Origin of the sequence: Cardinium endosymbiont of Dermatophagoides farinae, assembly GCF_007559345.1 — a bacterium.
In the GTDB taxonomy this organism is placed as follows: domain Bacteria; phylum Bacteroidota; class Bacteroidia; order Cytophagales; family Amoebophilaceae; genus Cardinium.
The window spans coordinates 1-86,736 of the sequence record NZ_VMBH01000002.1 but is presented as its reverse complement, the minus strand read 5'-3'; the positions used below and the strand labels follow the sequence as shown (position 1 = coordinate 86,736).

Annotated in this window: 91 protein-coding genes and 5 pseudogenes; 42 read left to right on the top strand and 54 right to left on the bottom strand. The window is 33.0% G+C overall.

Features of this window, described 5'->3' with window-relative positions; translation table 11 throughout:
* Positions 1-234 precede the first annotated feature (234 nt).
* Together FPG78_RS07840 and FPG78_RS07835 are read left to right on the top strand one after the other, a co-directional pair.
* Positions 235-674: pseudogene (locus FPG78_RS07840) on the top strand (Rpn family recombination-promoting nuclease/putative transposase).
* The gene (locus tag FPG78_RS07835) at positions 607-963 is read left to right on the top strand and encodes an RpnC/YadD family protein (RefSeq protein WP_223262081.1); all 357 of its coding nucleotides are present in this window, start codon (positions 607-609) and stop codon (positions 961-963) included. The pseudogene FPG78_RS07840 and the gene FPG78_RS07835 overlap by 68 nt, the downstream one beginning before the upstream one ends.
* Before the next feature lie 721 nt (positions 964-1,684).
* Here the strand turns inward: FPG78_RS07835 and FPG78_RS07285 are convergent.
* From FPG78_RS07285 to FPG78_RS06225, 22 genes are all read right to left on the bottom strand, one after another.
* Positions 1,685-1,846 (bottom strand): hypothetical protein, encoded by a 162-nt coding sequence (locus tag FPG78_RS07285; RefSeq protein WP_186292514.1) that lies wholly within the window; start codon positions 1,844-1,846, stop codon positions 1,685-1,687.
* A gap of 175 nt (positions 1,847-2,021) precedes the next feature.
* A complete protein-coding gene (locus tag FPG78_RS06310; protein WP_144087146.1) occupies positions 2,022-2,597 on the bottom strand; it encodes a hypothetical protein in 576 nt (191 codons plus the stop codon).
* Positions 2,594-3,454, bottom strand: a complete 861-nt coding sequence (traM, locus tag FPG78_RS06305) for a conjugative transposon protein TraM (protein ID WP_144087088.1) — start codon at positions 3,452-3,454, stop codon at positions 2,594-2,596. Before traM (FPG78_RS06305) ends, FPG78_RS06310 begins: the two co-directional genes overlap by 4 nt.
* A 5-nt stretch (positions 3,455-3,459) precedes the next feature.
* The gene (locus FPG78_RS06300) at positions 3,460-4,260 is read right to left on the bottom strand and encodes a hypothetical protein (RefSeq protein WP_144087087.1); all 801 of its coding nucleotides are present in this window, start codon (positions 4,258-4,260) and stop codon (positions 3,460-3,462) included.
* Entirely contained in the window at positions 4,247-4,909 is a 663-nt protein-coding gene (locus tag FPG78_RS06295) for a hypothetical protein (protein WP_144087086.1), read from the bottom strand. Before FPG78_RS06295 ends, FPG78_RS06300 begins: the two co-directional genes overlap by 14 nt.
* 83 nt (positions 4,910-4,992) lie before the next feature.
* Positions 4,993-5,232 carry a hypothetical protein gene (locus FPG78_RS06290; RefSeq protein ID WP_144087145.1) on the bottom strand — a complete coding sequence of 80 codons (240 nt, stop codon included), beginning with the start codon at positions 5,230-5,232 and terminating at the stop codon, positions 4,993-4,995.
* A complete protein-coding gene (locus FPG78_RS07280) occupies positions 5,223-5,378 on the bottom strand; it encodes a hypothetical protein (protein WP_186292513.1) in 156 nt (51 codons plus the stop codon). The genes FPG78_RS06290 and FPG78_RS07280 overlap by 10 nt, the downstream gene beginning before the upstream one ends.
* A 60-nt stretch (positions 5,379-5,438) precedes the next feature.
* Entirely contained in the window at positions 5,439-5,807 is a 369-nt protein-coding gene (locus FPG78_RS06285; RefSeq protein ID WP_144087084.1) for a hypothetical protein, read from the bottom strand.
* Positions 5,800-7,008 (bottom strand): VirB4 family type IV secretion system protein, encoded by a 1,209-nt coding sequence (locus tag FPG78_RS06280; protein WP_223262080.1) that lies wholly within the window; start codon positions 7,006-7,008, stop codon positions 5,800-5,802. Before FPG78_RS06280 ends, FPG78_RS06285 begins: the two co-directional genes overlap by 8 nt.
* 114 nt (positions 7,009-7,122) lie before the next feature.
* Positions 7,123-8,253 (bottom strand): hypothetical protein, encoded by a 1,131-nt coding sequence (locus tag FPG78_RS06275; RefSeq protein ID WP_144087143.1) that lies wholly within the window; start codon positions 8,251-8,253, stop codon positions 7,123-7,125.
* 169 nt (positions 8,254-8,422) lie between these two features.
* The gene (locus tag FPG78_RS08200; protein ID WP_255431785.1) at positions 8,423-8,554 is read right to left on the bottom strand and encodes a hypothetical protein; all 132 of its coding nucleotides are present in this window, start codon (positions 8,552-8,554) and stop codon (positions 8,423-8,425) included.
* A gap of 23 nt (positions 8,555-8,577) precedes the next feature.
* Positions 8,578-8,817 carry a hypothetical protein gene (locus FPG78_RS06270; protein WP_144087142.1) on the bottom strand — a complete coding sequence of 80 codons (240 nt, stop codon included), beginning with the start codon at positions 8,815-8,817 and terminating at the stop codon, positions 8,578-8,580.
* A gap of 130 nt (positions 8,818-8,947) precedes the next feature.
* Entirely contained in the window at positions 8,948-9,511 is a 564-nt protein-coding gene (locus FPG78_RS06265) for a hypothetical protein (RefSeq protein ID WP_144087141.1), read from the bottom strand.
* Between the two features lie 105 nt (positions 9,512-9,616).
* Positions 9,617-10,318, bottom strand: coding sequence for a hypothetical protein (locus FPG78_RS06260; RefSeq protein WP_144087140.1), 702 nt, complete (start codon positions 10,316-10,318; stop codon positions 9,617-9,619).
* Positions 10,315-11,112 (bottom strand): hypothetical protein, encoded by a 798-nt coding sequence (locus tag FPG78_RS06255; RefSeq protein ID WP_144087139.1) that lies wholly within the window; start codon positions 11,110-11,112, stop codon positions 10,315-10,317. Before FPG78_RS06255 ends, FPG78_RS06260 begins: the two co-directional genes overlap by 4 nt.
* A 15-nt stretch (positions 11,113-11,127) precedes the next feature.
* The gene (locus FPG78_RS06250; RefSeq protein WP_144087138.1) at positions 11,128-11,379 is read right to left on the bottom strand and encodes a hypothetical protein; all 252 of its coding nucleotides are present in this window, start codon (positions 11,377-11,379) and stop codon (positions 11,128-11,130) included.
* Between the two features lie 108 nt (positions 11,380-11,487).
* Positions 11,488-12,009, bottom strand: a complete 522-nt coding sequence (locus tag FPG78_RS06245; RefSeq protein ID WP_144087137.1) for a hypothetical protein — start codon at positions 12,007-12,009, stop codon at positions 11,488-11,490.
* Positions 12,010-12,034: 25 nt separating this feature from the next.
* A complete protein-coding gene (locus tag FPG78_RS06240; RefSeq protein WP_144087136.1) occupies positions 12,035-13,504 on the bottom strand; it encodes an ankyrin repeat domain-containing protein in 1,470 nt (489 codons plus the stop codon).
* Positions 13,456-13,881: an ankyrin repeat domain-containing protein gene (locus FPG78_RS06235; protein ID WP_144087135.1), complete on the bottom strand. Its 426-nt coding sequence runs from the start codon at positions 13,879-13,881 to the stop codon at positions 13,456-13,458. The genes FPG78_RS06240 and FPG78_RS06235 overlap by 49 nt, the downstream gene beginning before the upstream one ends.
* An 86-nt stretch (positions 13,882-13,967) precedes the next feature.
* Positions 13,968-15,818, bottom strand: coding sequence for a type IV secretory system conjugative DNA transfer family protein (locus FPG78_RS06230; RefSeq protein WP_223262077.1), 1,851 nt, complete (start codon positions 15,816-15,818; stop codon positions 13,968-13,970).
* 67 nt (positions 15,819-15,885) lie between these two features.
* Positions 15,886-16,059, bottom strand: coding sequence for a hypothetical protein (locus FPG78_RS07275; protein WP_186292512.1), 174 nt, complete (start codon positions 16,057-16,059; stop codon positions 15,886-15,888).
* A 49-nt stretch (positions 16,060-16,108) separates the two neighbouring features.
* Entirely contained in the window at positions 16,109-16,396 is a 288-nt protein-coding gene (locus FPG78_RS06225) for a hypothetical protein (protein WP_144087134.1), read from the bottom strand.
* Between the two features lie 292 nt (positions 16,397-16,688).
* Between FPG78_RS06225 and mobV (FPG78_RS06220) the strand changes: the two genes are divergently transcribed.
* The 4 genes from mobV (FPG78_RS06220) to FPG78_RS06205 all read left to right on the top strand — a co-directional run bounded on the left by mobV (FPG78_RS06220) (position 16,689) and on the right by FPG78_RS06205 (position 23,055).
* Positions 16,689-18,605 carry a MobV family relaxase gene (mobV, locus tag FPG78_RS06220; protein ID WP_144087133.1) on the top strand — a complete coding sequence of 639 codons (1,917 nt, stop codon included), beginning with the start codon at positions 16,689-16,691 and terminating at the stop codon, positions 18,603-18,605.
* 1,140 nt (positions 18,606-19,745) lie between these two features.
* Positions 19,746-22,013 (top strand): VapE domain-containing protein, encoded by a 2,268-nt coding sequence (locus FPG78_RS06215; RefSeq protein WP_144087132.1) that lies wholly within the window; start codon positions 19,746-19,748, stop codon positions 22,011-22,013.
* A 126-nt stretch (positions 22,014-22,139) separates the two neighbouring features.
* The gene (locus tag FPG78_RS06210; protein WP_144087131.1) at positions 22,140-22,799 is read left to right on the top strand and encodes a division plane positioning ATPase MipZ; all 660 of its coding nucleotides are present in this window, start codon (positions 22,140-22,142) and stop codon (positions 22,797-22,799) included.
* Entirely contained in the window at positions 22,792-23,055 is a 264-nt protein-coding gene (locus tag FPG78_RS06205; protein ID WP_144087130.1) for a hypothetical protein, read from the top strand. The genes FPG78_RS06210 and FPG78_RS06205 overlap by 8 nt, the downstream gene beginning before the upstream one ends.
* A gap of 415 nt (positions 23,056-23,470) precedes the next feature.
* Here the strand turns inward: FPG78_RS06205 and FPG78_RS06200 are convergent, their stop codons facing one another.
* Positions 23,471-23,905, bottom strand: a complete 435-nt coding sequence (locus FPG78_RS06200) for an NUDIX domain-containing protein (protein ID WP_144087129.1) — start codon at positions 23,903-23,905, stop codon at positions 23,471-23,473.
* A 134-nt stretch (positions 23,906-24,039) separates the two neighbouring features.
* Positions 24,040-24,789, bottom strand: coding sequence for an NUDIX hydrolase (locus FPG78_RS06195; protein ID WP_144087128.1), 750 nt, complete (start codon positions 24,787-24,789; stop codon positions 24,040-24,042).
* Positions 24,790-24,987: 198 nt separating this feature from the next.
* Between FPG78_RS06195 and FPG78_RS06190 the strand changes: the two genes are divergently transcribed.
* Both FPG78_RS06190 and FPG78_RS06185 read left to right on the top strand, forming a co-directional pair.
* Positions 24,988-26,118, top strand: a complete 1,131-nt coding sequence (locus FPG78_RS06190) for a sodium:solute symporter family protein (RefSeq protein ID WP_320411065.1) — start codon at positions 24,988-24,990, stop codon at positions 26,116-26,118.
* A complete protein-coding gene (locus FPG78_RS06185; RefSeq protein WP_144087126.1) occupies positions 26,105-28,411 on the top strand; it encodes an HD domain-containing protein in 2,307 nt (768 codons plus the stop codon). The genes FPG78_RS06190 and FPG78_RS06185 overlap by 14 nt, the downstream gene beginning before the upstream one ends.
* Before the next feature lie 847 nt (positions 28,412-29,258).
* Here the strand turns inward: FPG78_RS06185 and FPG78_RS06180 are convergent.
* Together FPG78_RS06180 and FPG78_RS06175 are read right to left on the bottom strand one after the other, a co-directional pair.
* Complete coding sequence (locus tag FPG78_RS06180) at positions 29,259-30,065, bottom strand: hypothetical protein (RefSeq protein ID WP_144087125.1); 807 nt, start codon at positions 30,063-30,065, stop codon at positions 29,259-29,261.
* Positions 30,066-30,153: 88 nt separating this feature from the next.
* Complete coding sequence (locus FPG78_RS06175) at positions 30,154-30,609, bottom strand: hypothetical protein (protein WP_144087124.1); 456 nt, start codon at positions 30,607-30,609, stop codon at positions 30,154-30,156.
* Positions 30,610-31,134: 525 nt separating this feature from the next.
* Here FPG78_RS06175 and FPG78_RS06170 point away from each other — a divergent pair.
* The 9 genes and pseudogenes from FPG78_RS06170 to tnpC all read left to right on the top strand — a co-directional run bounded on the left by FPG78_RS06170 (position 31,135) and on the right by tnpC (position 39,178).
* Positions 31,135-31,893: an ankyrin repeat domain-containing RING finger protein gene (locus FPG78_RS06170; protein ID WP_144087123.1), complete on the top strand. Its 759-nt coding sequence runs from the start codon at positions 31,135-31,137 to the stop codon at positions 31,891-31,893.
* A 271-nt stretch (positions 31,894-32,164) separates the two neighbouring features.
* Positions 32,165-33,109, top strand: a complete 945-nt coding sequence (locus FPG78_RS06165; protein WP_144087122.1) for an ankyrin repeat domain-containing protein — start codon at positions 32,165-32,167, stop codon at positions 33,107-33,109.
* Complete coding sequence (locus tag FPG78_RS06160; RefSeq protein WP_144087121.1) at positions 33,087-33,914, top strand: C2H2-type zinc finger protein; 828 nt, start codon at positions 33,087-33,089, stop codon at positions 33,912-33,914. The genes FPG78_RS06165 and FPG78_RS06160 overlap by 23 nt, the downstream gene beginning before the upstream one ends.
* Positions 33,890-34,111 (top strand): C2H2-type zinc finger protein, encoded by a 222-nt coding sequence (locus FPG78_RS08500; protein ID WP_144087148.1) that lies wholly within the window; start codon positions 33,890-33,892, stop codon positions 34,109-34,111. The genes FPG78_RS06160 and FPG78_RS08500 overlap by 25 nt, the downstream gene beginning before the upstream one ends.
* 15 nt (positions 34,112-34,126) lie before the next feature.
* A pseudogene (locus FPG78_RS08495) lies at positions 34,127-34,207 on the top strand (hypothetical protein); the annotation flags it as partial.
* 480 nt (positions 34,208-34,687) lie between these two features.
* Positions 34,688-35,077, top strand: coding sequence for a hypothetical protein (locus FPG78_RS06145; RefSeq protein WP_144087120.1), 390 nt, complete (start codon positions 34,688-34,690; stop codon positions 35,075-35,077).
* Between the two features lie 216 nt (positions 35,078-35,293).
* Entirely contained in the window at positions 35,294-36,076 is a 783-nt protein-coding gene (locus FPG78_RS06140; RefSeq protein ID WP_144087119.1) for a hypothetical protein, read from the top strand.
* Between the two features lie 798 nt (positions 36,077-36,874).
* Positions 36,875-37,468 (top strand): Cof-type HAD-IIB family hydrolase, encoded by a 594-nt coding sequence (locus FPG78_RS06135; protein ID WP_144087118.1) that lies wholly within the window; start codon positions 36,875-36,877, stop codon positions 37,466-37,468.
* 347 nt (positions 37,469-37,815) lie between these two features.
* Positions 37,816-39,178: pseudogene (gene tnpC, locus FPG78_RS06130) on the top strand (IS66 family transposase).
* Positions 39,179-39,349: 171 nt separating this feature from the next.
* Here the strand turns inward: tnpC and FPG78_RS06125 are convergent.
* The 3 genes and pseudogenes from FPG78_RS06125 to FPG78_RS06120 all read right to left on the bottom strand — a co-directional run.
* A pseudogene (locus FPG78_RS06125) lies at positions 39,350-40,440 on the bottom strand (IS481 family transposase).
* Between the two features lie 247 nt (positions 40,441-40,687).
* Positions 40,688-40,852, bottom strand: a complete 165-nt coding sequence (locus tag FPG78_RS07260) for a hypothetical protein (protein ID WP_186292511.1) — start codon at positions 40,850-40,852, stop codon at positions 40,688-40,690.
* An 844-nt stretch (positions 40,853-41,696) separates the two neighbouring features.
* A pseudogene (locus FPG78_RS06120) lies at positions 41,697-42,128 on the bottom strand (DUF4277 domain-containing protein); the annotation flags it as partial.
* Between the two features lie 82 nt (positions 42,129-42,210).
* Between FPG78_RS06120 and FPG78_RS06115 the strand changes: the two are divergent.
* Positions 42,211-42,657, top strand: coding sequence for an NUDIX domain-containing protein (locus tag FPG78_RS06115; protein WP_144087116.1), 447 nt, complete (start codon positions 42,211-42,213; stop codon positions 42,655-42,657).
* 237 nt (positions 42,658-42,894) lie between these two features.
* On the opposite strand, the gene FPG78_RS06110 is transcribed toward FPG78_RS06115, so the two are convergent.
* The 6 genes from FPG78_RS06110 to mobV (FPG78_RS06085) form a co-directional block, all read right to left on the bottom strand.
* On the bottom strand, positions 42,895-43,695 hold the full coding sequence (locus FPG78_RS06110) for a ParB/RepB/Spo0J family partition protein (RefSeq protein WP_144087115.1): 801 nt from the start codon (positions 43,693-43,695) through the stop codon (positions 42,895-42,897).
* 40 nt (positions 43,696-43,735) lie between these two features.
* Positions 43,736-44,707, bottom strand: coding sequence for a ParA family protein (locus FPG78_RS06105; RefSeq protein WP_144087114.1), 972 nt, complete (start codon positions 44,705-44,707; stop codon positions 43,736-43,738).
* Positions 44,708-44,900: 193 nt separating this feature from the next.
* Positions 44,901-46,835 carry a VapE domain-containing protein gene (locus FPG78_RS06100; RefSeq protein WP_223262076.1) on the bottom strand — a complete coding sequence of 645 codons (1,935 nt, stop codon included), beginning with the start codon at positions 46,833-46,835 and terminating at the stop codon, positions 44,901-44,903.
* Between the two features lie 102 nt (positions 46,836-46,937).
* Positions 46,938-47,156, bottom strand: coding sequence for a hypothetical protein (locus FPG78_RS07825; protein WP_223262075.1), 219 nt, complete (start codon positions 47,154-47,156; stop codon positions 46,938-46,940).
* 94 nt (positions 47,157-47,250) lie between these two features.
* On the bottom strand, positions 47,251-47,487 hold the full coding sequence (locus FPG78_RS07820; protein ID WP_223262074.1) for a hypothetical protein: 237 nt from the start codon (positions 47,485-47,487) through the stop codon (positions 47,251-47,253).
* 1,016 nt (positions 47,488-48,503) lie between these two features.
* Positions 48,504-50,420 (bottom strand): MobV family relaxase, encoded by a 1,917-nt coding sequence (mobV, locus tag FPG78_RS06085; RefSeq protein ID WP_144087112.1) that lies wholly within the window; start codon positions 50,418-50,420, stop codon positions 48,504-48,506.
* A gap of 285 nt (positions 50,421-50,705) precedes the next feature.
* Here mobV (FPG78_RS06085) and FPG78_RS06080 point away from each other — a divergent pair, with 285 nt between their 5' ends.
* The 19 genes from FPG78_RS06080 to FPG78_RS07245 all read left to right on the top strand — a co-directional run bounded on the left by FPG78_RS06080 (position 50,706) and on the right by FPG78_RS07245 (position 66,439).
* Complete coding sequence (locus tag FPG78_RS06080) at positions 50,706-50,993, top strand: hypothetical protein (protein ID WP_144087111.1); 288 nt, start codon at positions 50,706-50,708, stop codon at positions 50,991-50,993.
* A gap of 49 nt (positions 50,994-51,042) precedes the next feature.
* Positions 51,043-51,216: a hypothetical protein gene (locus FPG78_RS07255; protein ID WP_186292510.1), complete on the top strand. Its 174-nt coding sequence runs from the start codon at positions 51,043-51,045 to the stop codon at positions 51,214-51,216.
* A 67-nt stretch (positions 51,217-51,283) separates the two neighbouring features.
* The gene (locus FPG78_RS06075) at positions 51,284-53,134 is read left to right on the top strand and encodes a type IV secretory system conjugative DNA transfer family protein (protein ID WP_223262073.1); all 1,851 of its coding nucleotides are present in this window, start codon (positions 51,284-51,286) and stop codon (positions 53,132-53,134) included.
* 86 nt (positions 53,135-53,220) lie between these two features.
* Complete coding sequence (locus FPG78_RS06070; RefSeq protein ID WP_144087109.1) at positions 53,221-55,086, top strand: ankyrin repeat domain-containing protein; 1,866 nt, start codon at positions 53,221-53,223, stop codon at positions 55,084-55,086.
* A gap of 2 nt (positions 55,087-55,088) precedes the next feature.
* A complete protein-coding gene (locus FPG78_RS06065; RefSeq protein ID WP_144087108.1) occupies positions 55,089-55,610 on the top strand; it encodes a hypothetical protein in 522 nt (173 codons plus the stop codon).
* Between the two features lie 108 nt (positions 55,611-55,718).
* Positions 55,719-56,387, top strand: coding sequence for a hypothetical protein (locus FPG78_RS06060; protein ID WP_144087107.1), 669 nt, complete (start codon positions 55,719-55,721; stop codon positions 56,385-56,387).
* Between the two features lie 3 nt (positions 56,388-56,390).
* Positions 56,391-58,325, top strand: a complete 1,935-nt coding sequence (locus FPG78_RS06055) for a hypothetical protein (protein WP_144087106.1) — start codon at positions 56,391-56,393, stop codon at positions 58,323-58,325.
* 190 nt (positions 58,326-58,515) lie between these two features.
* On the top strand, positions 58,516-58,758 hold the full coding sequence (locus tag FPG78_RS06050) for a hypothetical protein (protein WP_144087105.1): 243 nt from the start codon (positions 58,516-58,518) through the stop codon (positions 58,756-58,758).
* Positions 58,759-58,772: 14 nt separating this feature from the next.
* Positions 58,773-59,096: a hypothetical protein gene (locus tag FPG78_RS06045; protein WP_144087104.1), complete on the top strand. Its 324-nt coding sequence runs from the start codon at positions 58,773-58,775 to the stop codon at positions 59,094-59,096.
* Entirely contained in the window at positions 59,074-61,527 is a 2,454-nt protein-coding gene (locus FPG78_RS06040) for a VirB4 family type IV secretion system protein (RefSeq protein WP_144087103.1), read from the top strand. Before FPG78_RS06045 ends, FPG78_RS06040 begins: the two co-directional genes overlap by 23 nt.
* Positions 61,520-62,104: a hypothetical protein gene (locus FPG78_RS06035; protein ID WP_144087102.1), complete on the top strand. Its 585-nt coding sequence runs from the start codon at positions 61,520-61,522 to the stop codon at positions 62,102-62,104. The genes FPG78_RS06040 and FPG78_RS06035 overlap by 8 nt, the downstream gene beginning before the upstream one ends.
* Positions 62,095-62,334, top strand: a complete 240-nt coding sequence (locus FPG78_RS06030; RefSeq protein ID WP_144087101.1) for a hypothetical protein — start codon at positions 62,095-62,097, stop codon at positions 62,332-62,334. The genes FPG78_RS06035 and FPG78_RS06030 overlap by 10 nt, the downstream gene beginning before the upstream one ends.
* 83 nt (positions 62,335-62,417) lie before the next feature.
* Positions 62,418-63,077 (top strand): VirB8/TrbF family protein, encoded by a 660-nt coding sequence (locus FPG78_RS06025; protein WP_144087100.1) that lies wholly within the window; start codon positions 62,418-62,420, stop codon positions 63,075-63,077.
* Between the two features lie 39 nt (positions 63,078-63,116).
* A complete protein-coding gene (locus FPG78_RS06020; RefSeq protein ID WP_144087099.1) occupies positions 63,117-63,542 on the top strand; it encodes a hypothetical protein in 426 nt (141 codons plus the stop codon).
* The gene (locus FPG78_RS06015; RefSeq protein WP_144087098.1) at positions 63,535-63,864 is read left to right on the top strand and encodes a hypothetical protein; all 330 of its coding nucleotides are present in this window, start codon (positions 63,535-63,537) and stop codon (positions 63,862-63,864) included. Before FPG78_RS06020 ends, FPG78_RS06015 begins: the two co-directional genes overlap by 8 nt.
* Before the next feature lie 5 nt (positions 63,865-63,869).
* Complete coding sequence (gene traM, locus FPG78_RS06010) at positions 63,870-64,736, top strand: conjugative transposon protein TraM (RefSeq protein WP_144087097.1); 867 nt, start codon at positions 63,870-63,872, stop codon at positions 64,734-64,736.
* Positions 64,733-65,647 carry a hypothetical protein gene (locus FPG78_RS06005; RefSeq protein ID WP_144087096.1) on the top strand — a complete coding sequence of 305 codons (915 nt, stop codon included), beginning with the start codon at positions 64,733-64,735 and terminating at the stop codon, positions 65,645-65,647. The genes traM (FPG78_RS06010) and FPG78_RS06005 overlap by 4 nt, the downstream gene beginning before the upstream one ends.
* A gap of 6 nt (positions 65,648-65,653) precedes the next feature.
* On the top strand, positions 65,654-65,815 hold the full coding sequence (locus tag FPG78_RS07250) for a hypothetical protein (protein ID WP_186292509.1): 162 nt from the start codon (positions 65,654-65,656) through the stop codon (positions 65,813-65,815).
* Positions 65,816-66,280: 465 nt separating this feature from the next.
* Complete coding sequence (locus FPG78_RS07245; protein WP_186292508.1) at positions 66,281-66,439, top strand: hypothetical protein; 159 nt, start codon at positions 66,281-66,283, stop codon at positions 66,437-66,439.
* A gap of 17 nt (positions 66,440-66,456) precedes the next feature.
* On the opposite strand, the gene FPG78_RS06000 is transcribed toward FPG78_RS07245, so the two are convergent.
* Together FPG78_RS06000 and FPG78_RS05995 are read right to left on the bottom strand one after the other, a co-directional pair.
* On the bottom strand, positions 66,457-67,440 hold the full coding sequence (locus FPG78_RS06000; protein ID WP_144087095.1) for an Rpn family recombination-promoting nuclease/putative transposase: 984 nt from the start codon (positions 67,438-67,440) through the stop codon (positions 66,457-66,459).
* Positions 67,441-67,796: 356 nt separating this feature from the next.
* Positions 67,797-68,363: a recombinase family protein gene (locus FPG78_RS05995; RefSeq protein WP_144087094.1), complete on the bottom strand. Its 567-nt coding sequence runs from the start codon at positions 68,361-68,363 to the stop codon at positions 67,797-67,799.
* A 232-nt stretch (positions 68,364-68,595) separates the two neighbouring features.
* On the opposite strand from FPG78_RS05995, the gene FPG78_RS05990 reads away from it, so the two are divergent.
* Together FPG78_RS05990 and FPG78_RS05985 are read left to right on the top strand one after the other, a co-directional pair.
* Positions 68,596-69,174 (top strand): recombinase family protein, encoded by a 579-nt coding sequence (locus FPG78_RS05990; protein WP_144087093.1) that lies wholly within the window; start codon positions 68,596-68,598, stop codon positions 69,172-69,174.
* 302 nt (positions 69,175-69,476) lie between these two features.
* A complete protein-coding gene (locus tag FPG78_RS05985) occupies positions 69,477-70,553 on the top strand; it encodes an N-acetylmuramoyl-L-alanine amidase (protein WP_144087092.1) in 1,077 nt (358 codons plus the stop codon).
* 19 nt (positions 70,554-70,572) lie between these two features.
* On the opposite strand, the gene FPG78_RS05980 is transcribed toward FPG78_RS05985, so the two are convergent.
* Positions 70,573-71,940: an SH3 domain-containing protein gene (locus FPG78_RS05980; RefSeq protein WP_144087091.1), complete on the bottom strand. Its 1,368-nt coding sequence runs from the start codon at positions 71,938-71,940 to the stop codon at positions 70,573-70,575.
* Between the two features lie 238 nt (positions 71,941-72,178).
* Between FPG78_RS05980 and FPG78_RS05975 the strand changes: the two genes are divergently transcribed.
* The 3 genes from FPG78_RS05975 to FPG78_RS05970 all read left to right on the top strand — a co-directional run bounded on the left by FPG78_RS05975 (position 72,179) and on the right by FPG78_RS05970 (position 76,859).
* Positions 72,179-75,280: a sodium:solute symporter family protein gene (locus FPG78_RS05975; protein WP_223262072.1), complete on the top strand. Its 3,102-nt coding sequence runs from the start codon at positions 72,179-72,181 to the stop codon at positions 75,278-75,280.
* Positions 75,222-75,719 (top strand): HD domain-containing protein, encoded by a 498-nt coding sequence (locus FPG78_RS07815; RefSeq protein WP_223262071.1) that lies wholly within the window; start codon positions 75,222-75,224, stop codon positions 75,717-75,719. Before FPG78_RS05975 ends, FPG78_RS07815 begins: the two co-directional genes overlap by 59 nt.
* 144 nt (positions 75,720-75,863) lie before the next feature.
* On the top strand, positions 75,864-76,859 hold the full coding sequence (locus FPG78_RS05970; RefSeq protein WP_144087090.1) for an Rpn family recombination-promoting nuclease/putative transposase: 996 nt from the start codon (positions 75,864-75,866) through the stop codon (positions 76,857-76,859).
* A gap of 568 nt (positions 76,860-77,427) precedes the next feature.
* Here the strand turns inward: FPG78_RS05970 and FPG78_RS05965 are convergent.
* From FPG78_RS05965 to FPG78_RS07230, 16 genes are all read right to left on the bottom strand, one after another.
* Positions 77,428-78,342 carry a hypothetical protein gene (locus tag FPG78_RS05965; RefSeq protein ID WP_144087089.1) on the bottom strand — a complete coding sequence of 305 codons (915 nt, stop codon included), beginning with the start codon at positions 78,340-78,342 and terminating at the stop codon, positions 77,428-77,430.
* Positions 78,339-79,199, bottom strand: a complete 861-nt coding sequence (gene traM, locus FPG78_RS05960) for a conjugative transposon protein TraM (protein WP_144087088.1) — start codon at positions 79,197-79,199, stop codon at positions 78,339-78,341. The genes FPG78_RS05965 and traM (FPG78_RS05960) overlap by 4 nt, the downstream gene beginning before the upstream one ends.
* Positions 79,200-79,204: 5 nt before the next feature.
* A complete protein-coding gene (locus tag FPG78_RS05955) occupies positions 79,205-80,005 on the bottom strand; it encodes a hypothetical protein (protein WP_144087087.1) in 801 nt (266 codons plus the stop codon).
* Entirely contained in the window at positions 79,992-80,654 is a 663-nt protein-coding gene (locus FPG78_RS05950) for a hypothetical protein (protein ID WP_144087086.1), read from the bottom strand. The genes FPG78_RS05955 and FPG78_RS05950 overlap by 14 nt, the downstream gene beginning before the upstream one ends.
* A gap of 83 nt (positions 80,655-80,737) precedes the next feature.
* Positions 80,738-81,124, bottom strand: coding sequence for a hypothetical protein (locus tag FPG78_RS05945; protein ID WP_144087085.1), 387 nt, complete (start codon positions 81,122-81,124; stop codon positions 80,738-80,740).
* Positions 81,125-81,184: 60 nt separating this feature from the next.
* A complete protein-coding gene (locus tag FPG78_RS05940; protein WP_144087084.1) occupies positions 81,185-81,553 on the bottom strand; it encodes a hypothetical protein in 369 nt (122 codons plus the stop codon).
* A gap of 45 nt (positions 81,554-81,598) precedes the next feature.
* The gene (locus FPG78_RS05935; protein ID WP_255431792.1) at positions 81,599-82,705 is read right to left on the bottom strand and encodes a VirB4 family type IV secretion system protein; all 1,107 of its coding nucleotides are present in this window, start codon (positions 82,703-82,705) and stop codon (positions 81,599-81,601) included.
* A gap of 162 nt (positions 82,706-82,867) precedes the next feature.
* Positions 82,868-83,020, bottom strand: coding sequence for a hypothetical protein (locus FPG78_RS07240; RefSeq protein WP_186292507.1), 153 nt, complete (start codon positions 83,018-83,020; stop codon positions 82,868-82,870).
* Positions 83,020-83,997 carry a hypothetical protein gene (locus FPG78_RS05930; RefSeq protein ID WP_144087082.1) on the bottom strand — a complete coding sequence of 326 codons (978 nt, stop codon included), beginning with the start codon at positions 83,995-83,997 and terminating at the stop codon, positions 83,020-83,022. Before FPG78_RS05930 ends, FPG78_RS07240 begins: the two co-directional genes overlap by 1 nt.
* Before the next feature lie 169 nt (positions 83,998-84,166).
* The gene (locus FPG78_RS08195; RefSeq protein WP_255431785.1) at positions 84,167-84,298 is read right to left on the bottom strand and encodes a hypothetical protein; all 132 of its coding nucleotides are present in this window, start codon (positions 84,296-84,298) and stop codon (positions 84,167-84,169) included.
* Between the two features lie 46 nt (positions 84,299-84,344).
* On the bottom strand, positions 84,345-84,533 hold the full coding sequence (locus FPG78_RS05925) for a hypothetical protein (protein ID WP_144087081.1): 189 nt from the start codon (positions 84,531-84,533) through the stop codon (positions 84,345-84,347).
* A gap of 318 nt (positions 84,534-84,851) precedes the next feature.
* A complete protein-coding gene (locus FPG78_RS05920) occupies positions 84,852-85,256 on the bottom strand; it encodes a hypothetical protein (RefSeq protein WP_144087080.1) in 405 nt (134 codons plus the stop codon).
* Positions 85,257-85,483: 227 nt separating this feature from the next.
* A complete protein-coding gene (locus FPG78_RS05915) occupies positions 85,484-85,795 on the bottom strand; it encodes a hypothetical protein (protein ID WP_144087079.1) in 312 nt (103 codons plus the stop codon).
* Entirely contained in the window at positions 85,765-85,941 is a 177-nt protein-coding gene (locus tag FPG78_RS07235) for a hypothetical protein (protein ID WP_186292506.1), read from the bottom strand. Before FPG78_RS07235 ends, FPG78_RS05915 begins: the two co-directional genes overlap by 31 nt.
* 114 nt (positions 85,942-86,055) lie before the next feature.
* On the bottom strand, positions 86,056-86,463 hold the full coding sequence (locus FPG78_RS05910) for a hypothetical protein (protein ID WP_144087078.1): 408 nt from the start codon (positions 86,461-86,463) through the stop codon (positions 86,056-86,058).
* Position 86,464: 1 nt separating this feature from the next.
* On the bottom strand, positions 86,465-86,736 hold a 272-nt coding region (locus FPG78_RS07230; RefSeq protein ID WP_186292505.1), incomplete at its 5' end, for a hypothetical protein.

Sequence of the window (86,736 nt, the reverse complement as noted above, 5' to 3'; positions counted from 1 at the left end):
GGAAATTAAAAATAAATACTTTTTTGTAACTTGAAATAATCAATATATTATATTTGTATTTGTAAATACACTTAAGTAATTATTACAGATTGTTTTTCCAACTATTTAATGCTTTTAGTAAGTTATCTTTATGACAGAAAGACTAAAACATGACAGCTTAGCAAAAAAAATTCTATCCGATCCAGTAGCTGCCCATGAGTTTCTTAGCCATATTTACCAGAATCGTGTAAATCATTGTTAGATCTAAACACGCTTAAAATAGAAAAGAAATATGTAGAGGATAATTTAAAGCAAAAATTCAGTGATTTAGTATTCTCTATAAAGATGAAGAATAATGATAAAGCATTCATTTACACATTGATAGAAGCGGAGGTTAGTCCTAAGTATTGGACAGCATTTAAGTTATGGAAATATATGTTTCTCTTACTTGAAAGGCATAAGACGAAAAAGAAATCAAAACTTCCACTAATAATTCCGCTGGTCGTATACCATGGTAATACACCTTTTACTGTCCAAGAAATTTATGGGAATTGTTTAGTGAACCTAGCCTTGCTAAAGAGTTTATGGGAGGTGATTATCGATTGATAGACTTATATTCTATGCCAGATGATCAAATTAAGAATAAGGCGCATAGGTATGCTGGAATACTTCATGAAATATGTTCACACCCGTGATATGCTTAAGCTATGGGAGGAATTTTTAGAAAACTTTCAATCATCTATTGTCCTAGACAAGGAAAAAGGTTATATTTACATAAGGACTTTTTTATGGTATACTGATAGTAAATTACCAGAAGACAAGTACTCAAATTTAGAAAATATCATTAGGGAACATCTTCCTAAAGAAGATAAAGAAGATCTTATGAGAACTATAGCACAAAAATATAGGGAAGAGGGTATCCGAATAGGGCAGGAGAGTGGTATCAAAATAGGACAGGAAAAAGGTAAGTTAGAGGTAAACTAGAGGTAAATTAGAGGGTAAGTTAGAGGGCAAGCTAGAGGAGAAACTGAAAAAGCGCTTTCTATCGCTAGAGCTATGCTTGCAAAGCGTTACCCTTTAGAAGATATTATTGCTCTTACTGGTTTATCCAGATCTAGTATCCAGGACCTTGTCTGAACATTTTTATATAGTTATCCTATAATATAAATAGATATTCTATATCGTTACATTCCATATATTTTGGTTTAAAGATTCCGGCACTAAAGAAATCATTATTCACCAATATAGATCTGGATATTTGGTTTTGGCTAATACTTTTTAGCGCATAATTCTGCGTGTGCGTTCAGCACTGTGGCAGAAAACGAGTTTTTTCTAGTCTTTTACTAAAATTTATGGAAAAAATAAGGCGTTTATGCTAAAAATTTGTCCTAAAAATCATATCTGAAACATGCCGAAAGACAAATTTCTGCCACAGTGCTGAACGCACACAATTCTGCTATCCCATCGAAAGGTAATCCATATTTATATATATCATAAAACCTATTAAACTCATTTAGCTTAAATAAGCATTTTTTCTTCTGAAAATGAATGTTTACACATTAAATATTTTATGATATTTTTAGCTTTATTTGAGAGTTCATCTATGAAAAACTCATCGAATTGTACCTCTGACCTGTAGTTTAAAAAAAGGATTTTTGAGCAAACTCCTTCACGTCTTCTAGTTTGTATTTTTCACTCATTTCATTTAAAATTTACTATTTCTTTTTATTTTACTTTTAACGATATGCTGTATTAGATCCTTATTTAACTTTTCACTATATAGCTCTGCAATAGCTTCTTTATCCTTTTTAGACACTTCTTCTGATGCCACTTGAAGTCTATTGATCCGCTCTACAAGTTCTCCCATATCTAAGATATTTTTATTTTTAATGCTTTCTAATTGAAAATATTTTACCGGGTCATTTTTATAAAAATTAGGATTAGATAGTGTTTTATCTATCTTTTTATTTTGAATCTCTAGATTTTTGATCTGTTCTTTATAAACTGGAATCAGTCTGTTATTGCCTCTTTAGAAGCTATTTTTATCTGATCTGATCGACGCAACTCTCTTTGAATATCTGAGCAAAGGAATTTAAGCTTTTTGGAGGTTTTGTACTTAGAAAATTACTACTTCTACCCGTAAAAGAATCTACCCTACTTAACAGCGATTTTTCTCTATAACAAGAAAAAGAACAATCTCTTTTAAGCCCTCTAGTACAATCTAAACTAGGAATATAGTCACTTGGGTTCAAACTAATACCACTAATTTTTTCTGATATACCAAGCACTACTTTACCATATTTCGCATCAGATAGATCTTTGAATAATGATTTACCTTGGTTTTTAATAGAATTGGCATCTTCCACACTCTTTTTTAGTTTTCTCATACTGTCAGCCGCATCTTTCATTTGCGCTAGAACGTTGTTAGAGGTACCTACTTGTTCTTCCATTAACTGGGCGGTTTTTTCTTCTGGAGATAGACCAGGTATCCACTTTTTTAATCCGTTAGGTAGGATTTTGTTTAAACCTGATTTGATAGAAGATCCTATACTTGCTGAAGAGGTTACAGGAATGAGCAGGCATAAACAGACCACACCATATTTTTTAAACTTATTCATTTTTCTATTGGTTTAAGGAACACCTTTCTTCTATTGTCTATAGTTATTTTTTGTTCATTTTTAACGGATTTAATACCATCTACTACTATTCCACTGATCTCTCTTATCCAAGAATTACTGCCACTACTAGCTGCTTTACTAAGCAATTTGTTTTGCGCTTGATCAATGAAAGGATGTAAATTTTCTACTAATAGGCCAATCATATAATCTGAATCATACAAACCAATAGCCACTGGAACTACATTTTTACCAAATTCAGCTATTTCTAATTTAGATAGAATTCTTTCTTTTCCAAAAGCAACGATTCCATATAAAAATGCGCCTTTGTGGATTTCTTGACCTTTGTAAGTAAAAGCTTCTTTGACACATATTTTAATACTTCTGCCATGTTTGAGTTCTTGTGTCCCATAGACATAACCTACAGAAAAGCTGTTTTTTACCTTAATATTCTTTTTTCTGCCTTTTCTTTCAAAAGATACTGGAAAGTAGTTTTTTTCCTGCTTTTGAGGATGAACTATTTTCTTAAGTTTTTGCACTACTTTTTTAAGTTTAACACTAACTTTTTCAGGTTCTTTAACTGGTTCTGGTTCACCTTTTGATACTTCTTGATTGATATTTTTGGCCATATCTTCAAATAAAGAGCAACCTACCTGTTCCGATTGATAACGACCTTTCATTCTTTGATTAGTTTCTTTAGTAACCGATAATGGTTCTGCTTTTTCGAGTAGCTTACAAGGTTTGGGAGGAGGGGCTACAAAAAACTCATGCCAACTCTTTGTTTTTCTTACATCCCGTAATATAATCCAAGAAATAACCAATAACCCAGCTAATCCAAAACCTAATTTCTTTTTATCCATGGAAATTAAACTTCTTTAGATTCTTTAACCAAACAGGGTATACTCAGCAACAATCTGTTAGGTAGGTTCAAACTTAAATCTCTACGACCTTTTTTCTCTTCAAAACGAACGATTATACCTGATTTTTCTACCTTGTGTTTGATAACGAAAATCATAGGTAGGACCTCTCCAGGCGCTACTATCATACGCTTAGGCTCGAGTTTAATAGGAATAGCGGTTTTGTCTTTGTTGTTACCTAAAAAATATACGCTTCCTACCTTATAGTTATAAGGAGAGCTATTTCTCAATACAAACTTTAAAACAATCTCTTCTCCTGTGCTAACGGCATTACTCAAAAAACAACTTACTTTCTGCTTAGTTTGATGAAAACGTTTAATATTTGGTTGTTCCTGGGATACATATTCTATAGCTTCTGTTAAGGATTCAGTTAAAGGTTCATCGGTATCCCATTTCTCTGCTTCTTCTGTCTGTTTAATTTTATGCTGTGTAAGATCATACATCGGTTGTATACCAGCATCATAACTAACTGTGCCATAGAATACATCAATCTTTTCATTTTTTTTGCCTTCGTTGGATAGATAAAATACTGTAATAGTGGTCTTGCTGGTCCCGGGATGTTTAGCCTTTACTTCTAAAAACCTACCTTCTTCTTTAGATACATATTCTTTATCTCCATTTCCAAAAGAAATCTTTTCAATCGTACCACTGAGTTCCAGCAAAGTAGGATATTGATCTGAAACTTTTATATCCAATGCAAAAACAGGAAAATAAGAGATCAAAAATGCTAAAAGGCTACTTTTCTTCATGGTTTAGAAAGGTTAGATCGGTAATCATTAACCCATAGGGATTTTTACTGCATCTAGCTGTTGGTTGCATTTCTAATGCAATGCATTGATGGTAGCTATGGGTTTTAACTTTTCCTTGACCGGTTAAAAATTTTAAATCTGTTTGAAAGTAGATCTGTGACCTATAGGGATAGTTTTGTATATCAGCATGTATGCTCTTAACATAAACTGTAGTTACCCCATTAGATTCCTTATATATTTGAAACAAACTATCATCAGAAAAGATCTTTTTTAAGGTGACTCTAGAGGCATTATTCATAACGGTTAAAGCTCTTTCAATGTTTTCTTGGTAGTTATTTTCACTATGGGCAAAACCATCTTGTATAAAACGCATGGAAAAGTTTTCTACTTCAAACGATTCTCTACTGTTATTAGTTGGATTATCTTTTCTTATACCCACATGGGTCCCTTCAAGGGTAGCAAAATAGACCAAATCACTTCTGTTCTGTTTAAATACCAAATAGCCTAAAAAAGCAGATAAACCACCTAAGGATACCAAAAGAAAAACGACTAAAAATCGTAATAGGTTAATGATATTTCCATAATGATAGCTGTTTAGCTTATGAATCGATTGAACGGTTGATGACTGATAATCTTTATTATCTAACATATTGTATTAAGTTATTTATAATAGGGTTATGACCCTTTTCTCCCATTTGCTTGCCAAACCAAGTCCTTACGCAGTAAGGATTATTATTTATCTTTTTTTCCAAATTTTGGCAGATGACTAGCCCCATAAGCCATAAACTGACTCGTCTTTGCTTCTCCTATCGAAAAAAGGCTGTTTCCTACCGTGTTACCTATATATAGAGAAGTGAGCGGACCTACCATAGCATACATCAGACAAGTAGCGATGGCAGCACCAATACCATCTACATTATTGAATTCCAAAGAAATCAGTGAATAGTCTAGCAAATCAATGGTTACCCCCACATTAAAAAGGAAATCAGCATATTAAGCCAGTAATTAACTATCCCACTAAAATTTCCTGGTAAGAGGCTAGCAGCAATGGCCAAAGGACCTACTTGTAAGGTAAATAGGATAGCTTGATGACGAAATATAGTAGTGGTTAAACCCATTATGCGAGATATCGATTTTAAAGCTTTAGTAGTTAAATTCGAAAAACCATTTTTAATTAGTTACCAGATACTTATTTCAGGATCTTTTATACTTTCGAAACTATCAGGTTTAACTAGATCATGCCAATCAAATCCATTCATAATCAAAGCGGTTAATTTGTCTAGCATATGAAAAATATCCAAGTAGAACTGTAAAAGCAAAAAGGTAACAATTAGTGTTAACAGACTTGTATAACAGGATTTTAATAACTCGGAAGTGCTTAAATGATACTGAAAATAATAGACCATTAAACGTACCAACAAGAATGGCAATAGTAATAACTTTGCTACGCCAATCATCTTTCCAATAGTGATATTCACCATTAGGTTTTGTGCTTCTAAGTTTAGATGAACTGAAGAAGATAAAATACCTTGAAAATGACTAGACATAATATTTTTGTTTAGTATGGTATACCCATTCTGCAATGCCATCTTCTATATTTCCATGTTTTTTAGCCAAATCAGCGATTTGGTTTCTTTCTGATGGATGAGAGGTAAACATAGCATGCTCCCAAAGAGAGGGTTCTAGTAGCCATACATGACTCTGTCCCATCTCTTTAATAAAGATTTCCCTAAAACCACCTGGACCGTTTTTACGACGCAGACTGGCATACTTTTGCATGTCTAACGCATTCATACCTAAGAAAGCACCTATTTCTTCCCTACTAGATGCTTTTTCATTGTACAAAAGGATAAAGGTAGCCGCATTGTTTTTAATGGCACTGGCAATCTTAGATGATTTGATTTCTTGAATGTCTTGCGTTATTATGCGAATAGAGGTTTTGGTTTTTCTGCCTTTTCGATAGAAAGATTCTATATGCTCTCTAGAGGCATCATCTAAATTCGTCCAACCCTCTTCAATGTCTATAAACTTAGTAGCGTCTGGATGCTTAGAAACCATTTCAAAAGCAAAGTCAAATAGAATTTGTACCACCAATGGATAGAGTTTGCTATTGCATTTAATGGCTTCTAGCTCAAAACATACTAACCTATGGTCGACTAGATAGTCTTGCGCTAATGCATTAAAATGATCTTTGTAAATACCATGGGCAAATGGCTGTAAAACAATAAAAAATTCTTGAAAAGGGAACAACTGATCTTTTTTTAGATCAAGAATGGCTTCTCCATTAGCTGCTACCAATGCTTGTAAATAGTCATAAAATCCCGTTAAAGTAGGGATGATCGATTCTGGTAAATCCCTATAATAATCACTAATCCACTGAGAGAGTAAAGATTTTTCTACTTCACTCATTGGATTTTCATTCAAATCTCCCTTCCACATTTTGCCAATGAGCCCGACCAAAAAGATGATTTTGCTGCTATCTGGCAGGTATCTACCTGATGGTTCAGCTGGGAATAAAAAAGGATTTAAGTTTAAAGATTTTTCTGCACTGAGTTCAATATATTTCCCTCCTAAAGCTTCAAATAAATGGCGATAGGTCCCGCCACTGTCAATGACAATCACTATATGGCCTGCTTCAAATCGATCCTTAATCATTTTGCCATTAAAAAAGGATTTTCCAGAGCCAGAAGGACCGAAAATAAATGCATTTTGATTGTCTAAATCGGTGTTAAATGGGTTGAAATAGATGGGTTCTCTGTATCTATTGGCTAGTAATACACCTTCTTTATAGCCTGTGAATGGTGTGGTACTATTTATATGGGCGACAGCTGTTAATAGGAGGATAGGTATACGCCTATATACTTAATTGCCATTACATGGTAAAGCGGTGCAAAACAAATTAGCGGTATCTATGGTTTCTAAATAACCCCTCATGCCTATCCCGGAAAAAGCAGCTAGTACTTGAGAACTATATTGATTAAGGGTATCCAAATCAGTTATACCAAATGGTATCACTAAAAAAGATAAATAGACAATTGATTCGTTTCTCCCGCAAAGGGTTTGTTCAAACTCAGCCATCTCGCCACGTATATGTCTAATGTTTTGCAGCTTCCGTTCATCGAGCTTAGTAGCTTCACTCCAGGCAAATGAATTAAAATGTTTTTTTAAGAATGCTTCAGAGTCGATCATACGAATAACTCTAGAAATGATATGCGGAAAATTTAGGCTACGCCCAAGGCCATCTGTTAAAGGAGCACAAACTCCTCCATTATGGCCGAATTTATCCAGAACTGTATAGCTAGGTTCAATAGAACTCTCTATTAAAGAAATCACTTGGGCTTTTCTGTTAGCCACCTGTACATATTCTTTATTTTTAACCAAACCACCATATAAGTTACCTTCTGGGTCTTCAAAATTTAAGGACAAACATCTATGGATCAGATGGGAAAATTCACCAGCAGTAAGAGGAGTTAATGGAAGATGGGTAGATACGCTTTGACGAAATTGGGCGGCATCCTTTTTAGCTATTGTGAGTCGCTTTTCTAAATGAGCAAAAGGATTTTTACTAAAACTTTTTGTCTCATCTCTAGAATAAAAAGTAGATAGTGGCGTATAGTTTTTATATAATCCAGGAAAGGAAAGTATGATATAGGATTCATGGTGCAGTATAGGGCGACCCTCTGTATGCCTAACCTGTTTTTGTTTCAAGAAATCAAGTTTGTTACTGTCTATAGATGGATTGTGCCACTGGTCTGGGTAGTATATATCTACTTGTTGAACAAGGCTGTTACAAGGCAGTTCTTTCATACTACTAGCGAGTATATGCGTCCAGTCTATATACTGTTGCTCCGTATACTGTTCCTGAAAGGCTAAAGTAGTTTTAAATTGTATAGAGATAGTCCCATCTGCAGATATGGTCATATCGTCATGAAAATCTACAAAAGGTAAGACTCTATGTAAGTCTTCTTTCTTATCTTTTTTTGAGAAAAGCATTGATCTTAAATTTTACCCTAAAACTATCTATCGGTACATGCAAAAACTGATAAGCAAAAAGACTTGATAACCAGGTAGGATTACTATTTTTCAGGAATATTTTTATCAAAAAAGAAATAATCACTATTAGACTTGTTAAAGAGATGGTCCACATGCGGTTGTAGTGCAATCAATCTTCACAGTAGCAAGAGACCATATAGGCTAGGCAGCAAATGCCTAGCGCCACTAAGGCTTCTGATAATGAAAAAGGACCTAAAAAGCCTTTTTCTTTTAAGTACGGGCTATTCACTAATTTTTGCATGGTAGTTTATTTTTTTACCTGATTTAGAGTTTAAAAAAGTTAGAAATCATATCATACAATGGGCCAATTGATGAAAAAAAGACAATAGCAGCTATCCAGTGTAATAATTCATGAAATATCATACCTCTATCTCTACCTACATTATATAGGTAGGCTAGCCTAAAAGCGCCTATGACACCCAGTAGTTTAGCTACCAAGGTTAACAACTGATAGCCGCTTGTAATCCAACCTTCAAGGGCACCTGTGATATCTAGTAATATCATTTTAATTCTATTTTAATGTTATATTCTTACTTTGTAAGGACTATTATAAACAAGCTAATGGGAAAGAAGTATGTTTCTGATTTAGAATAAAATTATCTAACTAAATATGAGATTAATAGTTTTAATGTAATCAATCGAACAAAAAAGATGGTTCAGGACTAGGAGTAAAATCGATATAACTACTATGCGTATTTACCCTACTAAATAAAGTATCAATGTATTTATCTTGCTTTTTTAATTCTGTTTCTAACTTACTACACTTAGATCGCAGATCATTATTGACTCTGTTTAACTCCTGTATCAACGCATTTAAATCTGAAATATCCCCATCATGCTTTTTTATTTTAGATTCCAGTTTGTCTCTACTCTCACAGAGTTCTTCTATTTCTTCTTCTAAACGTTCAACATCGGCCTCTCTAGTTTTGCGCTCATCTTCTACAGAACGCCTAGTTTCTCTTTGAAAAGATTGGTATTCTGCCTCTTTTTCAGCTTTTTTAATATCTAATCTTGTTGTTTCTCTCTTTAAATCTGTAATTTTTACAATTACATCTTCTAAAGATTGTACTACATCTTCCATATTTGATATACCTGTACATGACCGAAAGATATCAGAAAAACTATTTACCTCTCTTTCTAATATATTTGTATGTATTTTACGACCATCTGGCTCTTGATTAGCGTTAATATGATTCATTTCTTTATGCCAATCATTTAATAACTTAGTGGTTAATACTCTAGTCTTTACTCTATCTTTAGTGTCTTGTTTAAGAGTCTGTAGATTATTAAGTACGTCCGAAACTTAACGAGAAACAGCCGTATCATGCTGCATATAGACCAGTATATTATGTAGGTTAGATTGTCTATTATACCAATCTGGTTCTATAGCTTGTAAATTTTGAAAGGCTGATTCTGGATTTAAACTATAGTCCTGAACAATAGGTTTATAAAGCGATTTACTATCTTCAGATAATGACTCTATCTTAGAGGCCAATGCTTCAAATAAGAAAATAGATAAATCTACAGCTTCTGTTTCATGATTTGTGCCATCTGGATAAGTAATATCAAAACAAATCCTTGGGACACCATCAATCTTATCCATAAACGTATCTAGTTCACCTAACCTAAATCTAAATGCACTATCTCCCACTGAAAGCATACCACTAAGATCAATAGGTTGGCCTGTTATTTTTAGTAAATCACCTTCTATACCGCCTGATAGACGATAATTTGACAAAATAAACTTATCACTTGTAGTATTAAAAGGAGCAATAACCTTTAAGTTGATATGTCTGTTATCCATACCATTCTCAATACTACCTTCTAGACTAGCAACTACTTTAAAGTCAGGATCCTTGACAACAAATGGCTGCTTAAAGGTCACTTCACGTTCATCTCCCTTTTCATTGATTATTGTGATGCTAGGCTCTAAATCCCCAACAAAACCACATGGATTAAACATTAAAGTATTGACGCCTACTGTTAAAGGCGTATTTGATATCATTTCATCTTTCCTAGGATAAACTTACCTCCATTCAGTTTAATGGCCTTGATATGGTAATTAAGCACCTTACCTGCATCAGTTAATGGACAGATCTTGAGTTTACATACCCTATCTTTAAACGGTAAGAGAGGTGTTTCTTCTGAAACAAGAGAAAGTTCAGCTGTAAAGTTTTCAATTCTATGGTCTTGAACTTTAACAGAAAAAAAATAGTCTTGTGCGGTATCACCTTTAGTATTGCCTACTGTTAAATGAATGGTATGATTTCCATCACTACCAGGTTTTGGGGCGTAAAAAAGGGTATTATTACCAAATTTAATCGGTTCATTGCTACATATTGGTTTTTTGCATGATCCTGTATCTACATACATAGATCCTTTTCCATCTGTTACACACCACTTAACCAATCTATATTTTTGCGAAGATGCCAATACGTTATCTGAAGTGATATTAATATGAATAGGTGTACCATCTTTGTCTTCTACATAAGCAACCTTGACATTTGTACCAGCCTTTAAAGCGTATGGAGGTTCATCTAGCCTTAACGAGCATGTTATAGGATCCCCTCCCTCTCTGTTAAAATCACAAGTCAATATAACAGCATCAATACTGACCTTATGGATATGACAAGTGTCTTTTTCATTAGGAACATAGTATAGATGCGTATCACCATGTTGGACTATGCTCCCCACTTTAAAGGACTCACCTATAGAAGCGTTGCCATCTATTTCAACACGCTTGAACAATTTTCCTTCGCCACCTTCAACCCTGATACCCTTAATACGAAATTGGATCACCTCTGGATTAACATTTCATTTTTCATATCTGTGTGGAGATTTAGGTTTATTGGATCTATCGTTATTCCATGTGTCGTCAAATTTAATACTCAAGATTACAGGAACTTTCTCCGCTAAAACAGGTGCTACACCTTTTTTTGGCAATAAGGCATATTCATGCTTTGGTATCCAAATGATATCGTCGGCAAATTGCTGTCTAAAGGCCACTGTACAAGACCAAAAAAATAAAGAAGCAGCAATAAATGATTGGGATGCTATTTTTCTCATTTTAGTTCTCATTTTCATTAATTAACCATATATTCGTTATATTGAGTTGATAGTACATAGCAAAACTACTTGCTACATCACTGTTTCGGTTAGATCAATAGCCATTTTTTAAAAGGTAATACGTAATCCTGCCGAAAATCGATAATTAAAAACATCATCTTTATCCAAAAAGGAAATAGGCGTCTCTGCTAGTAATATCAACAGCAAATAATCCGTGATATATTTTTCTAACTCTAAACCTAATTGGGCGACTATATTAAAACGTTTAGAACAATACTCCCAACAAGCATGATGGAACTCATAGCTCCCTTGACATCCTAATAAACAATTCAGAAAGGTAGATTCGTAATGATTGAACAAGTTATAGTGGTAAGTATTGTATACCGTTAATAGGTTTTTGTTAGAAAATCCACCAGATAATTTCATATGCCATATTTCATTAATGTGATATGCATATCCTGCAGAAACCCCATGAATTTTATGTGACATACCATAGCTCACTTCCATACCATGGCAACCATGGGTATGAATAGGCCTTTGCAAAACATAAACACTACTAGGTTTACCAAATACACTAAAAGTCAAACCTAAAAAAGCAACCAGACTTATGATTATTTTCTGTTTAAACATGACAATATTAGATTAAATGCAATTGTTACAGCTTTGCATGATATCCTCTCGGCTCTAACTCCCTACCAAATAAAATCTTTTCTTTAATTTCACTTCTTGATAATCCAAAAGCAGGTTTAATATCCTCAAAGTAGCCTGAACGAATTCCGACAGCTTCTGTTAGGACAAATAAAGGATCATCAAACATACACACACAATCTCTAGGTGTTTCACGGATATCGGACCCTAATCGTTGCATATTTACCTTAGCACCATGCTTAATAAGAGCTATGAATATCTTATCAGATACATCCTGACTAGTTCTTTCAAAAAGCATATTATCTGCTGCATGATACAGAGGAGTATTATTTGTTACAGGGTCTTGGTATGTAGGATCAGCACCATAGTCTAATAACAAGGAGACCATCTCATAATTAGACTGACGAACTGCTTCTTCTAAAGCCGAATTGGTAACGGTTGACTCATTTGGATTGCCACCTTTTTCTAATAAAAACTTTAACTTTGGCATATCTTTTTGCTTAACTGCATTTAACGTACTGAATGCACTCATGGTTGGAGTAGTAGCACTAGAAACTATTTTTTGAATCATATCTGCTGATAGACTACCACGGCAATTAGGACAGTTAATGGTTCTATGATTTTGGTGTTGGCTCAATACATTTTGTGTAATGCACCTGAAGTGGAACTTATGACCACAATCCAACGGGATAACAGGAAATATTTTATCCCTAGAATCCTGTACGCCTTCTATACAGATACTACACTGCCAAGCTTTGTTTACCAATTTTGAATGCCTTGAAAAACCATCTGGGGAAAGGATACCTTCCAAAGCTTCATGCTTATTGGCTATAGCCAACATCAAAGGTGTAAAGCCACTCTTGCTTTTAGCAGTTTTACTGGCACCTTTAGCAATAAGCAGTTCAACGATCTCTTTGGACCCTCGTCTGGAAGCCCAATGAAGCGGTGTGAATTTATAAGGATTATCTGTATTGTGAACCAGAGAAGGTGATTTATCTAAAATATGTTTTACTACATTCAGGTGACCATCTCTACATGCCCAGTGAATAGGAGTTAAGCCCACTGAATCTTTCTTATCTATATCAGCAAAATGACATAGAATTACATCAAGGATTTCTTGATTGGTCTTAACCCTTAAAGAATTTAAAATACTTGAATTGCCATCCTTTTCAAATATTACCTCTGCTCCATACGATAGTAACAATGAGACCATTGCTTTGTTTTCCGAAAGAACAGCTACATTAATAGGATTGTTACTTACATTAGCTATATTCGGATTAGCGCCTAACTTTAAAAGTTTTCTCGCCTTTTTTAAATCATTTTTTCTAACAGCTTGTAACAAAAGCGTACTTCTTTTATTAACTTCATTAATATCTTTTTGCCACTCTAGGTCTAACTTAGCAGCCTCATCTGGAGGCAGGTTAGAAACTAAGAGATCATATATCTCTCTGGATACATCATCTTTTTCATATCGCACATAGTCCAAAACCTTTGACCTTCCATCTTCTTGAAAGATGATTTTAGCTCCATGAAAGAGTAATAAAAAGAGACCATTGCTTTGTTTCTTTTACGAACAGCTACCTCAATAGGATAGTTGCCTTTATAGATAACATTTGGATCGATGCCTAATTCCAATAAGCGACGTACTTCTTTTAAGTCACCAAAATGAACCGACTTATATAAAGGAGGAAGATTACCATCATCTATTTCATTGATATTCAAATCCTCCTTATCAGAATCTTTCTTTTGATTCAGCTGATTATGCTCAACTTTTGGTTTAACCTCTGTTTTTCCACAAGTAGTAGCCAAACAACTACAAACTAAAAAACATAAATAATATAATGATAATTTCATATATTTTTGCTATATTTATAAATATAGCAAAAATATATGAAATTATTTTAAAACATACAAAAATTTTTAACTAAAAAATTATATATCTACATATACTCCAAAAGTAAATCTATATCTTTTTCTATTTTCCTTTGATTGTCTAGAATATCTTCATTACTAACCTTTGTAACATCTGGTAAATCTTTTAACAACTCATCTTTAAAGTTTTTGTCATAGGACAACACATTCTTAAATTGTTCTTGAAAAAATACGCTATCACTTTCTACTACTTTCCCCGCAAAAAATCCCACACCAAAACTTGAAAACTCATTAGGTTTGATCAACTCTTGTTCATGTATAGTGATATTTTCACCATGCGTAGTATGATGACCTTGAGTATTACTGTGACAGGTTTCTGAAGAACTTGTAGACTTGATCGTATGTTCTTCCTTTCCAAAAATAGAACTGGCATATCTAGAAGACTCCACACAACAGTTGCCCATAAATTGATTGCTTAGGGTACCTTGTATCTTTTTAGCACCTATACTGCTATAGGTATCTTCTAATTGGGCATTCGATTGTATGCAAGAAATAGTACTAATACCGTATTTTCTTGCCGTAGCTGGAACTTCTGCAAGACCTGGGATGTATAAGGTAGGTAGCTCATCTATAGCTACAAAACCCTTCGTTCTATTGTGCCCATACATGGATTTAAAACATATGGTAATCAATAGAGATATAACTGGACTGAAAGCTGATTTGGAAGGTGGGAAGTTGCCTATACAGAGTATGGTTGGAGCAATATTATCGTTGATAGTTAGTTGTATTTCATTTTTACTCAATACCCAAAATAGGTTCTTATCAATCAGTGGTTGTAAGCTCGTTTTAAAGCTTGCTATGATACCTATTAGTTGACCTGATGATTTATCTCCGCCTTTATAAGCATCAAATATGGAACTTGCATAGGAATAGGCTTCTGAGTCTTTTTCTATTAAACCTAATATTTTATCAATAGGCTTAGTAGCTAACGTTACTACATGTGGCAACGTACAACAACTTTTTGCCTGATTAGATAAGTAAACGATAATGCCTTTTAGAAGAGACTTAGTACTTAAGTACCAAAAATCATCTTTCCCTCCAGGATTAAGATTTTTTAAAAATACGGTTACATATTCTTCTAAATAGGCTCTATTCGATATGTATATAGGATCAATAGGATTGATGCGACTACTCTTGTTGAGATCTGTGAAGTTAATCGTCTTAAAAGCAACATTTTTCCTGTCCTTTTCTGGTAATTTTAAATAACAATTATATACAAATTTAGACAGGCAATAGCTTATTTTTGGATCTATTGGATTTCCTTCAAAATCATAATCATATACAAGTCCACAATAACCTTTTTGGATCATTTCATATAATATTGGCTCTAAAATATATCTGGTTTTACCACTTCCAAGACCCCCTAGTATATAAATTCCTCTCTGAGGATTATTGATGAGCAATAGACCATTTTTAGTAGGTAAAGCAATACTAAAAGATGACTTTTTATCATAAAATTTAGGACTAATAATTAAATTTTTGTCTTTTTTTATAGAAGGTTTTATATCTCTATAAAACCAAAATGGAAGTGCAAAAGCAGTAAAAAACAGTATAAATAGATAAGGTATTAACCATTCGCGTGATTTTATAAAATCATACCTGGATAAATAGATATATATTCTTTCAAAAAATATAAAATAAAAGGTAAACAGTAACCATAAAAATAATAATACTGTAGATACAAAACCATTTTTTTTACAGAAAGATTTTGATAAAAATAGCTTTAATCTATCCCATGCTAGAAAACAAATAGAAACTACTAAAATCAGGCGAGTATAGCACCCAAATCCTGAATAGAATTCTAAATCAACTGCCCATTTCAAGTATCGGTCATTAACACAAATTCTACTGATTTTCAACAAGTAAAGTAACTGAAATAGAAATAAAGCTAGAAAAAAATAAAAGGTTAACATCAATGGTATATCACTAATATTTTAGTTCTTTTCTTATATGTCTTGACTTTTTCATTGGCTCACAATATACTCTAATAGCTTCTTCTATTTTTTCTTGTATAGAAAACGCAGATATTTTCAGAAAAGCATTCATATCAATTCCTTCTTTAACTAGTTTTGATACAATTATTTTAATTTTATCTTCCATATTTATATAATTTTTTTATATTATATAATATAGTAATTTTTTAAAGAAATCATAATTTCTTACTTTTATTTTTACCTTTTAAATTATTTTCTAATTCTTCTATTTTTGAGTAAAACATTCCAGTTACCTCTACTATTTTTTCCTTTTTATATCCAAGTATCAACATTCTATTAGCTATTTCTAATAGCTTTTTTTTAGCCCCTAAATATTTTCCATAAGCTATAGGGCTTATATTCTCTATTTCTTTTGTAGACAGTCCAGATGACTTAAGAATGATATCCATATCGACTCCTTCTTGAATAAGTTTTTCTACAATTGTTTTAACATTATTTTCCATATTCGTATATATTAATTAGTGAAATTATAAAGGTTTAAATATAGTATAATATTACATAAATCTTACCTTTATATAATGAACATTTTTTCCCATTTGCTTGCTATTTTGAAAGTATAGCGGCCAATGGATTTGGTCTTACGGAGTAAGGCGTAGTAGCTCATTACACCTTACTCCGTAAGGAATATTCGTTTTCGGCTAGTCATGCCTATGTTTTTACTATCCTATGAGAGCAAGCTAATGGGAAAAAATATCTGTATATCCGGTTTCTATTTTAGGTTAACGTATCAGTATTATGGCATTTGCAACATTTAACATTAAAGGATATAAAAGTGGATTAGTAGGTATTGGTAAGCATATAGATAGGTCGTGCAGAGAAGCTAAAAAAACAGGAAACTTTGAAGATGAAGAAGAGAGGTATTTAACTGCAGAATTAGGTTTACACATAGATCCATCTAGAACATACTTAAATGAAGAGTGGGTTAATACAGGTGGCAAATCATTACCTGAACTTGTTGAACAAAGGATATCAGAAGGTTATAAGCTATCTAAAGCTATTCGTTTAGATGCAGTTAAAGCTTTAGGTTTAGTTATGACCGGTAGTCATGATCGAATGAAAGAAATAGAATCCAATGAAAAGTTATTTGAAAGTTGGAAGCAAGCTAATTGGGATTTTGCTTGTAGGGAATTTGGTGGAGAAAAAAATATTGTTCGATTTTCTATACATAGAGATGAAAGAACACCACATATTCATTGTGTAGTAGTTCCAATAACACCAGATGGTAGGTTAAGTGCTAAATACTATAAGGATGGTATCATAAAGTTACAAGGTTATCAAAATAGATATGCAGAAGTTATGTCACCATTTGGATTAGAACGTGGTATAGAGGTATCGTTAACTGGTAGAAAACACACCACTTCAAAAGAATACTATAAAAGTATAAATAAAATTGAGAGAGAGATAGCAACAGAAACTAAATATATAAATACCTTAAATCCTTTTCATCGTGAACAGGCTAAAGAAGAGTTAGAAAAAGTACAGGATAAACTCTGTTCTTTAGCAGAAGAAAATTCACGCCTTAAACAGGATCTAACTTATACACAAAATACTCATAAAACACTTATAGAAAATAGGATCAAAGATGATTTAGAAAAAGTTAAAAGAGAAGTTAATCTAATTCAACATGCCGCTTCCATGGGTTATGTTTTAGATAAAGAAAAAAGCTCTAATACTTGGGCCGTTATGGAAAAAGAAAATGATAAAATTTTGATTAAAAATGGACCTAATCAGAATGGTCATTGGATGTATAAATCTTTAGTAGATGAACAAGAGAAAGGAACCATTGTAGATTTTATGCAAAAACGTGGATTTAGTTATCAGAGTATTTGTGGGTTGTCTAGCAGGCATTTAGATGATCGGGTTATTAAAGATCAAAAATTATTGTCTATAGAAATAGAAGATATTTCATCCCAACGGTATATTGCTCAAGAGGCGTTTGATAAAGTTGTAGAACATAAAAAAGGTAATTATCTGTCTTGTAGGGGTATTTATGAAGCTACCTATGAGTGTTATTCAGATGTTAAAGTAGGTAACCAAGCTGTATTTGCCTTATACAGGGATATAGATAATAACGGAAAAGGTACTATATGCAGCACCATTAGCTATCAATTTGATGCTAAAGGTACTATGTCAGATAATGGATGTTTTAATAGCACTAAATATTTCCAAAAAGGGCTTCCTCGTGGTTTATCTGTATTAGTTGACTCTGATGTACCTGTAAAGCATATTGTGGTCTCAGAAAGCCCTATAGACGCTTTAAGCTATAAGCAATTGAATAAGATGTTAGAAGGGACTATGTATATATCTACTTGCGGTAGTTTGTCTGAAGGTGTTAAAAAGGAGCTTACTAATGTGTTGTCTAATGCTAGGGAGAATGGACAGTCAGTAACACTAGCTTTTGATAGTGATAAAGCGGGGAGGAAGATGGATAGAGAGGTTCGTGAGTTAGCTGATACGTGTCGGGTAAACTGTAAATCGTCCATACCATCTCAGTTTAAGGATTGGAATGAAGAATTGGTGTCTGGTTTAGGAAATCAAGAAATGCTTAGAAAACTTCAAAAGGAGTTGGTAACTAGTGGGCAGGAACATGAGTTGCGTAAGCAACGCGAAAGGGGGCCGACTGTAATGGGAATGGAAATTCCTTTCGATTAGGAGATGGAAAGTATCCATTATATGTATCCGTGTTTGTCTATTTTCTATTGATACTTCTGAAGACACTTGTATTATAGTTATTAATCTGAATATCAAGTTATTATATATATGTATATGTGTTTCATTTTAAAAGTAGACATATGTACATATACAATCTACTCATAATCAGCTTGATTTATGTTTACTGAAGTGTCTGTTGAAGTGTCTATGTGAGTATGTGTAATGTTAGATTAAATCATACACATAAAATTTTAATAACCAATATAATATGTATAATTCATGTATCTAATAAAGTGTATTTTTATTTTTATACATGTGTTTTTATAAGTACTACATGTATAATAAACTTATAATCAATGTATTATATATTTCATATGGATTATTTTGCTTCGTTTATAAACTATAAAATATGCATATGGATTAGAAAAATGGCGTTTATATGGTACAAAAATAGGTATACTAATGTAAGAATGTAAGATAATGTAGGATGTATATTCGTATATATTACATTAATGATATTACTGAAAATCAAATAATTAAAATACTGAATGTAAGAATGTAAGATAAAATTAAAATAACTATAAATATATGTAGTTTATACACATATATTAACATATATGTATACAGGTACATAATATATTTAAAGATATTATTTTATCTTACATTCTTACATTTAACAAACTTTTGTGTTGATTATTAGTATTTTATTAATGTATGGTTTAATAGTGTAATTCTTACATTTAATTACATTTTTACATGAAGTTTAAAAATGTTTAAACTTTTTATATGAAAAGTTTGTTTTATACCATAGAATTATATAATTTTGGAGCATGAATGATAAAGAACCAAAAATTACCAGGAATTACAGTTTAAAGATGTCTCACGAGGACTACATGTCCCTACGTGCTGTGCACACTGATGCTTTAAATAAGGGCTTTAATATTACGTTAAAAGGTGTTATTCAAAGCTGTATTGACATAGTCAATGCGGATGGTATTAAGGAAAATTATTTTAAGTTCTTTGAAAGAAATAGTAGAAAGGCATAAAAAAAGCCTCCCGAGGAAGGCTAGTTTTTAATTTATTTGGCTGGTACCCAGATCAATGAAAGAATTATACTTCCAAGGATTAAAACTTAAACTTATGATAACAAAAGAGAAAATCCTGGAAAAGGTAGGGGGAGAGGAATACCTCATCCGCTACTTGGTTCCCACATTTAGATCAAATTTAAGAAAAAAAAATTACAAGTCAATATTTTCAGAAAAAGATGATAGACCAAGTATGTCTATTTATCAAGAAAAAGGGACTTGGAAATTTAAATCATTTAATACAGGTCACCAGGGAGATGCCTTTAAAATGTGGGCGGATTATTATGGGCTAGACTGTAGAACACAATTTAAGGAACTTTTAGAATTAATTGACCAAGAAATGTGTTTGGGGTTGTGTGATAATAAAGGTCAAAATGTCATTCATAAACCTATCTATTCTAATACATCTATAGTTAAAAAACCTGAATCTTCTTTACCTTCTCAAACACTTTCTATTGAGTATATACCTTACTCAGAATCTTTTATTTCTAAGTTATATCTAGAATACTGGTCACAGTATGGTATTGATCAATCTGTTTTAGAAAGGTTTGATGTTAAACAGGTGGCTTTTTTATCTTATACAAGTAATTCTGGTCGATCTTTATCCTTCAAATATGCTGAAAAGCATCAGATTGTAGCAGCCTATCATATATCTGGTAGGGTTAAAGTCTATATCCCATCAATAGAATGTTCTTTTTCAAGTGATCCATATTTTAAAGGTCAAAAGAAATCATTTTCTTATAAAAACCAAACTAAAGATGATGTTTTTGGGTTGGTTCAATTACCTGAAGGAAATTTAGATTATGTCCTGTTTACAGCAGGGGAGAAAGATTGTATGAGTGCTTATGCTCATGGGTTTGTTAATGTTATTTCTCTGCAGTCAGAGCATCAGATGCCTAGTGATGATTTGTTGAGAGTTTTATGTAGTAAGACTTTCGTACTACTATGTTGTTATGATAATGATGAGGCAGGGAAGAATGCTTCTAAGAAGTTACGAGATTCTTTTGGTATTGTATCCGTTCAATTGCCAGGAGATGTAAAGGATATAGCGGAATACTTTCAAAGGTATACTACTAATGATTTTCAGATACTTATAGATTCTAGTGTACAACAGGTACAATCTATTACAGTAAATTCTATTAATAACCATAACGTTAGAAAATCATGTAGTACTAAACGCAGTAAAGTGAAAGCCTATTTAAGTAATAAGTTTAATTTTCGATTGAATGTAGTTACTCAAGAGCGTGAAATGAGTATTAAGCGTAATCCTGATTTATGGAAAAAAATTAACGTAAATGAACTAAGAGATAATTTAGATAGACACAATTTTGAGTGTTCTTTAGATTTGATTAACTGCATATTAAAGTCTTTTTTTGTAGAACGTTTTAATCCTATAGAATCTTATTTTTTATCTTTTGAAGGAAATGAATTTGATGGTAGTAAGGATTATATTCGTCAACTGGCTAATTACGTTCATTTAAAGGATCCTACGTCTGAAAGTAATCAATATTGGTATACACATCTCAGGAAGTGGATGATTAGGTCTATTCGTACGGTTTTTGAACCAGAAGGGATCAATAAACATGCCTTAATTTTATGTTCTGTAAAGGAAAATATAGGTAAAAGTTATTTTTGTCGGTTTTTATGTCCTCGCTCTCTTATAAAGTATTACAATGGTAACCCGGTTATTAGTAATGAGAAAGATGCACAAAAATCCCTTATCAGAAACTTTATTATAAATTTAGATGAATTGCATCAGCTTCGATCTAATTCAGAGGTAATTAAGGCTTGGATTTCTCAGCCTTATGTTAATGTCCGTTTGCCTTATCAAGAAGATGAAATAACGGCCCCTCGTATAGCTTCTTTTTTAGGTAGTACCAATAATGTTGAATTTTTACGATCAGATTTGGGTAATAGTAGATGGATTAGTTTTGAGGTAGATTCTATTGATTATTTAGATGATGAAGCCATATATATATTGGAGAAAGCCTGGGAGGAGGCTTATCATTTGTATAAATTTGATAATTGTAGTGGAGAATTAAGTGAAAAGGAATTTTTAGAGTTAAAAATTCGTTCTGATCAATTTAAGACTAAATCTACAGAGGTCGAGTTAATCGTACAGTATCTTTCACCTTCTACTAAATCAGAGGGGGAATTTATGACAGCTACAGATATACTTAGATATTTGCAGGGAATTGTTGGTACTACTATTAGACTGAATACTAAATTAGTTGGGAGTGCGTTAAGAGAAGCTGGGTTTGATCGAGTAGCTATTACTAATAAATATGGTTACTGGGTTTTACGTCACATGAGTTATAGATAACTATTCGTATTACTGGAATTGTAAGAATACATTTTCCTTGTATAGTAATTTTTAGTTTAAACTAAACTAAATAAGTTTGAACTGAACTGAACTAATTTAGTTTGGTTCAATATATTTTATTAAAATATGGAAAGAGGAATCATAGTAGCATTTTTACAAGTAAAAGGAGGTTCTGGAAAGTCAACGTTAACTCAGAATTTATCTGTTTCTTTCGCGCATAGTAATCTAAAAGTTAAAATTGTAGATTGCGATATACGTCAAAGAACTTGTTCTAAATGGGTATCTAGGCGTAATGAATATCATCCTGAAAAGCCTCAGGTGTTTTCTTCTATTCAGGTAGATGATTTAAGAAACTCGGTTGTCGAAGATTCTAAAAATTATGATGTTGTGATAATAGATGTACAGGGTAGTGATAGTAAAAGTTTAAGAACATCTTTGTTAATTTCTGATATTGTATATATCCCATTTACACCTTCTCAAAATGATATTGAAGTTATAGAAGAGTTTTGTTGGTTATTAGAAGAAACCCATTGTCAAAATAACCACCGTAAGACTTTTTACATACTAAATAATTGCTCTGTTCATTACTTAGATCAATCTATTAGTGATGCAGAGTTATTTTTTCAGGATTATACGCATGTATTGTCTCCTTCTCAGATTAAGGTTTATAATAGAAAGGTATATAAGGTAGCTTCATCTGAAGGTTTTGGGGTTATAGAAATGAACGACTTAAAGTCAAGAATTGAAATATTAAATCTAAAAAAAGAGGTAGAATCTTATGTCTAGTTTTAAAAAAAATAGAGTTATTCCTAGTATAACAGAAAAAGGTGATGCTATAGTTAGTAGAGCAGAGGATATATCCACTTCTGTAGTAGGCAATAAACATGTCAAAGAAATAACGGTACCATTTACAAAAGAGATGTCAGAACTATTAGAAAAAATATTTCTTTATTTTGATGGAGATGTGTCCAGGAGAAAGCTTTGTTCTAAGTATCTTTTAAACTCATTACGTTCAGAGGTAGAAAAGTTTAAACTAAACTAATCTAATCTGGTTTAGTTTAAACTAGTTTAATTTAGTTCAGTTTTTATTTCTATAATATACCGTTAGCCATAAAAACATGTAGAATGTATTAATAAATGAAAATCAGTTTCTATACCTAATTTAAACTATGTACGATCGGTAGAGCATAATGATAATTAGTATTTATATGTTTAGACTATAGCCTAAATTGGCATACGTTTCTGATTCCAATTCTTAATTGTTTGAGTAAGACGCCTTGGTTAAAAAGTTTGCATAAGTCTACACCTGAGTCTAGCAATACGTTTATCTCCTTTCTGATCACGTCTTTAGGTGTATTTTTACTGTATAATTTAAGGGTGAAATGCTATAGAAATAGACAACCTATAAAATATATACACACTTAAATACAAAAACCCCTCTACTATATAATATTGTTTTATCGCTTCTCTGACCCTTGATAAACATCAATATCAATATTTAACCATTTTCCTGTTTTTAAAAAGGCTGGTACAACATGGATATCTTTCAAGGCTTGAACATCAAAAAATTGATAGGTTTTAACCAGACCATCTTGATCTAACCAATTCTTAGGAAGTTCATCCACAATTATTGCTGCAGTAAAGTAGACTTCTATCTTATGTACATTGTATTTTTTATCAAAAAATTCTGCAACATAGACAATCTGGTTTGGTTTAACATCAATTCCAGTTTCTTCCTTTACTTCTCTTACCATACAATCTGGAAGCATTTCACTTGAGTTTAAGTGCTCACCAGGTGTATACCAAAGCTTATAATTATTGCTCACAAGTAACAATTTCCTATTTTTTACTATTAGCGCTCTAGCTGTTACTTGTACAGTGTAATCTTTCATTTTGTTATGCTTGTTTATATAATTTTAATGCTAAGCACCTATTAGATCCATTATGCGATAAATCATATGATAGAATCATTAACATCTATTTTTTAAATAAACCATATGTTATAACTTATATGCTTCAATTATAATTACATTACAGGTTTTAATTTCACCAGGAATGAATCTCGTTTCAATGCATCATAGAAAAACGTTCTTAACATAAACGTATACTCATTACCATCTATATCTTTTAATACACAAGGATTATGCTCGATTTTGCATAAACTATCGCATGAAATCCATTTAAAGTTATCTTTCTCCCTATAAGTATCCTTATCTTGCTGATTGACTGCCTTACATAACACATCAGCAGGATAAAAATCATTTACTCTCAGTAAGATATATACTTCTTCTCTAATACACCCATCCTTTTTCTTATGCTCACTATAACAAACCACACCATTATTCAATAAGTCATTGGGATCCAACTGATATATGCCTCCACTTTCCTCTTTTGATTCGCGAATAGCAGCTTCTAAAAAACTTTCACCTGTTTCCACACTTCCACCTAATTCATACCATGTTCCCCCATCACATTTTCCTACTCGTTCTCTACCTAATAAGACAAAACTTTCTTGTTTATCATTAGTATAGCAAAGCAAAACACCAACACTGGCTTTTATCTTATTTTTTAATCTTTTTTTAAGTATAGTGCTACTGTCATAACTACACACTGTTGAGCCACATTCCGATTGTTCTTGAATAGGAATCTTGTTTTTATTGGGCAACATACCGGTTCTATGCTCCATGTAGCTACAAACAACAAGACATAGATAAAAAAGTATACATAAACGAAACATAGCAAATAGGATTTTTCTTTTAATCTGATTATTATCCATTATATAGTATATGTATGCGCATATATTATAACACTTAATACAAAAATTAAATGAATATTATATGCCATTACCATTCAGGATGGAAGTATTCACTTAATTTTATTAAATTTTATTATAGTGTTTTGCTAAAAACGTAAAAATATAGATAAGCCATGGATATAGACCTATTGATCATAATAGTTATTCTTAGTAACTACACTGGCAATAGGATTATACTGTAGTAGATCAGTTGCTACATTTAGAGACTATGCAGTAGGCAGTAGAAATATGTCTACTTGGGTCATTATCGTTTCTTTAATAGCTACCTATGGAGGGAATTTTTTACATACCCAACTGACTGGTTACTACTATCAAAGATTATATATGTTGCTACTAAGTTTAGGTAGCCCACTTAGGTTTTATTTAGCCTCTCAGTTCATTATTGTTAGAATGAAAGAGTGGCTAGGAGATTTTTCCATTGCTGAATCTATGGGTAGGCTATGTGGAAGATCTGTTCGCATTCTTACAGCCATCTTTGGTATTATAGTAACAATAGCTAAGATTTCTGCTCAGTTTAAAATTAGTCTAATTATTATTGAATCTATTACTTCTTGTAACGCACCAGCATATGCTAATTATTACACAATCATTTTAGGACTATTAGTTACGGCTTACACTATTTTAGGTGGGGCTAGGTCTGTAGCGCTAACAGATGTTTATCAATTTTGTTTCTTCAGTATTTGTTTGCCTATTTTAACTTTTACTCTTTTATACAATTCTCAAAATACATGGATTAATTGGCAAAAATTTGTCAATATGTCACAGTTTAATTTATCTCAAATAGCCACTTGGGATATATCTCCTATATGGGATAATTCTTTAGTTCATCTGTTTACTTATTTCATTTGGCATTCCATATTTACTTTTGATCCAGCGCAAATACAGCGTTTTTATATGTCTTCTTCTATTCAACAAGCCACCAAAGTATTTTTTAAAAGTGGCACAATTCGGATCATTTTTTCGCTGCTATTTTTAGTTGTTATTGCTGCTTTATATACAAGTGGCAATAGTGTTCCACCTAAACAAAAAATACTAGACTATATTATTCAGCTTAATCATTTTCCTGGAATCAAAGGATTGCTTATAACAGCTATTATTGCTTTATGTATTTCTACTGTTGACTCTTATTTGCATACAGGTTCTGTGTTATTTGCTAATGATATATGGCCTTTCATAAGCGGTTCTAGAGAACGAACCGATAAATATTCTCTAAGAGTTGTACGAATATCCTCTGGTTTAATAGGTATAGCTACCATTCTGATCACATTACATACATATGAGCAATATTAGACAATTTTTAAATAAAGTATTTTATTTCTATACTCCTTCGGTTACAGTTCCAATGATTATGGCTTGTTTTGGATTTAGACCCCGTTCGGCTACTGTCTTATGTTCGATGGGCATCAACACAGCTATGACGGTTTATCATATCTTTATAAAAGGACAAGCTATAAGAGAACGTGATGTATTCCTATCTCTTATATATGGTGCGTCCATTTTATTGCTCTTTCATTACCTGTTGCCTAAAAAGCCAAATACAGGATGGGTAGGTATTCCAGATGATAGTCCAGTAAAACTACAAAACCAAGAAACCAAACGTTGGTGGTTAAGAAAGCTATACTATTTTCAATCAATTTTTACTACTTCTTACTGGAAGGATATATTTCCTAAAAACGCTACTACTTTTATAGCATCAGGTATTTATTTTATTATTTACAGCTCCATACTATTTTTCTATGTGAAGCAAGTATATCTATTTTCCTACATCTACTGGTATATAGCTGTCATGGCTATAGGAACAATAGTAACCATTTATCCTATGTTTCATGCTTATAAACAGGAAGGTAATGGTTTGTTGCATGTATTATGGCCTATATTGTTATGTATTGTCTTTTTTATTTCTGGCATCACCTATATGAAGTTAAGCCATTTTTCACCTATGTCTTGCGCACTATTTATAGTAAATAAAGGTTTAAGTAGTCTATTATTACCATATACTATAACAATAGTCATGCTATCTTTTGTATTATTGATATATAGATGGATACCGCCTCATTTAGACCTTGTAAGTTATAAAGAGTTGATAACTACAGAAACAATGATAGGATTAACCATTTTACTCAGTTGTTTAGTATATCGATATCTAAGGAATACAACTAACAGACAATTACAAACTATAGCGTTAACTAGAAGCTGTGATCAACAGTATGCGCTAGATTCTCTACATAATCAAGCCAACTGGAACCGATTAGACCCTACCTATAATGGAAAAGTACTACAAGATATGGCTGATGAGTTAAACCCATATGTAGCAAGCCTACCTATACAGGAATTCCAGAAGAAGCTTTATATATTTAGCCAATCTCTGCTGAAAAGGGCTAAGGAAGAACGTACGTCTACCTTAGACTCAAAATCTATCCATAAAGTTGATATAGAGAAACTAATTCTAAAATCTTATGAAACGGTTAGAAAACTAGATATACCAATACAGTTGCTTGTAACGAAAAAAACAAAAGAAAAATATTTATTAACTGTCCCCACCACTTTTGAAAGATTATTGACTATAAATTTTTTAAACCTATGTCAGGGTAAATATATCATAGATCATACCGTTTATTTAACTATTTTAGACACACTGTTATCTTACCCTTTTCCTGAACCTAATCAGGTATCTATATATAGTACGCACGAGAAGCAGTTAAAAGCGCCCATATTATCTGCACTCGCTTTTTTTATATCTGCAGATGCAGATAGGCCAAATATATCACCTACTTACGTAGTTACAGATGAAATTAATTCATGCTGTATACCTAAAACCATCCATAGTCTGTACCAAGAAGAAAGCAGACAAATGGTACAAGCGCATGGAGGATATATAGAAACCATAGAAACAGAAACTGGTTTAGCCTGTCTCTACATATTACCTATTAATGGTAAAAAAGTTATGCAATTTAAACGATACCATACCGATGACTTATCTAATAAGGTAGCAGAAACGGATGAAAGTTTGGCTCAAGAAAAAGAGCTCATTCGTTTACTTGTAAGTAATACAACTTTAACTGAGCAAAAGGTAAAAGAAACCATTCAGTTTATTAAGAAAGCGCATGGAAGTGTTATACGTAAGTCAGGTGATCCTTATTATACCCATCCTATGGGGGTAGTTAAGATTGTATTAGAGGCTACAAAAGACGATGACACCATTTTGGCTGCTCTATTACATGATGTAGTAGAGGATACAACCGTTACATTAGAGCAAATAGAATTACTATATGGAATGGAAGTGGCTTATATAGTAGACATGATTACGCATTATAATACTTATGGGTTTCGATGGAAATTAGATAAGTCTGATAATCAAAATATATTGAATCAATGTAAGGACATTCGTGTCGTTCAGATTAAACTAGCTGATAGACTGCATAATCTACGAACTATATCTGCAAGAAAACTAGAAGACCAGAAAAGAATAGCAAAAGATACTATGGAGTTTTACATTCCATGGTCTAAAAAAAATAATGTTTTAACGTGGATATCAGAAATGGAAAATATATGTAATCAGATTTTACATATGAATCCTACATAAGATTAAATATTTGATTTAACTATGAAATATATCCTATGTAAATAAAGTACTAGGAAAAATCATGCGTAAATACACTATAAGCGATTACTATTTAGTCGACCATGAAGTACTGTTATAAACCAGGGATTATATTATGTTTTAATCTGATAATCAGTATAAATAAAAAGTTTATTTTACAAAGTTTATTCCATATACATTTCAATATAATAACTTAACAATTAATGATACTGGTTATCATTGTATTATAAAAACTTGGAGCGTCATATTACCTATGCTTTTATTAACAATACAATCAATATGAAACACTCACCAACAAATGGTATCCATTCAGCCCCCACACACGGACGCAGGTTATACCTAAAAAAGAAACTTGATTATGTTGCAGCTTCTTAGAAGCACACTGGAAAAAACACGTTTTTTCCAGTGTGTTACCAAAATTTGGAACAAAACTTGTGCGCTTTCGTTAAAAGAATATCCTAAACGCATGCCTAAAACCGACATTCCGAACAAAATTTTACACTGACTATGAGTTTAATGATTAAAAATCACTCATTTTATTAATTCTAAATTAATTTTTGCATAGCTGATTTTCAGTTAAAAAATTTTTAATAAAAATTGCAAAACCTATATTTATTCTTTTATAAAATTTATGTGTTTTTTATATTCATTATAAATCAGTTAAAAATAATTTATAAAAAGCATTTTTTTGTGCGGAATGTCGGCTAAAATATGTCGAAAATAAAACTTCATCCACAGTTTTGAATGGATGCCACAAATGTGTTTGGAAGCTTAACAGATATGCTGCCTAATTGAACAATTAGCCTTAATAGTATTTATATGATAAGTTTTACCCATTATTTCCTATAAGTTGATTAATTTCATTTATCAGTTCAGCAGCTTCATCATAATATTCTTCTACTCTTTGAAGTTCTTCAAGGGATATATCAGCATATGCAGAAATCTGAAAAGAAGTTTTATTTATATATTTCAGTTTACTAGCTGCTAATTGAATATCGTCTCTATCTCGATTATCCAAAAGAGGCATTGGTGCTATTCGCTGGTTAAGATTATCCCTAGAATCTCTCATCTCATTAAGTAGCTGATCGAACGATTTACCCATATCACCATGTGCGTTAGGTCGACCATTTAGTCCCCACCGTGCTAATTTTCTTTGTTCAGTGGTGTTTCTAAGAGCAGACCTTACATCTCGTTCTATGCGCTCAAGTTCTACATTAATAATATTCCTGATTCTATTATCTCTATTGTTGCGTTGGATTCCTTCAACATGTTCACCTGGATTATATCTTCTTAAACTTTCTTGAACAAGATTATTACTTGTAATATTGCTGATAATAATTCGTAGCTCAGTATTTAATATAAAATCTATCTTAGCTACAGCTAACTCTGTCTCTCGCACCCTACTAGCAGACCAGGTTCTAGCTCTCATGGCAGCTTGACAAGCTGAAATTACAGCTTCTGTAATACGTTCACGATAGTTATCAGATTGACGGTAGTAGTTATGCTGCTCATTACGAAGTAACCGGTTATAATTATCAGGGTTATTCATTCCTGTTAATGCAACCAAGACAAGAAAAAATCTTACGCATGTGATTAACCTTAAATAATATGGGTATTTACGATTGTTATTTTCCATATACAATGTCTTAAAAAGTATTATTTATACGTTATGTATTAAAGTACAGGTTTATTTTTTATCATTTTACGAATGACTTTAATAATTATCATTTATTGTCTTTACCAATACGATCACGGATCTTCTTCTTCATATCTTCAGATTCTTTGTCGAGTTCATCAGCTTCTTTTTCATACTTAATAATAATTTCTTCAGTAACAGTAATGAATTTATCAATATAATTACCACTTACTTTGTAATTATCACAAGGAAATGAAGCCGTTTTCTCTTTATTGTCTTTTCCCATACGATCACGGATCTTTTTCTTCATATCCTCAGATTCTTTGTCGAGTTCATCAGCTTCTTTTTCATATTTAGTAATCATCTCTCTAGTAATAGTAACATTCTTATTATTACTGACATTAGACATATAGGAACTTCCTTTATCAGATTCTTGTGCTAGTGTTACAGTTTTTTTATCCATTTTGCTCACGGTAGCCCCATTGCAAGCACCGATTCCAGTGTAAGCTATTAAATTCAAAGTGTAAAATAGTTTTGTATTCATAATAATCATAAAAATTTATATACTATTAAGTATGTTAGTAATTTAGAATAGATCCTAACACAGTAATATCAATTTTAACTGAATAAAGTCGATATTTTTGATTTTAGGTTATTTGCACATATTAACTACTAAAACATTTTAACTACTAAAACATTAGTAACTTGTTAATTATACAAAAAAGTCACAAAATATACAAATAAATGTATATAGTATATGACACTATACTTCACTCAGTGAAGTGAATTTTTATTAATACTAGTAAATATCTTTTCCATTGACTTGTCGTCTCACTCGTGGCACACGATTAGGATTAGAAAAACATTCAGGTAAATGCCCAATTTTCATACATTATATCCAAGAAGGATTTTATAATTTGTTACCTTAACGTGATTTATTTTCATCCTTCTGAAGAGATCCATATAAGTCTTACAGGTTGGTATAATAGCATGTTGTTCATAATATTATTTTACATAAAAATAATATAGTCAGAGCAGCTATAAACATTTATATATTTTTTCTAAAAGAATGAACCACCCTATAACACGTACTTTACGTTTCATATTAATCACCAGATTAAGTGTGGTGTTATCTTTAGTAAGTTGTGATAAATTTGTCGGAAGATATGGTGTAAATGAGAATGCAACATATATTCCGGAAACGTTGAATGGTATTTCACGTAATCCTATCCCATTAACAAATTACTTAAAGACACAACTGCACATATCAGTTGAAAATAGTGATATAAACGGGTTAAAATCTTTACTTAATGATCCAAAAACTGATGTCAATGCAACGGATAGTACTGGTAAGACGTCTCTTTATTATGCATCTGAGCTAAATAAACTAGAAATAGTATCTTTTTTAGTTACTTGTGAAGATATTGATGTCAATAAAAAAAATAGTTATGGCAATGCCCCTATTCATGTAGCATCAAGATTAGGGCACTTTGATATAGTTGAAAAACTAATGAAGTGTACAGGCATTGATATCAATGCAAAAAACTCCAATGGGGACACAGCTCTTAATGTAGCGTTTGATAATAGTAGAACAGATATAGTTAATTTATTACTGCAAGATATTAGGACTGAACGTGAAGCATCCTGTTCTATATGTCTTGATGATATATTCCCTGATACTATATCCATTAAGGCTATATCCCTTATACATATAACTACATGTGGGCACTTTTTCCATAAATCATGCGTTAAGGATTGGGTAGATATCGAGAAAAGTGATAACAAAATCTGTCCTATTTGTAGACAAGCAATAAAACCAGTCAACTAATCTTCAGTAAGCGAATTAGAGAGGATATAAATTAAAGGCGTACTGTAAAAAACATCGCTATAGGTAGGATTTTATTTATATTTTTTATACTTTTGCAAAGTAATGCTAAAACAATCTATAGTTATCCAAATTTAGTCGTAATATATAAGTGGATAAGTATATGCCAGAGGCTATATCTCTAATTTTTTTAATTACAATGTACGATTCTTTAAGTTTAATAAGAAATAAATTTTATAACAAGTCATTATCCTATTTTTTATGCTATTTATTTTTGGGATGCTTTGTATACGGATGTGGTAATACAAGTAGGTATAATAATGGTATCACAGATAGTAATATAGCAAGATGTGATGGATATTCTAGCGAAAAAGAAATTATACCAATCCTCCATTTAGATCAAGCAAACGAATTAATTTATACTGCAGCCATAAAAGGTGATGTCGGATTTATTCAATCTTTCTTAGAACAAGGTATAAATCCTAATGAGTTAGACAGGATTATTCATCCAAAGTCAGAATGTTGTACTTGCCATGAAGATACCATTAAATACTTATTTAATAGATACAACAAGTCAGATAAATATGGTAATACTCTACTACATAATAATTTTGATAATATTAATTTTATTAGAAACCTTTTTGAAAATCATAAGACTACATCTTTACACCATCATTATAGGTCCATAGTTGTAAATCTAGAACAAAAAAATAATGAAGGTTTAACCCCTATTGATTTAGTAACCATAAGTGGAAATACATATCTCCTAAAAAAAGCATTTAAGCACTTAAATATGTATAACTGTACTATACAATACTATATACTACAACGTGCTATTAATCTTGCAGAAAAACAGATTAAAAATGAAGCAAATATTGAAAAATGTGAACAGATTAAAACTGCGATTGAAGTAATAAAGGAGTACATAAAGCATAAAAATAATGAATATCAAATAGAAGAAAACAGCAAACTGCATACTGCAGCTGAAAAGAACGATATTTCTTTTTTTCAGTCTTTCATTAACTCTGATAAAAATATAGATACACTCATTTGGTATAATGATAAGATTGAAGATCTAAAAATACAGAATAAAAAAGGGTATACTGTGTTTCATATTTTGGCTGAAAATGGACGTGTCGATATTTGTAGAATGATCTTAGATTGGTTACAGAAGCTCCCTTTCTCATGTTCAGAAATTGTCAAATGTAAATATAGATAAAGATATAGATAATATTTTATGTAATATAAAAGATAATTTCACGCATTCAGTATTTGATCTTGCAGTGATAGGTGGTCATAAAAATCTTGTTACAATTTTATCGGATTATATAAATATAGAACAATTACAATCTACTAAGGATACTTTAGGTTTATATGCTAAGGATCATAATACACCTATGGTTGAATTATTAGGGAATATAATCCTAAATAAAAAATATCCTACTTCAACAGAACATAAAAATCAACCAAAAGAAGAGCCAAAGTTAAATCTACTCGATTTAGATGATAAATATTACATTCCATCTAATGATGTCGATAAATTAGACAAGAATTGGTCTGAATTTGAGTCTTATTTGTCTAGTACTTATTTAAATAATAGGACTACTACTACACAAGATAATACGAGTGTTAAAAGACCTGATGAGTTTAATCAGGATACCGGAACATCACATAAAAAAATAAAGCAAACAGAATGTGGTTCTAAAAGTCTGATCACATGTGAATGGGGGAATTGTGGTAAAGATTGTGTTAGTAGAGATGATTTATATATTCACGTGAACACACACACAATAGAAGCACCTTTTATATGTAAATGGGGGGACTGTAGGCAAAAATGCACTTGGAAAAGTGGACTAAAAACCCATTTGCGAATCCACACAGGAGAAAAACCGTACAAATGTGAATACTGTGAGAAAAGTTTCGCTCGATTAGGTGACTTAAAAACCCATACAATAACTCACACAAAAAAAGTGAATTTAAATGTGAATACTGTGGCAAGATATGCGTTAGCAAATCTAAATTAGAAACACATACAAGATGCCACAAAAGAGAAAGACCGTATGAATGCACATTTTGTACTGGACAATTCAAAACGAAAGGTGGATTAGAAACACATACTCGAATCCATACAGGAGAAAGACCGTTCAAATGTTCATACTGCGGTAAGAAATTTATTCAGTCAAGTCACCTAACAAAACATATTCGAACCCACAGAGAATAAAAACCGTATGAATGTCAGGAGTGTGGGGAAGGGTTCACTCAGAGTAATGGTTTAAGATACCATATGGACACACATCACACAGCACCCAGTACCTAGCAACAATAGGCAGAAAACTGCATAGTAAGTTTGAGAAATACCACCATTAGTGTACTAGGACAAATCATGTGCAAATATACGTTCAATAATGTATATTTAATATATATCATTGATTTTCAATTGTAAAATATGTCTCGAATGAATAGAAAGTTATGATTTTGATTTAAACTGGAAATTCTTCATCCACCCTGGGATAAAGTTTGAGATAAGAGATAAATGTGTCTCGCTAAACGGTCGTTTCTCGAGACAAGTAGATGAATATATTTTCACTGTGTGGAATTTTATACATCGGTGGATAATTAATCTCTGGATCAAATCAAAATCATAATTTTTTGTAAAGTAAATAGGAGAAATTTTTATATACTCTATATCTATAAATTATTTGCGGATTTAATTGCTTTTTTGTAAAATTAGTGTCAAGATATTAAAGGTAAAATTGTAATGGAAAATTAGCTTTGATTTGAACTAAACTAAATAAAAATGAACACGAATAATTTTAAAGTGCTATTGTGTTGCTATACAGTTGGAATAACTGGATGTAATAAAATGGAGAATCCAAGTTATATGGATGGTAGTGGTGATGGAATTAGAATTTCTTCTGAAATTTCTAATAAGGCTGATAAGGTCCGTAATCGTATCATTGATGATCAAGAAAGACGTATCGCTAATTATAAGGTTATTACCGAAAACGCTAAGGAACATGCTAATAAAATGAACAAGCGTGCCAGAGATTATCAAAACACAGAATTAGGTGAGGGTTATCGTTGTATTGCTGAGGCTGCTGAACGTGCTGCTCGGGCTGCTGAAAAAAATGAAAAGTCATACGAAGAATTTGTAAAACGTAGGAAAAATCAGATGAATAAAACTTAGTTCCTTAGTTATCCTGAATTAATTTTTATTATATAGTTTTTCCTTTTAGATAACAATAGTAAAATGAATAACGAATTATAGGTTAGAAATTATATTAAAATGTAATTACTATTGTTACACAAGTGTATACATAATATTTAATGATAAATAAATTTTGATCACACATATGAAGAATTCATCAATATTAAAAATGATAAATAAATTTTGATCACACATATGAAGAATTCATCAATATTAAAAAGGACGTTGGCTTTTCTTTTTATTCCAATTATCTTAATTAGAACTGATCGTCTTTCTGCAGCAGATAATGACCCTGAAGCATTTAGAAGAAATATTAATGCACTAAATGAGGACATACGATTAAACCAGAATAATGAAGGTAATCTTACACAGGTATATCGTAACGATTATCTTAATAGCCTGGAAGATATGTTGAATACTATTAGGGATGCTCTTGCTTGGGCGGAGAACCGTGTTGAACGGGCTAGGTTTGCTTCTGAAAGGTGTACATATATTGCCAATAGGGTTATTAGTATTAGTGGTAGAGATCTTCCTCCTGCTGCAGGGGCTTTAGCTCGTAGGGGAGCTCATCCACATGATCATGGTGCAGCTAGGCGTGGTGATCGTGAACGTATAGAACGTTTCGATGACAATGTGGAGCGCATTCGTCAAGCTCGTGATCTGTCTGTAAATACAAGAGCTCTACTCAACCATGCAAATGGTAGATTAAATAATATACAGGGTTTAATGGATGAAGCAGAGAGAGTATTGGATCTGTATAATAGGGATTTTCTTACCGAACATGATCCTCAAACTACAGCTCCTGAGCGCGGAAGATATGGAGTAAATCGGATCCTAAATTCTATGAGGGATATGCTTAGAGATGCCAATGAGTCTGCTTATGATACTTCATTGGATGCAGAAGATGCTATTAATAATAGCAATGATATGTGGGACTTGTACAGAGATTATTATCCAAATGATTGGCAAAGAAGATAATTTCTGTTTTCTACGATGTATGAACGGATAGTATAGTCCATATTTACCTAAAATACGAGTTTCTTTTTGCTTTCAGAGGATTTTCTGAAGGGATAAACGTACATAATTATGATAATCATATCATTTCTTGTATCTAATAAATTCCAAACAATTAATTTTTATTGGACAGTTTCACAAGCCTGTCAAATCTGATCCCTTTCTTCGAATCTTAAAGTTGTATGGTTTTGTTGTATAATAGTATATTGTCTTTAACATTGTAGCAAAAATCTAATTCTTGGTATACCTTAAGCCAATTATTTTGGCATAAAAGTGTAAGTTTCGTAATATATTTCTTTAAGAAAGTATAGGAAAGATTTTAACCTATTCATGCAACAAATCCATCATGAACTCACGTTGCTACGCATATTACGCAACAAATTTATACTGATTATGAGTATAATATAGAAATAGATTGATTAATAGTTAATTTTCAAATGACTGATTTCCAATATAAAACACTATGAATCATTAGAAAATAACTAAACAAACAAATATTTTCTGGTTCGAAAGTGTATCCACATAGACTAGTATTTCTCAGTAGATAGAAGTCCTTCTAGTTTTCAACTTACATGCTTTCAAGTTGAAGACTAGCTATATCTAATGCATTCATCCCGTAATCTTAAGCCCTGTATTTGCAATACATGATGAATTAACTTGCTTTTTAATAAATATTTTTTGAAAATTGCATAATCTTATTCATTAGTGAGAAGATCATAAGATGTTTATGTGTTTATAAAAAAAAATAAAAATTATCCTATTATGAAAAAGTATTTATTTATTTTACCAATTATGGCATCTTGTAATGGTTCGGGGCAGTACAATGTAAATCCTACAGGAGAAGGTCAAAGTAATAGAGAGCCAGTTGCTAGAAATATAAAATTAGAATCTTTAGATAAAGATGGAAATTTCAAAGAAGATCCAGTTTTAGTATGTTTTGATGTTGATGGTACTATTCTTGATAGAAATGATAGTTTGATTGATCATGAAGGGCTAAAAAATTTGATAAATAATTTATTAGAAAGTGGTAATAGAGTTGCCATTACTACTCTCAGCAGCAGATATGATAAAACATTACTAAAAAAAATAGGACTAACTGAAGATCAAATAAAAGATATACCTATAATGGGATGGTCTGATCCGAAAACCACGGGTGGTGGTCATAAAGAAGGACATATACAACAAGCTATGAAGTTAACTAATATAAAAGATATCAAGCGTGTTATACTAGTAGATGATGATGGACGTCAAATTATGAGAGCAAAATTTTTTGGTGCTACAGGAGTCCCAGCAGGCTACAAAGGATTCTCTTGGTCTAAAGTACAAGAATCAGTAGATAAGCTAAATCAAAAATAGTCATTTAGTCGAGCACATTGGCTCTTTCTCTGTCTGCGTTCACGACTGTGGTTAAAATTTGATTTTCGGCATGTTTTTAGGACGGTTTTTTAGCGAAAACATTCAATATTTGTTCAAAACTTTAGTCAAAATTTAGTCAAAAAACCGTCTTCAGCCACAGTCGTGAACGGAAACCTTTCTCTTCAAAAAAGAGTGTATGTGTTCAGCGCAGTGGTTTTTAGGCTTTGTTAAAATGTGAATAAATTGTTAGATTTAGCTATTGTTTAAGTATATTTATCCATCCAATGGATCATCTTCAATCTGTCATCCTTAGCCTGCAATCAGAGGTAACTTTTTTAAAGTCAGAAATTTCTTTATTAAGGTCAGAGAATTTGCTACTCAAATCAGAGCTTGATTCATTAAAATTAGTTACGCATTCTTTAGAGCTAGCCAATAAATCGTTAGAGGAAGAAAATAGCAAGTTAAAAGAAAAGCTAGGGCTGACTTCAAAGAACTCATCGATTCCTACATCTAAAGAGTTATACAAGCAAAAAAGGGATAAAGTAAAAAGCACTCGTAATAGAGGCGGACAGCCTGGTCACGCAGGCACTACTCGTAGTAAGCTGGAAGCAGATGAAGTTATTGAGTTACACATTTCCAATTCCTGTTCCTGTGGTGGTCCTGTAGCGATAGCTCCCAAGCCTTATATTCACCAAAAAGTAGATCTGCCGGAAATTAAGCCCCATGTAATCGATTATCATCTACACCATGGTCGTTGTAGAAAGTGTGGCAAGCGTTACGCTGCTTCCCTTCCTAAGGGTGTTACCGGAGATACCTTTGGTCCTAAAATCAAGTCAGTTATTGCTGCTTTAACTGGGTTTTATAAAAACTCTAAAAGAGAAGTAGGCTATATTTTAAAAGATATTTTTAACGTAGATATTAGCCTAGGCACTATCTCTAATAGTGAGGCTAGAGTAGCTGCAAAATGCCAAGAAGCTTACCAAGCTATAGAAAAAACCGTTAGGGAAAGTAAAGTGCTCCATATAGATGAAACCGGCCACTATAACAGTGGTAAGTTAGGTTGGTGCTGGATCTTTACTAGTCCTATAGCCAGCCTCCTTAAGTTAACTACTTCCAGAAGCCGCAAAATTTTAGAAAATAGTGGATTAAATCGTCAAAACTCCACTGTGATTACTGATAGATATGCGGTGTATAATTATTTTCCACCCAGCAATCGGCAACTCTGTTGGTCACATATTGCTAGAGATTTTGAAAGGTTTGCCCATAGTTGGCACAGTCAGGTCAAAACATTAGGCTATTATCTAAAAAAGATAGCTAGTGAACTCTTTGCCTTGAATCGAGCTTTTTTGAATCGTTCTATTGAGATACTTCCATTTTTAAGGCGCATTAGAAAATTGCGCAAACGGGCCTGCTATGGCTTAAAGGCTATTGCTAGGGGTACCATGTGCCGTGCACGCTAGTCGTGTGGCCAGAAATATAATGCGAGCAGAGCCTATGTTATGGAAATTTTGTGAGGATCCATTCAATATTCCGCTAACCAATAACTTGGCTGAAAGACAAATCAGGCACTACGTGGTCTATCGTAAAAATTCATACTTTACCCAATCAGAAAGAGGTAATACTTTCCTAGAAAGAGTCATCTCTTTGTACCTAACTTGGAAGCAACAAAAGCTAAACCCTTTCACACAGCTGCAGAATTTAATCGCTTAAAAACCACTACGCTGAACGCACACAAAAGAGTAGTCAATATTTAATCTCATATATACTACACTTTTAATTTATACACATCAGTTTGGTCTTTTGAAGAGAACACAATCTTTTCAAAAGAACAGTTTAACATCATGTGTAGTAGTTAAGATTTAATCTGACAGGCAGTAAAAATTAGACTCTAAAATTGTCAGTTAAGTTTAGTTTGTCAGGTATTGTTTTAAGGTACGCGATTTGATTATTTTTTTCAAGAACTAGCTTTTTACTATCCTCCCAAGTTTGTATAGGTGTTTTACCATAACAATACTTTCCAGAATGCGGTCGCTCATGATTATAGTAATGTAACCAGTTATCTAAATCCTCTTGCAACTCATCTAGATTAGTATAGATTTTTTTACGCATAGCTGTATCAAAGAATTCCTGTTTCATAGTTTTATTAAAACGCTCACAAAATCCATTCTTTTGCGGTGAATAGGCTTTAGTGACCGTATGTTCTATACCTTCTATGCTTAAAAACAACTCAAAAGCATGATGTTCTATTTTGCCTTTATACTCCGTACCCCGGTCTGTTAGTATACGTAAAATAGGTATGTTTTGATCTTGATACCAAGGTAATACTCTATCATTTAACATATCAGCTGCTGTTAGAGCTGTCTTATCAGTATAGAGTTTTGCATTAGCTACTCTAGAATAACTATTCTATAAAGACTTGCGTATAAACCTTACCTATACCTTTAAAGGTACCCACATAATAGGTGTCTTGACAGCCTAGGTAACCAGGATGTTCGGTATTCTATTTCTCCACATGCTTCTTGTTCGTTTCTACGTTTTTCTAATGCTGCTAGCTGCGATTCAGTTAAAACAAGACCATCTTGAGCCATCTTAGCTTCCAAAGCTTTAAGCCGTTTCTTTATATTGTTCAAGTCATTGCGTAACCAGATAGATCTTACGCCACCAGGAGAAACAAGTATACCTTGCTGCTTTAATTCGTTAGATACCCTAAGTTGACCATAAGCCGGATAGTCTATGGCCATATCTAATACTGCTTTTTCTATGTTAGGGTCTACTCTATTAGCTAGAATAGGTTTCTTACGGCTTATTTCATACAATGCTTCTTGACCACCTGTCTCATACAAGGATTTAAATCGGTAATAGCTATCTCTGCCATAACCCATATTTTTACACGCAGAAGATATGTTACCTAACGTTTTTGCCAGTTCCAATAAGCCTAATTTCGGTTTAATGATTTTTTGATGTAAGTTCATAATAGTTATAATTTATATCTATACAATTTAACAATTGTCAGATTAAATCTTAACTACTACATCTTTGCTTACCTGAGCCTTTAGGTATATAGACCCTCCTTACAGGTGGAGCAACGTATTGACCTGCTCGCATTTTATATAAAAGCCTGTCTAGATTTGCATCTAGGCTTTCTGCATATATTGCTGCATTTACTCCATCAATACCATGAGTAGCTCCTTTTATTAAACTTCTCCACGATTGATACAACTATTCCTTATCTACTAAGTGTATTAAGGTTCTTAGTGGATCATTATGGATCTGTTTTGCTCTGCTAGCTAGAGACAATAATTTTGTTTTGAAAGTATTACAGTTCGGTGACTGTGCTTTCTCTCCTTTATTTTCTCTTGCTTGTTGTGCGTCCCTTTCCTCCATAGACATTACTCTACTTCTTTGGTACTATGAACACATCTGACTCCCCAAACATCATCATCATTGACTTTTTTTTCATCTGTGATTACCTCTTACAAGGAATATTTGGGGTCTCCCAGGTTCCTCGGTTGAACATTTTCATGCATGCTGACGACGTATACCCCGCCGGGCAGCATTAAACTCACCTTAGCGTTTAATACCTTATTGCTTTCCACATCCATCGACAGTGTTAGCTCCCGGAATCCATCAAAATTCTCGATGCTCTCATTGTCGTTCACTTTCGTTTCGGCCTACATTCGCCCTGTTTACGCTTCATTCACTATATTGCTACAGCAAATGCAAAACTCGGTTCTGGCTGGGTGGTTAGTCCTTGACCAGAGAGGAATTCCACCTCCTTATTCAACCAGGCTTGTCCTGGCACACCGATGTTTTAGCTATATTAAAGACTGGGTTGCAAAGAAAGTTAGGCGACATTTAATGCGGGCACGGCAAAGAAAAGGCTTCGGCTGGGGAAGGTGGAGTAGAAGAGATTTATACGAAAAGATAAAGTTATACAACGATTATCAGATACGTTATCATAAACCTTCGAAAGCAACCACAGCATGATAGGCCATAGGCTTTGGTAAGAAGTTATTAGGAGAGCGTAGTAGGGGAAATCCCTACGCTACGTTCGATGAGGCGGGATATGGAAACGGGGTAAGACCACCGCGCCATTTCTCGACTCTACTGTGAGTTTAGCATGCCCATAGGCTGGAATGGGTTTTGTAGGAAGATGTAGCCGAATATCTTCTTGAGCAATAGATTTTTGAATGCTACTCTCTATACCATTTTTATTAGCGGAATCATTATTTTCATACTCACCATATACACTCAAAGTAGTAGTGTCAAGATGAGCTGATTTCCCTAAAAGCTTATGTTTGCAGGCAATAGATAGTGCTACCTCTGAAAAAAGTTTTGTTATGCCATACTCATGTATAGCATCTAAACAACGGCCTAAAGCATCATCATTAAAGTCTGATGCACAAACATCACCACCTAATAATTTAGACACCGGTTTATTGGCAAGAAATTTTGGAAAGAGGTACAGGCGGTCATTCATAAAGCCTAACCCATTCAGTATCATAGCCGATACACGTTGACCATGTGTTGTTTTGGCGCCATTAGTCAGAGGAATACGTTTATTTATTTCATTGACTATACCCAGTTTTTCTATCGTAGATGCTACTAAACCTAAGTGATCTAAAACAGAACTACCAGAAATGTTGTGTTTACCAAACATACATCTAATAAAAAAAACAATATAATAAAGCCAAAATTACTTTACCCTTCTAAAGATAGACAAAACTTAAACAAATCTTTTTATGTATCTTTTTTCTGAGGAATGTCGGGTACAAGTAACAGCTAAAGCGCTAATAGTAAAAAATAGGAAATTGTTACTTGTGAGCAATGATTATAAGTTTTGGTATACACCTGGTGGGCACTTAGACCCAAGTGAAATGCTTCCAGCATGTATGGTAAGAGAAGTAAAGGAAGAAACTGGAATTGATGTTAAACCAAACCAGATTGTCTATGTTGCAGAATTTTTTGATAAAAAATATAATGTACATAAGATAGAAGTTTACTTTACTACAGAAATAGTTGTAGATGAGCTTCCTAAAAATTGGTTAGATCAAGATGGTCTCGTTAAAACCTATCAATTTTTTGATGTTCAAGACTTGAAAGATATCCATGTTGTACCAGATTTTTTAAAAACAGGAAAATGGCTAAATATTGATATTGATATTTACCAAGGATCAGAGAAGAGATAAAACAATATTATATAGTAGAGGGATCCTTGTATCCTACTCTTACTCCTTCCCATATTTACCTGCTAAATGAATTACTCCAGACTGTTTACGCGCTATGTAATAAGTTGCGTAAGTAGTCGACCCTGAAGTATTATTTCAGTATCTCTGATATAAACAATATATACTGCTTAGTTAGTTGTTATACAGGAGATCAATACCACAAACATATATTCCTAAAAAGTTCGCCATGGCGAACTTTTACAATGCATCAATAAACTTCTGTAATATGGATTTTAACTTATGTTTTCCTAAATCGTCTATATTTTTTAACCCTTTATCTTGTACCTTAATCTCATTACCAAACAGAAAAAATTGCAAAATAGGCACCTTATTTTGATCACTACAACCAGATATAATGGTATTTACTTTTTGTACATCATTTTTCCTTAGAGCCTTCGTAATACTTCTTAGTTTACTTCTAGAGGTAATATTATGCTCAATCAATTTATTTCTTACTTCTTCAGGAAACTCAGAAAATGCAATATACTCGGAAACAGTTCCTTTAGAAACAGATATCGATTTAGCCAAATGTTCTTGACTGTCAAAAACTGAAAATTCCAACAGTCGTTTAAACGCTATACCTAGTTCTATTGGCGTAAGATCATTACGATGTATGTTCTCTATTAAAGCGATGGAATCCGCATGATTTGCCTCCTTTAATATTATACAAGGCACTTTAGTTAGACCAACTAACTTAGCAGCCCTCAGCCTTCTTTCACCGCTAATAACCTCATATTTATCATTTGACTCTTTAATAACTGTCAAAGGTTGACAAACACCATGTATTTTTATTGAATCAGCTAGCCTAGATAAATCCTCTTTATCAAATGACTTTCTGGCTTGATTTTTAAAAGGAATGACCTGATCAATATTTAAAAAATAAAACTCTCCTACTGACTTATCTAATCCAATACTAGGTCTAGAAGATGTTCCTATTCCTGGTTTTGCTATTTCCTCCATAGCTTCGGATATTTCCTTATACTTTATCTTTCTAGCCATGTTATAACTTAATGATCATTTCCTTAACTATATACTCCTTTCACAATGTATACTTATCTAAAATATGAAAAACAAGATCTAGGATATCTTCTAAAGCTATGGAGTTTCTCTTAGCAAATAGCATCAAAGGTTTACCTATCTTAGTAGATATATTAAAATCTTCACTTTTCCTTATAGCGAAGTCCTTTTTAATATATTGTTCATAATATGACCTAAGAAGAGACATAGACTCAGCGGAGCTAAGCGCTCTATACTCATATTTATTTGGAATAATATGCATAGTTTTAGGGGATATAGAAGCATGCATATAGAAGTTATCTAAATCCTCTAAAAGTATTTTTAAACCATTTAAACTATATGGTTGTGTCTCGCATACAAGGTTAATAACATCTGAAAAAAAGACAACGTTTCTATTTAGAAAACTAATGGTTGGATTGGTATCTAAAAAGATAAAGTCATAATCATTTTCTATAGATGACAATTGTTCTGAAAGTTTACCAAACGATTGTTTTTCTTCATAGAAAATAGATTCAACACGTGTCAAAGATAAATTTGAAGGTATAAGATCAAAACCTAAAAATATACTCTTTTTTACATCATTAAAAGAAGCCTTGTTGGTAAGCAAATCATATAACGTTAAAGAGCAACTATCAGATTGAAATCCAAAAGAGGTAGATAAGTGAGCTTGAGGATCCGCATCTATTACCAGAACATTATACCCCATTAAGGCAATATGTGAAGACAATTGAAAACAAATGCTTGTCTTCCCTACTCCACCCTTAAAATTATAAAATGCAAATTTTTTCTTTAAAATCTGTAAGTTTTTATTCAACCGAACAGATTTTATAATGCTACGACTATCATGTATAGAAAACCTTTGATCTTTTAATTTGTAACCCGGTAATCCACTTAAAGATTTAAAATCTATATACTCATTAAGTATACTTTCATCTATCCTAGATAACATAGCCATATATCTAAGACTCAACCCATCCTTAATAATATCAATCATTTACTACAAACAGAAAAAAGTTCGCCACGGCGAACTTAGTTTATTCATTACAAGATTAACTGTAATCAAATGTATAAACACATTATCTAATGAACCGAAATTATACTGCATAAAAAGAAATTTAATATTTATACATATGAACCATATATTTCCATATATGAATGAACTCACAAAAAGTATAATTACCTATCCACTAAATTTTAGTTACAAAGTAACCATACAACTTCTTATTCACCGACCTATCAAACCCCGCTTCCCTTAATGCACTACCCACCAATTTAGTATTCAGTCTAATAGTATGTCCAATAATATTCTGCAAATATCTAAGTATATCCGTAGCTGTCATAAATTCCCCCGCTTCTTTATTAGATGGAGAAAGATACTGTACAATCAACTCAGATTCCGTAGATTTAGTCGTAAATTGATCAGATATTTGTGATAGTTCTAACAACTCCTCCTTACTCAAATCCCCACTACCAGGATTTAGTTTATATAAATGATAAGCTTGCTCCCAAGATTTCTCTAAAATATACTTTGCTTCATCATCTAGATATTCAATAGAGTCTACCTCAAAACTAATCCATCTACTATGACCCAAATCTGATCGTAAAAATTCAACATCATTGGTACTACCTAAAAAAGAAGCTATACGAGAGGCAGTTATTTCATCTTCTTGATAAGGCAAACGAACATTAACATAACGTTGGGACAACCATGTCTTGATTACATGGGCATTAGAACGAAGCTGATGAAGTTCATCTAAATTTATAATGAAGTTTCTGATTAACGACTTTTGGGCATCCTTTTCGTTACTAATAATCGGATTGCCATTATAGTACCTTATAAGAGAAGGAGGACACAAAAATTCACAAAAATAACTCTTACCTATATTTTCTTTTACAGAACATAAAATTAAAGCATGCTTATTAATCCCCTCAGATTCGAAAACAGTACGAACTGCTCTAATCATCCATTTCTTAAGATGCGTACACCAATAGTTAGCATGGATAGGAGAAGGATTTCTTAAATGAACATAACTAGCCAAAATCGATATGTAATCTTTACTTAGATCTATGGTATTTTGATTAAAGTTTATAAAATAAGATTCTATAGGATTAAAACGTTCTACAAAATAAGACTTTAATATACAGTTAATTAAGTCCAAAGAACAAATCAATCCGTGCCTGTCCAAATGACCACGTAGTTCATGAACATTAATTTTTTCCCATAAACTAGGATTGCGTTTAGTACTTATTTCACGTTCTTGAGTAACTATATTGAAACGTAAATTAAACTTACCATTCAAATAGAATTCTACCTTGCTACGCATACTATTACCTATTGGTCTAACCTTTTTTGAATGAAAAGAATCTATTGAAATAGATTGTGAGGACTCTATGCCTCTATCTAGAAGCAACTGGAAGTCATCAGAACTATATTTTTTAAAGTATTCTGCTATATCTTTTACTTCTTCTGGTAAGCGAATAGATATAATACCAAAAGAAGACTCTAATTTTTTAGAAGCATTTTTTCCTGCTTGATCATTATCATAACAACTTAACAATACGGAAGTCTTGCTACGCAAATGGTTCACCAAATCATCACTAGGCATCTGATGCTCTGACTGTAGAGAAATTACATTGATAAATCCATGAGCATAAGCACTCATACAATCTTTTTCTCCTGCCGTAAGAAGGATATAATTTAGATCTCCTTCCGGTAACTGCGACAACCCAAAAACATCATCTTTAGTTTGATTTTTATACGAAAATGACTTTTTCTGACTTTTAAAAGATGATTCGCTAGAAAAAGAAGCTGCTATTTCTGGAATATAGACTTTAACTCTACCAGATATATGATAAGCGGATACAATCTGATGCTTTTCAAGATACTTAAAAGATAAAGAACGACCTGAATTGGTTACATAAGATAAATAGCCTACCTGTTTAACATCAAACTTTTCTAAAATAGACTGGTCAATATCGTACTGTAACCAGTACTTCAGGTATAACTTAGAAATAGAAGATTCTGCACAGGGTATATACTCAATAGAAAGTGTTTGGGAAGGTAAAGAAGTTTCAGGTTCTTTAACTATATGTGAGTTAAAAGCAATAGGCTTTGGAATCACCCTTGTGCTCTTCCTATCACATAACCCCAAACACATTTCTTGGTCAATTAATTCTAAAAGTTCCTTAAATTGTGTTCTACAGTCTAGTCCATAATAATCCGCTCACATTTTGAAAGCATCTCCTTGGTGACCTGTATTAAACGATTTAAACTTCCAAGTTCCTCTTTCCTGATAAATAGACATACTTGGTCTATTATCACTTTCTGAAAATATTGATTTGTAATTTTTTTTTCTTACTTTTGAATTAAATGTAGGAACCAAGTAGCGGATGAGATATTCCTCTCCCCCTACCTTTTCCAGGATTTTTTCTTTTGTGATCATAAGTTAAGTTTTTAATCCTTTGGAAGTCTGGTCATTACATTTATCCGGTATCCCAACCAAATAAATTAAAACAGCCTTCTTCGGGAGGCTTTTTTTATTTCTTATTCTTAGAACTCAAAAAATTCTTTAAAAATTCCATCTCTTTTTTATTTAGAAAAACACTTCTATTTACCCAATAAACCCTAGATATTTTAGTCTTTGCTATTATATTTAGAGAACAAAGCTCTCCTAAAGCCTGAATAGCTGAAGTATCTGATTTTTTGTTAGCAAATTTCTTGAATTCATTAATATCAAACACAAACTTATCCTCTAAAAAATATTTCGTATCCAATATATAATACATCAACTCCAACGAGGATTTCGAAAGATTCAAGATTATTTTAGATACGTCAAAAGACTCCATATCTCCCATAAATGGATTGTCAGAGAATTCAGAACAACACTTTAACCCCATTTTCATAATAAATTATCTATCAAAATTCTGTTTTATAACGACAAGTTAAAAACATTATTACAATAATAAAAATAAAATTAGTTTTTTTGTTTCAAAAAAAGAAACTTTTTAATAAAAAATTATAAAATACGGTAAACGGTAAACGTAAGAACGTAACAATCACGTAAGAATAACGTAAGATAAAACATGAGATTTTTATTACTGTATATCAATGTAATATATTAAATTACGTAAGAACGTAAGAAAAAATTTACTAGATTATATAGAATACACCATATGACATATATAAACGCATATGTATATATCATTTTATGATATCTCATTATAATATATATTTATCTTACGTTCTTACGTAAAAATAGTCTTATTGCTGATAATCAATATAAAATTTTACGTAAGATGTAACTTTTAATCTTACGTTCATCTTACGTTCTTACGTCATTTTTTTACAGATTAATTAATTAATATTACTGATTATACGTAGTTTATAACTTTGATCCGTTTTTTGAACAAAAACGTGAAATAAATAATTATTGAAATTATATAATACTGATTATAAACGATCTACATGTATATGAGGTGTATATGGAGTAAATTTTACTTAAAATAACACTTTAATAACTACAAGACTAGTTATATAATACTGAGTATGAGTGAATTATATATACATTTCTGTATATTTTCATACATACTCACTTAGACACTTCAGTAAACATAAATAATACTGACTATGAGTAGCTTATATATGTACATATGTCTATTTTAAAAATGAAACACATATACACATATATAATAGACTGATATTCAGTTTAATAACTATAATACAAGTGTCCTCAGAAGTATCAATAGAAAATAGACAGACATGGATACATATAATGGATACTTCCCATCTCCTACTCGCAAGGAATTTCCATTCCCATTACAGTCGGCCCCCTTTCGTGTTGCTTACGCAATTCGTGCTCCTGCCCACTAGTCACCAATTCTTTTTGAAGCTTTTTAAGCATTTCTTGCCTTCCTAAACTATATACCAATTCTTCATTCCAGTCTTTAAACTGAGAGGGTATGGATGATTTACAGTTTACCAGACACGCATCAGCTAACTCACGAACCTCCTTATCCATATGACTACCAGCTTTATCATTATCAAAAGCGAGTGTCACAGACCACCCATTCTCCTTAGCATTAGAAAAAACGTTTGCAAGTTCCCTTTTAACGTCTTCAGACAGACTGCCACAAGTAGAAACATACATAGTACCATCTAAAGGTCTATCCAATTGCTTATAGCTTAAAGCATCTATAGGGCTTTCTGAGACCACAATATGCTTTACAGGTACATTATAGTCAACTAATACAGATAAACCACGAGGAAGCCCTTTTTGAAAGTATTTAGTGCTATTAAAACATCCACCATCTGACATAGTACCTTTAGCATAAAATTGATAGCTAATGGTGCTGCATATAGTACCTTTTCCGTTACTATCTATATCCCTGTATAAAGCAAATACAGCTTGGTTACCTACTTTAACACCTGCATAACAATCGTAAACATCCTGATCAATCCCTCTACAAGCCAAATAATTCCCTTTTTTATGCTCAACAATCCTATCAAACGCCTCTTGAGCGATATATCGTTGGGATAACGCATCTTCCATCTCTACAGACAATGATTTTTGATCTTTAATAACCCGATCATCTAAATGCCTGCTAGACAATCCACAAATACTCTGATAACTAAATCCACGTTTTTGCATAAAATCTACAATGGTTCCTTTCTCTTGTTCATCTACTAAAGATTTATACATCCAATGACCATTCTGATTAGGTCCATTTTTAATCAAAATTTTATCATTTTCTTTTTCCATAACGGCCCAAGTATTAGAGCTTTTTTCTTTATCTAGAACATAACCCATAGAAGCAGCATGTTGAATCAGGTTAACTTCATGCTTGACTCTTTCTAAATCATTATTAATGCGGTGCTCAATAAGCGTTTTATGCGTATTTCTAGAATAGATAACTTCCTGTTTAAAACCTCTATTTTCTTCTTCTAAGGATCGGAGTTTATCTTGTATTTTTTCTAATTCTTCTTTGGCTTGTTCACGATGAAATGGATTCAAGGTATTTATATGCTTAATTTCTGCTACTATCTCTCTCTCAATTTTATTTATACTTTTATAGTATTCTTTTGAAGTAGTGTGTTTTCTACCAGTTAACGATACTTCTATGCCACGTTCCAATCCAAATGGTGACATAGCTTCTGCATATCTATTTTGATAACCTTGTAACTTTATGATACCATCCTTATAGTATTTAGCACTTAATCTTCCATCTGGCGTAATTGGAACCACTACACAATGAATGTGAGGTGTTCGTTCATCTCTATGGATAGAAAATCGAACAATGTTTTTTTCTCCTCCGAATTCTTTGCAAGCAAAATCCCAATTAGCCTTTTTCCAACTTTCAAATAACTTTTCATTGGATTCTATTTCTTTCATTCGATCATGACTACCGGTCATAACTAAACCTAAAGCTTTAACTGCATCTGAACGAATAGCTTTAGATAGTTTATAACCTTCTGATATCCTTTTCTCAACTAATTCAGATAAGGATTTACCACCTGTATCTACCAATTCTTCATTTAAGTATGTTCTAGATGGATCTATATGTAAACCTAGTTCTTCAGTTAAATGCTTCTCTTCTTTATCCTCGAAGTTTCCTGTTTTTTTAGCCTCTCTGCACGACCTATCTATATGCTTACCAATACCTACTAATCCACTTTTATATCCTTTAATGTTAAATGTTGCAAATGCCATAATACTGATACGTTAACCTAAAATATAAACCAGATGTTTTTTCCCATTAGCTCGCTCTTATCAGATAGTAAAAACATAGGCATAACTAGCCGAAAACGAATATTCCTTACGAAATAAAGTGTAATGAGCTACTACGCCTTACTCCATAAGACCAAGTCCATTATGGCCGTTATACTTTCAAAGTAGCAAGCTAATGGGAAAGAAGTTTTTATAAAAAGAAACGTTCTTTGAAAAATTATACTATATTTAAACCTTTGTAATTTTACTAAATTAATATATATGAATATGGAAAATAACGTTAAAACAATGGTAGAAAAACTTATTAAAGAAGGAGTTGATATGGATATAATCCTTAAGTCATCTGGACTGTCTATAAAAGAAATAGAGAATATAAGCCCTATAGCTTATGGCAAATATTTAGGGGCTAAAAAAAAGCTATTAGAAATAGCTAATAGAATGTTGGTACTTGGATATAAAAAGGAAAAAATAGTAGAGGTAACTGGAGTATTTTACTCAAAAATAGAAGAATTAGAAAGTAATTTAAAAGGTAAAAATAAAAGTAAAAAGTTGTGATTTTTTTAAAAAATTATTATATTATATAATATATAAAAATTATATAAATATGGAAGACAAAATAAAAATCATAGTATCAAATCTGGTTAGAGCAGGGATTAACATGAATGCTTTTCTTAAAGTATCTGGTATTTCTATAAAAGAAAAAATAGAAGAAGTTACTAGGGTATATTTTGCGCCAACGAAAAAGTCAAAATATACAAGAAAAGCACTAAAATATTAGTGATATACCATTTATGTTGACCTTTTATTTTTTTCTAGTCTTATTTCTATTTCAGTTACTATACTGGATGAAAATAAGTAGAATTTGTATTAATGACCGATACTTAAAATGGGCAGTTGATTTAGTATTCTATTCAGGGTTTGGGTGCTATACTCGACTGATTTTAGTAGGGTCTATTTGTTTTTTAGCGTGGGATAGATTAAAGTTATTTTTATCAAAATCTTTCAGTAAAAATAATGGTTTTACGTATACAGTATTACTCTTTTTATGGTTAATATTTACCTGTTGTTTTATATCTTTTGAAAGGATATGTATTTATTTATCCAGGTATGATTTTATAAAATCACGCGAATGGTTAATACCTTATCTATTTATACTGTTTTTTACTGCTTTTGCACTTCCATTTTGGTTTTATAGAGGCATAAAACCTTCTATAAAAAAAGATAAAAATTTAATTATTAGTCCTTTATTTTACGATAAAAATTCGCATTTTAGTATTGCTTTACCTACTAAAAATGGTCTATTACCCATCAATAATCCTCAAAGAGGAATTTATATACTAGGCGGTCCTGGAAGTGGTAAAACTAGATATATTTTAGAGCCAATATTATATGAAATGATACGAAAAGGCTATTGTGGTCTTGTATATGATTATGATTTTGAAGGTACTCCAGTAGATCCAAAAAAGAGTTATTGCTTGTCTAAATTTATATATAATTGTTATTTAAAATTACCAGAAAGGTCCAAGAAGAATATTTCTTTTAAGACGATTAATTTTATGGATTTGAATAAAAGTAGTCGCATTAATCCTATTGATCCTATATACATATCGGATAGGGCCTATTTAGAAGAATATGTAACCGTATTATTAAAAAATCTTAACCCTGGCGGGAAAGATGATTTTTGGTATTTAAGTACTAAATCTCTTCTAAAAGGCATTATCGCTTACTTATCCAATCAAGCAAAAAGTTGTTGTACGCTACCACACGTGTTAACATTATCTACTAAGCCTTTTGGTAAAATATTAAGTTTAATAGAACAAGATTCAGAAGCCTATTCCTATGCAAGTTCGATATTTGATGCTTATAAAGGTGGAGATAAATCATCAGGCCAGCTAATAGGTATCATAGCAAGCTTTAAAACAAGCTTACAACCACTAATTGACAAGAATTTATTTTGGGTCTTGAGTAAAAATGAAATAAAGTTAAATATCAATGATAATGTTGCTCCAACCATACTCTGTATAGGCAATTTTCCACCTGCCAAATCAGCTTTCAGTCCAGTGATATCTCTACTAATTACCATATGTTTTAAATCTATGTATGGACATAATAGAACGAAGAGTTTTGTGGCCATAGATGAGCTACCTACCTTATACATCCCAGGCCTTTCAGAAGTCCCAGCTACGGCAAGAAAATACGGTATTAGTACCATTTCTTATATACAATCGAATGCCCAACTAGAAGATACCTATGGCAGTATAGGTGCTAAAAAGATACAAAGTACCCTAAGCAATCAATTTATGGGAAACTGTGGTGTAGAGTCTTCTAGATATGCCAGTTCCATCTTTGGCAAGGAAGAACATACGATCAAGTCTACAAGTTCCTCAGAAACCTGTCACAGTAATACTCAAGGTCATCATACTACACATGGTGAAAATATCACTATACATGAACAAGAGTTGATCAAACCTAATGAGTTTGCAAGTTTTGATGTGGGATTTTTTGCGGGGAAAGTAGTAGAAAGTGATAGTGTATTTTTTCAAGAACAATTTAAAAATGTATCGTCCTATGACAAAAACTTTAAAAATGAGTTGTTAAAAGACTTACCAGATGTTACAAAAGTTAGTAATGAAGATATTGCAGCCAATCAAAGGAAAATAGAAAAAGAGATAGATCTACTTTTGGAGTATATGTAGATATTTTATTTTTAATTAAAAATTTTTGTATGTTTTAAAATAATTTCATATATTTTTGCTATATTTGTTAAATATAGCAAAAATATATGAAATTATTATTATATTATTTATATTTTTTAGCTTGTAGCTGTTTAGCTACTACTTGTGAAAAAACGGAAGTCAAGCCAAAGGTTGAATATAATCAGCTGAATCAAAAGAAAGACTCCTCTAAAAATAGTCAGATGGGTTCAAAGAAGTGTTTAGATGTCAATGGAATAGGTTCAGGAGGTCTTCCATCTTTATATAAGGCAGTAGGTTTCAATGATTTAAAAGAAGCTAGGATTCTATTGGAATCAGGCGCTGATCCGAATGTTATCTATAAAGATGACTGCCCTCTTGAGGCAGCTGTTAGTAAGAGAAACAAGGAAATGGTCTCTTTATTACTCTCTTATGGGGCTAAAATTGTTTTTCAAGAAGATGGAACATCAAAAGTTTTAGATGCTGTGTGCTCTAAAAAAGATGCTGTATCTAAGGAGATATATGCTCTTTTAGTTTCTTACCTACCTCCTGAAGAGGCTGCTAGGTTAGACTTAGAATGGCAAAAAGATATTAATGAAGTTAAGAATAGAAGTACACTTTTATTACAGGCTGTTAGGAAAAATGATTTAGATAAAGCAAGAAAACTTTTAAAGTTGGGCGCAGATCCGAATATAACTAATGTAAGTAGTAACCCTCTTGAGGTAGCTATACGTAATAAGAATAAAGAGATGGTCTCTTTATTACTTTCTCATGGAGCAGAGGTAATATTTAGAAAAGATGGGAAGTCAGATATTTTAATCTCTTTAGAGTTAGATAACGATCAAGAAACTCTTGACATAATCCTTTGCCATTTTGCTAGGAAAGGTAAGAAAGATTCAGTTGGTTTATCTCCTATTCACTGGGCATGTAGAGATGGTTATCTAAATGTAGTAAAACATATTTTAGATAAATCACCTTCTCTGGTTCACAATACAGACAATCCTTATAAATTCACGCCACTTCATTGGGCTTCTAGAAGAGGGTTTAAAGAGATCATTGAACTGCTTGTTTCTAAAGGTGCTAGCAAAAGAGCTACAAGCAAAAGCGGATTTACCCCTTTGATGTTGGCTATATCTAATAAGCATGAAGAGTTGAAAAGTATCCTTTCACCAGATGGGTTTTCAAGACATTCAAAATTGGTAGACAAAGATTGGAAGTGTAGTATTTGTATAGAAAGTGTACAGGACTCCAGGGATAAAATCTTTCCTGTCATCCCACTAGATTGTGGTCATAAATTCCATTTTAGATGCATTACACAGAATGTATTAAGCCAACACCAAAATCATCAAACCATTAATTGTCCTAATTGCCGTGGAAATCTGTCAGCAGATATAGTCCAAAAAATAGTTTCTAGTGCTACTGCTCCAACCATGAGTGCATTTAGTACGTTAAATGCAGTCAGGCAAAAAAATACGCCAATGTTAAAGTCTCTATTAGAAAAAGGGGGCAATCCTAATGAATCATCTATTTCCAATGCAGCCTTAGAAGAAGCTGTTCGTCAATCTAATTATGAGATGGTAACCTTGTTATTGGACTATGGAGCTGATCCTACATACCAAGACCCTGGAACAAATAATACGCCTCTGCATTATGCAGCAGATAATATGCTTTTTGAAAGAACTAGTCAGGATGTATCTGATAAAATATTCATAGCCCTTATTAAGCATGGTGCTAAGGTAAATATGCAACGATTAGGGTCTGATAGCCGTGAAACACCTAGAGATTGTGTGTGTACGTATGATAATCCTCTGCTTGTTTTAACGGAAGCTGGCGGTATTCGTTCAGGCTATTTCGATGATATTCAACCTGCATTTGGCTTGTCAGGAAGTAAAGTTAAGCAGAAGATTTTGTTTAGTAAGGAACTAGAGTCGCGAGGCTATCACGCAAAATTATAGTCATGTTTAATCAAAGTGTAATAACAGTTCTGTTTATTTTTTTAGGTCTGACTTTTAGTGTATTTGGTAAGCCTAATAGGGTTTATGTCTTGCAAAGACCTATTCATACACATGGTTGTCATGGGATAGAAGTCAGTTATGGGGTTTCGCATAAAATGCATGGGATTTCTGTAGGCTATGCATATCACATTAATGAAATATGGCATATGAAATTATCTGGTGGTTTTTCTAACAAAAACCTATTGACGGTATACAATACTTACCACTATAACTTGTTCAATCATTACGAATCTACCTTTCTGAATTTTTTACTAGGATGTCAAGGGAGCTATAAGTTCCATCATGCTTGTTGGGAGTATTGTTCTAAACGTTTTAATATAGGCGCCCAATTAGGTTTAGAGTTGGAAAAATATATCACGGATTATTTGCTGTTGATATTACTAGCAGAGACGCCTATTTCCTTTTTGGATAAAGATGATGTTTTTAATTATCGATTTTCGGCAGGATTACGTATTACTTTTTAAAAAATATCTATTGATCTAGTCGAAGCAATAATGTAGCAAGTAGTTTTACTATGTATTATTAACCCAATATAACAAATATATGGTTAATTAATGAAAATGAGAACTAAAATGAAAAAAATAGTATGCCCATTATTTATTGCTGCTTCTTTATTTTTTTGGTCTTGTACAATGACCTTTAGACAGCAATTTGCCGACGATATCATTTGGATACCAAAGCATGAATATGCACTTGTTACAGAAAAAGATGTGGCGCCTGTTTTAGCAGAAAAAGTTCCTGTAATCTTGAGTATTAAGTTTGACGATACATGGAATAACGATAGATCCAATAAACCTAAATCTCCACATAGATATGAAAAATGGAATGTTGATCCATCGGTTATCCAATTTCGTATTAAGGGTATTAGGGTTGAAGGTGGCGAAGGAAAGCTGTTTAAGCGCGTTGAAATAGATGGAAACGCTTCTATAGGTGAGCCGTTTAAAGTGGGTAGCATAGTCCAACATGGTGATACGCCTCTATACTATGTTCCTAATGAAAAAGACACTTGTCATACACATAAGGTCAGTATTAATGCTATTATATTGACCTGTGATTTTAACAGAGAGGGAGGGGATCCTATAACATGCTCGTTAAGGCTAGATGAACCTCCATACGCTTTAAAGGCTGGTACAAATGTCAAAGTTGCTTATATAGAAGACAAAAGTGGTACACCTATTCATATTAATATCACTTCAGATAACGTATTGGCATCTTCGCAAAAATATAGATTGGTTAAGTAGTGTGTGACAGATGGTCATGGTACTATGTATGTAGATACAGGAGCATGCAAAAAACAAATATGTGGCAATGAACCGCTTAAATTTGGTAATAATACCCTTTTTTACGCCCCAAAACCTGGTAGTGATGGAAATCATACCATTCATTTAACAGTAGGCAATACTAAAGGTGATACCACACAAGACTATGCTTTTTCTGTTAAAGTTCAAGACCATAGAATTGAAAACTTTAAAGCTGAACTTTCTCTGACTTCAGAAGAGGCTCCTCTCTTGCCGTTTAAAGATAGAGTATGTAAACTCAAGATTAATCCATTAACTGATTCAGGTAAGGTGCTTTCTTACCATGTTAAGGCCATTAAGCTGAATGGAGGTAAGTTTATCCTAGGAAAGGATGAAATGATAGCAAATACGCCTTTAACAGTAGGCGTCAATACTTTAATGTTTAATCCATGTGGTTTTGTTGGGGATTTAGAGCCTAGCATCACAGTAATCAATGAAAAGGGAGATGAACGTGAAGTGACCTTTAAGCAGCCATTTGTTGTCAAGGATCCTGACTTTAAAGTAGTTGCTAGTCTAGAAGGTAGTATTGAAAATGGTATGGATAACAGACATATCAACTTAAAGGTTATTGCTCCTTTTAATACTACAAGTGATAAGTTTATTTTGTCAAATTATCGTCTATCAGGCGGTATAGTAGGTGATTTACTAAAAATAACAGGCCAGACCATTGATCTTGGTGGTATGCTTTCAGTGGGAGATAGTGCGTTTAGATTTAGGTTAGGTGAACTAGATACGTTTATGGATAAGATTGATGGTGCACCAAGAATTTACTTCGATATTATCTATCCAGATGGAACTCATCATGAGACAGAGCCTGTAGATTTATCTATTTTCTTATTTGAAGCATTGGCCTCTAAGATAGAGTCATTATCTGAAGATAGTAAATCGCTTTATAAACCTATTGTTCAGGACTATAGTTTAAATCCAGAATCAGCCTTTCAAAATTTACAAGCTATAGAACCAGATTGGTATAATAGACAATCTAACCTACATAATGTACTGGTCTATATGCAGCATGATACAGCTATTTCCCCTCAAGCGACGGATGTACTTGCTAATCTGCAGACACTTAAAAGAGATACCAAAGATAGAGTAAAGACTAGGGTATTGACCACAAGGTTATTAAATGACTGGAATAAAGAAATGAATCATATTAACGCTAATCAAGAACCAGATGGTCGTAAAATACACACAAATATATTAGAGAGAGAGGTGAATGCTTTTTCTGATATCTTTCGGTCATGTGCAGGTATATCAAACATGGAAGATGTAGTACAATCTTTAGACGATGTGCTTGAAAAAATCGAGGAATTGAAAAGAGAAACAGAAAGATTAGACAATAAAAAAGCTGAAAAAGAGGCAGAATACGAGGACTTTAAAGATCGTACTACTAGGTCTATAGAAAACGAGCAGAAAGAAAGAAAATCTGACGTTGAACGTCTAGAAGAAGATATAAAAGAACTAGAAAGATCTAGGGATGAACTAAAACGCAGTATAAGAGAACATAATGGTAGTATTTCAAGGTTAGATAGGTTGATGGATGAGTTAAGCAGAGTTAACAGTGAGCTACGTTCTAAGTGTAGTAGCTTGCAGTCACAGTTACAAGAAAAATCTTCAACACTTGATGATATGGTCAGAAGGATAGTTCCCCTAGAATCCTTTAACGCTGAAAGGAAATGGTACAAGAGTACATCTATTCCTGGAGATAAACACCCATATACTATCGCTCAGTCTATGATTAAAAAGGGTTCTTACTCTGTAGAAGAGATAGTTAGGTCTTCTGCTGTACGTAAGGAAATGGTAGAAGATATGATGAAAAATTATTGTGACCAGAAGTGGAGCTGGGGCAAAGAATGGAAAAAGTACAGTGACAAAAAATAGCGAATTAATAAAAATTTGTCTTAATAAATTAGTCCACTATAAAAAAGTATTGCTATCCCATTAGCTTGTTTTTCAGTTAAAAACATACTTACGCAGTAAGGGTATGGTTATAATCTAGATAAAAGTAAATATTCAGATACATCTTAAGGTTAACATCATAATATTAAAATAACATTAAAATAGTATTAAAATGATCACATTTGATATAACAGGTGCCCCTGAAGGCTGGATTGCAAGCGGCTACCAATTGTTAACCTTGGTAGCCAAGCTACTAGGTGTAGTGGGCGCCTTTAGATTGGCCTATTTGTATAACACTGGCAGGGACAGAGGCATGATCTTTCATGAGTTACTACACTGGGTAGCTGCCATTGTATTTTTTTCGTCCGTTGGTCCTTTGTATGATATGGTTGCCAATTTTTTTAGAATCGGATAAAGGAGAGATTCCCCATGCAAAAATTAGTCAATAGCCCCTATTTAAAAGAGAAAGGCTTTTTAGGTCCTTTCTCGTTACCAGAAGCCTTAGTGGCGCTAGGCATTTGCTGCCTGACCTATATTTTATCTTGTTACTGTGAAGACTGGTTACACTACAACCGCATGTGGACCATCTCTTTAACAAGTCTAATGATTATTGTTTCTTTTTTGGTAAAAATATTCCTAAAAAATAATAATCCTACCTGGTTATCAAGTCTTTTTGCTTATCATTTTTTGCATGTACCGATAGATAATTTTAGGATAAAATTTAAGATCAATGCTTTTCTCGAAAAAAGATAAGAAAGAAGACTTACATAGAGTTCTTCCATTTGTGGATTTTCATGACGATATGGCTATATCTGCAGATGGGACTATATCTGTTCCCTTTAAAGCATTTTTAGCCTTTCAGGAACAGTACACAGAGCAGCACTATATAGACTGGACGCATATGCTATCTAGTAGTATGAAAGAGCTGCCCTCTGGTAGCCTCTTACAACAGATAGACATATACCACCCAGATCAATGGCATAATCCATCTGTAGATAGTAACGAGCTTGATTTTTTTAAACAAAAACAATTCAGTTATACAGAAAGTCGTCCTATACTGCACTATGAATCCTATATTATACTTTCCTTTCCTGGATTCTATAAGGATTATACGCCACTATCTACTTTTTATTCTAGAGATGAGACCAAAAATTTTAGTAAAAATCCATTCACTAACTTAGAAAAGCGACTCACAATAGCTAAAAAAGATGCCGCCCAATTTCGTCAAAGTGTATCTACCAATCTTCCCTTAACTCCTCTTACGTCTGATGAATTTTCCAGACTGGTACATAGATGTTTATCCTTAAACTTTAAAGATCCTGAAGGCACATTATATGGTGGTTTGGTTAAAAATAAAGAATATGTAGAGGTGGCTAACAGAAAAGCGCAAGTGATTTCTTTAATGGAAAGTTCTGCTGAGCCTAGTTATACAGTGCTGGATAAGTTTGGTAACAATGGTGGCGTATGTGCCCCTTTAACAGAAGGCCTTGGGCGTAGTTTAGACTTTCCGCATATCATTTCCAGAGTCATTCGTATGATTGACTCTGAAGCATTCTTAAAAAACCACTTCAATGCATTTGCCTGGAGTGAGGCTACTAAACTAGATGAACGTAAGCTTCAAAACATCAGACATATACGCAGCGAGATGGCTGAATTCGAACAAACCCTTCTCCAGCGTAACGAACCCATTGTTTATTTATCTTTTTTAGTTATACCTTTTTGTATAACTGATTTGGAGACTCTTAATAACTATAGTGCTCAAGTACTAGCTGCTTTCGCCGGGATAGGCATGAGGGGTTATTTAGAAACCATAGATACCGCTAATTTATTTTGTGCTGCTTTACCAGGTAATGGCAATCAGGTGTATAGGCGTATACCGATTCCTTTATTAACAGCTATCGCTCATATGAATAGTACCACACCATTCACAGGCTATAAAGAAGGTGTGTTACTGGCCAATAGATACAGAGAACCCATCTATTTCAATCCATTTAACACCGATTTAGACAATCAAAATGCATTTATTTTCGGACCTTCTGGATCTGGAAAATCTTTTTTTAACGGCAAAATGATTAAAAATCGATTTGAAGCAGGCCATATAGTGATTGTCATTGACAGTGGCGGGACCTATCGCCATTTATTTGAAGCTTTAGGAGGGAAATATATTGAACTCAGTGCAGAAAAATCTTTAGCCTTAAATCCTTTTTTATTTCCATCTGATGAATCTGGCAGGTTCCTGCCAGATAGCAGTAAAATCATCTTTTTGGTCGGGCTCATTGGCAAAATGTGGAAGGGAGATTTGAATAAAAATCCCATGAGTGAAGTAAAAAAATTTTTACTCTCTCAGTGGATTAGTGATTATTATAGAAATTTGTCAGAGGATGTCATCCCTACTTTAACGGGATTTTATGACTATTTACAAGCATTGGTAGCAGCTAATGGGAAAGCTATTCTTGATCTAAAAAAAGATCAGTTGTTCCTTTTTCAAGAATTTTTTATTGTTTTACATCCATTTTCCCATGGTATTTACAAAGATCATTTTAATGCATTATCACAAGACTATCTAGTAGACCATAGGTTAGTTTGTTTTGAGCTAGAAGCTATTAAAGGCAATAGCAAACTCTATCCATTGGTAGTGCAAATTCTTTTTGACTTTGCTTTTGAGATGGTTGCTAAACATCCAGATGCTACTAAATTCATAGACATTGAAGAAGGTTGGACGAATTTAGATGATGCTTCTAGGGAGCACATAGAAGCTTTTTACCGAAAAGGCAGAAAAACCAAAACTTCTATCCGAATCATCACGCAAGACATCGGGGAAATCAAATCATCTAAGATCGCCAGTGCCATTAAAAACAATGCCGCTACCTTTATCCTTTTATATAATGAAAAAGCCTCTAGCAGAGAAGAAATAGGTACTTTCTTAGGTATGAATGCGTTAGACATGCAAAAGTATGCCAGTCTGCGCAGACACAATGGCCCAGGCGGTTTTAGGGAAATCTTTATTAAAGAGATGGGACAGAGTCATGTGTGGCTACTAGAACCCTCTCTTTGGGAACATGCTATGTTTACCTCTCATCCATCAGAAAGAAACCAAATTGCTGCATTGGCTAAAAAACATGGAAACATAGAAGATGGCATTGCAGAATGGGTATACCATACTAAACAAAAATATTATGTCTAGTCATTTTCAAGGTATTCTATCTTCTTCAGTGCATCTAAACCTGGAAGCACAAAACCTAATGGTGGATACCACCATTGGCAAGATGATTGGCGTAGCCAAGTTATTACTATTGCCTTTCTTGTTGGTACGTTTAATGGTCTATTATTTTCAGTATCATTTAAGCACTGCTGAGTTATTAAAATCCTGTTATACCAGTCTGTTAACGCTAGCTATTACCTTTCTGCTTTTACAGTTCTACTTGGATATTTTTCATATGCTAGACAAATTAACCGCTTTGATTATGAAGAGGTTTGATTGGCATGATCTAGTTAAACCTGATAGTTTCGAAAGTATTAAAGATCCTGAAATAAGTATCTGGCAGCTGATTAAAAATTGTTTTTCGAATTTAACTACTAAAGCTTTAAAATCGATATCTCGCATAATGGGTTTAACCACTACTATATTTCGTCATCAAGCAATCCTATTTACCTTACAAGTAGGTCCTTTGGCCATTGCTGCTAGCCTCTTACCAGGCAATTTCAGCAGTATAGTTAATTATTGGCTCAATATGCTAATTTCCTTTTTAATGTGGGGGTAACCATTGATTTATTAGACTATTCATTGATTTCTTTAGAGTTCAATAACGTAGATGGTATAGGTGCTGCTATCGCTACTTGCTTAATGTATGCTATGGTAGGTCCGCTCACCTCTCTATATATAGGTAACACGGTAGGAAATAGCCTTTTTGCGATAGGAGAAGCAAAGACGAGTCAGTTTATGGCTTATGGGGCTAGTCATCTGCCAAAATTTGGAAAAAAAGATAAATAATAATCCTTACTGCGTAAGGACTTGGTTAGGCAAGCAAATGGGAGAAAATGGTCATAACCCTATTATAAAAAACTTAATAAAATATGTTAGATAGTAAAGATCAGTCATCAACCGTTCAATCGATTCATAAGCTAAACAGCTATCATTACGGGAATATTATTAACCTATTACGCTTTTTAGTAGTTTTTCTTTTGGTATCATTAGGTGGGTTATCTGCTTTTTTAGGCTATTTGGTCTTTAAACAAAACAGAAGTGATTTGGTCTATTTTGCTACCCTTGAAGGGACCCATGTGGGTATAAGAAAAGAGAATCCCAATCATAACACTAGAGAATCTTTTGAAGTAGAAAATTTTGCTATGCGTTTTATCCAAGATGGCTTTGCCCATAGCGAAAACAATTATCAAGAAAACATTGAACGAGCCTTGACCGTCATGAATAACACATCCAGAGTCACCCTAAAAAAACTCTTTTCTGATGATAGTTTGTTTCAAGTATATAAGGAATCTAATGGGGTAACTACGGTTTATGTTAAAAGCATACATACTGATACACAAAACTATCCCTATAGATCACAGATTTATTTTCAAACGGATTTAAAATTTTTAACCGGTCAAGGAAAAGTAAAAACCCATAGCTACCATCAAGGCATTGCATTAGAAATGCAACCAACAGCTAGATGTAGTAAAAATCCATATGGGTTAATGATCACTGATTTAACCTTTTTAAACCATGAAGAAAAGTAGCCTTTTACTATTTTAATTTTTTATTTTCCTGCTTTTGCATTGGATATCAAAGTTTCAGATAAATACCCAACTTTGTTGGAACTCAGTGGTACGATTGAAAAGATTTCTTTTGGCAATGGTGATAAAGAGTATGTATCCAAAGAAGAAGGCAGATTTTTAGAAATAAAGGCTAAACATCCTGGGACCAGCAAGACCACTATTACAGTATTTTATCTATCCAACGAAGGCAAAAAAAATGAAAAGGTTGATGTATTTTATGGAACCGTTAGTTATGATGCAGGCATACAGCCAATGTATGATCTTACACAGCATAAAATTAAATACACAGAAGAAGCAGAGAAATGGGACACTGATGAACCTTTAACTGAATCCTTAACAGAAGCTATAGAATACGTATCGCAGGGACAACCGAATATTAAACGTTTTCATCAAACTAAGCAGAAAGTAAGTTGTTTTTTTGAGTAATGCCGTTAGCACAGGAGAAGAGATTGTTTTAAAGTTTGTATTGAGAAATAGCTCTCCTTATAATTATAAGGTAGGAAGCCTATATTTTGTAGGCAATAACAAAGAAAAAACCGCTATTCCTATTAAATTAAAACCTAAACGAATGGTAGTAGCACCTGGAGAGGTCCTACCTATGATTTTCGTTATCAAACACAAGGTAGAAAAATCAGGTATAATCGTTCGTTTTGAAGAGAAAAAAGGTCGTAGAGATTTAAGTTTGAACCTACCTAACAGATTGTTGCTGAGTATACCCTGTTTGGTTAAAGAATCTAAAGAAGTTTAATTTCCATGGATAAAAAGAAATTAGGTTTTGGATTAGCTGGGTTATTGGTTATTGCTTGGATTATATTACGGGATGTAAGAAAAACAAAGAGTTGGCATGAGTTTTTTGTAGCCCCTCCACCTAAAACTTGTAAACTACTTGAAAAATCAGAACCATTATCGATTACTAAAGAAACGAATCAGAGAATTAAAGGTGTTGGTCGCTTTCAATCAGCACAGGTAGGTTGCTCTTTGTTTGAGGATATGGCTAAAAATATAAATAAAGAAGTATCAACAGGTGAACCAGAACCGGTTAAAGAACCTGAAAAAGTTAGTGTTAAACCTAAAAAAGTAGTGCAAAAACTTAAGAAAATAGTCCATCCTCAAAAACAGGAAAAAAACTACTTTCCAGTAGCCTTTGAAAGAAAAGGCAGAAAAAGGAATATTAAGGTAAAAAACAGCTTTGCTGCAGGTTATGTTTATGGGACACAAGAACTCAAACATGGGAGAAGTATTAAAATACGTGTCAAAGAAGCTTTTTCGTACAAAGGTCAAGAAATACCTAAAGGTGCGTTTTTATACGGCATCGTTGCTTTTGGAAAAGAAAGAATTCTTTCTAAATTAGAAACAGCTGAATTTGGTAAAAATGTGATTCCAGTGGCTATAGGTTTGTATGATTCAGATTATATGATTGGCCTATTAGTAGAAAATTTACATCCTTTCATTGATCAAGCGCAAAACAAATTGCTTAGTAAAGCAGCTAGTAGTGGCAGTAATTCTTGGATAAGAGAGATCAGTGGAGTAGTAGTAGATGGTATTAAATCAGTTAAAAATGAACAAAAAATCACAATAGAAAATAGAAGAAAAGTATTCCTTCAACCAATAGAAAAATGAATAAGTTTAAAAAATATGGTGTAGTCTGTTTATGCCTGCTCATTCCTGTAACCTCTTCAGCAAGTATAGGATCTTCTATTAAATCAGGATTAAACAAAATATTACCTAACGGATTAAAGAAGTGGATACCTGGTCTATCTCCAGAAGAAAAAACAGCTCAGCTAATGGAAGAACAAGTAGGTACCTCTAACAATGTGTTAGCGCAAATGAAGGATGCGGCTGATAGTATGAGAAAACTAAAAAAGAGTGTAGAAGAGGCTAATTCCATTAAAAATCAAGGTAGATCATTATTCAAAGATCTATCTGATGCTAAATATGGTAAAGTAGTGCTAGGTATATCAGAAAAAATCAGTGGCATTAGTTTGAACCCAAGTGACTATATTCCTAGTTTAGATTGTACTAGAAAACTTAAAAGAGACTGTTCTTTTTCTTGTTACAGAGAAAAATCCCTATTAGGTAGAGTAGATTCTTTTACGGGTAGAAGTAGTAATTTCCTAAGCACAAAACCACCAAAAAGCTTAAATTCCATTTGCTCAGATATTCAAAGAGAGTTGCGCCGATCAGATCAGATAAAAATAGCTTCTAAAGAGGCCAATAATAGATTGATTCCAATTTACAAAGAACAGATCAAAAATCTCGAGATTCAAAATAAAAAGATAGATAAAACGCTATTTAATCCTAATTTCTATAAAAATGACCCTGTAAAGTATTTTCAACTAGAAAGCATTAAAAATAAAAATATCTTAGATATGGGAGAACTTGTAGAACGAATCAATAGACTTCAAGTGGCATCAGAAGAAGTGTCTAAAAAGGATAAAGAAGCTATTGCAGATCTTTATGGTGAAAAGTTAAACAAAGATCTAACACAGCATATCGTTAAAAGTAAAATCAAAAGAAATAGTAAATTTTAAATGAAAATGAGGGAAAAATACAAACTAGAAGAAGTGAAGGAGTTTGCTTATAACCCTTTTTTAAACTACAGGTCAGAGGTAGAATTCGATGAGTTTTTCATAGATGAACTCTCAAATAAAGCTAAGAATATCATTAAGTATTTAGTCGGCCCTGAAGTATTACTATGAGCTAGACATTATATCATATTTTAATATGACAATCAGTATAAATAAAAAATTATTATACAAAGTTTATTCCATATGCATTTAAATATAACAACTTAACAATGAATAATCTTGGTTATCAACGTATTATATATTGTATATTAATAAAACTAGATAAAATATTTATTTAGTAGATGCAAATATTAGCGAATTAAATAATATTAAACATCTATAAATCAGTCACATAAATTTATAACCAATGGTTACTAAAATATTATATATCTGCCTAGATTTAGTCTCCTATTTTGCAAGGTTTTTATACCAAACAATTCAAAAAGTTGTTATTTCTTGATATAAATTTAACGGGTTTTTAATGCTTTTTATACTGATTAACAAATAAATAATACTTCAGGGCCGACTATTTAATGTGTAAACATTCATTTTCAGAAGAGAAATTCTTATTTTAAGCTAAATGAGTTTAATAGGTTTATGATATATATAAATATGGAATACCCCTGTGATGGGACAGCAGAATTATGCGCTAAGAAGGTGTTAGCCAAAACCAAAGATCCAGATCTATATTGGGTAAATAATGATTTCTTTAACACCGGATTGTTTCAACCGAAATATATAGCATTAACCGAATAGGATAGCTATAAGTAGGACTACATAAGCTCCTGAATGCGAGATCTGGATAAACCAGTAAGAGCAATAATATCTCCTAACGGGTAACGCTTTGCAAGCATAGCTCTAGCGATAGAAATGGCTTTCTCATTTTCTCCCTCTAACTTACCCTCTAACTTACCCTCTAACTTACCCTCTAACTTACCTTTTTCCTGTCCTATTTTGATACCACTCTCCTGCCCTATTCGGATACCCTCTTCCCTATATTTTTGTGCTATAGTTCTCATAAGATCTTCTTTATCTTCTTTAGGAAGATGTTCCCTAATGATATTTTCTAAATCTTGGTACTTATCTTCTGGTAATTTACTGTCAGTATACCATAAAAAATTCCTTATATAAATATAACCTTTTTCTTTATCTAGTATAATACAAGGCTTAAAGTTTTCTAAAAATTCCTCCCATAATTTAAGCATATCACGGGTGTGAACATATTTCATAAAATATTGCATCATTCCAAAGTGTGCCTTCTGTTTGATCTCATCATCTGGCATAGCATATAGGTCTACCAATTGATAATCACCACCCATAAGTGTTTTGGCAAGGATCGGTTCACTAAACAAATCCCATAGATTTCTTGGGACATTAAAAGGTGTATTACCATGATAGAGGATCAACGGAATTATTAGTGGAAGTTTTGATTTCTTTTTCGTCTTATGCCTTTCTAGCAAGAGAAACATATATTTCCATAACTTGAATGCTGTCCAATACTTAGGGCTGACCTCGGCCTCTATTAACGTGTAGATGAACGCTTTCTGACTATTTTTCATCTTGATAGAGAATACTAAATCACTAAATTTTTGCTTTAAATTATCTTCTACATACGATTCTTTCTCAATTTTAAGCGTGGACATATCCAATAATGATTTACAGGATTCTGGTAAATAATGATCTAAAAATTCCCGAGCAGCTATTGGATCTGAAAGTATTTTTTTTGCTAAGCTGTCATGTTGCAAATTTTTTGTCATAAAGATAACTTACTAAGAAGCATTAAATAGTTGGGAAGGAATAATTGCTTAAATGTATTTGTAAGTACATATATAATATATTAATTCTTTTAAGTTACAAAAAAGTGTTTGTTTTTAATTTCCATGAGAGATGTTTCTAATTTTCTGTTTTAGTAGGCACATGCTATGCAAGAATATTCTGATAAATAAATAATCATTAACATGGATTTACAAATTATTTCGACTAGTACCATTATATTACACATCATAGTATTTGCTTTTTAAGAAATATTTTTTGGAATTGAAAAAGCTATCATACATTCAATGCATAACTATGTCCTACCCTTAAAGACTTTGTCTAAACTTAAAGGATGGCCCTATAAATTAACATATCGATAAAAGCTTGCTCTGGAAATTTTTAATGTTTTACAGATATCATTAATGGCCATACCATGATCCTTATGCATGTTTTTAGCCATCAATACCTTAGGATCTGTGGAGGATAATCTTTTTCGACCGCCTTTCTTACCACGCGCTCTTGCTGCCTCTAAACCTGCCCGTGTTCTTTCTTGGGTAAGACGACGCTCAAATTGCGCCAAAGAAGAAAATATGTTAAAAATTAATTCTCCTGAAGCAGTTGTGGTATCAATAGCCCCGTCACACAAAGATCTAAATCCAATGCCTTTCTGGTATAAATCTTCGATAAGTTGAACCAAATGAGCCATGGACCGACCTAGCCGATCTAATCGCCAGACTAATAGGGTATCACCAGAATTTAAACTTTCTAAGCATTTTCTTAAACCTGGACGTTCCGATTTAGCCCCTGAGATTTTGTCTATAAAGATCATATTACTTGCACACCCTGCTTTTGCAAGCGCGTCAACTTGAAGGTGAACTTCCTGATCTTGGGTACTAACCCTTACATAACCGACTAGTTTTGCCATATTGTCCCAAATATACCAAATATAATGAGTTTACAGTATTTTGTTTTTTAAGACCGCAATATGATACATCTAATGACTATATTTTAAGAATCGATTTACGGTGTCTCTAGAAACGACCGTTTAACGAGACACCGTAAATCGATTCTTAAAATATAGTCATTAGATGTATCATATTGCGGTCTTAAAAAACAAAATACTGTAAACTCATTATATTTGGTATATTTGGGACAATATGGCAAAACTAGTCGGTTATGTAAGGGTTAGTACCCAAGATCAGGAAGTTCACCTTCAAGTTGACGCGCTTGCAAAAGCAGGGTGTGCAAGTAATATGATCTTTATAGACAAAATCTCAGGGGCTAAATCGGAACGTCCAGGTTTAAGAAAATGCTTAGAAAGTTTAAATTCTGGTGATACCCTATTAGTCTGGCGATTAGATCGGCTAGGTCGGTCCATGGCTCATTTGGTTCAACTTATCGAAGATTTATACCAGAAAGGCATTGGATTTAGATCTTTGTGTGACGGGGCTATTGATACCACAACTGCTTCAGGAGAATTAATTTTTAACATATTTTCTTCTTTGGCGCAATTTGAGCGTCGTCTTACCCAAGAAAGAACACGGGCAGGTTTAGAGGCAGCAAGAGCGCGTGGTAAGAAAGGCGGTCGAAAAAGATTATCCTCCACAGATCCTAAGGTATTGATGGCTAAAAACATGCATAAGGATCATGGTATGGCCATTAATGATATCTGTAAAACATTAAAAATTTCCAGAGCAAGCTTTTATCGATATGTTAATATGTCTGATAATAAATAAAATTGTTTGCTAAAGATTTAGTTTTAGGTTTTAAATTTTAATCTATACCACATCTAGTGAGGGTTAAGACCGATAAGAACATTACCATTGCCTTAACGTGCTTTATTTTCCCTTTTCTGAGGCCCCAATTACTTATGATGACACTATTTAAGGTCTTTTATAAAATTTAAGGAAAAAAGAAAGTGTCTATTATTGTATTGGTCAGGATTTAATCCTATACTTTTAGTGTATGAATCATACCTATACGAATTACATACTTTATGTATGGTTATATTGATGACACCTTGTAAACGCATACTGCTATGAAGAAAATACAATTTACTTTCAATGCATTCCTACTTAGTTCATTGGGAATAGCTTGTGGTGGATACGTATCGTATCAACCTATGTTAAAAAAAGATTACCTGCGTGATATGGATAAATATCCGATAAAATATGGAGAAAGTGGGGAGACAACCAACCGAGAAACAAGACAGTGTAACACTTTCAACTATAGATTTAAAAAAACTGGTCCAGATGAGAAAGATAGACTATATGGGGAAGCATATCCTATATACATCATGCAGCATCATACAGTTGCAGACTTCAATCGTACTGTTGATATATTTACACAAGGAAAATCTATAGTATCTGCTCATTATGTTATTGACACTGATGGGAGCATATATTGTTTTGTTGAAGATCCTTACAGAGCTTGTCACGCAGGAATTGGTAATTTGGCTGAAAGCTCTAAACTTAGCAGCTCTTTAGTATCTTGTTCCGAACTACAAAATGATATGAATAGCTGGTCTATTGGAATTGAAAATGTAAACAATGGTAATCAACCTTATACAGAGGAACAAATCAAGTCTAATGTAGCACTGTCTGAAATGCTTACTCAACAGAATAGGAACATTGATGCCAAACTAATGTTAGGGCATAGCGATTGGGCTCCAGGTAGAAAAATTGATCCAAATCCTTATTTCTTTTGGGACAAGTTGGCTAACGCACAGGATGAACCATCTTTGAGTGAACTTAACATTAATAAAAATTTTGGTGTATACCCAAGAAAAAAGGACTTAAGCATAAGTACAAACCCTGATATAGTAGTGCCTTATAAGGAAAAAGATAATAGATTATCACAAGATCAACAAGAATGTATACAAAAACTACGTGAATATGGATACGATATCAAAGCAGATGGCACTTATAATGATTCAGTCAGAAGAGGTATTTTAGCATTTAAAATACACCATTCTGGTGATGATATACTTCGCAATGATGATGCACGTGAGGATTGGGAAAAAATATACCATGGAAAGGAAGGATCTCGTTTATATCAGTTTGATGCGAACGATGGTAAGTATCTAGATGATCTATTAGATCAGTTTTCTAAATAGTTTCTTCAAAAAGATAACTTTAGAGTACATATGGGAGCATAAGCCTAGGATATCCTTTGGGTAGATGATTCAAATGGCTCACTTGAAATGTATCTCTACTTAAGAGTGAATTAAGACTAGGATCTTCTGAATAGCTAAGCAATAGCGGAAGAAAAACAGCCTCTCCAATTATGGATATTTTATCTCCTGTTATATTAGCTAGTCCCCAAACATTTTGGTAACTCATTACCATAGGTAATTTTTGACCAACCTGTTGGAAATTCCCTATATACAAAAAGATATGTCCTTTAATATACATTATGGTAAAGAATGGTTTTCCATGCTCAATTAAATAAGTAAGACGCTCTGTTGGTGTAGCAGCACTTAAGTCAACCACTGCTGTTGTCTTTATCTGGTCGTATGATTGACGGGGCAACCAAATACCAAAAGGAAGAAAAAGACATTTAAGCTCTGCAGAACAATCGTTATAGTATGATAGACCTCCCCAACCATAAGGCCTCCCTTTTAAACTATTTATTAATTGAGCAAAATTTCTTGGAGATGACTTAATGGGGATATATGCCGCTTGCGTTGAGTGAACTACTACATCAGATAATAAGGCATTTCCATCTTTGTCAGCTATAGGTACAGACAAGATCAGTTTTTCCATTATAGCACTACGTGCTGGAAACAATGTACCGATATAGGCTGTTGCTAAACATCTTCCTTTTTGATTGACTAAAGTTGTATCTGTTTGTATAATTGCAGCAAGATTTTCTTTCTCAGCAGATTTCCACGTTTCAATAAAGTTATCATTGGTATAGGCTATCCCATCACTTTCAACCCATACAATAAAGTCTGGTGTTATAACAAGTGACCAACGTTTATCTTTCGTTTGATTTATAACATAAATAGGGGTACCAATAAAAATAGAAGAGGCTTGTAGCTGGTCAAGCGGATAGCCATAGCCCGGAATAATGCTGCGTACATAAATATCTGTTGTAGGTAGGCTTCTTCCTGTTAAATTTTTGATTGTCATTGCCCTGTTTTCCTTGTGAAAGGATAATATTTTCAGCTCGTCTAAGGGAATTGTATCGGCTATATCTTGTATCTTTTTGTCTGGATAAGGTCTAAAGTTAAGGCCATACCATTTGGATTGCGATAGATTATCCTGATTAGAAAATATTGTAAGTTGCTCTTTTTCACTATCCCAGATGTCTGTTTGTAGAACCTGTTTAACGTAGTCTTGATCCCAAGGAGATGCAGTACCAAACAAGCGTTCATGTAAATTTTTCAAATAAGCTTGTTGTATCTGCTTGTCCAATAATGGTTTTTCATATCCCTCTTGATGTGGATTAATCCATTTGTCTGTCTCCTGTTGGCAAAACTCTATAGGGAAAAACTCCATTGAAATAAGATAAAAAAGGTGGGTTATGCTTGTATAGCATGTAAAGTACCATGCTAACTAAGGCTAATAGATAATGAATAAGCTATATACTTAGCTTAGTATTAATAAGATATAAATAATATATTAAGATATAAATAATATATTAAAATAATATAATAATTTGTATCTATCATTTCCCATATTCAACTAATAATGTATGCTAACCTTATATATTCTGCCAACTATAGTCATATCCTTTTTGTTATTCACATTAGTCGTAGGTATCTACTATAGCGGGAAAATAACTTCCTTACGCGAATATGCAATAGGTAATAAAAATTTTGCTACTGCTACTTTAGTGGCTACATTACTGGCCACACTTTATGGGGGAGGTGCCTTAATGCGTACCGTACAACAGATTTATAATCAGGGTATATATTATATTATTATATTGCTGGCAGACAGTATCTCTATTTGGATATGGACGCTACTTATACCACATATGGGACCATTTATGTACCACCTTTCCACAGCAGAAAGTATAGGTAGCGTATATGGTACATGGCCTAGAATCATTTCTGCACTATTTGGTGTAGTACGCTCCCTTATAACTATTGTTACACAAATTAATGTAGTCACTTCAGCTGTTACGATCTGTATACCTAAGATAGATTCCCATGCTATTACAGTGGCCATTAGTCTAATTTTTGTTACCTATTCCAGTTTGGGTGGCATTCGTTCTGTCACCTTTACTGACGTTATGCAATTTATCACCTTTACAATTGTTATTCCCTTTTTTACTTGGTATATGTATATACATACCAACCAGTCGGTAACAGAGATAATTGACTGCTTAAAGTGTTCGACGAAATTTCAAATGGATAGTTTATTTCAGCTCAATCGTAAATCTATTGGAGCATTTATGCTAGTATTAGCGATTATAATGCCTAGTGGAAGACCTAGTATGATGCAACGAATGTATATGTCTTCTGGAGTTACACAAGCTAAAAAAGTTTTTTATTACACTAGCATTTTTAATCTACTTATAGTAGGTTTTATTATTTTTATCGGTTTATTTACCATTATATCCATAAATCATTTAAGTATAGAAGAAATTTGGCCCTATATTGTCGGTCAATGCCCACCTATTCTGCAAGCATCTATTCTAATTGGACTCATTGCTATGACTATGTCGACTGCTGACTCTAGTTTAAATAACTGTGCTACCATGCTTACCCATGATTTACTTGCTAATATTTACTCAAAATGGCACATGTTGTCAGAAAAACATCAGTTATATATAGTAAGGATTTCCTCTCTAGTTACTGGTTTATTAGCCATGATAATAGCTTTTTACTGTAATGATTTGTTCCGGTTGCTTTGTTGGGCACTGCAAGTTTCCGTGCCTATTACAGCTGCTCCGCTATTACTAGCCGTCTTTGGTTTTCGCAGCACTTCCCGTACCGCGTTAATCGGCATGGGTACAGGTGTATTCACCATTCTAATATGGAACAAATTGGTTCAATCTTCTACTGGTATAGATGGTTCTGTCCTTGCTATGCTAGCCAATGGTCTAGCTATGATGTCAGCCCATTATCTATCAAAACAACCAAAAGATAGATGGTGGATTGGAATAGATGATACATTTAAACAAATTAAACAAGAAAATTCCCGTAAGCGTGCAGAACGCCAAGAAACGATTAAGAATTATTGGACAAATAGAAAAGATACTTTAGCCAAGTTGATGCCGAGCCACACTACGATGGTATATGTAGGATTATATATTACCATTACTAGTTTGTTTGCTTATTCTATGGTACGTATTACGAATCATGATGGATGCTGGCTTACCATTCAACTATTTGGATCAGCTTGTTGTTTAGGTTATCCATTTCTATATGATATTTCCAAAAAAATAAGGTCCATTCCAAGTTGGTTTATTGGTCTATATTGGTTAATAGGTTTATCAGTTTATCTTCCTATGAGTTTACTTTTGAACTGGTGGTATCCTAGTGATCTTATCTTTACCTTATCCTTATCTTTTTCCCATTTATTCGTAATATTATGGATTTTTCCTCTTTATATAGGTATAAGAGTTGTTGCCATTACATCATTAGTAGCCATTTATCCGATTTATGTTGGATGCTATTTCCCTGTATTAGGCTCTTTATTACCACTATGTATGATGGGTATGCTGGTATTTGCTATTATTATTTGCTTTAAAATCGAAGTAGGTAATATTACCACACAGAATATTTATCTAAAAAATCAAGAAAAAATCAGAGAATCCCAACGAGTAAAAGCCTCCCTTTATGATGCAGCAATGGTTCCATCAAATGGTTCTTCTTCCCATGCCCATAAAGGTTATGGATTTATTTTAAACCAAGTAGTTGGTAAGATTGAGGAATCTATCTCCTTTTTAGATAATAACATTCCCATTTATAAGCAAGATTTACAAAGTATTATCAATAAGTTTTATGATTGGATAACCTATTTCAATAGAAGAGAAAAATATAAAGATCATGCGCTGTTACAGCCTACTAAAATTACTTTCGATAAACTGATTCGTAAAGTGGAAGTTGCACTCTCCCAAGAGATTACTGATCCACCTAGGATTCTGTTAGAAACAATAAACGATGCTGATAAAGGCCTATCTATTATAGGCGATATCAACCAATTAGTTTATTTATTGGTTCAATCTGTTTTACGGATTGGTAAAATAGAAAACGATGTTTCACCAGTTATTCGTATACAACTGCATTCTACTACTTTGCACTTTATACAAGCAGACCCTATCGATAACAGCTATCCTACCTTTATGGACTTTAAAGCTACTGCTCTAGTTATCAGCCATTATACCGTTGATGCGAAAGCGTTACCTAAAGTAAAGAAGCAATATGACGATCTCATGGATTATATGGGAACAAAAGGTAAACAGGAAATTCCGCCATCCATAGATCTACAACAACAAACCCTATCTACGATTATTGAGGCCCACTACGGATATTTAGAAGCTCCTGATGATGCTAGCAAAAAAGCTATGTTATTAGTATTACCGAATAAGGTTACTGATATCCTTAGCAAGATGACTACTACCCTACCTATAGATTCCCTAACCTTAGAGTCACCTGTCACCCCTAAGGAACAAGCTGATTCGATGATGGAATTGATGCAGTTTCATGACTGTGTTTGTAAATCCTCTCTTCAAGAGGATCCTATTGATATGAAAATAATTTCTGGTTTGATTTTATTATTGCGGAAACATTTTGGCTTTAAGCGGCATGACTCTGGTCAATTGTTTTATGTTCGATCAAGTAGGGATTGCTGCATTAGTGGTAGAATGGGTTTTTCACTCTCCTAAAGTGATTTATGCTTCTTTGCTTTATGAGTTGGTTCGCCGTACTTGTTTGCCGCTTTCTTATATCAAGAAACATTATAATCTAGGTGTTTATGCCTTTGTGTTAAATCTGGTAGGTATAGATAAACGCCAAGATTTAGATCATGCCTCTTTGCTTTATGTAAAAAATCGATTGAAGGAAGCGATTAAAGAAGATCACGTACAACTTTCCGTTTTATTTATAAAATTGGCTGAACGGCTTTATGACCTACGTCATGCAGCAGGCCATATCCATCTAACAGAGGTTCAACATATGGCGCAAGAAACATTGGCTATAGATGTGCAAATAGCCAATACATACTTAGGAAGAGAAATAGGGATAACTTTAGAACAAGCCGCCAAGCAAGCACTAGAATATTATGAAAATACAAATAAAGAAAAAGATATTGTAACAAAAAATTAGAAACATATCTCATGGAAATTAAAAATAAATACTTTTTTGTAACTTGAAATAATCAATATATTATATTTGTATTTGTAAATACACTTAAGTAATTATTACAGATTGTTTTTCCAACTATTTAATGCTTTTTAGTAAGTTATCTTTATGACAGAAAGACTAAAACATGACAGCTTAGCAAAAAAAATTCTATCCGATCCAGTAGCTGCCCATGAGTTTCTTAGCCATTATTTACCAGAATCGTGTAAATCATTGTTAGATCTAAACACGCTTAAAATAGAAAAAGAATCATATGTAGAGGATAATTTAAAGCAAAAATTCAGTGATTTAGTATTCTCTATAAAGATGAAGAATAATGATAAAGCATTCATTTACACATTGATAGAAGCGGAGGTTAGTCCTAAGTATTGGACAGCATTTAAGTTATGGAAATATATGTTTCTCTTACTTGAAAGGCATAAGACGAAAAAGAAATCAAAACTTCCACTAATAATTCCGCTGGTCGTATACCATGGTAATACACCTTTTACTGTCCCAAGAAATTTATGGGAATTGTTTAGTGAACCTAGCCTTGCTAAAGAGTTTATGGGAGGTGATTATCGATTGATAGACTTATATTCTATGCCAGATGATCAAATTAAGAATAAGGCGCATCTAGGTATGCTGGAATACTTCATGAAATATGTTCACACCCGTGATATGCTTAAGCTATGGGAGGAATTTTTAGAAAACTTTCAATCATCTATTGTCCTAGACAAGGAAAAAGGTTATATTTACATAAGGACTTTTTTATGGTATACTGATAGTAAATTACCAGAAGACAAGTACTCAAATTTAGAAAATATCATTAGGGAACATCTTCCTAAAGAAGATAAAGAAGATCTTATGAGAACTATAGCACAAAAATATAGGGAAGAGGGTATCCGAATAGGGCAGGAGAGTGGTATCAAAATAGGACAGGAAAAAGGTAAGTTAGAGGGTAAACTAGAGGGTAAATTAGAGGGTAAGTTAGAGGGCAAGCTAGAGGGAGAAACTGAAAAAGCGCTTTCTATCGCTAGAGCTATGCTTGCAAAGCGTTACCCTTTAGAAGATATTATTGCTCTTACTGGTTTATCCAGATCTAGTATCCAGGACCTTGTCTGAACATTTTTATATAGTTATCCTATAATATAAATAGATATTCTATATCGTTACATTCCATATATTTTGGTTTAAAGATTCCGGCACTAAAGAAATCATTATTCACCCAATATAGATCTGGATATTTGGTTTTGGCTAATACCTTTTTAGCGCATAATTCTGCGTGTGCGTTCAGCACTGTGGCAGAAAACGAGTTTTTTCTAGTCTTTTACTAAAATTTATGGAAAAAATAAGGCGTTTATGCTAAAAATTTGTCCTAAAATCATATCTGAAACATGCCGAAAGACAAATTTCTGCCACAGTGCTGAACGCACACAATTCTGCTATCCCATCGAAAGGGTAATCCATATTTATATATATCATAAACCTATTAAACTCATTTAGCTTAAATAAGCATTTTTCTTCTGAAAATGAATGTTTACACATTAAATATTTTATGATATTTTTAGCTTTATTTGAGAGTTCATCTATGAAAAACTCATCGAATTGTACCTCTGACCTGTAGTTTAAAAAAAGGATTTTGAGCAAACTCCTTCACGTCTTCTAGTTTGTATTTTTCACTCATTTTCATTTAAAATTTACTATTTCTTTTTATTTTACTTTTAACGATATGCTGTATTAGATCCTTATTTAACTTTTCACTATATAGCTCTGCAATAGCTTCTTTATCCTTTTTAGACACTTCTTCTGATGCCACTTGAAGTCTATTGATCCGCTCTACAAGTTCTCCCATATCTAAGATATTTTTATTTTTAATGCTTTCTAATTGAAAATATTTTACCGGGTCATTTTTATAAAAATTAGGATTAGATAGTGTTTTATCTATCTTTTTATTTTGAATCTCTAGATTTTTGATCTGTTCTTTATAAACTGGAATCAGTCTGTTATTGGCCTCTTTAGAAGCTATTTTTATCTGATCTGATCGACGCAACTCTCTTTGAATATCTGAGCAAAGGGAATTTAAGCTTTTTGGAGGTTTTGTACTTAGAAAATTACTACTTCTACCCGTAAAAGAATCTACCCTACTTAACAGCGATTTTTCTCTATAACAAGAAAAAGAACAATCTCTTTTAAGCCCTCTAGTACAATCTAAACTAGGAATATAGTCACTTGGGTTCAAACTAATACCACTAATTTTTTCTGATATACCAAGCACTACTTTACCATATTTCGCATCAGATAGATCTTTGAATAATGATTTACCTTGGTTTTTAATAGAATTGGCATCTTCCACACTCTTTTTTAGTTTTCTCATACTGTCAGCCGCATCTTTCATTTGCGCTAGAACGTTGTTAGAGGTACCTACTTGTTCTTCCATTAACTGGGCGGTTTTTTCTTCTGGAGATAGACCAGGTATCCACTTTTTTAATCCGTTAGGTAGGATTTTGTTTAAACCTGATTTGATAGAAGATCCTATACTTGCTGAAGAGGTTACAGGAATGAGCAGGCATAAACAGACCACACCATATTTTTTAAACTTATTCATTTTTCTATTGGTTTAAGGAACACCTTTCTTCTATTGTCTATAGTTATTTTTTGTTCATTTTTAACGGATTTAATACCATCTACTACTATTCCACTGATCTCTCTTATCCAAGAATTACTGCCACTACTAGCTGCTTTACTAAGCAATTTGTTTTGCGCTTGATCAATGAAAGGATGTAAATTTTCTACTAATAGGCCAATCATATAATCTGAATCATACAAACCAATAGCCACTGGAACTACATTTTTACCAAATTCAGCTATTTCTAATTTAGATAGAATTCTTTCTTTTCCAAAAGCAACGATTCCATATAAAAATGCGCCTTTGTGGATTTCTTGACCTTTGTAAGTAAAAGCTTCTTTGACACATATTTTAATACTTCTGCCATGTTTGAGTTCTTGTGTCCCATAGACATAACCTACAGAAAAGCTGTTTTTTACCTTAATATTCTTTTTTCTGCCTTTTCTTTCAAAAGATACTGGAAAGTAGTTTTTTTCCTGCTTTTGAGGATGAACTATTTTCTTAAGTTTTTGCACTACTTTTTTAAGTTTAACACTAACTTTTTCAGGTTCTTTAACTGGTTCTGGTTCACCTTTTGATACTTCTTGATTGATATTTTTGGCCATATCTTCAAATAAAGAGCAACCTACCTGTTCCGATTGATAACGACCTTTCATTCTTTGATTAGTTTCTTTAGTAACCGATAATGGTTCTGCTTTTTCGAGTAGCTTACAAGGTTTGGGAGGAGGGGCTACAAAAAACTCATGCCAACTCTTTGTTTTTCTTACATCCCGTAATATAATCCAAGAAATAACCAATAACCCAGCTAATCCAAAACCTAATTTCTTTTTATCCATGGAAATTAAACTTCTTTAGATTCTTTAACCAAACAGGGTATACTCAGCAACAATCTGTTAGGTAGGTTCAAACTTAAATCTCTACGACCTTTTTTCTCTTCAAAACGAACGATTATACCTGATTTTTCTACCTTGTGTTTGATAACGAAAATCATAGGTAGGACCTCTCCAGGCGCTACTATCATACGCTTAGGCTCGAGTTTAATAGGAATAGCGGTTTTGTCTTTGTTGTTACCTAAAAAATATACGCTTCCTACCTTATAGTTATAAGGAGAGCTATTTCTCAATACAAACTTTAAAACAATCTCTTCTCCTGTGCTAACGGCATTACTCAAAAAACAACTTACTTTCTGCTTAGTTTGATGAAAACGTTTAATATTTGGTTGTTCCTGGGATACATATTCTATAGCTTCTGTTAAGGATTCAGTTAAAGGTTCATCGGTATCCCATTTCTCTGCTTCTTCTGTCTGTTTAATTTTATGCTGTGTAAGATCATACATCGGTTGTATACCAGCATCATAACTAACTGTGCCATAGAATACATCAATCTTTTCATTTTTTTTGCCTTCGTTGGATAGATAAAATACTGTAATAGTGGTCTTGCTGGTCCCGGGATGTTTAGCCTTTACTTCTAAAAACCTACCTTCTTCTTTAGATACATATTCTTTATCTCCATTTCCAAAAGAAATCTTTTCAATCGTACCACTGAGTTCCAGCAAAGTAGGATATTGATCTGAAACTTTTATATCCAATGCAAAAACAGGAAAATAAGAGATCAAAAATGCTAAAAGGCTACTTTTCTTCATGGTTTAGAAAGGTTAGATCGGTAATCATTAACCCATAGGGATTTTTACTGCATCTAGCTGTTGGTTGCATTTCTAATGCAATGCATTGATGGTAGCTATGGGTTTTAACTTTTCCTTGACCGGTTAAAAATTTTAAATCTGTTTGAAAGTAGATCTGTGACCTATAGGGATAGTTTTGTATATCAGCATGTATGCTCTTAACATAAACTGTAGTTACCCCATTAGATTCCTTATATATTTGAAACAAACTATCATCAGAAAAGATCTTTTTTAAGGTGACTCTAGAGGCATTATTCATAACGGTTAAAGCTCTTTCAATGTTTTCTTGGTAGTTATTTTCACTATGGGCAAAACCATCTTGTATAAAACGCATGGAAAAGTTTTCTACTTCAAACGATTCTCTACTGTTATTAGTTGGATTATCTTTTCTTATACCCACATGGGTCCCTTCAAGGGTAGCAAAATAGACCAAATCACTTCTGTTCTGTTTAAATACCAAATAGCCTAAAAAAGCAGATAAACCACCTAAGGATACCAAAAGAAAAACGACTAAAAATCGTAATAGGTTAATGATATTTCCATAATGATAGCTGTTTAGCTTATGAATCGATTGAACGGTTGATGACTGATAATCTTTATTATCTAACATATTGTATTAAGTTATTTATAATAGGGTTATGACCCTTTTCTCCCATTTGCTTGCCAAACCAAGTCCTTACGCAGTAAGGATTATTATTTATCTTTTTTTCCAAATTTTGGCAGATGACTAGCCCCATAAGCCATAAACTGACTCGTCTTTGCTTCTCCTATCGAAAAAAGGCTGTTTCCTACCGTGTTACCTATATATAGAGAAGTGAGCGGACCTACCATAGCATACATCAGACAAGTAGCGATGGCAGCACCAATACCATCTACATTATTGAATTCCAAAGAAATCAGTGAATAGTCTAGCAAATCAATGGTTACCCCCCACATTAAAAAGGAAATCAGCATATTAAGCCAGTAATTAACTATCCCACTAAAATTTCCTGGTAAGAGGCTAGCAGCAATGGCCAAAGGACCTACTTGTAAGGTAAATAGGATAGCTTGATGACGAAATATAGTAGTGGTTAAACCCATTATGCGAGATATCGATTTTAAAGCTTTAGTAGTTAAATTCGAAAAACCATTTTTAATTAGTTACCAGATACTTATTTCAGGATCTTTTATACTTTCGAAACTATCAGGTTTAACTAGATCATGCCAATCAAATCCATTCATAATCAAAGCGGTTAATTTGTCTAGCATATGAAAAATATCCAAGTAGAACTGTAAAAGCAAAAAGGTAACAATTAGTGTTAACAGACTTGTATAACAGGATTTTAATAACTCGGAAGTGCTTAAATGATACTGAAAATAATAGACCATTAAACGTACCAACAAGAATGGCAATAGTAATAACTTTGCTACGCCAATCATCTTTCCAATAGTGATATTCACCATTAGGTTTTGTGCTTCTAAGTTTAGATGAACTGAAGAAGATAAAATACCTTGAAAATGACTAGACATAATATTTTTGTTTAGTATGGTATACCCATTCTGCAATGCCATCTTCTATATTTCCATGTTTTTTAGCCAAATCAGCGATTTGGTTTCTTTCTGATGGATGAGAGGTAAACATAGCATGCTCCAAAGAGAGGGTTCTAGTAGCCATACATGACTCTGTCCCATCTCTTTAATAAAGATTTCCCTAAAACCACCTGGACCGTTTTTACGACGCAGACTGGCATACTTTTGCATGTCTAACGCATTCATACCTAAGAAAGCACCTATTTCTTCCCTACTAGATGCTTTTTCATTGTACAAAAGGATAAAGGTAGCCGCATTGTTTTTAATGGCACTGGCAATCTTAGATGATTTGATTTCTTGAATGTCTTGCGTTATTATGCGAATAGAGGTTTTGGTTTTTCTGCCTTTTCGATAGAAAGATTCTATATGCTCTCTAGAGGCATCATCTAAATTCGTCCAACCCTCTTCAATGTCTATAAACTTAGTAGCGTCTGGATGCTTAGAAACCATTTCAAAAGCAAAGTCAAATAGAATTTGTACCACCAATGGATAGAGTTTGCTATTGCATTTAATGGCTTCTAGCTCAAAACATACTAACCTATGGTCGACTAGATAGTCTTGCGCTAATGCATTAAAATGATCTTTGTAAATACCATGGGCAAATGGCTGTAAAACAATAAAAAATTCTTGAAAAGGGAACAACTGATCTTTTTTTAGATCAAGAATGGCTTCTCCATTAGCTGCTACCAATGCTTGTAAATAGTCATAAAATCCCGTTAAAGTAGGGATGATCGATTCTGGTAAATCCCTATAATAATCACTAATCCACTGAGAGAGTAAAGATTTTTCTACTTCACTCATTGGATTTTCATTCAAATCTCCCTTCCACATTTTGCCAATGAGCCCGACCAAAAAGATGATTTTGCTGCTATCTGGCAGGTATCTACCTGATGGTTCAGCTGGGAATAAAAAAGGATTTAAGTTTAAAGATTTTTCTGCACTGAGTTCAATATATTTCCCTCCTAAAGCTTCAAATAAATGGCGATAGGTCCCGCCACTGTCAATGACAATCACTATATGGCCTGCTTCAAATCGATCCTTAATCATTTTGCCATTAAAAAAGGATTTTCCAGAGCCAGAAGGACCGAAAATAAATGCATTTTGATTGTCTAAATCGGTGTTAAATGGGTTGAAATAGATGGGTTCTCTGTATCTATTGGCTAGTAATACACCTTCTTTATAGCCTGTGAATGGTGTGGTACTATTTATATGGGCGACAGCTGTTAATAGGAGGATAGGTATACGCCTATATACTTAATTGCCATTACATGGTAAAGCGGTGCAAAACAAATTAGCGGTATCTATGGTTTCTAAATAACCCCTCATGCCTATCCCGGAAAAAGCAGCTAGTACTTGAGAACTATATTGATTAAGGGTATCCAAATCAGTTATACCAAATGGTATCACTAAAAAAGATAAATAGACAATTGATTCGTTTCTCCGCAAAGGGTTTGTTCAAACTCAGCCATCTCGCCACGTATATGTCTAATGTTTTGCAGCTTCCGTTCATCGAGCTTAGTAGCTTCACTCCAGGCAAATGAATTAAAATGTTTTTTTAAGAATGCTTCAGAGTCGATCATACGAATAACTCTAGAAATGATATGCGGAAAATTTAGGCTACGCCCAAGGCCATCTGTTAAAGGAGCACAAACTCCTCCATTATGGCCGAATTTATCCAGAACTGTATAGCTAGGTTCAATAGAACTCTCTATTAAAGAAATCACTTGGGCTTTTCTGTTAGCCACCTGTACATATTCTTTATTTTTAACCAAACCACCATATAAGTTACCTTCTGGGTCTTCAAAATTTAAGGACAAACATCTATGGATCAGATGGGAAAATTCACCAGCAGTAAGAGGAGTTAATGGAAGATGGGTAGATACGCTTTGACGAAATTGGGCGGCATCCTTTTTAGCTATTGTGAGTCGCTTTTCTAAATGAGCAAAAGGATTTTTACTAAAACTTTTTGTCTCATCTCTAGAATAAAAAGTAGATAGTGGCGTATAGTTTTTATATAATCCAGGAAAGGAAAGTATGATATAGGATTCATGGTGCAGTATAGGGCGACCCTCTGTATGCCTAACCTGTTTTTGTTTCAAGAAATCAAGTTTGTTACTGTCTATAGATGGATTGTGCCACTGGTCTGGGTAGTATATATCTACTTGTTGAACAAGGCTGTTACAAGGCAGTTCTTTCATACTACTAGCGAGTATATGCGTCCAGTCTATATACTGTTGCTCCGTATACTGTTCCTGAAAGGCTAAAGTAGTTTTAAATTGTATAGAGATAGTCCCATCTGCAGATATGGTCATATCGTCATGAAAATCTACAAAAGGTAAGACTCTATGTAAGTCTTCTTTCTTATCTTTTTTTGAGAAAAGCATTGATCTTAAATTTTACCCTAAAACTATCTATCGGTACATGCAAAAACTGATAAGCAAAAAGACTTGATAACCAGGTAGGATTACTATTTTTCAGGAATATTTTTATCAAAAAAGAAATAATCACTATTAGACTTGTTAAAGAGATGGTCCACATGCGGTTGTAGTGCAATCAATCTTCACAGTAGCAAGAGACCATATAGGCTAGGCAGCAAATGCCTAGCGCCACTAAGGCTTCTGATAATGAAAAAGGACCTAAAAAGCCTTTTTCTTTTAAGTACGGGCTATTCACTAATTTTTGCATGGTAGTTTATTTTTTTACCTGATTTAGAGTTTAAAAAAGTTAGAAATCATATCATACAATGGCCAATTGATGAAAAAAAGACAATAGCAGCTATCCAGTGTAATAATTCATGAAATATCATACCTCTATCTCTACCTACATTATATAGGTAGGCTAGCCTAAAAGCGCCTATGACACCCAGTAGTTTAGCTACCAAGGTTAACAACTGATAGCCGCTTGTTAATCCAACCTTCAAGGGCACCTGTGATATCTAGTAATATCATTTTAATTCTATTTTAATGTTATATTCTTACTTTGTAAGGACTATTATAAACAAGCTAATGGGAAAGAAGTATGTTTCTGATTTAGAATAAAATTATCTAACTAAATATGAGATTAATAGTTTTTAATGTAATCAATCGAACAAAAAAAGATGGTTCAGGACTAGGAGTAAAATCGATATAACTACTATGCGTATTTACCCTACTAAATAAAGTATCAATGTATTTATCTTGCTTTTTTAATTCTGTTTCTAACTTACTACACTTAGATCGCAGATCATTATTGACTCTGTTTAACTCTGTATCAACGCATTTAAATCTGAAATATCCCCATCATGCTTTTTTATTTTAGATTCCAGTTTGTCTCTACTCTCACAGAGTTCTTCTATTTCTTCTTCTAAACGTTCAACATCGGCCTCTCTAGTTTTGCGCTCATCTTCTACAGAACGCCTAGTTTCTCTTTGAAAAGATTGGTATTCTGCCTCTTTTTCAGCTTTTTTAATATCTAATCTTGTTGTTTCTCTCTTTAAATCTGTAATTTTTACAATTACATCTTCTAAAGATTGTACTACATCTTCCATATTTGATATACCTGTACATGACCGAAAGATATCAGAAAAACTATTTACCTCTCTTTCTAATATATTTGTATGTATTTTACGACCATCTGGCTCTTGATTAGCGTTAATATGATTCATTTCTTTATGCCAATCATTTAATAACTTAGTGGTTAATACTCTAGTCTTTACTCTATCTTTAGTGTCTTTGTTTAAGAGTCTGTAGATTATTAAGTACGTCCGAAACTTAACGAGAAACAGCCGTATCATGCTGCATATAGACCAGTATATTATGTAGGTTAGATTGTCTATTATACCAATCTGGTTCTATAGCTTGTAAATTTTGAAAGGCTGATTCTGGATTTAAACTATAGTCTGAACAATAGTTTATAAAGCGATTTACTATCTTCAGATAATGACTCTATCTTAGAGGCCAATGCTTCAAATAAGAAAATAGATAAATCTACAGCTTCTGTTTCATGATTTGTGCCATCTGGATAAGTAATATCAAAACAAATCCTTGGGACACCATCAATCTTATCCATAAACGTATCTAGTTCACCTAACCTAAATCTAAATGCACTATCTCCCACTGAAAGCATACCACTAAGATCAATAGGTTGGCCTGTTATTTTTAGTAAATCACCTTCTATACCGCCTGATAGACGATAATTTGACAAAATAACTTATCACTTGTAGTATTAAAAGGAGCAATAACCTTTAAGTTGATATGTCTGTTATCCATACCATTCTCAATACTACCTTCTAGACTAGCAACTACTTTAAAGTCAGGATCCTTGACAACAAATGGCTGCTTAAAGGTCACTTCACGTTCATCTCCCTTTTCATTGATTATTGTGATGCTAGGCTCTAAATCCCAACAAAAACCATGGATTAAACATTAAAGTATTGACGCCTACTGTTAAAGGCGTATTTGATATCATTTCATCTTTCCTAGGATAAACTTACCTCCATTCAGTTTAATGGCCTTGATATGGTAATTAAGCACCTTACCTGCATCAGTTAATGGACAGATCTTGAGTTTACATACCCTATCTTTAAACGGTAAGAGAGGTGTTTCTTCTGAAACAAGAGAAAGTTCAGCTGTAAAGTTTTCAATTCTATGGTCTTGAACTTTAACAGAAAAAAAATAGTCTTGTGCGGTATCACCTTTAGTATTGCCTACTGTTAAATGAATGGTATGATTTCCATCACTACCAGGTTTTGGGGCGTAAAAAAGGGTATTATTACCAAATTTAATCGGTTCATTGCTACATATTGGTTTTTTGCATGATCCTGTATCTACATACATAGATCCTTTTCCATCTGTTACACACCACTTAACCAATCTATATTTTTGCGAATGCCAATACGTTATCTGAAGTGATATTAATATGAATAGGTGTACCATCTTTGTCTTCTACATAAGCAACCTTGACATTTGTACCAGCCTTTAAAGCGTATGGAGGTTCATCTAGCCTTAACGAGCATGTTATAGGATCCCCTCCCTCTCTGTTAAAATCACAAGTCAATATAACAGCATCAATACTGACCTTATGGATATGACAAGTGTCTTTTTCATTAGGAACATAGTATAGATGCGTATCACCATGTTGGACTA

What these genes read in the sequence shown, in the direction of transcription:
- FPG78_RS07835 (WP_223262081.1), top strand. Translation starts at nt 607, where the DNA reads ATGATCAAATTAAGAATAAGGCGCATAGGTATGCTGGAATACTTCATG.
- FPG78_RS07285 (WP_186292514.1), bottom strand. Translation starts at nt 1,846, where the DNA reads ATGGGAGAACTTGTAGAGCGGATCAATAGACTTCAAGTGGCATCAGAA.
- FPG78_RS06310 (WP_144087146.1), bottom strand. Translation starts at nt 2,597, where the DNA reads ATGAATAAGTTTAAAAAATATGGTGTGGTCTGTTTATGCCTGCTCATT.
- traM (WP_144087088.1), bottom strand. Translation starts at nt 3,454, where the DNA reads ATGGATAAAAAGAAATTAGGTTTTGGATTAGCTGGGTTATTGGTTATT.
- FPG78_RS06300 (WP_144087087.1), bottom strand. Translation starts at nt 4,260, where the DNA reads ATGAAGAAAAGTAGCCTTTTAGCATTTTTGATCTCTTATTTTCCTGTT.
- FPG78_RS06295 (WP_144087086.1), bottom strand. Translation starts at nt 4,909, where the DNA reads ATGTTAGATAATAAAGATTATCAGTCATCAACCGTTCAATCGATTCAT.
- FPG78_RS07280 (WP_186292513.1), bottom strand. Translation starts at nt 5,378, where the DNA reads ATGGGTTTAACCACTACTATATTTCGTCATCAAGCTATCCTATTTACC.
- FPG78_RS06285 (WP_144087084.1), bottom strand. Translation starts at nt 5,807, where the DNA reads ATGTCTAGTCATTTTCAAGGTATTTTATCTTCTTCAGTTCATCTAAAC.
- FPG78_RS06275 (WP_144087143.1), bottom strand. Translation starts at nt 8,253, where the DNA reads ATGCTTTTCTCAAAAAAAGATAAGAAAGAAGACTTACATAGAGTCTTA.
- FPG78_RS08200 (WP_255431785.1), bottom strand. Translation starts at nt 8,554, where the DNA reads ATGCAAAAATTAGTGAATAGCCCGTACTTAAAAGAAAAAGGCTTTTTA.
- FPG78_RS06270 (WP_144087142.1), bottom strand. Translation starts at nt 8,817, where the DNA reads ATGATATTACTAGATATCACAGGTGCCCTTGAAGGTTGGATTACAAGC.
- FPG78_RS06265 (WP_144087141.1), bottom strand. Translation starts at nt 9,511, where the DNA reads ATGAATCATATTAACGCTAATCAAGAGCCAGATGGTCGTAAAATACAT.
- FPG78_RS06260 (WP_144087140.1), bottom strand. Translation starts at nt 10,318, where the DNA reads ATGATATCAAATACGCCTTTAACAGTAGGCGTCAATACTTTAATGTTT.
- FPG78_RS06250 (WP_144087138.1), bottom strand. Translation starts at nt 11,379, where the DNA reads ATGAGAAAAATAGCATCCCAATCATTTATTGCTGCTTCTTTATTTTTT.
- FPG78_RS06245 (WP_144087137.1), bottom strand. Translation starts at nt 12,009, where the DNA reads ATGTTTAAACAGAAAATAATCATAAGTCTGGTTGCTTTTTTAGGTTTG.
- FPG78_RS06235 (WP_144087135.1), bottom strand. Translation starts at nt 13,881, where the DNA reads ATGAAATTATCATTATATTATTTATGTTTTTTAGTTTGTAGTTGTTTG.
- FPG78_RS07275 (WP_186292512.1), bottom strand. Translation starts at nt 16,059, where the DNA reads ATGGAAGATAAAATTAAAATAATTGTATCAAAACTAGTTAAAGAAGGA.
- FPG78_RS06225 (WP_144087134.1), bottom strand. Translation starts at nt 16,396, where the DNA reads ATGGAAAATAATGTTAAAACAATTGTAGAAAAACTTATTCAAGAAGGA.
- mobV (WP_144087133.1), top strand. Translation starts at nt 16,689, where the DNA reads ATGGCATTTGCAACATTTAACATTAAAGGATATAAAAGTGGATTAGTA.
- FPG78_RS06215 (WP_144087132.1), top strand. Translation starts at nt 19,746, where the DNA reads ATGATAACAAAAGAGAAAATCCTGGAAAAGGTAGGGGGAGAGGAATAC.
- FPG78_RS06210 (WP_144087131.1), top strand. Translation starts at nt 22,140, where the DNA reads ATGGAAAGAGGAATCATAGTAGCATTTTTACAAGTAAAAGGAGGTTCT.
- FPG78_RS06205 (WP_144087130.1), top strand. Translation starts at nt 22,792, where the DNA reads ATGTCTAGTTTTAAAAAAAATAGAGTTATTCCTAGTATAACAGAAAAA.
- FPG78_RS06200 (WP_144087129.1), bottom strand. Translation starts at nt 23,905, where the DNA reads ATGAAAGATTACACTGTACAAGTAACAGCTAGAGCGCTAATAGTAAAA.
- FPG78_RS06195 (WP_144087128.1), bottom strand. Translation starts at nt 24,789, where the DNA reads ATGGATAATAATCAGATTAAAAGAAAAATCCTATTTGCTATGTTTCGT.
- FPG78_RS06185 (WP_144087126.1), top strand. Translation starts at nt 26,105, where the DNA reads ATGAGCAATATTAGACAATTTTTAAATAAAGTATTTTATTTCTATACT.
- FPG78_RS06180 (WP_144087125.1), bottom strand. Translation starts at nt 30,065, where the DNA reads ATGGAAAATAACAATCGTAAATACCCATATTATTTAAGGTTAATCACA.
- FPG78_RS06175 (WP_144087124.1), bottom strand. Translation starts at nt 30,609, where the DNA reads ATGAATACAAAACTATTTTACACTTTGAATTTAATAGCTTACACTGGA.
- FPG78_RS06170 (WP_144087123.1), top strand. Translation starts at nt 31,135, where the DNA reads ATGAACCACCCTATAACACGTACTTTACGTTTCATATTAATCACCAGA.
- FPG78_RS06145 (WP_144087120.1), top strand. Translation starts at nt 34,688, where the DNA reads ATGAACACGAATAATTTTAAAGTGCTATTGTGTTGCTATACAGTTGGA.
- FPG78_RS06140 (WP_144087119.1), top strand. Translation starts at nt 35,294, where the DNA reads ATGAAGAATTCATCAATATTAAAAAGGACGTTGGCTTTTCTTTTTATT.
- FPG78_RS06135 (WP_144087118.1), top strand. Translation starts at nt 36,875, where the DNA reads ATGAAAAAGTATTTATTTATTTTACCAATTATGGCATCTTGTAATGGT.
- FPG78_RS07260 (WP_186292511.1), bottom strand. Translation starts at nt 40,852, where the DNA reads ATGGAGGAAAGGGACGCACAACAAGCAAGAGAAAATAAAGGAGAGAAA.
- FPG78_RS06115 (WP_144087116.1), top strand. Translation starts at nt 42,211, where the DNA reads ATGTATCTTTTTTCTGAGGAATGTCGGGTACAAGTAACAGCTAAAGCG.
- FPG78_RS06110 (WP_144087115.1), bottom strand. Translation starts at nt 43,695, where the DNA reads ATGGCTAGAAAGATAAAGTATAAGGAAATATCCGAAGCTATGGAGGAA.
- FPG78_RS06105 (WP_144087114.1), bottom strand. Translation starts at nt 44,707, where the DNA reads ATGATTGATATTATTAAGGATGGGTTGAGTCTTAGATATATGGCTATG.
- FPG78_RS07825 (WP_223262075.1), bottom strand. Translation starts at nt 47,156, where the DNA reads ATGATCACAAAAGAAAAAATCCTGGAAAAGGTAGGGGGAGAGGAATAT.
- mobV (WP_144087112.1), bottom strand. Translation starts at nt 50,420, where the DNA reads ATGGCATTTGCAACATTTAACATTAAAGGATATAAAAGTGGATTAGTA.
- FPG78_RS06080 (WP_144087111.1), top strand. Translation starts at nt 50,706, where the DNA reads ATGGAAAATAACGTTAAAACAATGGTAGAAAAACTTATTAAAGAAGGA.
- FPG78_RS07255 (WP_186292510.1), top strand. Translation starts at nt 51,043, where the DNA reads ATGGAAGACAAAATAAAAATCATAGTATCAAATCTGGTTAGAGCAGGG.
- FPG78_RS06075 (WP_223262073.1), top strand. Translation starts at nt 51,284, where the DNA reads ATGAAAATAAGTAGAATTTGTATTAATGACCGATACTTAAAATGGGCA.
- FPG78_RS06070 (WP_144087109.1), top strand. Translation starts at nt 53,221, where the DNA reads ATGAAATTATTATTATATTATTTATATTTTTTAGCTTGTAGCTGTTTA.
- FPG78_RS06065 (WP_144087108.1), top strand. Translation starts at nt 55,089, where the DNA reads ATGTTTAATCAAAGTGTAATAACAGTTCTGTTTATTTTTTTAGGTCTG.
- FPG78_RS06060 (WP_144087107.1), top strand. Translation starts at nt 55,719, where the DNA reads ATGAAAAAAATAGTATGCCCATTATTTATTGCTGCTTCTTTATTTTTT.
- FPG78_RS06050 (WP_144087105.1), top strand. Translation starts at nt 58,516, where the DNA reads ATGATCACATTTGATATAACAGGTGCCCCTGAAGGCTGGATTGCAAGC.
- FPG78_RS06045 (WP_144087104.1), top strand. Translation starts at nt 58,773, where the DNA reads ATGCAAAAATTAGTCAATAGCCCCTATTTAAAAGAGAAAGGCTTTTTA.
- FPG78_RS06040 (WP_144087103.1), top strand. Translation starts at nt 59,074, where the DNA reads ATGCTTTTCTCGAAAAAAGATAAGAAAGAAGACTTACATAGAGTTCTT.
- FPG78_RS06035 (WP_144087102.1), top strand. Translation starts at nt 61,520, where the DNA reads ATGTCTAGTCATTTTCAAGGTATTCTATCTTCTTCAGTGCATCTAAAC.
- FPG78_RS06025 (WP_144087100.1), top strand. Translation starts at nt 62,418, where the DNA reads ATGTTAGATAGTAAAGATCAGTCATCAACCGTTCAATCGATTCATAAG.
- traM (WP_144087097.1), top strand. Translation starts at nt 63,870, where the DNA reads ATGGATAAAAAGAAATTAGGTTTTGGATTAGCTGGGTTATTGGTTATT.
- FPG78_RS06005 (WP_144087096.1), top strand. Translation starts at nt 64,733, where the DNA reads ATGAATAAGTTTAAAAAATATGGTGTAGTCTGTTTATGCCTGCTCATT.
- FPG78_RS07250 (WP_186292509.1), top strand. Translation starts at nt 65,654, where the DNA reads ATGAGGGAAAAATACAAACTAGAAGAAGTGAAGGAGTTTGCTTATAAC.
- FPG78_RS07245 (WP_186292508.1), top strand. Translation starts at nt 66,281, where the DNA reads ATGATATATATAAATATGGAATACCCCTGTGATGGGACAGCAGAATTA.
- FPG78_RS06000 (WP_144087095.1), bottom strand. Translation starts at nt 67,440, where the DNA reads ATGACAAAAAATTTGCAACATGACAGCTTAGCAAAAAAAATACTTTCA.
- FPG78_RS05995 (WP_144087094.1), bottom strand. Translation starts at nt 68,363, where the DNA reads ATGGCAAAACTAGTCGGTTATGTAAGGGTTAGTACCCAAGATCAGGAA.
- FPG78_RS05990 (WP_144087093.1), top strand. Translation starts at nt 68,596, where the DNA reads ATGGCAAAACTAGTCGGTTATGTAAGGGTTAGTACCCAAGATCAGGAA.
- FPG78_RS05985 (WP_144087092.1), top strand. Translation starts at nt 69,477, where the DNA reads ATGAAGAAAATACAATTTACTTTCAATGCATTCCTACTTAGTTCATTG.
- FPG78_RS05980 (WP_144087091.1), bottom strand. Translation starts at nt 71,940, where the DNA reads ATGGAGTTTTTCCCTATAGAGTTTTGCCAACAGGAGACAGACAAATGG.
- FPG78_RS07815 (WP_223262071.1), top strand. Translation starts at nt 75,222, where the DNA reads ATGTTCGATCAAGTAGGGATTGCTGCATTAGTGGTAGAATGGGTTTTT.
- FPG78_RS05970 (WP_144087090.1), top strand. Translation starts at nt 75,864, where the DNA reads ATGACAGAAAGACTAAAACATGACAGCTTAGCAAAAAAAATTCTATCC.
- FPG78_RS05965 (WP_144087089.1), bottom strand. Translation starts at nt 78,342, where the DNA reads ATGAATAAGTTTAAAAAATATGGTGTGGTCTGTTTATGCCTGCTCATT.
- traM (WP_144087088.1), bottom strand. Translation starts at nt 79,199, where the DNA reads ATGGATAAAAAGAAATTAGGTTTTGGATTAGCTGGGTTATTGGTTATT.
- FPG78_RS05955 (WP_144087087.1), bottom strand. Translation starts at nt 80,005, where the DNA reads ATGAAGAAAAGTAGCCTTTTAGCATTTTTGATCTCTTATTTTCCTGTT.
- FPG78_RS05950 (WP_144087086.1), bottom strand. Translation starts at nt 80,654, where the DNA reads ATGTTAGATAATAAAGATTATCAGTCATCAACCGTTCAATCGATTCAT.
- FPG78_RS05945 (WP_144087085.1), bottom strand. Translation starts at nt 81,124, where the DNA reads ATGGGTTTAACCACTACTATATTTCGTCATCAAGCTATCCTATTTACC.
- FPG78_RS05940 (WP_144087084.1), bottom strand. Translation starts at nt 81,553, where the DNA reads ATGTCTAGTCATTTTCAAGGTATTTTATCTTCTTCAGTTCATCTAAAC.
- FPG78_RS05930 (WP_144087082.1), bottom strand. Translation starts at nt 83,997, where the DNA reads ATGCTTTTCTCAAAAAAAGATAAGAAAGAAGACTTACATAGAGTCTTA.
- FPG78_RS08195 (WP_255431785.1), bottom strand. Translation starts at nt 84,298, where the DNA reads ATGCAAAAATTAGTGAATAGCCCGTACTTAAAAGAAAAAGGCTTTTTA.
- FPG78_RS05920 (WP_144087080.1), bottom strand. Translation starts at nt 85,256, where the DNA reads ATGAATCATATTAACGCTAATCAAGAGCCAGATGGTCGTAAAATACAT.